We start from the raw sequence: 101,078 nt of genomic DNA on the forward strand, positions 1-101,078 counted from the left end.
TTCAAGTAAAAAAGTAACTAGGTCTCAATCAGATTCTTTAGATAAGAATGAACCTGCTTTTGAAGGTAAAAAAGATTTAAATACTTTAGACAAACCAGAGAAATCCTCCTTATTAAATAGTAATGCGCCCGCTATCCCTAAAAAACCAGTAAAACCACCCAAGCTAGAGGATAAACCTTTTAAAGAGTTTATAAGTAACTTTCTAATTCCTGGATTAAAGGCATCTATCGAAGATAAAGGAACAGTTGTGTGTGAGATAAAATTAATAGAAGGTCAAAGACCAGTTGTAGGAGGAAATTGCTGGATGGTTTTTTGTGAATTATCTGAGCAAAAAAAATTCTGGCTTTGTTTTAGCAAAGATATAATAACTTCAGATAAGACTATATTATTAGCTGAGTCAAATTCAGATCCAAGCATTGTTGAATCATTTCTAATTGACGAAAAGAAGACCACATTACCTTTACTAATTTCTCGAGTTCTACAAAGATTAAATGGTCAAAAATGGATCGGTGCTAATTAAATAGATATTATTAAATTATTAACTAGAATTCCTTCTTTATTAATTAGTTTTTAAATAATAACAATAAATATGTCCTATTAATATTAAATACGCAGTTAAGCCAATCTAATGCCATAATGTAAAAAAAAAAAAATTGACTAATTCATTACTAACTAGAGAAAGTGAAAATTTGCTATTCCATACTTTTGACGACAAATTAAAACCTCAAGTTGAAGAATTATTGTCTCTGGGCAAATCAGCTGGGGCTGACCTAGTAGAAGTCTTTCTTGAAAAATCAGACAACATATCTCTCTTAGCCGAGCAGGATGACATTTCAAATGTAAGTCCATCTTTCGGTATTGGAGCAGGTATTAGGGTGTTTCTTGGCAAAAAAGATGGTTTTGTAAGCACAAATGATTTATCAAAAGCAGGACTTCTCTTTGCCTTAAATCAAGCTTTAGGAATGTTAGGCCTCACAAGTGGTTCAATTAATAAAGACAAGTTTGAAGGGTTAAAGAAATTAAAGGATTTTGGATCAAATAAGAATGATTGGTTAGATCATTCACCAGATCTCAAAGAATCCACTCTTAAACTGCTTGAAGCCACTAACTCACTGGCAGATAAAAATAAAAATCTTCAAGTAAGAAGAGCTAGTTATTCAAGGAATTGGCAAGAAGTTTTAGTTGCAGCTTCAGACGGTGTATTTTCAAGAGATATTCGTCTTCATCAAACTGTTGGTATAAATGTAATTGCCCAAAAAGATAAACATAGATCTACCTCAGCTAGAAGATATGGTAGTTCTGGTAATCCTGATGATTTAAGAAACTGGGATATCGAAAAAAGTACATGTGAATTAAATGAAAGCGCTCAGAAAATGCTTTACGCAGGATTTGTTGAAGCTGGGCAAATGCCTGTAGTACTTGCTAATAAATTTGGAGGAGTCATATTCCATGAAGCTTGTGGTCATCTTCTTGAAACGACTCAATTAGAAAGAGGAACATCTCCATTTCATGACTCAATAAATAAGCAAATTGCTAACGAAGCCGTAAGTGCAGTTGATGAAGGACTTTCGAATCATGCTTTTGGGTCACTCTCAATGGATGATGAAGGAATGGAACCTCAAAATACTTTGTTAATTGAGAATGGGATATTAAAAAAGTTTCTTTCGGATAGAGCGGGATCTCTAAGAACTGGTCATCCAAGAACAGGTAGTGGAAGGAGGCAAAATTTCTCTTTCGCCGCTGCAAGTCGTATGAGAAATACATACATTAAGCAAGGTAATTTTTTACCAGAAGAATTAATTAAAAGTGTTGACAATGGTCTTTATTGTAAATCAATGGGCGGAGGCAGTGTAGGACCAACTGGTCAGTTTAACTTCTCTGTTGAAGAAGGCTATTTAATAAAAAATGGAAAACTTGATAAACCAGTTAAAGGGGCAACATTAATAGGTGAAGCAAAAGAAATACTACCTAGAATTTCCATGTGTGCAAATGATTTAGATCTTGCAGCAGGCTTCTGTGGGTCTGTAAGTGGAAGTGTAAATGTTACTGTTGGCCAACCACATATAAAAGTAGATTCAATAACAGTAGGAGGTAGATAATATGAATAAATCAATCACTAATCCTAAAAAAAGTGCGTTAGATCCAATTATATTGAATAAACTTTTAGAAAAATATAGTGAAGAGTCATCTATAAAAAAATGGGATATGGGCGCATCATCCAGTAGTGATATATCTGTTCAAGTTCAGCAAGGTAATGCTAAACAATTAAAAGGTTCACAAAGAAATTCCATGACCTTGAGAGTATGGAATAAAAACAATCAAGTAGGAATCACTAGTACATCCGACCTAACTAGTGAAGGCATTAAAAAAGCAATGAAGGGAGCAATTGAAGCTAGTCTTTTTGGTAATGAAAAAGATTCTCCTGAGTTTTCCTCATTAGCAAAATCAGAATTAGAAGAAATTAATCCTGAAATTTCTAATTCCCATACAATTGATCAATTGCTTAGTATTTTAAAGAAGGCAGAAAAAGAATTAATAGATACTCATAAATCAATAGATTCTGTTCCTTACAATGGTTTAAATGAAAGTTATATGGAAAGAATATATATAAATAGTGAAGGTGCTAATAGACATATGAAATTATCACAATCTTCTATATATTTGTATGCCAAGGCTGAGGAACAAAATAAGAAGCCTAGAAGTGCAGGGGGGATAAGAATAAACTCTAATTTAGAAGAACTTGATATTGATTCATGTATAAGTGAAACATCTGATAAGTTAATTAGTCATTTAGATTATAAATCAATAGAAACAAACAAGTATCTTGTTTGTTTTACTCCTGAGGCTTTTCTTCAACTAATAAGTGCATTTAGTTCTATGTTTAATGCACGGTCTATTATTGATGGACTAAGTTTAATGAAAGAAGACTCACTAGGTAATCAAATTTCAGTTCCAAATTTAAACATAAGCGACGAAGGTCTTCATCCTAAAAATGTTGGAGCTTTTAGTTTTGATGGTGAAGGAACACCAACACAAAATATCCAATTGGTCACAAACGGAATTTTGACTCAACTACTTCATTCAGAGGCAACAGCAAGGAAATTTGGCGTTAGACCTACAGGGCATGCGGGTTTAGGCGCTAAGGTATCTGTTTCTCCAGATTGGCTAGTCGTAAGCAAAAGTGAATCTGAAATGGATAAAGATGAAAGTCTAAGCATTAAAAATACAATCAAAGAATATATATTGATAGATGAGTTATCTGCGATTCATTCTGGAGTCAAGGCTAGTCAAGGGTCCTTCTCCTTGCCCTTTGATGGATGGATAGTTAATGATGGGAAGAAGACATCAATTGAAGCCGCTACAGTTGCTGGAGATATTTTAAAAGTTTTATCAAGTATTCTAAAAATTGAAGATGAACAGATAGTTACACATCAAGGCATCAGCCCTCATGTTTGGGTTGAGAACATGTCAATTACTGGGGAAGCGTGAAGATTGTTTTTTGGGGAACGCCTAAATATGCCGCAGAAAATTTAAAAACCATCGCTAAGGCCGGCTACGAAGTTATAGCTGTAGTTACTCAACCAGACAGAAAGCGTGGAAGGGGCAAAAAATTGTCACCTTCTCCAGTAAAAGAAGCAGCTGAAGAACTATCCATACCTGTCTATGCAACAAATTCAATAAGTAAAGATCAAAAAACAAAAGAGATACTCCTGAATTTGAAGGCTGATGTTTATCTAGTTGTTGCTTTTGGTCAAATTCTTCCAAAAGAAATATTAGATCAGCCAAAACTTGGATGCTGGAATAGCCACGCTTCTCTGCTTCCTGTTTGGAGAGGAGCTGCACCAATTCAGTGGAGCATAATTAATGCTGATGCCAAGACAGGTATTTGTATTATGTCAATGGAAGAAGGCTTAGATACAGGACCAGTTATTGAACAAGAGTCAACAGTTATAAAAGATTCAGATAATCTTGAGATACTTACGAATAGACTATCGGTAATGTCATCAAAACTTTTACTTAAGTCACTTGAAAAAATAAAGCTAACCAAAGGATTAAACAAATCATCAAGACTTAAACAATTGAATGCAATTGAGCAGAGAAATTTAAATGGTATTCCAAGTTATGCAAGACAAATAACAAAAGAAGACAATTTAATAGATTGGAATCAAGATGCAAGAAAGATATTAAAAAAAATTCAAGGATTATACCCCAATGCTTATACATTGTATAATGGTAAAAGAATAAAGATTTTAGATGCAATTATATCTTGCGATAATAATCAATCTAAAGAAAGTCAAGATATAAAAAATCAATCAAAATCAAATAGAATACCTGGAGAAATATTTATGATAAATAAACAAATTGGTATAAAAATAATGACAAATGATTTTCCTGTTCTAATTAAATATGCACAGTTAGAAGGCAAAAAAGCAACAGACAGTTATACGTTATCAATCCAGTCAAATCTTAGCATCAATGATAAACTTGGAATCTAAACATTACTAATAGAACTATTCTTCTTTGAAAAGCCCCAAATGAAAAGAAATAACATTACCAAGAAGAATAAATATTCAGGTATAACTAATTTGAATAAAACTAATTGAATGATTAACTTTAATCCAATAAGTCCAACTGCAATATAACCAGCTTTTTCTAAATTAATATATATCTCAAGCCATTTAATAAATAGTCCAGATGTGAAACGTAATGCGATAACTCCGATAATTGCTCCAGTAATCACTAAAAGGAATTGATCGCTTATTGCGACAGCTGCTGTAATACTATCTATAGAAAAAGCTAAATCAGTTACTGACAATAGAAGAATTACCTTAAATAATGAAATATTAGATTGTTCACTATTTTCGATTAAATTTTGATTAGAGCCATTATTGTTCAAAGATAAAAACTTTGAAATTGAAAGAGAAATCAAATAAATACCACCAATAAGCTTAACTGGCCAAAAGTTTAAGAAAAATTGAGCCGTAAGAATTACAAGTATTCTTAATAATAAAGCGATAAATATACCAATATTTAGTGCTTTTCTTTGCAGATTAATATTATTCAGATTCTTAGTTATTGAGGCAAGAGCCACTGCGTTATCAGCTGACAATACAAGCTCTAATGAAACAATAACAGGCAAAAGAGGAGCAAGTTCAACCCATCTATCAATACCATCCAGTAAAGGAGTTAAGGATCTGAGAGATGCTGAATCCATTAAATTAAAGAAAAAGAGCTATTAATATTGTCTGTTTGGTATATGTTAACTCTAATTATTCAATTCAGTGCTAAGTCAATAGGGTTATGAGAATCGAATCAAAGCTTTGCCACATATCAGAAAATAAAGCTGTTGTTCAAGTAAATGGTTGGCTTAATGACAGAAATTTAGGAAGTGCTCTAGCAGAGGGGCCAACAGTAGAAGTTGCAGAAGATAAAGCCATATCAAGACTGAATGAAAGGATAAATGCAGTCACAAAAGATGTGTCGAGTATTAATACTAATAATGAACATAAAACCAAAACTCCATTAAGAATTGAACTTCCTAATAGTGAAAAGGTTGAATTACCTAAAAGAGAAAAGGTTGAAGATATTAATATCAATCATGAGCCAAATGATTGGAGTAGCGAATTAACAGCGATAGATGCAGAAATTGAACGGCTAAAATGGTCCAGAGATGATGAAATAAATTTCCTAGAAAAAAAATTAGGTTATAATAATCGAAATAAAATAACTAGCTATGCTGATATAGTGAAGTATCTATGTCTATTAAAAAAGACTGATATTCCAAATCAATTCAAAGTATCAAATGGGAATCTCAATACTTTAATAGAAGAGTCTGACATTATACTTAGGGATTTATCATGGGATCATAAACAGGGACGAGAATTTCTACAAAAGGAGTTTAATGTTTTAACTAGAAAGGAACTTAGTGAAACACAATTAGTATCATTCGTTGAGAAGCTAAAATTGATTCGAAATGAATATCTAGCTCATTAAGCCTTCTCAATAAGACAATTAAAATGTTAGGGTTAATTAGATAAAAATAAGTAAAAAAGAATAGTGTCCTTAGAGTCAATAGCAAAATATTTAGAAAACCATCATTTAACAACTGAGTTGATTGAACGAACAAATAGAGAAGAAAGATTAATATTAACAGGAGCATCGCGGACAGCAAAGGCATTAATAACAACTTCGCTTGCTAAAAATGAGTCCAAAAGATTATTAGTAATTGTCCCAACATTAGAAGATGCAACTAGATGGTATCCCCTTGTAAAAGATTGCGGTTGGACTAAGACATGTTTATATCCAACAAGTGAAGTCTCACCATATGAAACTACGCAGGTTACTTCAGAAATCATTTGGGGTCAATTACAAGTACTAAGCGATATATTGGAATTAAAAGATGATGAGAATATCGCAATAATTGCAACAGAAAGATCTTTACAACCACATCTGCCCCCATTTGAACACCTTAGAGAAAAGTGTATTAAATTAAACGTAGGTGATGAAATAAATCTAAGTGATTTATCTTTAAAATTGAGTGAAAGTGGATATATCAAGTCTAATAATATAGATCAAGAAGGAACATGGACAAGACGTGGAGATATTATTGATATTTACCCTGTTAGTAGTGAACTTCCAATTAGATTAGAGCTATTTGGTGATCTATTAGATAAGATTAAAGAATTTGATCCAATTTCACAAAGGTCATTAGATCAAATCAACAATGTATGCATAACACCCACGGGTTTTGATCCACTAATCATTAATAAGCTTATATCAACTGACAACAAGGATATATCGAGTTTATTTACTAATGATGAGTTCTCTGAGTTAGTAGATTCAAATAAATTGGATTCAGCAAAGAAATATTTAGGAGTTGCATTTGACAAGCCTTCATCATTATTAGATTACTTAGATGATAAGACATTTATTGTGGTTGATGAGAGGTTTCAAGGTATATCTCATGGGAAAGCTTGGTATAATATTGTTAATGATAATTATACAGATGTAATTACTACTATAAAAGGTAGTGAAGCAACAAAAACTATATTTAAACCTAATCTTCATAAAGACATTAATGATATATATGATTCTCTAAATAATTATAAAGGTATTGATATAACAGATTTAGAAGACACTACAAAGAAAACGAATGTTTTTAGTATTTCAAGCAAAGTTCATAATTGGCTGCCTAATCAATACGGTAAAATAAGTTTATCTTTAAAAGATTACATCAAGAATAAATATTCTATTTGGATAATTTCAGCACAACCTAGTCGTGCAGTTTCTTTGTTAGAAGAACATGAATGTATCTCAAAGTTTATACCTAATAATACCGATCTTAATGGTATCAAAAATATTATCGATGACAATATTCCAGTAGCTATTAAAAATAAAAATGAGGGTGAAATTGAAGGATTTTATCTTCCTGCATGGAAAATTGCACTATTAACGGATAAGGAGTTTTTCGGACAACAAAATATTTCTACGACTGGTTATATAAGAAGAAGAAAACAATCTCAAAGTAAAAAGATAGATCCTAATAAGATGAAACCAGGCGATTATGTTGTTCATAGAAATCATGGAATTGGTTTATTTCAGAAAATTGAAAAATTAAATATTAATGGAGAGTCAAGAGATTATTTGGTAATAAAATATATGGATGGAAAGCTAAGTGTTGCTGCAGATCAACTTGGAAGTCTAGGTAGGTATAGAAGTTCAAATGCAAAGACTCCTACAATTAGTAAATTAGGAGGAGCTAATTGGAACAAAATAAAGGAAAAGGCAAAGAAATCCGTTAAAAAAGTTGCTATTGATTTAATTAAGTTATATGCAGAAAGAAGTAAAGAAAAAGGGTATAAATTCCCATGTGATGGGCCCTGGCAAAACGAATTAGAAGACTCATTTCCATACGCACTTACACCTGATCAAGCAACAGCTACATCTCAAGTTAAATCTGATATGGAAAGTGAAAAGCCTATGGATAGATTAGTTTGCGGCGATGTTGGATTTGGGAAAACAGAAGTTGCTATACGAGCAATATTTAAGGCTATTACCTCAGGAAAACAAATAGCTTTATTAGCACCAACGACTGTATTATCTCAACAACATTGGAGAACTATTTCTGATCGATTTGCTCCTTATCCTATAAAAGTTTCATTACTCAATAGATTTAAAACAAATAGTGAAAAAAAACATATAGTTAGTGGCCTGAAAGATGGACAAATTGATGCAGTTGTTGGTACACATCAGCTCTTGAACAAAAAATTAGTTTATAAGGACTTGGGACTTCTAGTTATAGATGAAGAACAACGTTTTGGAGTTAATCAAAAAGAGAAAATAAAGGAATTAAAAAAAAGTGTAGATGTATTAACCCTTTCAGCGACTCCAATTCCAAGAACACTCTATATGAGTCTTTCTGGTGTCCGTGAAATGAGTTTAATAACAACACCGCCTCCCCTACGAAGGCCAATTAAAACACACTTAGCACCCCTCGATAATGAAATAATAAGAAGTGCAATTTCACAAGAGATTGATAGAGGTGGACAAATATTTTATATTGTTCCTCGAATAAAAGGAATAGAAGATGTAGCAGAGAAATTAAAAATTATGATCCCAAATGTGAAATTATTGATTGCACATGGTCAAATGGAGGAGGGAGCATTAGAGAATGCAATGCTTGCATTTAATGCAGGAGAAGCCGATATTTTGCTTTGTACAACTATTGTAGAAAGTGGATTAGATATTCCTAGAGTAAATACTATTTTAATTGAAGATTCTCACAAGTTTGGTTTATCTCAACTTTACCAATTGAGAGGCAGAGTAGGCCGAAGTGGAGTACAAGCACATGCTTGGTTATTTTATCCAAGCGATGAGAAATTAAATGAGACATCAAGGCAACGTTTAAAGGCTATAAAAGAATTTAGTGATTTGGGCAGTGGTTATCAGTTAGCCATGAGGGACATGGAAATTAGAGGCGTTGGAAATATCTTAGGTATTGAACAAAGCGGACAAATGGAAACAATAGGATTTGATTTGTATATGGAATTATTACAGGAAACTATTGCCGAAATACAGGGGCAAGACATTCCTAGTGTTGACGATACTCAAATAGATCTACCTGTGACAGCTTTTATACCAGGAGATTGGATAACTGATCCAGATGAAAAAATAAATGCATATAGATTAGCCACACAATGCGAAAACAATGATTCATTAGTTCAATTTGCTAGCAACTTGGTTGATAGATATGGAACATTACCAAAAGCAGTTGAATCATTAATAGAAGTAATGAAATTAAAAATAATCGCTAAAAAGTGTGGCTTCTCAAGAATCAAGTTATCCAAACCAAATGTTGAGCTTGAGACAATGATGGATGAGCCAGCATTCAAGTTACTAAGAAAAGGTTTGGCTAATCACCTTCATGGAAGATTTATTTATAAGAAAGGGGATAAGTGTTCAACGGTGACTATTCGAGGGCTCGGAATCTTGGATAGCGATAAACTTCTAGATCAATTAACTGAATGGCTAAAACTTATGAATTCAGAAATAAACGCTTAATAAATCAAATTTTCAATTCAGTAAAACAAGCGGTCAATTATTCAATTGGTTGAACAAAATGCCTTAAAAGTAAAAGATTGCTATAGTCACCAAAATTTGAGTATTTTTACCTTGGGTGAAGTAATAGAAATTAGTTCAAACCAATATGGACTCAGCCTTTTTAGCGGAATGATAAGTCTTTTAGCATTAGGGGTGTATACACTTTTGACTGTAGACGCCGGAAACGACGATGATGATTCTGACTCTGGAAGTGGTGGCTTGATGCAACCAGTCAATTAATTGAAGATCAATTAGTTATTAGGTTTGAAAGCCTCTCTCTAAAATCACCCTTAGCAATACCACCTTTAAGCTCACCAATAATCTCAAATTCTCCCTCCGGATCATTAACTAATAGATAAGTAGGCCAGCCCATACCTTCTTTTGTAGGATATTGCTTTAATAATATTGGTCTATATTTTCTATAAACCACTGTATCTTGTAGTTTTACGCTAATAAATTCTATACCTAATTCGGTCGCAACTTTAGAATCAAAGAAGCTCATCCTGTGACAAGTTCCACAATCCTCAGAACTAAATTTAATTAGAGAACAGGACATAAAAAAAAACTATTATGAATTTATACTAAATACAAGTATTCATAAAAAGTAGATCAGTAATTAGACTTATTGTTTCTTGCAATCACTGAAAAAAAAGGATCACTCTCTGATGAGTAAAACCCAAAAAGCTTTTTATCTTGAGTTTTCTCATTTAATATTTTTTCTATCCTCCATCCATTAGAAGTAAGGACACTAGTTACATATTCAATTCTTTTTTCCTCTGACGAATATGTCCAGATGTTTGGAGCTTTTGTCCAGAATGCTCGATTAGTGAAGGAGATTATCAATAATGAATCAGATTTGATAACCCTTGATAGTTCTAATGAAACTTTTTCAGGATATTGAAGATATTGCCAGCCTGCAACAATTAATCCAACATCAACAGAAGAATCTTCAATTGGCATATTTTGTTTCTTATTTAAATTTTGTACGAAGAACCTATCAAGTCTTTCATTAGAACTTAACTCAGCTTCATTCATTCCATGACCAATAACTTTTTTATAACTAATATTAGATGGTAAATGACTTACCCAACTACTCATTAAATCTAAAATAATGTGATGATTAAGCAGATACTCAGTGTATAAACTTGTCAGCCTATTTCTGAATGAATCGCTAAGGTGATGAACAAATCTTGGCTGTTGATAAAAGATTTCATCGTCACTAATATCACACTTATTCCTATCGTATGATGAGAGTTTCATCCTAATCAATATATTTCGTTAATACTAGTAGAGTTTTAATGTATTAGCGTATATATAAGTAAATTAATAGACAATATATCAATCTAAAGCCAATTAATAGATTATTATTTAGTTAATATAAACCTTATTCATTTATAGTTTGAGATGATTTAGTAGGTTCGCTCAGATCAAATTTATTATTGGTAGGGATCAATAACATAAGGGAGCTTGTAGATAAAAATAAAATGAATGCATAAAATAAAGCAAATCTTTTCTTTGATTTATAAGCACTAGAATTAATATATCTCTTGCTGTAAGGTCTATCTAAAGTGATATTCCAATTAAGGTTAAATCTGGAATCAAACCTCAATAGATCTAAACATTGAGTAAGATCAGACAATTCTGAATCATCTAATATAATTTCTAGAGGCTTAACATCTTTCTTTGTACTATTAAGACGTAATTTATGACTACTGCCAAATGGAGAGATCATTACAATATTTTTTTTTGATATAAATGTTTTTCGAATTCCAGAGATATACGACCGTGAATATTGAAGAATTACTTGCATCAAGTTTTCAAGATGTTCCTTTTCACCCTCTAGTGTAGGTGAGCCGATTATTTTCAATGTCCATGAAGATAAGATACCAATAGTATTCTCTGAGTCTCCATTTGAAACATCTGGCATACCATCTAGTTCTAGAGATGAAGAGTTTTGATCAAATCTATAAGATAAATTAATCATTTATATAAACTAAGATTGGTGATATAAAGAAGCTTTAAGTCGACAAGCACCACCTTTTCCACAAGACAAAGAAAGAATGACTAATAACTCTCTAAAAAATTCATGCTTATCATCATTTAATAAGGAGATTATATAACTACGCTTCAAATTCATCCTCTCGGATATAAGTGACTTAAGACGTGAACTAAATAAAATCCATCGCTCTTGATTCAGTGTCTTAGATTCTTTGGAGGAAAGTAATTGCCTAATAAGAGGATAAAGGTTTTCTGCCATGGAAGAAATAAGTTCAACAAGAGAATCTATCTGCTCAAATGAGAGTGATGAAAAGGTGTGACTTTTCCTCAACGGGTTAGAACATCTAATTTTCCAGAATTGAACTCTACTAGTGAACTCATCTGATAAACCAATATTATTAGCCTTCAAAAAGAGGGAATCCATTGCATTGATTTGAAGCGTTTCGATAACTAAAAGTAAAAAATCAAGTTTTTTAGAGGCATCCTTTGAAATAAAACAATTTAAATAACCACTTTCACCACAGGTTTTAAAATTATTGGATTCATTAATGAATTCTTTACTATGCGTGGCAACTAAATTAGAAGTCTTCATAGTGTCAATAATGACAGGAGTTTGCTGATTTGCTAGCTTTAATGTTGGTTTAATAAAATCGCACACCTCAAATATTTATATTGCATGGATCACTTAAAAAAATACATTACAGAAATAAATGATTACCCGAAAAAGGGAATTGTCTTCAAAGACTTAAACCCAATATATAAAGAGCCCAAGATATGGAAAGAATTAATGTTTCCTCTTCAGAACCTGATATCTACTAAAAAACCTGATTATATTGCTGGCATAGAATCAAGAGGATTTATTTCTGCATCTGCATTGGCATTTAAGCTTGAGATAGGTTTAATTACTATTAGAAAACCTAATAAATTACCTGGAGAAGTAATAGGTACTAATTATAAGCTTGAATACGGTGAAGACAGATTAGAAATCCAGCAAAATATAATGGAAAAGGATAGTAAGATAATGTTATTTGATGATTTACTAGCTACAGGAGGAACAGCAGGTGCAGCAGGTAACTTGATCAAAAAAGCAGGTGGTAATTTAATTGGATATGCTTTTCTTGTAGAGCTAACTGAACTTAAAGGGAGAGAAAATTTAGATTCAAATTTATTTGTAGAAACCCTAATAAAGTATTAGTTATTCTTTAGCCACAAAAGTATTATCTTTAGTTGAGACAATGTAATTAAACCATAACTCCACATTACAATAGGAAGTGGAGAATTTTCCAAACAAGATCTTTTTATTCCTAATTCGAGCGCTCCCTGACTTATACCTAAGTTATCAATTATGAAATTACACAATTCAGTTGATGGAGGATTGATAGAATTAATCGTATTTATCATTTATATATAAATCAAATTAGAATCCATTAGTCATTAAATTGAGAATATATTTCCTAAATAAAGATGATTTTTTTAAAATAAAAAATACAAGTAACCTAGGTAAATAAAAGATAGAAATATTGCTTCGAGAATATCTTACTAAACTATCCGTTAAAATAGATATGGATAGTACATCAAACGATCTAGAAATAGAATAAATTAATGGAATTAAAGAATGATTATTCTTTAATAATGGAATAGATAATAATTTCGACAAACAATCAACGTCTCGCCAACATAGATTTAGTCCTTGACCACCTACAGGATGAATTTTGTGTGCTGTCTCACCTAAGTAAATATATTTACCAGAAAAAAATAAATAGTTAAGACAAAAATCAATTGGAAAAGATTCTGGCGAATCAATAATAGTGTCAGGTTCAATACCGTAAGGAAGAATTGTAGATAAATAGTCTAAAAATAGAGATTTAGATAAATTCATATTATAAGTACCCTTTAAGATTGATTGACTACATATAACTTGAAATAAATCACCTCCTAATGGTAAAACAGCAAATGGGCCCTCACTATTTAAAATTTCGAATGCTTCATTAGATTTTACCCCTCTAAGAAGAACCTTAGCAGTAATACACATCTGATCATATTTAAAATGAAAAGAGGGTGTGTTAAGCTTTTTTTTTGTATTAGAGCTTGATCCATCTGCAGCAACAATTAGATCATAATTATTGGTATTGGGAATCACAGATGTTGGAATCTTGTTGATATTTTCTAAATTAGATATAACGCTTAAAATTGATAACATTATAAATTTATGTTCAGCAATCCAACCTACTGCTGAATATTTTTGGTCTGGAATAGGTAAATCATTAGTAAGAAATACAAACTTTTTATTTAATTCATAGTCGATTACATTCAGAAATTGAAATGGTACTAAATCCCTTGATAAATTTGACCAGATACCAAGTTTTTCTAATATCTTTCTAGAGGAATGTGTAATAGCGTATGTTCGATCTCGATTGACAAGTTCTTCGTCTGATAGTCTCTCATATAGATCAACTCTACAGCCAGCTTTTGCTAATGAAATTGCGGCCAATGATCCAGTTAATCCAGAACCAATAATTGCTATATTCATAAATACGATTATATCATTTTTTACAAAAAAGATTTAGCCTGAAATTCTCAAATTAACAAATTCCTCAAAGGCAGGTCGAAGAAGAAAAGGATAAGAACCTACCCATAAATTTATTTCTGGACACCAAGCATCACTTATCGCCTGAATTGTATCAAAATCTCTTCTATTGCTAAAAACCACACAGTTAATTCTCATTCCTTTAGTAAGTATATTAAATTTCTTTTGTAATGGAAAACTTATATTACCTATAAATCCATCTTCATCTTCTATATCCAAGATAACGAATGTTCGCTTTTTCTCTAACACCTCTAATCTTCCATCTTGATTAGCTTGCTCCTGTTTATTTTCCACCCTATCTTCCACATAAACATCAGAAATATAACCATCAACTAATGCTGAAAAAGTAAAACTTTTAAACTTAGAATTTTTTCTACTAGCTTCAAGTATTGGTCCCCATAAAATATATAAAAGAAAAACAACACCTAATACCAACCATAGAGAATAGAACTGACTGGTTACTTGACTTTGACTAATTAGCAAAGTAATAACACCACCAATGGCAGAAATCATAATCCGCTGAAAGATTTTCTGAGGATTACCTAATGCTGAATTGAATTGTTTCCCTGTCGCAACAGCAGGAATCAATTTATTAATCTCATTTTGCTTAATAGGAAATAACATTTGTATTAAAAACTATAAAATTTTCTCAAGTCCGTAAACCAATTTATTGAATGATCTAATTTTTTTGATCACTAATAGAACGCCAGGCATGTAGGCAGATCGATCAATAGTGTTATGAGATAACTCATATGTCTCTCCATTTGACCCAAACATGACTTGCTGATGAGCAACAAGACCAGGCAACCTTACGGAATGGAGTCTCAAGCCACTAGCACGAGAACCGCCACGAGAGCCTTTAATTGATTCTTCTTCCTCTACAAAAGATCTATTGAAGTTTGAACGTTGCTCCTCAATCAGTTCGGCGGTTTTGATACACGTACCACTTGGGGCATCAGCCTTTTTGTTGTGATGCATTTCAGTCAATTCAGCGAACTCATAAAAACGGGCTGCTGCGGCTGCGGCTTGCTGCAGCAAAACCATACCTACTGAGAAATTAGGAATAATAGCTGAACCAAGAGAAGCTTTGTCTGCGAATTTAGAAAGATCATCTAACTGATCTGCCGTTATTCCAGTGGTACCAATTACAGGATGAACTCCATAGGCGATTGATGTACGGGTGTGTTTATAAGCAAATTTTGGATGAGTAAAATCAACTAAAACAGCACCATTATTTGAACCATCTTTAGGGACGTTTTGACTTGCAGCACACAAAGAGCCTTCGAAATCACTAGAAAGGAAAACATCTAATTCACCTAACCCCAGCAACGAACCTATGTCTTGACCTTCTTTGTCCTTCTGGTTATCAATTGCGCCAACAAGTTGAAAATCTTTGGATGAATTAATCGCTTTAACAACTTCAGATCCCATTCGACCCATAGCTCCTGCTACTAAAACTGGTATTGATTGATTAGCAGAACTCATTGAATTTGTTTTTGCATTATTATATTTGCTTTTTCATGTAACACGCATTAACTAAATAACACACTAAAGGCCCACTGAACACTAGGCTTGGTCGAATTACCTAAGAAGAAAAGATGTTTACACAGGTTCGCTCAGCAAATCGCAGAGTTTCACCTGTCGAGAATCATAAGCATAAAGCTGTGATGAAGGCTGTTTATGTAGTCCTTGAGCCTCAATATCAAAATGCTCTTACACAGGCTGCTAACTCATTAAATTCGCAAAATGGCCCTATTGGAATTGAACTTAATGGATATTTAATTGAAGAACTTAGAGATACAAACAATTATGAAAGCTTTAAAAAAGATATAGAAAATGCTGATTTATTCGTAGCTTCATTGATTTTCATTGAAGATTTGGCGCAAAAAGTTGTTGAAGCAGTTGAACCTCACAAAGACAGTCTTAAGGCAGCGGTGGTATTTCCATCAATGCCAGAAGTAATGCGATTGAACAAATTGGGAACTTTTTCTATGGCGCAGTTAGGCCAAAGTAAAAGCATCATTGGCGATTTCATGAAGAAGAGGAAAGAAGCGGGCGGCGCTGGATTTCAAGATTCAATGTTGAAGCTTCTAAATACCCTACCCTCAATTCTTAAGTATCTGCCTGTAGACAAAGCACAAGACGCTCGTAGTTTTATGCTTAGTTTTCAATATTGGTTAGGAGGAACTCCAGATAATCTTCGAAATTTCTTATTAATGCTTGGAGACAAATATGTATTTCCAGAACTAAATAAAGAAGAAGAAAAAATTGAAGTTGCAGAGCCTGAAGTTTTCCCTGATTTGGGAATTTGGCATCCTTTAGCTCCAAATATGTTTGAGGATAAAAAAGAATATTTAAATTGGACAGCTTCTAGGGATGATCTATCAAGTAAGGCTAAAAACGGTCCTGTAATCGGACTAGTACTTCAAAGAAGTCACATTGTTACTGGAGACGATGCTCACTACGTCGCAGTTATTCAAGAATTGGAATACAGGGGAGCAACAGTAATTCCTGTTTTTTGTGGTGGGTTAGATTTTTCTAAGCCAGTAAATGAATTTTATTACGATCCTATAAATCCTGATAAACCCATTGTAGATGGGGTTGTTTCACTTACAGGATTCGCACTTGTTGGAGGTCCAGCAAGACAAGATCACCCAAAAGCTGTCGATGCTTTAAAAAAGCTCAATCGACCTTACATGGTTGCTCTGCCACTCGTTTTTCAAACAACTCAAGAATGGGAAGGAAGTGACCTAGGACTTCATCCAGTTCAAGTTGCACTTCAAATTGCAATCCCTGAATTAGATGGTGCTATTGAGCCAATAGTTTTATCTGGTCGAGATGATGCAACTGGCAAAGCTCATACACTACAAGACAGAGTAGATGCAATAGCTGAAAGAGCTATCAGATGGTCATCACTAAGAATTAAAAAACGTGACCAGAAGAAATTAGCTATTACTGTATTTAGTTTTCCACCTGATAAAGGGAATGTTGGAACAGCTGCTTATTTAGACGTCTTTGGCTCTATTTATAGAGTTTTAGAAGAAATGAAGGAAAAAGGTTATGACATAAAAGATCTACCTAAGAATCCAAAAGAACTAATGGAGACATTAATAAATGATCCAGAGGCTTTACAAGGTGCTCCTGAGCTATCAATAGCGCATCGAATGAGTGTAAAAGAATATGAGAAATTAACTCCATATTCTGAGAGACTAGAAGAGAACTGGGGAAAGCCACCGGGAAATTTAAATAGTGACGGACAAAATCTTCTTATATATGGAAAAGAATTTGGAAATGTATTTGTAGGGGTGCAACCAACCTTTGGATATGAAGGTGATCCTATGAGATTGCTTTATTCTAGAAGTGCTAGTCCTCATCATGGATTTGCCGCTTATTACACTTATTTAGAAAAAGTTTGGAAGGCAGACGCAGTTCTACATTTTGGAACCCACGGATCGCTTGAATTCATGCCCGGGAAACAAATGGGTATGAGCGAGACATGTTATCCAGATTCATTGATTGGAGGTCTACCTAATCTTTACTACTACGCAGCAAATAATCCTTCGGAAGCAACAATCGCAAAAAGAAGAGGATACGCATCAACAATTAGTTATTTAACGCCCCCTGCTGAAAACGCTGGACTATATAAAGGTCTAAAAGAACTTGGAGAGTTAGTTGGTTCTTATCAACAATTAAGAGAAAGTGGAAGAGGAATTCAAATTGTTAACGCAATAGTTGAGACATCAAAAAAATGTAATCTTGATGAAGATGTCAAACTACCTGAAAAAGATGCCTCCGAATTAGAAATAGATGAAAGAGATTTGGTAGTAGGAAATGTATATAAACAATTAATGGAAATAGAAAGTCGATTATTACCTTGCGGCTTACACACAATTGGTAAACCAGCCACTGCTGAGGAAGCAATTGCAACCTTGGTAAGTATCGCTTCTATTGAAAGAGAAGATGATGGAATCAGATCTTTGCCAGGATTATTAGCTGAATCAAAAGGAAAAACAATTGAGGAAGTCTATGAAGGTAATAACAAGGGAAAATTAGAAGATGTTGAACTTAATAAATTAATTACAGAAACATCAAGAGAAGCTGTTGGTTCAATGGTTAGATCTCTTACAGGAAGAGATGGGAGAGTAAATATGAAGAAGAATATCTGGACGCTAATTGTTGAGTTCTTGAGAGGAATTGGTTTCGCAATTCCATCACCATGGCAAGCATCTGCTAAGAAAGCAGGTTTTGAAAATGTAAATCAAGGTTCTCTAGATAAGGTCTTTGACTATTTGAGATTTTGCTTAGAGCAAATATGTGCAGATAAAGAGATGGAGAGCCTTTTAAAAGCTCTAGATGGAGATTATGTGATTCCTGGTCCTGGAGGAGATCCTATTAGGAACCCAGGAGTATTACCAAGTGGTAAAAATATTCACGCATTAGACCCCCAATCGATACCAACTGTTGCGGCTGTGGCTTCAGCCAAAGGAGTAGTTGACAAACTTATTGAGAGGCAGAAAGAGGAGCAAGGTACATGGCCAGAGACTATCGCTTGCGTACTTTGGGGTACTGACAACATCAAAACTTATGGTGAATCATTAGCACAAATCCTTTGGTTTGTAGGAGTAAAACCAAAACCAGATTCTGTCGGAAGGGTAAATAAATTAGAACTCCTTTCTCTTGAGGAACTAGGAAGACCAAGAATTGATGTAGTAGTTAACTGCTCTGGAGTGTTTAGAGATTTGTTTATTAATCAAATGGCATTAATTGACCAAGCAGTAAAAATGGCTGCTGAGGCTGATGAACCACTTGATCAAAATTTTGTAAGAAAGCATGTCTTAGAGCAGGCAGAAAAGGAAGGTAAAAGTATTAGGGAATCAGCAAGCAGAGTGTTCTCAAATGCAAGTGGAAGTTACAGCTCAAATGTCAATTTGGCTGTAGAGAATTCAACATGGGAAGAAGAAAATGAATTGCAAGAAATGTACCTTTCAAGAAAAACATTTGCTTTTAATGCAGATAATCCAGGGGAAATGAATCAGAACAGAGACGTTTTTGAATCAGTCATGAAAACTGCTGACGTTACCTTCCAAAATCTTGATTCTTCTGAAATATCATTAACAGATGTAAGTCATTACTTTGACTCAGATCCAACAAATTTAATTAAGAATCTTAGAGATGATGGTAAAGCACCAAGTAGTTACATAGCCGACACAACTACAGCAAATGCTCAGGTCAGATCATTAAGTGAAACTATTCGATTAGATTCCAGAACAAAATTACTTAACCCAAAATGGTATGAAGGAATGCTTAAGTCAGGATATGAGGGAGTAAGAGAGGTTTCTAATAGACTTAATTACACATTAGGATGGAGTGCAACTAGTGGGCAAGTTGATAATTTCGTATATGAAGAATCAAACGAAACTTTTATAAATGATCCAGAGATGAGGAAAAGATTAATGGAATTAAATCCTCATAGTTTTAGAAGAATAGTTGGTACATTATTAGAAGTTAACGGGAGAGGATATTGGGAAACATCAGATGAAAATATTGAACAATTAAAAGAACTTTATCAAGAAGTAGAAGATAGAATCGAAGGGGTTAATACAGAAGATTAATAATATTTTAAATAATTGACTTAGTCATTATTATAACTTGAGAAATTTGTTTAACATCATGAACTCTTAGAATATCAACACCAGCACTTACACATCTAGAGGCTACGGCAGCCATTCCAAATATTCTTTTATTTGGGTCAGTTTCATTAATAACTGATCCAATAAATCTTTTTCTAGAAGCACCTATTAATACTGGGTAATTCATAGAAACGAATTCTTCTAAATTTCTCAGCAAAGTTAAGTTATGATCGACATTTTTTGCAAAACCTATTCCAGGATCAATAATAATTTGCTCGTCTTTAATGCCTTTAGATAGTGCCACATCAATTTGATTGGATAATTCATTTTTTACATCTTTTACAACGTTTGTATATACAGCTAAAGAATCCATTGTCATACTATTTCCACGACTATGAGTCAAAATATAAGGAGATCCATTATTAGCGATAACATTATAGATTTCAGGATCATGTCGACCACCACTAACGTCATTAACCAAATCGGCACCAATATTTAATACTTTCTCTGCAACAGAATGATGAAAGGTGTCTACAGAAATTGGAATCTCTGGATGTAATAACTTTAGTTCTTTTATTAATGGAACTAATCTTTTAATCTCAGTCTCAGGACCTACCTCAGATGCGCCAGGTCGTGTGCTCTGTGCACCAATATCAAGAATATTTGCTCCTTGTTTAATACATAATGATGCATGATTAATCGCAGAGGGGAAGTCTATGTACAGACCTCCATCACTAAAAGAATCTTCAGTGATGTTTACTATTGCCATTATTTGGGTTTCTCGTTCCCAATGCTTAGGCTGGAAATTATTAGATTTTTTCGTAGTTAGCAATTCTGGCAAAATTTGTAGGATCTAGAGATGCTCCTCCAACTAGTACACCATCAATATCTGACATGGACATGATTTCATCAATATTATTTGATTTTACTGATCCACCATATTGAATAATCACATCTTCGTAGCCAATCCACTTACGAATAAGTCCACAAATTCGATTAGCCTCATTGGCTTCACAAGTTTTACCAGTTCCAATAGCCCAGATTGGTTCATAAGCAACTATTAGTCTTTTTACTTCAATTCCTTCAAGACCTTGTTCAATTTGCCTTCGTATAACCCTTTCTGCTTCACCCATTTCTCTTTGTTGAAAAGTTTCTCCAACACAAACAATTGGAATTAACTGATGATCTTGAGCGGATTTTGCTCTTTTATTAATTTGTTCATCACTTTCACTAAAATATTTACGAGGTTCACTGTGTCCAACGATTGCACACTTAACCGAAAGCTCATTAAGCATTAGGGGAGAAACTTCTGCCGTATAGGCCCCACTATCCTCCCAATGAACATTTTGGCTAGATAACGATAGATATTCATTTCTGTCCCTAATAAACTCAGACAGAGGGTATAGGGCTGTAAATGGGGGGGCAATAACAATTTCCCTATCTTTTTTCGGAATATCTTTCAGTAGTGGAATTAATACACGCATGTACTCAATCGCTTCGGTACATGTCATGTTCATCTTCCAATTCCCTGCAATGACCGGTTTACGCACGCTAGCTCCTCATTTTTCGCTTCTTGCCAACTTACGGCCTAGAGGATCAGAATTTGGAACAATGTATGTTTCATTTGCAAAAGAAATTTGATCTCCATCAATTAATTTCCTACCTCTTCTTGTTTCCACCATGCCATTTACTGATATTTTTCCTGACTTAATAATCATTTTGGCTTCACCTCCAGTCTGAACGATTCCCATGAATTTTAAAAATTGATCTAATTTCATTTACGTGCATTTAAATTAAACATTGATAGTTTGATGGAATGAAACAAAAAAACAAAATAAATTTTATTTACCTGATAGGGAAACTAAAGGGACATTTGCCAACATTGCTTTTGGGTGGCATAAGCATGATTATATACGTAATTTGTTGGCCAATACTTGCATGGTTATCAGGCAAGTTAATACCTGCTATTGGTCAAGGCAATACAAAACAAGTATTGATTGTAATTTTACAAGCCTTAATTATTTTTATCATTCAAAAAACAGCACAATATCTTCAAGATAGTCTTTTAGCAAAACCAGCATTAGCTCTAAGCCAAGACTTACGAACAACACTATTTAGAAAACTTCAAAAAACTAATATTATTTTTATCGAAAAACTTTCATCTGGGGATATTGCATACAGACTTACAGAGGATGTTGATCGAGTTGGGGAAGTTATCTATAAATCAATTCAAGATACAACACCGTCGATATTTCAATTATTAGCAGTATTTGGTTATATGATATTTATTGATTGGAATTTATCACTTGCAACGATCATATTAGCGCCTTTAATTGCTTTATTAGTAAGTGACTTTGGAGGGAAAGTATTAAAAGCATCTGAACAAAGTCAAGACAAAATCAGTTCATTAGCAGGTTTGCTATCAGAGGCAGTTCAAGGTCTACCCATGGTTAAAGCATTTGCTGTAGAAGCATGGCTTCAAGATGATTTTGATAAACAAGTTAAATTACACAAAGAGGCTAAATATAAAATGCTAAGGCTTGTAGCCCTTCAGCACCCAATAGTGGGATTAATAGAAATAATAGGTATTTTAGGGATCCTCACAATAGGAACTTATAGAATACAAACAGGAGGTATGTCTAACGAAGAATTTGGTAGTTATTTTACAGCCTTAATAATGTTAATTGATCCAATAAGCCATATTACTACTAACTATAACGAATTAAAGCAAGGACAAGCTTCACTAAGAAGATTAAATGAAATAACAAATAAACCAATAGAAATATCAAGTTCAGAAAGAGGCATTACTCCTGATAGAATAGATGGAAAGTTATCATTTAAGGATGTATGTTTCTCATATAATGATCATAAAGAGGTTATAAATAAAATTAATCTAGATATTGATAATGGAAAAATAATGGCATTAGTTGGACCTTCAGGAGCAGGAAAAAGTACAATCTTTTCATTAATTTTAAAATTCATAGAACCTTCTAGTGGATCAATATTTATTGATAATTATAATTTGAACAAAGTAAACACCAATTACTTAAGAAGATTAATAGGTATAGTTCCACAAAAAACATTTATATTTTCAGGGACCATATCAGAAGCAATAAGATTTGGAAGGCCAACCACTAAAGCAAACATAGTTAATGCAGCAAGAATTGCAAATGCTCATGGTTTTATTGAAGAATTACCAGACGGCTATGAAACTTTTATAGAAGAAAGGGGAAACAATCTTTCTGGAGGTCAGTTACAGAGAATATCAATAGCAAGAGCTTTATTAGGAGATCCAACAATTTTATTGCTAGATGAAGCTACTAGTGCCCTAGATGCTGAATCTGAGGAATCTGTTCAGAAGGGTCTTCAACAAGCTATGCACAATCGAACAGTCTTGGTAATCGCTCACAGATTATCAACAATACAAAAGGCAGATAAAATAGCTGTAATTGAAAAAGGCGAAGTACTTGAAGTAGGTAGCCATAAAGAATTAATTAATCGGCAAGGAAGATATAAGGATTTTTGCGATAAACAATTTATCAAGAGCTATTAAAATAGAATTAATGCTATATTAAAAAGATTATTACTAATTAAATGTCAAATACTCCATCAAGCGAAAAGGAAGCTATTTTAACATTTGAGGATAAAAAATATGACATTAAAACCTTACCCAAAGAAGTACAAGAACTTATTAAAGGAATGCAAGTTGCCGACGCTCAATTAAGGATGCACGAGGACACCCTGAAAGTTCTAGCAGTGGGGCGGCAGCATCTAATTATGCAACTTAAATCAAAACTGGAAACAATAAACCCAATAAACTAATTAATTAAACATATAATTAAGTATAATTATCATTGCCTATAAAATCATAAATAGTAATTGTACTTATAAAGTAATAACATTAAATAATTTGGAGCCCTTAGCGTAGAAGGGCATCGACATGAGAGAATCTAAAGAAAAAATAAAGAGATGAGTACTAAAGGTTATTGGCTTAAGCAGGCCAAAATAGAAAGCACAGCACAATTCATAGAATACGTAAAAACCGTAGTTCCATGGCTTAGGTCCGTTGGTGGAACGATCATTGCTAAAGATGTAAACCAAAATTCAGATTTAAACGAATGGGATGGCGGACAATTAGGAGTAATTGTTGAATTTGAATCAAAAGCAGCAGCTCAACAAGCATTTAACTCATCTGAATTTCAAGAGTACATTAAATATAGTGGAATAGAAAATCAATTATCGCTATCAATAATCGGATAGCTTAATTATCAATATAAAAAATAACTAGAATAAGTTAATTATGATAAGAGATTCCTCAACTCTTCAAAAAGGTCAACTTTTAAGAGTTGAAATAAACGAAGTTAAAGATCGCCTACCTCAAAATATTCTTGAAGACATTAGAAAAGAACCTATTGTCGAATTAGTAGGATACAAAATGGTAGATGGAAATGAATTTGGACTAGTGGTTAAACTAAATAATGGTGAGATAAATTGGTTTTTTGAAAAGGAATTATCTGAAATAATGTAATTAATACCTAGGAGGAGTATATTTTATATAAATAAAAGATACATATTTAGATAACAGATGATTAATAACGTATATTGACAATAATTAAATGAAGAGATTATGCCTTACAACCAAATCACAGTGGTAATTGGTGGACTTATGCATATTCCTGTAATTATACTTTTTCTAAGATTTATTGAAAATAGATTTAATAATAGAAACTGGACTAAGGAAGAACTTAATTACAATAAATTAGTCTGAAAATATATTAACCAGAAAATATTTATAATTAGCCTAATTAAGCATAAGTAATATTATAAAGAATGAAAACTATTATAATTACAGGCCCATCTGGCTCAGGGAAGTCTTATCTAAGTAAAAAGATTTCTAAATCATTTAATAATTCGATAGTAATAAAAACAGATTCATATTATAAAGATAATATATTCATCAAATTTTTATCAATATTTCAATATGATATATATGATAGGCCTATAAGTTTCATGAAAAATGAAATAAAGAAGACAATTAGGTCTATTCATAATAAAGAAAGATTAATATCATTTTATAAATATGACTTCAAAAGAAAAGATTCAAAAAGATCAAAAGTAAGTATTAACTATGAAGGTGACAGTCAATTCCTAATATTAGAAGGAATATTTGCTCATAGATTAGATTTAAATTACAAAGAGACTATAAATATTGTATGTGAAGAGGAAAAACAAATTTGTTTTAAAAGAAGACTAAAAAGGGATCAATCAGAAAGAGGAAGAGGGACTAGTGAGGTCTTTAATAAATTCGATAAGTCTTGGCATTTATTTTATGAAAATGTACAAAAATATCTTAATTACTATAAGGTATTTTCAATAAGTACACTTGATAAAGTTAGTTACAATAAATTAGTTGAAAAGTTACTAAACGAAAAAAAAATAAACTAAGAAAAATAATTCATTTACTTTTCTTAGTTGTTGTTTGAAAATTAAATATGATGTTTCTACTTTTTAACCTCTGGAGCATTCATTCCATCATAGTCGGGACCAACCATTAACCCTACAATTGCAAATAAAGCAATTGAAGCAACTCCAACCAGAACAGCCGTTGGGGCTGGAGTACTAGTAAGGCCAGCAATTAAAAAATTACCCATAAAAAGATTGATAAAGCTAGTTATAAATAGCAGAAAAAGGAATCAATTTATTAATTATTAACTAGTTTTGAACCAAAAAATCTAATACAGACATTTTGATACAGATATAAGAAACTAATGTTTAAATGTTAAATATATTCTATACAAAGTTAAGTGTTAATCGTACGCGCAATGTTTAAAGAATAGGCCTGCAAGAAATAATTTGCCTAAGATACAATTATTTTAAAACAAAAAAAATGGGTAAACATGGAAAACATATCAACCCACTTAATTTAACTAGATAGACTATTTAGATGTATTTGGATCATTGAAACCATCGTAATTAGGACCAACTACGACAGCCATAATTCCAAATAGAGCCATAAACGCGATACCAACGATTGGAGCAGTAGGAGCTGGTGTACTTAGTAGTCCAGCGAAAGTTAAAGGAAGCATGTTCTTTAGTAAGACCCAATATAAATACCAGCCATTAGGGAATATGACCATTGAAATTTTAATTTGTAACATTTAAATCAAGCTTAAGTAAGCTATGACTGGGTTTATAAAGAGAATCATGAAGAAATCTTAGTAAAACTCAAATTTTTGAAAGATAGCCACTCTGCTGCTTAAAAAACAGATTGATTCATTCAAAAATAAAAAATATAAAAGATTAAAAATATAATTTAATATCCATTGAACTTCAATCAAAATATAAGAAAAGAAGTAAATTTGCTAATATAAGAAAATAAAATCAATATAAAAGTGTCGAAGTGATTTCTAACCTACGTCCAATAACACCCGTTGATGAATTTGAACAAGCCTGTATAAAAGCCAATTTAAATAATAAAGAACAAAAGATTATTGACCACATTAGATATGTTGGTGTATTTACTCAACCGTCACTCACTAAAGATCTTAAATTAGAATCAAAGCCACCAATATTATCTGTGCTATGTGAAATTTGCAGAAAAATAGGTAACCATATGCCAGAACACTTTAGTAATATCAGAGAATGGTCAAAAGAAATTAATGAGCATAAGGTTAAATGGGACGGTGACCTAGTGTGTTCACTCGCATGGAATAAAGACGGAGAACGATTATCACCAGAAAATGGCACATGCTTGTACCATACATTTGCTGTACACAAAGAATTATTCCAAGGTCTGGATTAAATTTCTAATCTAGATAAATGGTTATCCCTGAAAAAGGTACTCAAACAAGACATTATTAAAACCTAACTCTTCGGCTGAAAATTCAAGCATCAAATTATCAGATTCTATTTGGGAACGGAAGGATCTAATTTCTTCGGATTCTTCTCCTGATGGAGGAATGCCGTCGACAACATCAAAGATAATGTTTTGTCGATCAATTTCTGCAAGAACTTCATTTGCCATAAGGATCAAACTTAGTACTAATTAATACATAGCCAATATCTTGCAACTGTAAAAGCAAATAAAACATTCCTTTACGAAAAAGGCAGGTTATATAAATGGCGAAAGCTGAGATATTTAAAGATCAGCCCAAAAATCATTATGACTAACACTTTCATACAGAAAAGCACAACAACTTTACATAAATTCACTTATGATTTAATTTCTTAGTTCATTAGGTATTTGAGCGTGCTTGAGCAAGTAAAAATTTTGGAGTCAGAGGCAAAGGAAAAGCTCGTTGTAGCAGTAACTATGGCCACAGGTAGGCAAGGTATTGGTGTCGTTAAAGAATTAAGCCAAACAGATAAATACCAAATACGTGCTATCACAAGAAATATAAAGAGTACAAAGGCTCTAGAGCTAGGAAGCCTAAACAACGTTGAACTAGTCAAGGGAGATTTAATGGATCCTGAAAGCCTTAAAAAAGCTTTTGAAGGAGTAGATGTGATTTTTGGAAATACAACACCTACAAAAGGATGGAAAATTTTTAGAGGCAGTATCGTCAGATCCTATGAAATGGAGCAAGGTTATAACTTAATAAATCAAGTCAAAACTGCCTACGAAAAAGGACACCTAAATCACTTTATATTTAGCTCAATTAGTAAAGCAAAAGACCCACTAAAAAATGATCCGGCTCCAGGACATTTTACGAGTAAATGGGATATTGAAGAATATATAGAAAAATCAGGTCTTAAAAAAATTACTACTGTTTTAAGGCCCGTTAGCTACTTTGAAAACTTTGAAAACAAATTACCTGGCTATACAATTTCAAAGAACATTTTTCCAGGAATAGTTGGCAAGAATTTTAAGTGGCAAACAATCGCAGTAGAAGATATAGGTAAATGGGTTAGAGGTGTTTTATCGAAATCAGAGAAATATAAAAATCAATCTATCAATATTGCCGGCGAGGAACTAACAGGACTGGAAATGGCTATGACGCTTCAAAAAATAGTTTCTTCAGAAGGAATAAAAACAAATTATGTAATGATCCCTAGATTAGCAATTAAGTTATTGGAATTCGACATTGGCGTTATGGCTGATTGGATTGAAAGATCAGGGTATGGAGCTGATATGAATAATCTTCAATCGATTCAGAAAGAGTTAAATATTTCTCCTACATCACTTAAAGACTGGCTAAAGACAAAACTTAAAAGACAAAATAAGAAACAAAATTCATGGGCAAGGGAGTGGAAATCATCTCAATGGAAACTTCAATGGGATAAATAATAAAGAATATATAATTCAGTAAATAAAAGTTTATAAACCATTTACCTCAATTGATTTTGCAATTGATCTTAGAAATTCAACAATCTCACTATCAGCACAATTTGTATCAGCCTTAAGCTCTACACATAAATCTCTAATAGATACATTAGTTGACCACCAAATACCTGACGTTTCTGTATCGTCAAAGTTAAATTGGGACATTAGATTACATCCAAGTACAACCTAGGATAATTTTTGAGGATCAGTAGATGAATTATCTAAAGTTTTCAATTCATCAGGCACCTCCATATCTAAACCTTCTAATAATTTTTTTAAAAGGATTTTATTGTTAATTTCATTTTTGCCGGATCTGAAATTTAGAAAAAAGTAAAAAAGAAAACCAAAACCAAATAATAGAAAAAAGGAATATAAATATGTACTGTTGATCATTCAGATAAATAATTACATTTTTATATTGATACCAAATCAGATAAAAATCAATAAAAGTAAAAAAAAAAAAATAACTAAAATGCTTGAACAAACACAATCAGGGATTAAACGAATGCGTATATTAAGTATTTATAACTAAAAGATTTCGTCTATTTCGCGATGGCCTCTTTTTCGAGAGGATCTAAGGGAATAGAAAATTCAAGTAAATTATCAAAACCAAAAGCAAATAAAATTTATTATAAAAAAAGAACTGATTTAATTATTTACATTTACAATTGAATAAAATATCAAATAAGAGCTTAATATATATTTAAATAATTTTAAGATTAATGGTAACGAACATAAGTTATATATTTTTAATCTCAATGCTATTAATTCTTGGTGGGTGGGCTTTTAAAGCATTGATATCGATAGCTCAAGGGAAACCCGTAGAAATTAATCTCAAAAACCCACTTAATCTGAAGGCAAGATGGCCCAAAGAAACTAAAGAGAAGTAAATAATTATCTAAGAACTAAAACATAAAGTTTTCATTGCGTTATAAAGGCTTTTGGTCAATTAGCATTAATACAAAATTTACATGGTTTAAAGTAATTAGAAATGCTTGAATCCTTAGATCCATTCCAGCAACTACTATTAGGCGTAACTAGTGTTGGGGTACTAATGATACTTTTAGTTATTATCCTTACAGCAAGTCCTAACTTTGAAAACACAGATAGATTAAAAAAGATCTTAGACTTTCTTGAAAAAAAGAAATAAATTCTTAAGTAAAAGAATCGTGACTACAAATCATTTTAATAACAGAAAAACAAGATTCTTGAACATAGCTAATATTCTCAAAGGATAACTTAATCAGATCAATCTCTAAAATATAAGTAACGTTGGCAGTAAATAATCATTGCTAGAGATGCAAAAGGAATTCTTTGACAATAACAAATATCTAATTTGTGCAGGCTTAAGTACTTTATCTCTAGTATTTATGTCAATTTCAACTATATCCGTATCTAAGTCGGTTAAGGAGTTATCAGCTGACTTGGAGCCGATTTCAACATGGGCTGTCTCACAAAATGAATGCATAACAAAAACATTTCGTATCGACGGGAAAAATACACAAGGAATGCCCTCAAAGGTTTGGAGCTGCAATGGAGGAGGACAATAGGTTATCTTCTTTCGATTGGAAGCCTAGGATTCACCCCATCTCTTTCCAATTTCATATCCCCATAGCTTTGCAAGTTCAACGACATCTTCATGTGTTTTACAACTAGTAATTAATTTATACTTTTCAGGCGAACTATTAATTAATTTAACTAATTGATTTAATTGTTCAATTTTATATAAAAACCTTTCATAATCTTTTTTTGACATTTTACTTTAATTTTAAAAAATAAATTATATAAATATTTATTCTAGTGAATTTAGAGAAATTAAAATAATTTGTAGAAGATAATATTAAAGATATCACAGTGATAATTAAGACTGTGAATGGTAGGGTTGTTTCCAAACATATCTATCTATAGCATAATCCTTTTTTACTGCAACACAATTAGTGGCTATGTGCCAAAGAGACTTGTGAATTGGGGTGGGATTATATAGGTATACTTTAGGAAATTTATTTTTCAATATTCTCGTTGCAAGTCTTGCATGATAGTGAGGAACTGTTGGTTCAATATGATGAATGGCGTGAGTAGAACCTATAGAGTGATGAAGAAAATCAAATATCCTGCCATAGGGTCTATCTATAGATAAGAAGGCTCCTCTCATATAGGAGAATTGACTAGCACCAAGATGTGGAACATCAGTATCTGTATGGTGGAGCCATGTATAAATAACTAGCCAAATATTAACAACAATAAGAGGACCTAAATAAAGACTAATCATAGAATTAAGTCCAAAATTTATAGACCAAAGGATCAATAAAAGGAGCATAAAACCAATTCCCCAGTCGGAGATCCATACCTTTTTAGCCCATATGGATGGCCAAAGTTTTTTCGAGAAGGGAGCTGTTGGCCAGAAATGATTACTGGTCCCATATCGAGGTCCGCCTGTTTTGCCAAGTAGTAAGTAAGCTGGCCATCCCAGAATCAAGTGAAGAAACAGTTGATTAAATCCATATAGAATTTTGCCAAAAAACAACGAAGACTCCATTTCATTCTCTCCACCTTTTTTTTCGGATTTACCATCCCCTGAGATCACAACAGGAACATGGGTCTCTCCATCCGTTATGTGATTGGTAAAAGCATGGTGAACAGCATGCGATCTTTGCCACGAAAAGTATGGAACTAATAAAAAAGAATGCAGACAATATCCGACAACTGTTTCAAGTTTACGATTATCAGAAAATGCACCATGTCCACATTCATGAGCTAAAACCCATAGCCCCATTGAAGTTGTCCCAGAGAGAATTGCATATAAAATCCAAATTGGAATCATCCCCTTGGTAAGAGGGATAGAAAGACCTATCAAAACAACAAAGATCTGAATAACTACTGTCCTGGAGAGATAAAAAAGAGATCTATTAGTTTGGCGAGTAAAACAATGCTTAGGTATCGCATCTCTAACTTCTTTTCTAGAGGGAATATCATCCAGTGAAATATCTAATGCTTTCCCATTAAGACCAGAAGGAAGAAAAGTCCTATTATTAGTTTCGGTATTGACCCTCTCGAATCTAGTAAACAAACTTTTTTTCAATTTTTAGAAGATGATTACTGATCATATACGACGTTACTCTGCAAGAGTGCTATGAGGCTATAGGAATTTCTAACTTTCACAAAAAATAGTTTATAAAAGTCTCATAATGTCTAATTAAAAGCAATTTATTTGCCTTTAATATCAAAAAAAACAAGTAGAAATTCATAAAAAATACTTATATGTAGAAAATTTAGTTCTTCCTACTTTCTGGATATTCAACCGATCCATCTGCCTTCCTAACTGGCTTTGAATATAGAACTCTTAATAAACCTTTTGTATCCATATTAGGACTAGTAATAAAAAAGCTTACAAGAAAGAAACCACCAAATAAAACTAATACAATTACAAGAGGCAAGTTAAGACCCATCTCTGAAAAAGATAATGAAAAAAGATACATTCTAAGTACTAATAAATAAATATAAGAATTCTAATATTAAACGAATTGATTAAAAGATAAACAAATGTAAATGAATACTAATTATCTATAATTGAATTTTTTCATAGGGAATCTCAACTATATCCTTGTTATCTACAAATACATTGTAAGTATTTTTATTTTTTTTGAAACTTACATTTTTAAATGGTTTACCGTCAATAAAATGCATCGCGGAACCGCCTTCAATAGAAATGCAATTAGTTAATTTTTCTTCAAGTAGTATTTTTTTTACATAAGGAATACGTGCAGGTTCCTCATCATAATGAGGACAGCAAGTCCCACTAATAAAATTCAAACAAGGTAATATCCTTAATTCTTTATCCCAAGAGTCGGTAATACCACTTGTAAACCAACAAATTGCTCCTGCACTCACCCCGCTCATGATTACCCCTTTATTGTAAGCATCTTTAAGTAATTGACTCATTCCCCAATCATTCCAAATCGCAAGCATGCTTTTTGTATTTCCACCACCAACAAATATAATATCTTGATCCATAATATGATTTTCTATATCGATAGTTCTTTTAAAAAATTCAATGTGACTTGGAATGCACTTTAGGCGAGTAAAAATCGAATAAAAACGTACTATATAGCTATCATTATCACCAGTTGCTGTTGGTAAGAAGCAAATTTTTGGGTAATCTTTACCTGAAATACTAAGTAAATATTCTTCGATCAACTGAGATGAATTTTTTCTCCCAAAACCACCACCACCTATTGCGATAATATGTTTTCTCAAGGGTTAAATATATTACTTTTATTATATTACACCGAATAAATACATAACAGAAAAAATATCTAAATGTTTAAATAGAAAGATTTTAATTATTTAAAATCTAAACTTACCATGGAATAACACTGCTATCCCAAGCTAAAAAATTACCTGAGTCAGGAGGTTTTTGCGAAGAAATAATATTAATTAAGTATTCTGTTGATTGAGCAGGAGTAAAAAGTTTACCTTTAGGAACAGCAGATTGAAAAGGTTTTGATAATTTCGTATCACAAGTCCCTGGATGCAATATAGATACAATTGATAAAGGGAATTTTCGACGCCATTCAATACTGAGAGTTTTTAAAAACTGATTCTGAGCAGCTTTAGAAGCCCTATATGAATACCACCCACCAAGCCTATTATCGCCAATACTTCCAACCCTGGCACTCAAACTTGCATAGGAGAATGGTAATTCTGGTCTGATAAATTTTTCTATACTTTTAGCAATCAAAATTGGTGCAATTGAATTAATAGAAAAATTCTTGATAATATTAGAGCGACTGATATGAGAAAGTCTCTTTTCAGGTTTTAAATGAGTTGAGTGAAGAAAACCGCTGGTATTTATGACTAGACGAAGGGGTTTGTTAAATAGTGAGATTTGTTTTTCAAAAGATATAAATGAATGATCATTATCTAAATCTAAATATATCGCATTTTGACTTTTTAGATTTCGCCCACATAAAAAAACATCCAACTTTGGTGATATAGTTGTCAAATAATCTGACATACATTTACCAATACCGCCTGCACCAATAATTAGAGCTACTCCATCCCAATCTCGAATTGTCATGATATTAAGAGGTTAAACTCAATACTAGAGAAATCTTTTCACCACCGAGAGTTCAAATAAACTAAATTTATCTACATAAATCATCTAATATAATAATTAATGTATATAATGATAAAAATAGATTGATATCATGGAAAATGACTGGTTGTATGAATTTCAAACATATATAAAGAAATTTGCACTTCTAATAATTCTGATTTTGATTATATTAGTAATAATATCAGTGATATATTAATGTCGTAAAACAAAGGAAATTAATAAACTAATCCACCATATAAAAAATCTTCAGTTATATTGAAATAAAAAAAAATGACGATAAAAGCTACTTACTACGGAGCGAATGGTTGGCTTATTGAATTGGATAAAACAAGAATTTTGATTGACCCTTGGTTAAATGGAGATTTAACTTTCCCTCCAGGAGATTGGCTAATAAAGGGGGAACTGGCTAAAGAAGTTGAGATTCCTAGAAGCATTGATTTTTTATTACTAACTCAAGGCCAGCCTGATCATGCCCATCCGCCAACACTAAAGAAAATAAATAAAAGTATTCCAGTCATAGCTTCACAAGCAGCTAGTAATGTTGTAAGTAAAATTGGTTTTACAGAAATAAACACACTAAGACCAGGTGAAGCTTTTAAAAAGAACAATATAAATATTCAAGCTACATCAGGTGCATCAGTTCCAAATATTGAAAATGGATACATTATTGAATCAGGCCTAGATTCAATTTACATCGAGCCACATGGTTTTCTTGACAAACAAATTAAAGCTAGAAATATAGATTTATTAATAACACCAGTAATAGATTTTTCATTACCACTCGCAGGTAAATTTATTAGAGGTAAAACAGTACTACCTCAATTATTAAAGTTATTTAATCCAACAACAGTATTAGCAAGCACAACAGGGGGAGATATAACTTTTACAGGCTTAATTAATAATCTAATCAAAGTTGATGGTTCAGTTGAAGATAAAACCTTGTTGAAAGATAGTAGTGCTAGTTTAATAAGTCCTGAACCATTAAAAGAATATAAATTCGAGAAAAACTAAACAAAGAGAAGTCCTCTATATATTATTTTTCTCGACTTGAGTAATATAAAATTGAGAAACTTCATTTAGCATTTTTATGACGACTTCGTTACTACACCTTGTTCTTTCTTGAAGTCTCATACAAGCTTCTTTGATATTTACAAAGGCATCTTCCCTCATTTCAGATAGTTGTTCTTCTGAATATCCTGCCTTACTCATTTTTACTTAAAAATTATATTGATATTAGTATACCGATACGTCAAAGTACCAAAATTAAACTAAGTATTAATCAAATCTGATAATGACTTAAATTGCTTACGATATTTGACAAGTGTTTTTAAATCTGGAAAACCTTCTGATGATAGATTAGTTATGAATGATTTCTCAAAGCCTAGTATTGACTGTGCAGAACCTTTCTCAGCATCACTGCTAAATAAAGGCTTTGTCTTCTCATATAGCTTATTATAAACATCTAGATCAGATTCGTTATCAAAAACAGAACCATCTTCTGCTGTAAAAGATTTTTTATTAATACTTTTAAACAAATATAGTCCAAGAAATACTATTGCAACCAAGATAAAAATAGCTATAGCTATTAATGTAATATCCATAAAATTAGTAAGAATTTCAAACTATCTTAGTTGAAAAAGAAAGGAAATGGGAAAATATCGTTATTAAATTGAGTAGGATCACTTAATGCCAAATCGAAGTTATGTGTGATTGATTTATAACTGACACATTAAATAGATATCTATATAATAAAAATGTACGAATATTTAAGTAAAGTGAATTTAAACTTTGTAATAGTTATTATATTTATATTAACTATGTGTATATTTATTTATTTAATCAACAGGCAAAAGAGAAATTCTTATCTCAATGCCGGTAAAAAGTGGGATAGAATAGTTAATGAGCTAAGAAGAAGAAAATAGACTTTTTAATTATATTCTCCTGGTACATCATTCTTTTGTACTGTAACTCTTCCAACTTTTTTACCTGAAAATCGAAGCAATTCATCGCCTGAGAATTCATACCCTTTGCGTAAGGCAATCAGGGCAACGTCATCTGCGGTTGAGGATGAAAGAACCTCATCTTTTAAAATGTCGTCATTCTGCATTTCCTTTAAAAATCTTCTTAAGTGATCTAATGACATTTAAGAAAAGCAAATACATTAATTAGATTAAACACCTTAGAATATCAAAGACCTATTTAATTAAATATTAATAAAATAACAACAAAATATAAATATTTAAAGAGTAACTTAATCAATGATCAATATAAAATGTAGAGTTAATACTTTACTAAACATAAAATGAAGGCAATCTTAATTATATCTATTATACTTCTTACTTATTCTGGAACAGCCTATTCATATCCTGAAAGTCAAATGGATGACTGCGTTTCAAGTGCTTTAGGCAATCCTGCAACTAAGTCAATATCAGAAAATGCAATAATAAACTATTGTGATTGTGCTCTAAAAGCAATTATTGATGAAGATAAAGATATTAGAGAATCAGGATACGAGTGTGCTCAAAAAAACTTTAATTAATTTTCTTAAATATAAACAATTTATGTTATGAACTTAAATATAAATATTCTAATAAAACTTCATATCAGACCTACCCCAATCGTTAGGCAATGCCAATACCCAATCATCAATAGAAGTTCCTAACCATTCCTTATATTCTTCAAATATACATCTTCTTATATTGGCATCTGATGCAGATTCCATTCGAAGCACTGCATAAGAGACAACTTTGTGAAGGGTCAACTTCAAATCACTATCATCACTCATTTGACAATTTCGAAACTAATAACTCAACACATAGCAATAAAATAAAAAAATAAAAACATAGATCTTTATAAGATCATTAATTAGAATGACTTTTAATGTGGCTAAATTGAGAGTAAAGGAACTTGCAGAAGCCCTAGGCGTTGATCCTCCTGAAATAATTGCAACATGTACGATCTTACAAATACCTGCTTCATCACCTCTATCATCATTAACAATAGAGCAGAGCAAAGAAATAATTGACTATATTCAAAAGACAAACCCCAAGCAAAATATTGATGAGGAATAATTTTGACAACAAAAATGACTCAAAAAAATTATAAACTTAAATTTTCTTGAATAACAAAGCAAAATATGATCTAACTATGTATGTAAAATACTAAAAGAAAAAAAAGATTAGAACACATCTAAAGATCATTAGCTTCTCTAAACAAAGCATCTTGATAATCTGATTCTTTTTTTAAAATTTCCATTTTAATTGGGTCAAAATGATCTATGAGTGACTTGCCAAACTCAAAAATTTCCAAATCAGATAAACCCTGATCGCGTAAACCTGCAAGAATTGAAGATATGTCTTGGAATGCATCCTTACATAATTCTTTTTTATCTTCAGCTGTAAGAGATTGCATATCAGATGATTACTAACACATTTAATTCAATCATACTATAAGTAATGATAGAAAATGGATGATTATATAATAGGCTAGATTTATACCAATAGAAATAAAAACGAAAAAATATTTAATTCAATTTTTACTATACTATAAAAATTAAGACTTAAGAATTAAATTGAATCTGATAAAAACAAATAAATTTAGAGGCTATCTAAAAGTTTGGGGAGCGCCAATATCTTTACTCATATTCTTATTTTTATTCGGTGCTTTAGGCTATCGATTTACAGAAGGTTGGGATTGGGGAGACTGTTTATGGATGGTATTGATAACCATTACAACAATAGGCTTTGGTGAAGTTGAAGTTTTGAGTTCGGCTGGTCGGGTTATAACTTTTTTAATCATCGGAGGGGGATTATTTGTAGTTCAATTAACTCTTCAAAGATTTATACAATTATCTGAACTAGGATATTTCATAAAATTAGAGGAGCTCCGATTAAGGAGATTAATTAGAAGAATGAAAAATCATGTAATTATATGTGGATATGGTCGTACAGGTAAAGAAATTGCTGACCAATTATATTCTGAAAAAATATCTACACTAATAATAGAAAACGACCCTACAAGAAAAACCGAAGCTGAGGAAAAAGGATTTAACGTCTTATTAGCAGATGCAACAATGGACGAAACATTATTACTAGCAGGAGTAAACAATTGTCGTAGCTTAGTGGTTACTCTTCCAAATGATGCAGCGAATTTATATGTTGTTCTTAGTGCAAAAGCTCTAAATGATAGTTGCAGATTGATCGCTAGGGCAGCGAACGAGGAAGCTGCTAGTAAATTAAAACTCGCAGGAGCTGATGCAGTAGTCAGTCCATATGTTGCGGCAGGGAGAACAATGGCAGCCTCTGCATTAAGACCTATAGCTGTAGACTTTATAGATTTACTTGCAGGTTCAGATTGCGAAATAGAAGAATTTAAGCTTACTGAACATGTTGAAACAATTGAGACTTTCAGAAGTCAACATGAATATGTTTTTGAAATTTCAAAACGAGGAGAAGCACTACTTTTAGCAACTAAAGTCTCGGGTCAATTAATAGGTAATCCTAAAAACAAGGTATCTATCTCTCCAGGCATGATTTTGATATTCCTTGGAAGTCAAGAACAATTAAATAGGATTCGAGTTCACCTTAAAGAAGTTTTAGTAAAAACAACATAGTTAATCTTTGAAAACAATCCAGCGAGGGTTAACACTACAAGAAACACTTAACACCTTAAAAAAAAAATGATTAGAACAAAATGAGTTAATTTTACGCGGATGTCATTACAAACAAAAGAAGAGTCAGCTGCTGAAATAGAAACAAAAATTGAGTCAACAAAAATCAATGGGGACGTATTTTCTAAAGACTACGTAGATTTCTTGAGCGAAGCTGGCTGGAGATTAGAAAAAAAACTTCCATCAAATAGTACAAAATATTCTGACTTGCTAGAAGATACCGATTGGAAATCAAATGACATTGATATTAGATCCTCTAAACATTACAGAAGAGATCTTGATGCATTGAGTTGATACTTTTCGTATTCAGTTAAAGCTACTATTTATATATACATCTAATTATGAGATGTATATTAAATTTTTATCAAAAGAGATGGATTCCGAAAATCAATCGTGGAAAGTATGGGTTTTTGTTTTTTGCCTCAATGTAATTGCTATTGGCGGAGCTTTTTACCTTAAATCAATTGGAATTGACCTTTATGCCTTCAGGGGTACTTCCTGATTTTTAGTCAGGATGACTTTAACGATGAAAAAATCAAATTTAATAGGAATAGATTAAATGGAAAAAGAAAACGAAACCAAATGGAAAAAAGCATTAGATAATATATTAATTTATAATCTTTATATTTTAATAATAGGTTCCTTATATCTAGCTTTTAGTTTTGTATTAAGTGTTAATGGGAACTCTCATTTTTATAATTTATTTCAAAAACTCTGGTATCCAGTATTTATTCCATCGTTAAGCTTATTCTTTACAGCCATATTGGTTGAAGCTGTAATAAACTCTATAGTTGATCGTAAGAATAAATAAACTCATGAAAGGTTAAGCTTTCAACATTTATGACCAATCAATTGTCTTAAAAGATAATTGGAATAAAATAAATAAGATTTAAATTCAAAATGAGATTTAAAGTTTCTATGATTAATGATCAAGGTAATTGCCATGAAGAGACTGTTATCGCCAACAATGAAGAGGAAGCAAAAAAAAATGTGCTGGATTTTAATCCCCATTCAACGGTATTAGAAGCTACTTGGGTCTATAAATAATTTTTAAATAAAAAAATAAATGGAAGAACTTACCTATAAGGATCTGAGCAACAAAGAATTAGACACTCTTAAAGATATGTATATATCAAGTCGAGTTAACTCTATGACCGAAACTGATCTAAGGAAATTTGTTAAGGAAATAATTATCGATCAAATCAAAGGAACTGTAGGTAATGCTGAAGAGAAGGAAGCATGGGAAGAAATAAAAGATCATTTCTCTGAAGACTTAAGTACAAAGATTCTTGAAGTGAAAGAAAAATGCAATAAAAACCCTAAGGTTGAACAAAAAAGTCAAGAAGAGATTGAGTTTGACAGAAGACTTGGTCTTCTAAAGCAACAACAAGAAGACGAGTCAAGCAAAGACATGTGGTAAGTTTAAACATCATAAATGTTGTTTAATTTTGATATATATCACTGATAATGACTATATTTCAAGAGAGAAAGATAGCGACAAGACGAAATAAGAAAGAAAAGAAAAGAAAAATAATTAATCTAGTGGATCTATATTTTAATTCATTCCAAAAACTTAAATATTTACCTGAATAAACAAATAAAGAAATAAAGGCTAGTCCAAATGAAATTCGCTCAATCCAAACAAGTGACTTAGATATAGCGATATTTAAGTCATTAATATATAAAGATATAACTACTAATGTAAGAAAAAAAAATAATAATAATAATAATATTGATTTTAAACAAATTCCGAAAGTTAAAATAAAAGGATAATTAAGTATGGAAATTCTTTTTTTTATCTCTTTAATATGAGTGTTTTCTAATCTAAAATACTCAGTTTGAGGGATTCTGAACTTTTTATAGCGATTATGTAACTCTCTTTCTAATTTCACAAAATCAGCAGTATATAATTTAGCAACAACGTTATCTGGCTTGAGTTGTCTCATCCTATTCTCAAAGTTTTTTGTTATGCCAATCTTATATAGATCTTTATTTCTTATTAAGTAAAGCCAACCACTCATGTCAATTTAAACTATTACTTATTCAAGATTAATAAGTAAATTACGCCGCATCACTTTTTCTAATTGAATTAAATTTTTCTCTCATCGTAGGATTATTTCTGGTCAATCTTTTAACCGAAACATCTTGTGCTTTATCATTAGCTAATCTAAGGTTTCTATCAGCGCCAAGTAATGCATCTTTGGTTTTTTGCAAGTGATTAATAGATTTATCAATCTCCATAATTGCTGTTTCAAAACGTTTTGAAGCTAGAGCATAATTTTTACCAAAAGAATCCTTAAATAGTTCAAGGCTATTTTCAAAATTTGTAATATCAATATTCTGCTCCTTAATAGCTGCTAGTTCTGATTTATACTCTAGAGCCTTAAGTGAAGCATTCCTTAATAAAGAAATTATTGGTAAAAAACATTGCGGACGAACAACATACATTTTTGGATACCGATATGAAAAGTCAACAATTCCAGCGTTAAATAAATCATTATCAGATTCTAATAAAGAAACTAATACAGCATATTCGCAATTTTTTTCTAAACGATCTTTGTTTAACTCTTTAAGAAAATCCTCATTCTTCTTCTTGCTAGAAGTGCTATCACATTCGTTCTTCATCTCAAACATAATAGATACTATTTCGTTTCCTTCACTATCACAGTCACGAAAAATGTAATCACCTTTACTACCAAAACTAGCATCATTATCTTTATCAAAATAGGCATTAGGAAAGGCTGTCGCCCTTAGTCGATTAAATTCATTTTCGCAATGTTGCTCAAGAGACTCACCAACCATTTTGGTGGACAATTTTGTTTTCATATCACGAAGTCTCTCAATTAAATCATCTCTATCTTTTAACTGAATTTCATATCTCATTTTTATAGATTTTTCAGATAATTCCTTTTGAAGCTCGACTTTATCTAAGTTATTTTTGAGTTTTTCATACCCTTCTTTTAATTCAGTAATTGCGTCAGATACAGCAAGTTTTTTATCAAATTCATTCTTTTCTCTTGTTTTCTCCAATAAATACTCAAGTGAGTCTCTCTCTTTTTCAAAGGCATGCTTAATCTTGTTCACAGTCATAGTTTTTTCAGCCTGGGCAGAAATCAATTGAGACTGAAGGCCTTGCATTTTTTTTTCATTTACAAATGCTGCCTCTTGCATTTGTAATCGAAGATTTTGAATAGCAAGATCAACGGATTTCTGTTTATCCCTTTCAAGAATTACAAGTCTTTTCTTCATTTCATCTTCAAACTCCTGATCTCTCACCTGCTTAATAATATTTGAGTAACTATCTTCATCAATGCTGATCGTACTACCACATTCAGGACATTTGATTTCATTCATAACTGATCAAAAGAGACACACAATCTATTTTCTCTTTTTATCTTGTTTCGCTTCAACAAGCAAGAATTATGTTAAACCCAAAAGCCAGTAATCCAAAGGGATGAGGTTAAGGCTGGATAGTTAGAGAAAGAAGAAATCAGATTAGATTATTCTTTTGATCTTGGGTAGATTCTAGATAAATCTCCTTTATTTGACTTAATAGCCGAAGATTTCCACTCGTACCATTTTTATATTTCTTGAATAGTCTTCCTCCTCCCAAATCTGATTTTGAAATATCAAGATTCCACAAAGTATAAAAAAAATGAGAACACCCAAAAAGATATGCCAATCAAACATTATTGATGCATTTGAATAACGAACATAGGCTATGACTTTCAACATAATGTCCCTTATGAACGCATCCGTCCAAAAACTTGATAAATACTAAAGTACTTTTAGTACAAGTGAGGTTTTTCACCAGAACCTCATTAAAAGCTTAAAGGTGATTAATTATATAGTTATTAAAAATTTGAAAAATCTTATTTTGTTTGAGCAATAATTTTTACTACACAATATATCTTTATATACAAAATAAAATAAAATTGAGAAGTATTGAATACAACAAAATGACATTACTGAACTTTGCTCTTGCTCACTCAGAGCTAGGCATAAGCCATTTTACAACAGATTTAATCCTTGTTCTTTCTTTCGCAATAGTAACAGCACTTCCAATGTCTTTATTACGACCTCAGATACAAGAGGAGAATGTCAAGAGCAACGTTTTCAAAAGCTGAAGCTAAGGATTTTATTCGTTTATAAGTATCAATAAGTCGTCAACTAAAAGCATACGATAATATAAATCAATATATAAATTATTATGTTAATAGACAATTTATTTTTTTATATTGTCTCTAATGGCAATAAAGATCAGTAGACCATTAATATAGAATTTATACAAAGCCCAAAAGATATTATTAAAAAATATGTTTACTGCTTATTTTTGAGTCATGATCTGAAATTATTTTCTTTTTTGACACGTTTAAGACTAAGTGTATGTACAATACTAAAACTATAAATCAATCATGTCAGATAAAAGTTTATTTATATATGATGGTGAATGCCCATTTTGCAATCACTTTGCACAATTAATTGAATTAAAAAGCAGTCTGCCTGAATTCGAAATAATAGATGGAAGAAAAAATCTAGCCCTATTAACTCAACTCTATAACCAAGGATATGATTTGAATAAAGGAGCAATTCTAATCAGCGATGAAAATATCATGCATGGTGCTGATGCGATTAATTGGATTTGCTCTGAGATCAAGGAGCCTAGCGATTCACTGTTAGAAGTACTCAGGATTATTTTCACGTCTAACAGGATGACTAATTTTTTATTCCCATTCCTTTTATGGGGAAGAAGATTTTCACTGACATTAAAAGGAAAGGTATGGCATCCAGTCAGCGGAAATCATCAATTTTTCTGAAGTAGTCACGCAAACTGAATTCATAATTCTAAGTTGAGCAAATATTAAAACTTTAATAGTTTGAGAATAATAACCAATAGGACGAATTAGACGTAAAAATTAATTGATGCAATAGCTAAGACTTATCTCAAATACATTCATCAATTTTGGCGAACACTTTGCATTTTATATTCCATTTGTAACATCAGTTGATGAGAGGATAGATCCAATACCTCGGAGGAGTTTAAATATGTAAAATAAGATTTAAAGTAACTAAGCAACATATGCTTATAGAAATCCTTGGGAGTAGTAGTTCATTACTAGTTATTGTTTTGATTGGTTTATCCATATATTTTGGAATCCAAGCTCAAACAAGAAAAATAAAATGATGGTTAGTTATTTGAATAATTACGAAGGAATCTAACCAACCAGTATGGATACCCAAAAAAAATTTAAAGTTAACTTATTCATATAGATGCTTTTTAACTTTCTCAAGACTAAGGCCCCTCTTACGCTCAATACTTGAAATAGGTATCCAACTCCAATTCAAAAAAAGAGTAAGCATTGCAGCAACAAAAATAGACAATGGTAAAACGAGCTCAATAAAAAAATGTCGAATGAGATAAACCATTAAGTCTGAAGTATTAGTAACAATTTCGTTATAAAGGGGATCAAACAAGAATTAAAAATACGTACGAGGTAATAAGGATAACGAAATTAGATATCAGAATGTGAATATAACTAATTAGAGACAAGATAAAAAAGATTTTATACCTGATCATGCAAAAGGGCCATATCCAGAGAATTGAGCGCTAGACAAGGGTTAATTTCAAACGGACTCGATCATGAGTAATAAATGCCCTAGATTTTCTAATGACAAAATCGTCAAATGAAAAAACTTTCATAATTAAAATTCTCTAGAGAAAGAAACTAGAAAATACAAAAAACATATTAAATTCTAAATGGTTTATGCAATTATATTTGAGAAAAAATTTTTTTTAGCTAAAAGTCAAAAAAAAGAGGCGTAAGAAGGAAGAATCCTCTAAGTACAAAACGGAAAATGCTGTAAAAAAGGGACGAGAGATCTCGCTAGGTAAATAAAATATAGATGAGCAATCAGACAAATTTAACTAGAAAAATTTAGCAAATAAAAAAGCCGAGAGGCAGATATGCTTCTCGGCTAAATCTAAATGATTTGATTCAGTTTTTTAAAGATTAACCTTCTCCTTCTGGAACCAAACGGAAACCTTTACGTCCCATCTTAATCTCAAAATTATCACCAGGTTTGAGATCTAAAAGAGCTGTATAGGCCTTTCCTATCAATAGGTTTCCATTTCCTTGGACGGTAGCCACATAACTAAGCTTTCTACCACCTTTACCAATACCACCAGCACTTTCAGCTGCTAGGTTTACACCTTTAGCTTCTAGAAGTGCTTCATAAAAAGCAGTATAATTAAGACGTTCTCCGCCTCCTTTCTTTGTGGAAACATATCCACAAGCTTTAACAAGATCAGATTTTGAGACATCTCCCAAGTCTTTGACCTTGGCTAATAAATCCTTACCAGTGAGCATGATAAATAAATGGTTGTACTTATAATACTAACTTATAATTAACAAACTTACAATATTTACATTAGTCCTAGACATTAAAGCTAAAAAAAATGGGAACGGAAGCTACTAGATTAAACTCAGGAATTCAAGGTTATAGGGAAAATTATTCATGGTTAAGACAATTGATTTATAGGAAAAGTCCTTTTTGGCATGTTCTAATATGAATGATTTGAAAGATCATTTAGCTGTTAGAAAACGCTCAATCGCAAGCAATAGCAGGATATATTTATAAAATAAGGAGAAATCTATGCATCCTTAAAGACTGCTAAGAGCAATTTGAAAAGTTCATATAATCAAATCGTTCAATATATAAAGCTTTATTTTTGAATGTTTGTTAAAGCGTGAATCAGAAAAAATTACTTATTACAACAAAAAATTAATATCTCTTAAAACCGCTCTGATTTGAACTGCATCTATATACATCCTTTAGCATTTACTGGATTATTAGGTATTCTATTAAATTGCTAGTATCGACAAGAAATAATTACTTTGAACCTTACCTTTAGATTTATTATTCATATCAAATCAGACGAAGAGCTATAGATCGTAATTTTTTTAAAATGGATGGAAATCAAATCTTCTAAAAATAATCGCACAAACTTTATTGAATATTCGACTTGAATTTGGGTTCAAATACAGCACCATTGCATATCATCACAGATAAAACTTCCTTACTCTCATCATTCATTTTCTCGACAGCTTTTACTTTACTCAAGGTCTCCGATGTTTTTCTTAAGCATCGATTCCAGCTTGATGCTTGCCTAGAAATAGGGAATAATAGAATTGATATTGTGGTAAAACCCACAGACAGAAGTACTAAATAAATTTTAAAGATAAAATTATTCATTACTCCAACAAAAAAAACAATAGATATATTCTATTCAAATAGATTAGGGAATACCTATACTTACTATCTCCCGTTAAACAATTTTGTCAGCTTTATGGATAAAAAAAAAGATCAACCCTAAATCAATATAAAAAATATTGCCATTATCTTTTATATTAGAATTTTGAAGATGAATCGGCCCACTTACCAACAGCGAATTCAAGAAATCGATCAACATCATCATTAGGGCAGCCGGTCTTACTTTTTAATTCCTTACATGCGAAAGAAATTCTTTCAAAACAAAGTTTGACATCCGCATTTGCCTCTATTGCTTCAAACATTTGCTTGTCAGTAAAGGGCATATTAAGAATAGGCGCAATTCAATAAAGAATATTTTGATTGAGCTTATTTGGCAATCTAAATAACGATAATTAAATCGTGACAAATAAAAAGCTAGAACATGTTCAAATCTACTATCAAAATAAATAATCAGACATTTATCTAGTTAAAGCCAAAGCCCAATTGGGAGAGGAAGGACTAGAGCCCAAAAAATTCTTAGTCAAAGAGGAATTGCATTTAGCAACGATTCCATTGGTAGGAAGATTTGAAAACAATTCATTCTTGATCCATTGAGAATGCCATCTTTTGACTTGCCTAGGATCATCAGTTCTTAGAGTTATGGGGACCTCGAATCCCCAGTTTTGAAGTTGGGTCAAATCTGACAACTCATCACTTTTAGAGCAAAAAATTTGGAATGCTTTAAATAAAATTGAGGTACTATTGTCAATTTCCGAGAATGAGTTCGAAAGCAATTGCTCTATCGAGATCTTTGAATTAGAAAAAGGTGTATATAAAACTCCCTCCAACTCAACTTCAACTTTTAGAGAGTCATCAATACTCAAAGGAATAGAATTAATATTCCTAATGTTTTCAATAATCTCACTATCGTCACGAGTATAGGCATCTACTAATTGTCCATATTTGTATCTAAGTCCTATTGCACACCCATCGATTTTAGGCTGCACAACCATGGTTGATCCCTCTGGTAACTTTGCCCACCAGCTAGAGAAGCAATCCTTATCAAGTCCAAGTAATCTCATATCTATATCAATAGGAAGATGTCGAGCCAAGTCGCTTCATTAACTTCTTTTCTTAAGAAATCAATTAAACAAAAAGAGGTGCTTACATATCAACAAAAAAAATTTTATAAGGAAAATGAAAGAGTAATCAATATAAATTTCCAATAATACGGAAAATATCCCAAGAAGTGTTTAAAAGGACGTCTCAATAAATTAAATAGATGAATTAAAATGATTCACTTGGATAGGACAAGAGAACATTTTTGTATGGTTGATATATTTTCAAATTTAGCAGACAAAACAATAATTTTAGAAATTGAATAAATCATCATCGAATAGAAATTATTTAAGCAACTACAGTATTTATTCTCATGTCTACATGGTTTCAATACCATAAATTAAAAAAACATATCTTTTTAAATGACCATACAAGAGAAATATCCTGAGAATATTCCATGGGATTTAACAACTATCGATCAAAGTAACTACAAATCAATTCAATGGATGCTATCCAAGGCAGACATCGTTTATACATTCACAAGGAGTCGTATAGACAATAATTATGTCTACATACAAAAAAATGGTGGTAAAAGAAAGGCATATAAAGAATATGAAGCTAGATTTACTTACCAAAGATTGTTTGACGAGGGATATTCATTAGCTGCCTTTTCCTGATTAAAGAACTAATTCTTGACGTTGAAGAGCATAAGTGTAGGCTTAAAGAAATAGTTACTTTTAATACATGCCAAGGGTAAAAAGAGAAAAGTATCCAGAGAAGGCTCCATGGGATTTAGGACCATTATCTGAGCATAAGAATCAGGAAAATTGGAGACTAGTAAGAGGATCTGAAGTTGTCATTTTTGCTAGGAAAGGAGAGGACAACCATTTTTTTATCATGCAAAGAGACGACAAAGAACCTATTCAGATCCTTGCGTTTCAAGCAAGACTTACATATCAACAACTTTTAGATAAAGGTTTCAAACTTGAAGTTTCATAAATTTTTCGTTAGAAAAAAATTAAAATATCATGACTGAGTTAGAGGAACTAGAAGACATAGTTGGAAGTTTAGAAAGCATAGAGCCATTTGGAATAGAACCAGACTTCAGTTCTTTAGGTCTAGAACCAGCGGATGTATTGGGATTTCAAACTGAAGAAGAATTAGAAAACGCTATTAATTTGCTAACAATGGAAGTCAATCTTAGTAGTTTTCTATTGTTTGATAGTTAATAGACATAAAACTTTCTAAGATGCGTTGAACTAAGGCTAAATAGTTTAAAATTAACGAATAATTTAGAGAAGTATTTCTTCAATAAGATCAGACTGCGATTCAACTACAGGGAAGACCAAATAGACCACAAAAGAGTAATTGTGATGTAGAAAATTCAAGACTTCAAACTCTGAAGTTTATCAAAACATTGCTTGCAGATAATTAACCCTTTTCTTCGCCACAAAGTTTCAGATGATTTTTTTTTGCATAATTGACAATGAACCAATTGAGTCTCCATTGTCAGATCTTATCAATGCTTATGCCCAATCAGTATCTTCTAAGAGACAAGAATAATCTGAGCAATCGAAGAAAGTATCTTCATTAAGTAGATCGTCTACTTCTGCACGAATCCAATAACTAAAGGACATTTCAATAATAGAGTAAGTTTAAACGAAACCTGGAATAATCCAGCCTGTGAATCCGTAGTTAACTACAGCTGCTAGAAGGCCCATCATCGCAAGACGACCATTCATTATTTCAGCTGTCTTCCAGTAATTGTTTTCCATTAAACAAAACCTGGAATGATTTGACCTGTTGTTGCATAAGCACCAACTAGAGCAATGCATCCAAACAATGCTGCATAGCCGTTAAGTCTTTCTGCAGTTACCTTTTCAGGATCAATGTTTCTTCTGTTGTTGTTGTTTTGAGTAGTCATTAAACAATACCTGGGATAATTTGACCTGTTGTTAGATATGCACCGATGAGTGCCCAGCATCCAACAAAAGCTGCGTAGCCATTGAGTCTTTCTGCAATGACTTTGCCTTCTTCTACTCTTGGAGTTTCAGTCGTTTGGTTTTTCATTAAACAACACCTGGGATAAGTTGACCGGTTGTTAGGTAGATACCTGTTAGAAGAACGAATGCCATCATGGCTGGTCTGCCGATGCTTCTTTCTAGGATTGTTTTGTTAGATGGTTGCATTGTTTTTAATAGTTACTTATTAGTAGTTATTGGTTTAGAAAATTCCAGGAATGATTTGACCTGTTGTTGTGTATGCACCGAAGGCTGCAACGAAGCCAAGCATTGCTGCCCAACCGTTAAACTTTTCTGCTTCTGGAGTCATGATGAAATCCGAGATGTGTATGTGAATAAATGTAAACCAATTGTTAAACTACGTAAAGTCCTGAAAGTACGGCTTGCCTCATGAATGTGGAATTCAGACGCAACGGATACAAAAACTATAGTTAATGCAGTCAATTTGATTACATAAGTTAAGGGTCAAGCCGAGGTGATCATCTCTCACAAGAAGAACTGGCTAACAAAAAAGTGTGACACTAGTGTCAATTAGAACATTATGTTTATGTTCAGTTATCAGATATCAGTTATAAAAAAAATCAATTTCTTTAGCTTTTAATCCATCCCAACCAGCTTTGATTAATCGTGTATTTAGAGTGTCTTGGTCAAAATGTTTGGAACCAGTTTTAACAATTCGGTTTCGCATTGATTTCTTAACTCCACTTCTTTTACGCGCATTTTCTTTATCCATGACATCCCTGTAGAGGGTAAGCATTTCTGATGGAATAGGACTTCCATCTAGATCTAAGCCAGCTTGGATAGCGTTATCAATTGCATCTGGGCCAGAGAACTCCACAAGAAAAAAGCGTAATGGATTTATTCTCCTATCGCATCTACCGAATTTATGAAATTCTTAGTAGAAAGAAAAAAAGTTGTTTAAATTTTACTTTATGCGATAAATAACTGAAAGATTATTGGCTGGCATATCGATGACTTTATCAAGGTTAAATCCATTTTCAGAAGCAATATCGTTAACGTCTTCTAAGTTGCGAAGCCCCCAGAGCGGGTTTTGTATTTTTAAGGATTGATCAAAATTCAAATTACTTTCTGAAGTTTGTTTCTCTTTTCTTAAGAAAGGTCCATAGAGCATCAAAAAATTACTTTGATCTAGATATTTCTTTGATTCTTCAAACAAAGATCTTGTACAACTCCATGGTGAGATATGAATCATATTTATGCACACAATTCCCTTAATTAAAGCCCCAAGTCGATTGGTAATTGACCAAGGACGAATATCTACATCAAGATTAAGAGGTTCAGGCATTTTTGAAAAAAGCCCCTCATGCCTAATCCATGAATTAATACTTTGTCTATGTTCAAATTCGGGATCACTAGTTTGCCAAGTAATTGATGGGAATTTTTTTTGAAAGAAGACTCCGTGTTGTCCACTACCACTAGCTATTTCTAAAAGCCAGCAATTAGGAGAAATATAATTGCTTATAACTGAGGCGATGGAATCACGATTCCTTGTCGTAGCCGGAAAATCTAGTCGATAGTCGGGATTTATATTAACCATGATTTATCAATAGTTAATAGGACTAAGGAATCAGAATTGCTTGGAAGTTTTTCCTTAGAAAAATCTTTAATAATAAAAATAATCATTATTAGTAAAGGAGCTAGAAATGCGGATGCGGCAACTGCTCCAATAATCCGTCTTGAATTTAATAAGGGCTTTTTAACTAATGGGTCACCACAGAGACCACAAATCAAAACACCATCACTACTAGTTTTATGAAATTGATAACGAGAAGAGCAGAAAGGGCAATAATATCGGCTCATTCCTGATCTTACAAAAAACAAAATTTATCTATATTAAATATGCCTACCATTATAAAAAGCAAACTAATTTGATTAAATGTAGGACTTAAAGATGAGAGAAGAGATTGAGGTATCAAATCACCTTGTAAGGAATCTTGAGAGAATATCTCCAGACAATTCTATCTTTAATTACAAATCTGGAAGAAATGCCTTCTTATCATTAGGACAAGGAAATATTCGTGAATGGTTGGAGATATTTCTTCCGAATACAAGAATAATTTTAGAACCAAAAATCATTGGATCAATCATTGGCATTCAATATATCAATGGAGAATTAAACAAGGTCATAAATAAAAATAGTCAAGACATTACAGAAAGTGTAAGGTCTCTTAAAACTATTCCTAAAAGCCTAGCGATTAAAAACAGACTTGAAATACAAGGAGTTCTTTACGACTATAAAAATTTATCAACTAGAAAAAATGAAACTGAATTTATAGATATTCAAAATTTTATATCAAAGTCTAAAAGACTTAAATTCTGCGCTTTTCAAATATGTCAATGCAATATTAATCATTTTCAATCACTTCAGGAATTAAAACATCTAAATTTTGAAATTCCTCAAACTCAATTTACAAACTTCATTTCTGATATCGAAATCTATATTCAATGTTGGAGAGAGGGTAAGTTATTTACAAGCTATCCAACAAATGGACTAGTATTGAAAATCAATTCAAGAAAATTGCAAAAGTATCTTGGAGAAAATAACCTATCAATACCTTGGGCATACGCCATAAATTAATGATTATTGCTACAACTCAAAAAGCATCAGAAGTAATTGGAGGAGTAGAGATCTTTTCCCCAATGGGATTAACCATCCTAACCATAGGAATACTATTTACAGTAGGTGTACCACTAACAATGATTTTAAAAGGAAAGAAAGATTAAGTTATTTTCACTGACGATTTTATGGAGAATTAAATTGTGAGTAACTAAACAAACAACTACAAAAAAAGGATTTAGATTAAACTCGTAAAGAGCTAATTCAAAACAAGAAAGATATGAGTAAAGATATTAAAATTCTAAATGATATTATCAACACCTTATTTAAGTATATTCATCCAAAGAAATTTCATTTCAATTTGGTATTGCTATCAGGATTACTCTTGGTACCATTGCAACAAACCAGATCGGAAGAACTTTTTCTAAAATGTGTTGGTAAATATGAAATAAATAGAGGTGCTCTAATCAAACCAGATTGGGAAACGAGCTACCTAACAATTAATCTAGATGGATTAATATCTACTATTTACGATAAAGGAGTAAAAAAAGAAGGAAGGACTTTGATTAGACGTAATTCATACACAATAACTCAAAGAGATAATAGAAACAGCGTTAGGAATATCTACAAAATCAATGGAAAGTATGGTACCTACTCAGTTGAATCCCCACAGAGGTATAGAACTTTGATAGGTACTTGTCAAAAAGGAAGAGGTTAAGAAGATTGATTTAAAAATATAAAATACTACTTCAATTATTTTCTAAATCAATTAATTGTCGCTTCCTTTACTTTGATCAAGACCTTGAGCTCTGCGGTTTTTGGCAATACCTCCAACCCCAAGCACCAAGAAAATCATATAGAAAAATAAAGTAGAAATAATCGTAATGATTGAAATCGTGGCAATATTCATTAAAAAAATATTGATTTAATTTGTTCTCTAAATCTAACAGGAAGTGTCAATACAACCACTTAAGTAAAGACAACAGTAACGCCACTGATAAGTATCGCAAACGTAATAATGAAAAAAGGCAGAACTTGAATTTTATTGTTATTCATAGAAATCGATTTTTTTATACGGTAATAAAATCACAAAGAGGACGAGACGAATAACTACGCAAAAACATTAGTAATAACCGGCCTACAATAATTTTTTTTGTAAAAAGCAATTATTTAAGAAGACTTTAAGTATATAAATTATTAGATAGAATTTAAAAATGCTTTCAATCTTAAGTTGATATGTGGGTAAGCATAGATCTTTGCTTAGTACCAATAGGGGTAGGTGTCTCATTATCTCCATACATAAAGACGTGCTTATCAATTATTGAGGAACATAAGCTTGAGCATGAACTGGGTCCAAATGGAACTGCAATTGAAGGGGAGTGGGATCAAGTTTTTGAATGCGTAAAGAAATGCCATGAGGCAGTTCATAGCAAAGGTGCTCCACGTGTTTATACAACATTAAAAGTAAATACACGTACAGATAAGAAGCAATTATTTAAAGAAAAAGTGGGAAGTGTAAGAGGCTCATAGCAAAAGAATGTAAAAGCATTAAGAAAAAGTTTAAAACCCTAAAACAAAAGAAAGATCCCAACATTTACCCATGCATACTCATAGAAGTACTGATATAAAAGAAATACCAGCACGGTAATTAATGACTATCTTTGCTCGTCTAAGCAGATCAGAAGTTATTCACGGAAGAGTGGCTATGTTTATCGTTGCTATCTGGTTATTCACAAACTATCTAATTCGTTAAGAATGGCTAACCCTATTAAAACTTGGTTTTTTGAATTAATCGAAGATGCGATAGGCAGTAAAGCTATGAAGCAATTTAAGGAAGAAGAAGAAGGAAAAAAAAAGAATTCCGAATCAAATGATGAGCCCAAACAAAATTAGTTGTTAAAGACTCCTAGTTATATAGCCAACCAAGAATCAATCCCATTCAGCCGCAACAGCTCTTAAGCCACTAGCAATGATTTCGTTGGGGCAATTAGTATCCTCCTTTAAGGCCTTAGCTGCAAGATGAACGTTCTCCCAAAATACAGACACTGCTCCAGTTTTTTGGTCATCAGAGAATTTAAAATCCTCAAAAGCTTTTGGCATTTTCCTATTTTTTTTTAAGTTCTAGCAAAAAATTCATTCATCAACTTTAATCTTCACTGCTTCAGTGTAATTATCTTTTTTATTATCTAAAAATAGTTTCCTTGTGATTAAAACTGCCATGGTCGTTAAAAATATAAAGCCAACACTTTGAACAAAATCTATATAGGTTGCCAAAAAATGAGTCATTGGAAACTTGATTTTTTCAAATGTAGAGGAAAAAAATCAAATGACAAATTCAACAACACAAAAGCAATAAACAGTAACTTAATGATCTGTTGAAGCCAAATAGCTATCACCCAACAAGGTACCAGTACCTAAATCAAAAACATTATCCAAATTAGATAACAACTCTTTTAATTCTTCTCCACTGATTCTTTTAATTTCTTGGTAAGTTTCTTTAGACATCGAAAAAATAAAATCAGATGCAAATTTAACCACTCCCAATCAGTCTCAGAGACCGTAAAGACCGATAGGGGTAATTGCCTTTCGGCATACTTCAATAAAAAGAAATTATGACAATAATTAGTTTGCTTGTATTAAAATTTCTAATCAATACCACAAAGAAATTAACGATACCTATGAGTAATAGATGTTAAGTAATTATTCCTACACGGCTGACAGTGGTTTGTTCTTATATTTTTTGAACTTCTCAGGACAACCTTCTTTTTATACTGAGCTTTAGAAGGTTGTTTCTTTGAATAAAAAACGTCAGTGCTCCTCCCCAGAAGCCAATCAATAGATGACCAATTCCATTGATTGCCTGACGTACACTTATCCTAGATTTTCCTTTTCATCAATAGTTCTGTAGGACCGTACGTCTTAAGTAGGGAAACCGTAAAAAGAATAATCTCTTTTAACTAGACATTTAAAAAGGGCCCGAGGGGGCCCTTTTTCTTTACCGATTCTTTGGAAGCTTCTGGATATTGGTGGCCTGGGGCCAAGTGTCTAGTAGAAAGGCTTTTTTACTCCGTTAGGGCACCTAAACGATGCAGAGGAGCTTCGACTGAATTGACGCACCTAAATCATTGATCCTTGTCGCATCAGACGAATAGCCTACTTATTCATTGAGAATGTTGGAGCAGGAACCAGAATTCAGTTCGCTTCTCTTAAATACTCAGGTGGAGTGTCGACCATCAATGGTGCCTCTGAGCTCAACAAACGTATCTTTGCTCTATTCGCACCTCAACGCAATCAGCCTTAATGCCCATTGCATTTCCACTACACCTGATCAAAAATAGTAAGTTTGGGGTATAAGAATTTTATCTCAAATCAAAACATCAATATGTCGAGAGAACAAACAAGCAAACAAGATCAAATAAGCAATTTCGGTGAAATAGCTAAAGGATGTAGAACTGATAATCAAAAAATTGAATTTTTCGATTCATCTAAGGAAGCATTTTTCACAGATTCAATTGAATCAACAAGCTCGGTTAATGAAGATATCCCTAAAGACTTAGACGACGGGTTTTACGTATACGCAAATATGAAAAAACTTAGCGAAACGGAGCTTGAAGAGTTGAAAAGTCTGCCATGGAAAGAATACCCAGAAAACTTTAAGATATTTTTATTCGATTTTTGCATCTTAAATGGTGATGCATATTCAAAATACTTCCCCAATTCAAAGTAGTTTTAGTGATTTTCAGAGGTGTCAGCAAAGACAATCCTGAAAAAGCGATCGTTGTAGTTCAAGCTTAAGAGGGTGTCTTAGGAAAACATATACAAGAGAACATTGAAATATTTGAAAAAAAATGGTGCAGTCATGACTACGGCAGAACTTAGTCTCTGGTCTTGAGGATCCAAATTGCTTAGGTATAAATAAAGAATCAAATCAAAAGATTAGTCTCAATTAAATCTGAACAATGATTAGAAATCTGTTTTTCTTAATTCTCGGAGCATTTAGCGGTCTTTGGTTTATATGGCCTCAAATCATTACGACCAAAGGTTGGGAATGCACAAAAGATGTTATTGCATCTTCTAATGAAGATTTAACAGATATTGAATCATTAGTTGAATCATTGCCAAACAGAATCAAATTAGGCTTGGCTGTTTCCCCAAAAACATTGCTAAAGAGAGAGAACCTTACTCGTATCGAGAAGCTTAGAATTGTTGGAGATGCTTGCTTTAGATAATTTAAAACCACAAACGAAAATTATCATTATAAATATCAACAAAAAGTTGGCGTCTTAACTTATCAAAGCAATCGCTTCTTTTAATTCGTTCGCATGATTGATCTCATCTTGAGCAATTTCACGTATCCTCTGATCGTTTGGATTAACTGTTAGATACTTTGCATAAGTTTCATACGCATGCTCTTCAATTTTTATATTGATATCGTATGCATTTGATGGAGAGAGTAAGTAATAAAAAACCATTACCCAGTAATAGAAGAGCACTAAATGCCTAGCAAGAAATCGATCAACCCAATATCTATTGCCGCTTCGTGATTCCATCTCCTCTAAATGCTCCGTCTCATTGATTGCTTGGTAAAAATGAGCCTTCATAAGCTTGTTACTTAAAGGAGTCTTTAGGCCAAGCGATTCTTGTAAATGCAAAACTGATAAGAATGCAAAATAAGGTGCTCTAGCGATTACCTCAAGAACCCAAAAACGTTGAATCGGTCTACCCTCGTAGATCCGATCAAGAATACTTACACTAAAATCTAAAACAAGTGAATTAAAACCTTTCATAGTCCCTTAGCTAACTATTTAAGTATAAATACTTAGCAAAAGAAGTTGAGTAATAACTAATTTATTTAACTATCGATAGCTACTTAAGCTGAATATGGAAGTGGACCAAAGATTAAATCTATCTTGCTCGAACAGGCTGGTAAGTAGGAATCATCTTTCCTCCACCGAAATCGTCATCATCATCTGGAAGCGCTCTTGAGATTAGTTCTACCAGAACTAGAGCAGCCATAGGATAGAAACACCATAAAACAGCTTTCCAGATGGGAAATGAGTCAACTAGCTGAAGCTCAGACATGTATCAGAAAATTGTTTGCACAAACCTAACTGATCTAAAAATATTTAGTGTTACGGTTAGCACGAAGTGAATGTTTATCTAATCGAAACTTGTGTAAAAAAATTACTTCAAGCCGTCTAAGTTTTCCACAGCTTCAGAGTCACTAAATAACTCCAAGATCTAAATAAAAAGCAATTCCAATAAAAAAGACCCTAGGTATGGTGTCCTACGGGCCTGGGTGATGGGGATCTTATTTTTAACTGTTTTTCAAGCAAATTGCAACCCCTACCATATCTGGTGTTAGAAAGATTAAAAAAACAGAAAAAAAGACCCATATCTGGAATTATTAGCTTGCGTAATATGTACACAGCGAGTAGTATTTTCGAATTACTGGGTGATGGGGATCTCTCAGTATCTACTCCCTCAAATTTGAGGGTTTTTTTATGCCATGAATTTCTGCAGATAATTTCTAAGATGGATTAAGGCAAAATTAGTGAAAAACTGCTCTGATCCTTATTTTTTTCCCAAATCGAGAAGATGGAACAAGTAACTGATGCAATTGGTAATCCCACAGCACTCTTAGTAGAGAGAATTTTTTGGTTGGGGTTAGGTGCATTTTTAGGACTGGCAATAATTACTTCTTTACTAAGAGGATTAAAAGAAAGTAAAAACAAAACGACACCAATTTCACCTGATCAATTAGAAAATCTTGCAAAAAAAGCGATCCAACAAAACAGTGATAGCAATTGATATTGGTTATCAGATATTTTTATAGCCACAAACAAATTTACTTATGGTCGTTGGGGCGAGAACCGTACAATCAGCTACCACTGATTAGATGATGAGCATATATGCTTAATACATATTCACAAAAACAATGAAATTAGTTCCTTACATATTCATGGCTGTTGCTATCTTCTCAGAAGTTTCAACAATTGCTACGACTCCTATTATCTAATTGAATCTCATTAATTGAGTATTCAGACCTAACGCGTTCGGGTGAATACCGACGTTAGATTGTATATAACTGATTTGTATTCATGCTCAAAAAGATATTTAGGGCTGCTAGTTTTTTAGCTTTGTCTGTTTTTTTAACTTCGACAACTATTTTTTCAGGAATTATTCCTGCAGCCGCCGCTCAAATGGGTTCTGATATGAACGAAGATAACTCTATGGGTATTGTGATCGAAGAGTCTAGTGATGCCTTGGATGGTTCGAAAACTAGTGCTGCCCCAGACCTCGGAGATGATCAAGCGTTTCCTTTTATCCCAGGTTTTGGTAAAAATTCCGGAAAAGACTGAGTATCCTTCTGTTGAAAGTATTGATTGATAATAAATTACTAATTTTTTCGAAAGCTATAAAAAATCCACAGATATAAGTGGTAATTAGCTAAACCATTTTCATGGAAAAATGGGAAACAAAAATAATCATTTTTGTTATGTTTGCAGTGCTTGCAATAGGGTCAATTGCGCCATTGATCAGGATGATCAGTGATCGTATTTCTTAAGAATTAATTTGCTTGGACAAGCTGAGATTATTGAGGAACTATTCCTAACGTGATTGCTTTTGGCATTTTTTGCTTATTTAAATTTTTATTTTGCAAAAACTGGAAAAAATGGATTAAATGCTCGAATGGAACAAAAAAAATCTAGAGAAAAATCTCTAGATTTATATGAAGATTGATTTGCCTAAAGCTATTTAAAATATGCCAGGAATAATTTGACCAGTAGTGATATAAGCGCCAAGTAAAGCAATCATTCCAATCATTGCCCAACGGCCATTGGTCTTTTCTGCTTCCTCAGGGTAGTTGGAATAGTTTTCAACTAATTGAGTTTGTACTTGGGTAGCAAACATGTTTTGCTTGCCATATTCAGTAATGATCTGGTTAGAAGCAGAACTGTAAGCAGGGATTCCTGTTGGATCAACAGATTGACCTTCTGATTGATTATCAGTTGGATCTATTGATTGATCAGAAACTGGATTACTAGAAGTCATATAAGAACCTAAAAAATACCTGGAATGATTTGACCTGTTGTTGCGTAAGCACCGAAAGCAGCAATAAAGCCGATCATTGCCATCCAACCATTAAACTTTTCTGCTTCTGGAGTCACGAGATTAAACTCAAATAATGGCCATGAATGTAAAGGAAAAGTAAAGGAATGTAAAGGGGGCACCCGTACACAGCAAAAGTTATCAGGGGTATTAGCTGAAGCAATATTTTTTATCCACGGTCTAAATAACAATTCCACTAACTTTGTTGAACTTAATTCAACTAGATGGATTTAATACCAGGTGTAGTTCTTTTCTTTGGAGCCATTGGAACTGTGGCTTTACTTGGTTGGGATACTTTCCAAAATCGTAAGCCAATTACTAAAGCTGAAATGCAGCAGTCTCGTGGAACTAGAGCAGCTAAGCCACAACAAAAGAGAAGAGGATTATTTAACAGAGGATAATTATGGGTGAAATTCAAACATACGCTTCAAACTCAGGAGATTTTAATTTCCTTTTCGTTCTAATCATTGTTGGGACTTATCTTCTTTATGAGGTTGGAAAGGCAATAATGGACAACAACGATGATGATGACATGGATGGAGGAATGACGATGCGTGTAGCAGATGGAGCACAGGCCTGAATTGACTACCAAAATAATATGTACTAATTGACAACAAAAATTTGTCGTCTCTAAACAAGTTCAAGGGTGAATTGAATATATAATTAGTCATCTATTTAATTAAAAATTTTGAGCGAAGAAAATATCAAAAGAAAAATAGATGCTTTATTAAAAGAACTTCAGGAGAAAACAGGAGTTTCGGATGAAGAGATGGACGAATTTAAAAAAATTATGGAACTAGCAGATTTTTCTCAAGACCAAGAATAATTTTGGTATAAGTCGGGTTGAATGAAGGTTTAGCGAGATGCGAGTTTTGACCAAATAAGCAGTACCAACACGTTAAACAATGCATATCCAATAGCAATTTGAATTTGGTAAAAATAACCAACAATCGAAGAGGATCCCAAAATAATCAAACTAGTAATAAAAATATCTCTTGAAAAATTCACCTAAAAAAATCAAGCACTATAAATATTCAGATTGAAAATGAAATCATGAAAGTCTTATTTGATTTTCAATCGAATAAGCATTGCTTGTGCAGGCCTCATTGCCTGTAACTTGAGAAACAGCAATAACGAGAAGGCTTAGAGAACCAACTGCTAAAGAAATTGTTCTAATAGCACTGGCTTTCTTAGAGATTTTCTTGCTCATATAAATAATATAATTATTAAGAATCCTAAGCTTCAAGAATGCAAGTTAAGTACAAGTTAAGGAAAAGAAACCAAACCTTAACCTTAATGCGTTGGCAAAAATTTACATGAAGAGAGTCTGACGTTACCAGTAGCAATAAGTAGCAGTAATGATACTTACAACAGGTTTTGGAAATTTAATTGGGATCTCTTCAAAATTTAGGGCAAGCCAATCACGACAAATCTCATTTTCTATTTGTACATTAGAAATTAAATTTTTATTTAATACATCTTCTTTAGAGTTGTCAACCAAATTATTTGTCCAAAGGATGAGAGTTAAAATCAATGGCATTCTATTAATCTCCTAGATGAAAATTACATAATTTTTAATCAAGAAAGATATGATCCGTTGTTTGACTTCCTTCTAAATAATCTATTGAACTAAAAAGTGCCAAAGAAGTAGTTAGTAAAACAACAAGGCAAAAAGATGTGAAGTATAGGTATAAATAGCTTAATGATAATTCACCACTAATTATCACAATAAAAAAAATGATTTAAATCTATGATAATTTAAATTCCCTTATAATTGATTATGAAGGAGTTAAGATATGGTTATAATATTTAAAGAAGTTTAACGCAATATATCTAAGTTAACGTAATTATAATCATATGTTAAACAGTATTTAAGCTTAAATAAACTTTGCCTTTATTTGACAAGTTAAATAGATGCTAGGTTTAGGAAAATTTTTATAAGCTGATGACTTCATCTTTTCAGGAATCCCTGTCCGAAGAAAGTCAGTTTTATGTAGAAATTTTAGAAAATATGTATCATTCAAATCATATTGTTAATATTCCTTCAGGAGAAAAAGTATCACTAAGCAAAAGTTATCTTTGGTTAGTTGTAAGAGGTGTCATAAAAATACAAACTTTAACTCTAGATGGAGAACTATCAATACTAGGTTTGGTGAGCAGGGATGAGGTCTTTGGCCAGCCATTATCTATATCGAATCCATATGAAGCATATGCATTGGGCAACTGTGATCTTTTACCAATTTCATTAATTGAGATCGAACAAAACCCAACCTTATCTATATCCATATTTAATGCTCTCAGGAAAACTTATCAGCAAACTGAAATGCTTTTGTCAATCAAGGCAATCCGAGGAATGGAAGACAGAATTAAGTCCTTGTTTTTATTTTTAGCAGAGAGATATGGACGAGATTATAAAGATGGAATTGTCATAGATATTCGCCTTACACATCAGGAAATAGCTAATTTATTAACAACAACTAGAGTTACAGTTACAAGAATAATGAGTGGTTTGAAAGAATCAAAATTTTTAATCCTAGAAAGAAGCAAATATGTATTAAAGAAGCACTCAACTATATAAGTTTTTTTTAATGATCAGCTCACTTCATTCAATTTTCTTATAAATCAACTATAATTGATATAATCAAAAATGTTAGCTTAACCTCTGTGACCAGTCGTGTCTCTGACAAGATATCCAAGGCTAAAAGACTACTTATCGTTGAAGACGATAAGAGCATTCGCGAAACGCTCAATGAAGCTCTTGTTGCAGAGGGTTACCAAGTCGAGGCTTGCAAGACTGGTGATGAAGCTGAGGCTAGAGTTTTCTCTCAGTTCGACACACGTAAAAAGATTGATTTAATTGTTTTAGACTTAATGTTACCCAACCTGAATGGAATAGAGCTTTGTAGAAGAGTCCGAAAAAACAATATAAAAACACCTATTCTTATTGTCAGCGCAAAAGACAGTGAATCTGATCGTGTATTGGGATTAGAAGTTGGAGCTGACGATTATTTGATAAAGCCTTTTGGCTTAAATGAACTAATTGCAAGGTGTCGAGCAATTCTCAGAAGATCTGAAACTAATCATGAGAAAGCTCAAGATTCTTCCCAAGTCCTTAGCTACAAAAATATATCCTTATACAGACAGGAATACAGGGTCACAAAAAACAGTAAGGAAATAAATCTTGCCCCTAAGGAATACAAAATCATGGAATTGTTCCTGCAGAATCCAAAGCGGGTGTGGAGTCGTGATCAACTTTTAGAACAAATTTGGGGGATTGATTATGTGGGGGATTCTAAAACTGTAGATGTACATATTAGGTGGATTAGAGAAAAAATAGAGGATGATGCATCGGATCCAGACTATATAAGAACCGTTAGAGGTTTTGGCTACAAATTTGGGTAAAGGCGAATTATGCTAAAAAAAATATTAAAAAAGCTACTCAAATTCATAAAAAAGATTCTCAGCATTAGAGGAGTTGGAACGACCATAAGAAATGTTAGAAAGTGGCCTAAACGTCAACAATTTGTAGATGTCTCTCAAATCCTAAATTGGGTCGATGATATTAATCAGGGTTGGATAATTATTACGTCTAAGAATAAAATCCTGTTTATCAATAAGCAAGCAAAGAAATTATTGTCAATTAAAAAGGATTCAAAAATATTAGGGAAATCCCTCTTTAAACTTGAAATCCCAGATGAGATAAAGAGAGAAATTCAAAAGCTTAATAGGGCAAAGACATTTAAAAGTATTCCTTATTTCTTTCATGAAAAAGAACTTGAAATTTCATTAATGCCTGGCTCAAAATCCACTACGCTTATACTTTTAACTAATAAGAGGTCTTTAGATTATCAACGTCAACTACAAGAGAGAATGTTAGGGGATGCCGCTCATGAATTAAAAACTCCATTAACTGCACTCATGTTGCTTGGAGATAGATTGGAGGATTTGGTCAAGAAAAAAGATAGACCATTAATAAAGAGATTAAGAAAAGAAATTTTAAGACTAAAGTTGATGGTGAATGATTTACTGGAGTTGTCCAGATTGGTCAATTCATCCTCAGTTCAGGAAGAATTGACAAAAACAATTAATATGGAAGAAATTGTACTCAGTTCATGGAATACCCTTAAGCCGCTCGCAGATAAGAAAAAATTAAATTTAGTTAATACATCGAAAACTAATTCTTTAATAGAGGGTAATTCTGAGAAATTATATAGGGTTGTTTTTAATTTGCTTGATAACGCAATTAGATATTCTCCTGATTCAGCTAACATCAATACTCAAATTCATGAAGATGAAAAACATCTAATTTTAAGTATCAAAGATGAAGGGCCAGGATTAAGTAAAGATGATCTGAAAAATATGTTTCAACGTTTTTATAGAGGTGATCCATCTAGGTATAAAAATAAACGTATAGGTAGTGGTTTAGGTCTCTCAATAGCTCAACAAATAGTTGTTAATCACAAAGGGGCTATTGAAGCTTCTAATGATACTAATGGTGGTACTTTGATGAAAATCAAATTACCTCTACAAAAACAGATTGTTTAGTAAATATCTGGACAGTTTTTTCTTGCTATAAGTCGTTTCAAGTCTCGAACAGCATCACCAGTTAATAGATAACTACCATCATTTTCTTCATACCAATAGGTTTGTCTTTTACCAATTGCAGACCAGAATCTATCTGGGAGTGATGGCATATAAAAATCAACAAACGCTGAAACACCGTATTCATTTTCAGACCTCATATCATCACATGCCTTATTCATTTCTTCTACATTATGTATGTAGTATCTTGCTGCTTGCCAAAAGTATTTATCCTCTGCTTTTGATGTTTCTAGCAAACAAAAGAATAGATAACTAAAAATAGCTAAAAGATATTTTCTCTTCATGAATTTAAATACATCGAATTTAATGGATAAAAAAAAAGGGTACAACATCTATATGCTGTACCCTAAATGTTAGTAGATTGATTTAAAGCTTTCCTATATTTAGGAATAATGTTTCTCCAGTTGATTTTTTTGAAGTTCCATCATTGTCAGTTGATATGTAAGCGGTACCATCTTTTTTGATAGCTAGGCCTTCAACTTTTTCAAGAATAAATCCACCTGTTGAAGTTAGATCTGATCTCAAATCCTTAACGAACTCTTTCTTAACCAATGGATATAGAATTGGTGTAGAAGTATCATTCGAAATTGGATCAGGATTAATATCAGAAACTTTGATACGGAAAATAGACTTTAATTTAGCCTTTGCTCCGTAATTGCTATCTCTTTCAATTGCATAAAGATATCCGTCATGATGAGTCAATTCGGAAATTCCTACGCCACCTTTTCTACCTTGCTTTTCGAATACATAGTTAACGGCTCCCCATTCATTGCTTTCTAAGTTGTAAGTAACAATTTTTGTTGTATTAAATGGATCATCCGCCCATGGCTTTTGTTGTGCCATGTAAAGAGTATCTCCAACTTTTGCTATTCCTTCAAAGCCAGCTTTCGTTTGATATTGAATAAGGGAATAGGGTACATCTATTTTTTCAAGAATTTCACCATCTGAGCTGATGTGATAAACAGCAGCTGGAGCTTGTTCTATCCCCGGACCACCTTTCTCTTTGAATCCTTCTGTGGAAACATAAAAACCACCTTTACCATCAAGTGTAATTCCCTCCATATCCAAAAATGGAGCAGTCTTTCCTTTTAACTTGATGTCTATAGCAGTATCAAGTATGGCAGGGCTGTAATTTGTATCGATCACATAAATTCTTGGCTGTGACGAAAATGTGCTGTCGTTAACGGCATAAATCTTTCCATCGCCTCCGTCAACCATTCCGCTAATCGATCCCCAACTAACAAAGTCATATCCACCTTCATTAGTGATGTGTGGATAAATTGCATCTGCCTTTTGGAGCTCGTAAGTCATTACATGTGAAGCCAAGCCAGGTTCTTTCTTGTTGTAATCTTTTTCGTTAGAAGATGCGATTAAACCACGATTAGGAATTGCGACAAATCCTTCTGGTCCAATACCAGATGGTAATAGTTGAAGGAGTGTTGGCTGACTTAAATCTGATACATCATATACAGCTACAACTCCAGCTCTTTCAGCTCCTACAAACATATAAGGAGTACCTTTGATTTTCGCATAAGTCACTGATTCAGGTTCTACTCCTTTCTTTCCAGCACGATCGTCTTGAAAATGACCAATTTGTGCAATAGCTCTTTCTAGTCTGTTTCCATCTTCATAAACAACAGAACCATCTTTATTCCAAATCGTCCAAGATCTAGAACCTCCTCTTTTTGCCTGACCTTCTTTCTTTAACTTGTAATCTCCCTCGTTAGCTGTCGCAAAATGATCGTTATCAATCCAAGTTAGTCCGTCTGGTTCACGTCTAACGTTTTTTAGCTTTTTCTTGAATGTATGTGCTCCATCTTTTTTAGTATCCATTCCTGCCATTTGACTTACTAGACCTGCTGAAAAATGGGAGATAACTTCACCTTTTTTATTTAGTACCACCAAGTGATTATTTTCTTGCAGTGAAACAACTGTTTCACCTTTTTTATTAATCGTTAGAAATTCTGGCTCAGGGTCACTTGGTGCTATTTCAGAAAGACCAGAGACATCTGCGAAGAACATTGAATCACAATCAAGATCTCCTCCTTTTAGCTTTACAAAAGCAACATTACCTGCAGGCATTTGTGGAATTACACCATCATTAAATTCTTCATCTCTTTCATTCTCAATCGCAACTGCGATAAATTTTCCACTTGGGGCAATTGCGACACTGTCAGGTTGTCCACCAACGTTGCATTCTTTGGACTTAATACCTGTTTTTAGATCGTATGAGGTTATTGATCCTGATGGATTTGTGTAGCTTTCAGATGTATTAATACCTACAAAGATTTTACCTTTACGCTCCATCACTGATGTTGGTTCTGCATCTAACTCGATAATCCCTTCACCTTTAGGATCTGAAGGATCTGTAATATCTATTATTCCTAGAACACCAAGATCACTATCAGTGTAGATAAGTGTTTTTCCATCCTTAGTTGCTGTGATGGTCTCTGCAGATGTTTTAGTTGTGGACTTTACACCAGATGGAAGATTCCTATTGATAGCAAAAGAAGAAACTCTGTTGAAATTCTTATTTGAAGCATCCCGCCAACCTGCAAGACTTGATGTGCTTGAGGAGGCTAAGAGAGCTAGCACTGCTGAGCCACATGCTAGTACAACCCTTTTTTTCATTGAGTAAAATTCAGTCACCTATTGTTTAGCTGACAGAAGTTAAGAGAAAAACTTTTTAAGTTAAAAAAAAGGTTAGCAAAAAGTTAAGAAACATTTATCAACTATGCATAAAAAAAAGACCCCTAATGTAGGGGCCTTTTTGAAAAGTTTAAGTAAGAAGTTTAGAACTTGTACTTAACGTTAAGAGCTGCGCCAGATAGATCCTCTCCACCTACACCAGCATCTTCTGATGTCCAGATCATTGGTGTGATCTTAACGCCATCAGCAATCTTGTAGTCATACCATGCTTCGTATGTAAGCTTCTCATCAGTTCCCTTTTGAGTTCCTACGCCTACGCCAAGTGTACCTGGGCCTGCATCAGCTTCTACACCAACAACCCAGTTTTCATCTTCTTCACCCTTTTCAGGATCCATTGAATCAAAATAAGCACTTACGGTAACAGGGATTGATTCTGGCTGGAAATAGGCACCAATACCGTATGCAGTGTATGTATCACTGCTGTCACTGTATGTAAATGTTCCGCCAAAACCATCTCCATCAAAACCAAGCTGAGCAGTTACATAGTCTTCAGTATCGTCACCAAAGATTCCCTTACTTGCATCATCACCATCAGCAGCTGTCATGTTAAGAGAAGCATTCCAGCCATTATCTCCTGCATAAGCGATAGTTGCACCTGTTCCGCCTTCACCGGCAAGAGCATAGTATCCATCAGCTGCTAATAGAACTGGCTCACCATAGACAGATGTAGTACCAGCAAGACCTTGATCTCCATCCATCTTTGGTCCGATACTTATTGTTAAGTCTTCGGCAAGAGGGAATTGGTAATAAAGATCAGTAAGAGTTGGGGTTTTACCGCCGCCCTTACTGCTTTGAGGATCGATTCCACCAGCTAAGGTTTTACCACTTCCAATTTCAAATTTTCCAACAAGCTTGTCTTCACCAGTAAAACTAGTAGTAGCTTTCCACTTCATTTCATATGAAGAATGAAGCTCGTCTCCATCTGCTGAATCTGCATTAGAACCAACAGTGAAATTTACACTGCTTTTTAATTTTGTAGTTGGGCTAAATGCAGTATCTGCATTAACAGCAACAGGAGCCATAAGGCCTAATGCTGCAGGAGCTATTAATAAGCTCTTAAAAAATTTCATCGTGTCCTCACACAAGATAAAAAGGTAATGGATTTAACATCCAAACGAAACTTATAAGATGTACGTTCAGGAATGACTAAAGTTAGGTAATGGTTTGGTTAAGGTTTAACGAAGTAAAAATTAATTTTTTTTTAGAGTAAAAATCGTAATTTTGAAATTTATTTCGTTTTAAAAAATGCAAATTAATCTTGGTTAATCGAAAGGTTAAGAACACACCAAGGAAAATTGATGAATTGCTAATTTGAATTTGAAATAAAAATAATTAGATCAATTAAATGCTATGAAATAAGAGCCAGTTTTTTTATTAGGCCTCATGACCTTCGCCAAGAAGGCCCTCATCTTTACTTCTTTGCTTGCAGTGGGCGCAGGCATGTCCGCAACTGCAGCTAGTCGTCTTAGTGGAGCAGGTGCATCCTTCCCCGCTAAAATCTACACTCGTTGGTTTTCCGATTTAGCAAAAGAGGGTGGACCTCGTGTTAACTATCAAGCTGTTGGTTCAGGTTCTGGCCGTAAAGCATTCATTGATCAAACCGTAAACTTCGGTGCTTCTGATGATCCAATGAAAGCAAAGGATATTGCAAAAGTTACTCGTGGATTAGTTCAAATCCCAATGGTTGGAGGCACAATTGCCTTTGGCTACAACTACGATTGCGACCTTAAACTTACTCAAGAGCAAGCTGTTCGCGTTGCTATGGGTAAAATCTCTAATTGGAAAGAAGTTGGTTGTCCAGCAGGAAAAATGACATGGGCACATCGCTCTGATGGTTCCGGTACAACCAAGGCTTTCTCAAACTCCATGCAAGCTTTCTCTAAGACATGGAATTTAGGAACAGGTAAATCTATTGCTTGGCCTGCTGGTGTTGGTGGAAAAGGTAACGCAGGTGTTGCAGGCGTAATTCGTAATACTCCTGGTGCAATTGGTTATGTCAACCAGTCATACATTAAAGGAGAAATCAAGGCTGCCGCTCTTCAAAACTTATCTGGAGAGTATTTAAAGCCATCTACTGAGTCAGGAGCTAAAGCTCTTAATGGAATTACGTTAGATGAAAATTTAGCAGGTAAAAACCCCAACCCAAAAGCTAAGGGTGCATACCCAATCGCTACGTTGACATGGATTCTTGCTTATGAAAAAGGCAATGGTAGAAATACTAAAGCCATTCAAAAGTCACTTAACTACTTGCTAAGTGATAAAGCTCAGGCTAAGGCTCCTTCTCTTGGATTCGTACCTCTTAAAGGTGAGATTCTTAAAAAATCACGTGCTGCCGTAAAGCGTATTGGTAAATAAATTAAACTCATGATCTTAAAAGGAGGCATTAGCCTCCTTTTTTTATTGTCTATTTTTTGCTTGCTAGTAGCTTCTTAACTTAAGCTTAAAAAAAGCTCTTTAAAATGAAAAAAAAAGTATCAATGAATAATTGGAAGGAAATAGTTGGATCACCCATCTGGTGGGTTCCAGTTTCACTACTAGTTTTATTTATTTCGATTGAGGGCTTACATCTCGCAGAGCATGGTAAAAACTGCAAAACAAAAGCAGCTTGGATGAATGAAGCTGGTCTTGAATATGATCGAGAGTCAGAGGTTAGATGATTATTTCATTTAACAGTTATTTGAACGAATTTTTAAAATCTTTTTCTTAAATTAAACTTAAAAACAATTTGATAATCTTACTTTAGATATAAGAAAAAAAATGAAACGATTGCTTCTACTTTCTCCGTTATTTCTTTTCTTATTAACGGGTTGTCCAGAAAAAGATGAAATTAAAAATATGAATCAAACAGAGCTAGAGAAATTGGATCAATGTATTAATGATAAAAAAGCTAAAGGTTTGTCTATTTTAGAATGTGGAAATGATTTAAAAAAATCCACTGATTCCACATCAACTCCATCAACTAAAACTGAAGTTAAAGAAAAGAAAGCAAGTTCTACAAAGTCAAAAACAAAACTCAAAACAAAGGTGCCCACTCAATCAAAGACAGAATTAGATAAAATTGATGAATGTATCAATAGGATGAAAGCGAAAAAATTACCCTATTTTAAATGTCTACAAAAATAAGATTTGGATTGCCATCCCTACAGCAATAGATATGGCAACTAATTTATAAGGCTTTATGGATTGTTTAAAACTAATGATTAGACTTATAAAAAACAATAGACTATAAATACAAGTTTGAAAGATATCTTTGCCAACGATAACCTTACCCGTCATAGGTATAACTACAGCAAGAATTGCACCAGGTATGCCTGATAACACTCCATTAATATAGTTATCTATCATTACTTTATTTTTGATTCTTTTTATTAAAGGTTCTCCTAAAAGAATAAATATAAAACTTGGTAAAAATATCGCGAATGTTGAGATGAGGGAGAAAAATGTTCCTAAAAGAATAGTTCCTCCTTTTGCTCCAACTTGAAAGCCTATAAATGCACTTGAAAGAACCACTGGCCCTGGAGAGAGTTGACCGATAGCTATAGCATCAATAAAACTACGACTATCTAACCAACCCATCTCAATTACTTGGGTTTGAAGGAGTGGAACAATTACTAACCCTCCACCAAAAACCAGTAAACCTGCTTTAAAGAATACATAAAATAACTTCAAAGAGTTCGATAATAAATTGCCTATATCCTCTCGAAATATTGGAGCCGTTAAAAAACTTGGAAAACAAAATGAATTTAGATCGACATAAGAATGCTCTAAGCCAGAAGGAACAAAGAAAAAGCTCAGGAATCCCTTAGAATTACTTTGATAGATTCCGAAAATTCCAGCCAACAATAAAAGCAATGTGATTGGAAGATGAAGTGAAGTTGATCGATCAATAATTGACCCAATAAATACAAAACTAGCCGTTGTCCATTGCCATACTTGACTACGATTTTTTAATAGGTTTAAAGCAAACCCCCAAATTATTGAAATTACGATTATTTGAGGAATAGACAAAAAAACTGAAAAATCATCAATTGATTGTCCTTGTCTCCAAAGTTGACTCAAAAGTAAAATGATGAAAAATCCAGGCAATAAAAAACATATCCCACTTATTAATCCTCCATAAAAACCCTTTATCTTTGTCCCTAAAAAGATGGCTAATTGACTTGATGTCGGCCCAGGTAGTATTTCGCAAATACCCAATCCTTCGTCAAACTCTTGCTCGGAAACCCAATTCCTTTGAATGATGATCTCGTCTTTAAACATTGCAATATGCGCATATGGGCCGCCAAAACTAAAGACTCCTATTTTCAGAAAAGTTGAACTTAGTTCAGAAAATGTTGGGCTCACTATCACTAAAAAAATATCCTATTGAAAAAGATAAGGTAATCTTTTGGTATAAGAATATTAGGCTTTTTCAAAAGCTATAGCACTTGAAACTGGTGGTAGTCGTAAACTAGTCAACAATGAGATAAATACAAATAGGCTTGAACACCATAAACATAGTTGCATTCCTATAGAGGCATTAGCTCCAAGCATGAATAAAACTCCTGATAGGAGAGTACCAATCAGTCTTCCTGCCGCATTTGCCATATAATAAAAGCCTACGTTTAGACTTACGTTTTCCTTATCCGTATAAGCAAGAACCATATATGAATGTATCGATGAGTTCATTGCAAAAATGAATCCAAATAGTATCAATCCAGCTGTAATTGCTATTTCTGGATTGCTTTGTCGCCATAGTGCTATTGCTATTAGCGCAGGTATCGCAGTTAAGACAGCACTCCAAAATTGAACAGAAGAAACTCCTGGACTTGTTTTATTTCCCCATAAATTTCTTAAAGACGGCGCAAACGCTTGAATAAAACCATAACCAATAACCCACAATCCTAGAAAAGCTCCAATCTCAGAAAAATTCCAATTTAAATACGTTTCAAGAAAAACAGGAAGTGCTACGACGAACCATACATCTCTTGCTCCAAAGAGAAAAAAACGTGCAAAAGAAAGGACGTTGATCCCTTGAGATTTAGAGAATAAGTCTTTAAAGATGGGTTTGCTTTTCATCTTTCCAATATCTCCAGGCAAAATCAATGTCAATAAAAACGAAACACCTAATCCGATTGCCATTAATTCAACTGCTTTATTAAATCCAAAACTTGTAAGCAAAAGTCCACCAAGAAAGAAGCCAACTCCTTTTAGTGCATTTTTTGAACCAGTTAAGATAGCTACCCATTTAAATAATTGATTATTTCCACCATCTTCTTCTGAGGAGTCTGGAACGACAGTTTTGATGGCACTTTTAGCACTCATCTTATTGAGATCTTTTGCTATACCACTAATCGCTTGAGCAACCATGACATAAATAACACTCAAAAGTTTCGACCAACCACTGGAAACGGGTATCAACATCAATAAGGCACCGATTTGCAAAAGAGTCCCGACCCATAGTGTTAGACGTAATCCATACCTTGCTCCTATCCATCCACCATAGAGATTAGTAATAACGCCAAAGAACTCATAAAAAAGGAATAAGAATGCGATTTCTAATGTTGTATATCCAAGGCTATGAAAGTGAAAAATCACTAGCATTCTCAGAGCACCATCTGTCAGTGTGAATGCCCAATAGTTGGTCGTTACGATTCCATATTGTTGCAAAGCCGATAATCGCATGTTCTTATTTTTAATCCTTTTCAAGATTTATGACATGGCAAACGAGATCTGCCATTCGACAGCTATAACCCCATTCATTGTCATACCAAATATAGACTTTCAATTGAGTTTTATTGATCACCATGGTTGATGGCGCATCTATGATTGAGCTCCTTGAGTCATTGACATAATCAATTGAGACAAGTGGTTTTTCTTCGTAACCAAGTATTCCTTTTAGCTCTCCTTCTGAAGCTTCTTTGAACACATGATTAACTTCTTCTTGCGTGACCTCTTTCTCTAATTCAAATACAGCATCAGTTAAAGATCCATTGAGGAGAGGAACTCGAACTGCATGGCCATTTAATTTTCCTTGTAATTCTGGGAATATCATCCCTATCGCTTTTGCTGATCCTGTTGTTGTTGGAATTAAGCTTTGTGATCCGCTCCTTGCTCTTCTTAAATCTGATTTAAAAGAATCAACGATTACCTGTGTATTTGTTAAATCATGAAGTGTTGTGATGCTTCCATGCTTTATACCAAAAGCTTGATTAACAACTTTCACAACGGGAGCTAAGCAATTAGTTGTGCAGGATGCAGCTGTTACTAAGCGATGTTTATTGGGCTCATATAAATCATGATTAATACCGTAGACGATATTTAGAGTATCCTCTCCCTGGATGGATCCTTTTACTGGACATGCAACGACAACTCTTTTCATCCCAAGAGTATCAAAATAAGGATTTAATGTTTGAGGAGTTTTGAATTTTCCTGAGCATTCGAGAATTAGCTCTGTGCCTTTTTCATTCCATGGCACTTTTGTGTAATCACTTTCTTGAGAAAAAGATATTGGCTGACCTTCAATACTCAGGTTGTTTTGGTCGTTGCTTATTGCTTTGTTCCAACGACCATGAACTGAGTCATATTCAAGTAAATGCGCAGCTCCCTTTGCATCACCAAATGGATCGTTGATATGCGAAATCTCGATATTTTCCCTATCCCAGAGTGCTCTAAGAACAAGTCGTCCTATACGACCAAAACCATTAATACCAATGCGCATAAAACTCCGCAACAGGGCACATACATAGCATATATCAAGAATGGTTGATGCATCAATCATTCTTGATTGGCTTTGGAAATTATTGTATTATGAGAAAATATTTTTACTCTTTTGTCTGTGAGTTCAGCGGTTGACAGCGAAATTGTTTCAGACAAGACAAAGAAACTGCTAAAAGCTCTTTCAGAGCCACTTAGACTTCAAATCATTGAGGCTTTATCTTCAGGCGAAAAATGTGTATGTGATCTTATTGAAGAGATGGGACTTGCTCAGTCAAAAATATCGTTTCATTTAAAAGTCTTGAAAGATGCTGAATTGATAATTGATAGGCATAGCGGAAGATGGGTTTATTATCACTTAAATATCGAAGCTCTAAACTCTTTGCAAAATTGGATTGTTCTTCTCAAGGAGAACTCTCAACGGTCTACAAAAGATTGTTGCTAGGATTTCTATTATTAATTTTATTTTTTAAATATAGAAACTATATTTAACATTGAACTTAATGCAAAAATATCTAAATTAATTTCAAATAGTTATTATCATAAACAAACTTCATATGCTGTTGTTTACAGTAGTATTAACTTTAGAATTTGTGAATGTCTTTAATAGATCGATACCTAAGTTATTTTATCGCTGTTTCTATGATTCTAGGGGTCTCTATTGGATCTATCTTTCCTAATTTTTCTAATTATATTTCCTCTTTAGAACTAACAGGTATCAATCTACCTATAGCTTTTTTGATATGGGGAATGATAATTCCGATGATGTTATCAATAAATTTTAATTCTATTATCAAAATCAAGGATAGGCCACAGGCGATTTTGATTACGATAATAGTGAATTGGTTAATCAAACCAATACTTATGACAGGTATAGCTATATTATTTATAAATAATATATTTTCCTCTTGGATTGATGCTGCTAAAGCTTCAGAATATATTTCTGGGATGATTCTATTAGGAGTTGCTCCTTGCACTGCAATGGTTTTTGTCTGGAGTAATCTTGTTAAAGGGAACTCTAACTATACTTTGGTCCAGGTTATTATTAATGATCTTATTTTATTATTTGCTTTTGCACCTATTGCTTCTTTCTTGCTTGGTGTTAATCAAATCAAAATACCCTTATGGACTATATTTAACTCTGTTTTAATTTATGTATTTATACCGCTTTTATTCTGCTTATTGATCAAAAAAATTGTTAATGATGCAGCAAAAATTTATACGATAAATAATTTTTTGAAGCCAATTTCTGGGATTTGCTTGGTTTTAACTGTTTTATTTTTATTTTTAGTACAAGCTAGTGAGGTTATCAATAACCCATTCCAAATCTTATTAATAGCTATCCCTTTAATCATTCAGACCTTTTTGATCTTTTTTATTACAGCAATTCTTTTGAGAATATTTAATCAAGAAAAATCAATAGCAGGTCCAGCTTCAATGATTGGGGCTTCCAATTTCTTTGAATTAGCTGTTGCTATCGCAATAAGCCTTTTTGGTGTTAATTCAGGTGCCGCAACTGCGACGGTTGTAGGTGTTTTAGTTGAAGTGCCGGTAATGCTATCTTTGGTTGGCATTGTTAACAATAATGATTATTTATTTCCTACTCGAGCTAAAAGCTTTCGCTGATTTAGCTTTTCTGATTTGCTCAAATAAATCAAATAAAACATCATGATTATTCGAATTGTGAGATGCTCTAGTGAAATACATAAAAAACACTGTCCTCAGATTCACTGCAACTAGAAGCACTTATTCAAGGTTTTACTGATAGAGGGCTCAAAACAAGACATATTTACCAGCTAACACTACAAATGATTTCTTGGCTATCAGGCCAAGTGGTAATCCCATAACCGCAGAGGGTCTTGCAGGAATGTATGACAGTGCCGATTTGGTTATTGAGCTCTCCGAATAAGTAAAGATTCATCGATTAGAAGCTAATTCTGATTGGGGCTTTGCTGCATTCACCTTGAAAGAAGAATTTAACTACAAAGGTGAGCGAAATAATGATTTATCTAGTTATTCATTGATTTTTAAGAAAATAGATGGCACTTGGAAAATTTCCTGGATGCAAAGATCACAAGGAACTACAGACCTCTCGACTTGGAGTTAACCTATTTCCCAACGCCTGAAAGCGTTAATGTAATTTTTCTCAATTAGGTTAAGAATCAGGTTTAGATTGTTAACCAATTCTTGAAGACAACAAAGGAAAGATCGTTGTATAAATCAAATACAGAACGGAAGTACTCCTCGCACATCGTTCTGTATCAAAAGAGCATCCACTCAGTAAGCTGGGCAGGGTGCTTTTTTAATGTCTTATTTAAAAGTATGCACATGTGACAGTTAAGAGACTCATCTACTGATACTTGAGACATCTAGATTTTTCAAATAGTTTTAATTTGTGAGGAGTAGAGATCCTCCGCAGTGGAAACAAGGAAACACTTGCGCCTGATCTCACGAATAAACCGCCTTGTTCAGAACGGGCGGTTTTTTTGTTTTTAATTAGAAAAACTAATGATGTTTCTATAGGCACGTTTGATTCATTCAATATAGTTTTATCTTTTCAATGAGATAGGTATCATGCATAAGTTCTATGAAAGAACCAAAAAGAGAAGCATTGCCAATAGTTACAGGTTGGTTAGTTGCTCCAACAAGAGATTTCTGTTTGTTCTTTATTCGTGATCCCAAATCATCCGTAGGTTATCCAAGTGTGCTGAGTCAACTTTGGTATTGCACTATCGAAGGAAGTCCAACAAAGTTAAAAAATACAAGACGAATAGATTTGAATAGTGCAGAAGAAACTTGGAGAGAGCTAATTAGCAATGGTTGGGAATTAGTTGAAGATCAAATTAATGATGATGCTGCCTAAATATGATTGGCGACTCTTAATACAAACGCCTAACATATTGCGACCTAATATCTAATTATTAGCTAGTAAAAACAAGCAAAGAGAGCCGGACTTCCCGTAGTAACGACTCTTCCTTGCTTGGCTTGGTGACCACTGCTTAGATTGGTACCTTGCATTTTGATTATGGGTAAGGAAGATTAATTAATGGATAATCAATACTTAATTCATAGTTAAGCTAGCGTAATACTGGGTTTGTACGGATAATAGAAAGTGGTTTTATTGAGAATCTTTTAATGGCAATAAAGAGCAGTTTGATTTTGTTTGACGCAATTTAAAAAAAATTTAATTAGAGTATTAATATATTAGAAGGTAAAAATTCTTTATCTGCATGGAATCTAAGAAATTATTTTCTAGGAAGAATTTACTCAATTCTCTTGCTTTCTCTGGTGTTCTTTTCGTAAATACATTGAACCCTCAAGGGATTAGTGCTGAAAGTCAAAAAAGCATAGATATTCCTAAAGTTGTTTCTTACAGATCAGCATCATGCGGTTGTTGCAAGAAATGGGTTAACCATCTACGCGATAATGGATTAGAAGTTGTTGATAACGTTATTGAAGATGTCTCAGCAATAAAGAAACAATATAAAATTCCCAATAATTTAAGATCATGCCACTCTGCTCAAATAGGTGAGTACACGATTGAAGGACATGTGCCGATTGAATCAATCAAAAAACTTTTCAAAGAGAAACCAAGTATCTCTGGGATAGCTGTTCCTGGTATGCCTCATGGTTCTCCTGGAATGGAATTACATTCACACGAATCACATTCTCACGATAATTATGAAAGTTATAAAGTAGTTTCATTTAGTAATAGTGGTAAAACAAAAATATTCGACAAAATTTCTCCCTAAGACAAGTACTAATTATGTTAATAATGAGTTTTGTTCTTAGGAAGTTAAAAATTCTCACTTTTTTCTTTTTCTTAACTCTTCCTTTCAATCTTTATTCTCAAGCTCATATGAAGGGTACATTTTATTCTGAGCAAGAAGCTGAAAAAGAATCATTTGAACTTGGTTGCATTGGAATACATAAAAATCAAGATAAATGGCTTCCATGTAAAAACGAAAAAGAGCTACATAAGAAACTTCGAGCGAATTAATAATGAAAAAACTATATTCAAGTCGGAAATGGCATAGAAGACTTGCAGTAATTCTTGCGGTTCCATTATTTTTAACTATTTCAAGTGGTTCTCTGTACCCCATTTTATTAGCTTTTGGTATAGATGCTTTTTGGTTGATCAAATTACATACCGGTAATTTTGGATTTATAAATTTGCAGTCTATTTATTCACCATTAACAGGACTGTCAACTTTGGTACTTCTTTGCACTGGAATCTCTTTATTGAAAAGACCTTCGAAAACAAACTAAAAAATTGTTAGCACAGCACAAAGCTATGCCCAAGCGCATGTAAAGGAGGTCACATTTAGTTTTGAAAAATTCTTGATAATGTCTATGGAGAACCAACAAGTTCTACGCTTTCGAATCACTAATACTATGGATGACACAACCAATAGGTGGATTTCTATAAAAGAAAACCCATTGCAAAGCGCTCAATCAAAACGCTACCAAAAACAATTACCAACTGAGAAGTGGACACCCACTGATGATCACGCGATTGACATCATTAGTGATTATTTGATTTGTATTAGAGAAGATATGAACGCAATGATTGAAGAGCTTGGTTGTGATACAGAGTATGCCGCAGGTTTGCTAAGAGCTATCGCTGATGGATATGAAGACCTCAATTCAAATTCCGAGGACTATTCCAAATAATAGTGAATAAAAAAATAGACACCTTAGTTCAAACGTCTATCAATCATGCAATTGATTTTCTATTTCTAAGTTTATAGATGTAGGAGAAAAAGCATCAGCAGAGCCAGAGAAAGCTATTACAGCTAGGCTAACTGCACCAACAACTGTTGATAATGTTTTCAACTTTTTGGAAACTTTCGCTTTTTTTGACATGTGCTTGTGAAGTCGAACTTCTTAAAATTAATCTATTGTTAACTCTAAGATAAGAGAAAGTTAATAAATGGAAATGAAACCTTAACTTAAGCTAGAAAGAATAGTTTGCATAAAACGATCAGCAGAAGCTCTTTCTTCAGCTACAAGTTATTGGTATTAAAGTAGGAAACTTTTCTAAGCTTAGGGCTGACTATTCATCTACTTCCTTAAGAAATTAATTCGTATCGGCTACATTCTTAAAGAACTCACAATAAACCATTAAATCTGATTCTTTTTCTGTCTTCAGATTGAGTAATTCTATGGTTTTAGCAGTATCAATTCTATAGGCATACCAATCAAGACAAGTCTCTCTTTGTTTTTGTGTCGATGAAATGGGCTTTGCTTTATATGTACCTACTTCTGTTGAAGTCTTTGTACAAGCACTTATCAAAACAATAAATAAGATTAATAAAAATAAACGGGTCATCAATATTTAATCAGCCATCCATCAGAACATAGCACTCGTTTCATTAGCTTCAGGTATTAAAGATTACACAGGTTATTGAGATATTCTGATAAGTTAAAAATGGCTGGTGATTTGCGTGAACAGATTACCAGCTTGTAGCCTTACTACTTGCAATAGCTAAAAGTGGATAGGTGATTTCGACTACACGAAAAAATCTGAAAAAATGCTAGAAAATAACATAATTAAATTCTTATAATGAAACCACTTGCAGACAGTAATCATCTTCAACAAGTATTAGCTCAGATTCAATTAAACATAATCAGAACTAAAGATCAAAAGATGTCTGATCATCTCTGGTATCAGAAATCAATGTGTGATGGAGAAAAATAAAAAATTAATGAAGAAATTAAAAACAATATTTCCTTTTATCTCTGCTATTGGAGTTTTCTTTTTGGCTAGTAATTCACCTATGTGGAAACAAATGGTCGAAAATGAAATCAAATCTATCCCTGTAAAAGAATTTAAATAAAGATAGATTTTTAATTTAGAAATTTACGAGAGACCCAAGAAAGCGAGGAATTTATCTAGCGACAAGCTAAATAGTTATAGAACAAGGTTAAAAGCCCTTTATATGAGTCGCTACCGCTTCTATATCCAGTCAATTCAGATAAATCTTTTCATGTTTTTGCTCCAATAATTATTTTTCCGTTAATTTCCCATGAAGGAAATCCTTCTATTTTTTTATCAATGCATAATTGTGTTTGGCTATTTTTACCATCACGAGCGCATTCAACAACATTAAGTTCTTCATAAGCTTGTTTTCCAAATAACTCGCTTTGATAAAGGCAGTTTGGACACCAATAAGCTGAATACTTTACTACCCCTTGTTCAGTTAAGTGCTTTGCTAGATCAATTGATTGTTTTGTACTTTCAGTAGTAATTATGAGCTCTTTTTTGGTTCCAAGATGTCCACTAGTTACAACACTAGGTAATAATAGTAAGCCTATTAAAGGCAATAAAAGTCTTTTCAAAAAAAAACCAATTAAATTGTATCTTACATCAACTATCAAATAAAGACTGAATTAACTATCTAACAACTTCTGATTAATCTTTTTAATTATGCATTGATCTCAATAGAATTCCTTAAGTCCTCATAAAGTAGTTGTTATGAAAAGTAGAATATCAACAACTCATCAAGACAAAACCCTTCCGTTAACCATTCTCTAAACTCCTGACCTATAGCGCTCTGATCTTTACTATTTAGTTTATTTGATCTTTCCATTAATAAAGTCATTGATTCAGCTATCATCTCTTCCATATCAGGATAAGTCATTAGCAAACAGAATGAATGATTCTACAAACTTATTAGAATTAAAAAGGAATCACGTTAATTGTTCTAAGATGAAAATCCTTTTAAGAAGAAGTTAAGAGCTAAAAGCAGTCAAAAGAAATAAAAACTAGTTAATTGTTATTAGGCATGTGAAGCTCATCTTCAATATCTTTTTCACGATAAAGGTCTAATGTTGAATTTAATTCTGATAATAAAATAGATATTTTCTCTTTCTTGTATTGATCTTTAACCTGAGAAAGTTTTTTCATAAAAAATCTCTCTATGTTTAATATTATTTTAGTGGTTAGTACATTAATTTAAATGTCTTTATTAATACATCAGGAAAATGATTCTGGTTTAACAAAAAATCTATGTTTCAAGCATCAATCTGACTTTGTTTGAAGCAAGTGAAGCATGTATTAGAATAGATAAGATATTGCGTACAAGATTGAAAAAAAATAAGACAAAATTAGCATTTCTAATAATTGCCTTTTTGATTGCTACACCTATCTATATTAGTCAATACACAAGAATATATAATAATTCAAATGAAAGGGAAAAATTAACTGTCGATGGAATGTTTTTAGACTGACAAAAGAAATTTTTATAAAGTTCACTTAACTATGGAATTTTAATTAAATCATCCAAATCTAGTTTAAAATCATAAAACATGAAATGCGTTAAGAGAAGGAGAGAAAAAGATGAGATGGCCACCGAATGCAGCTTGGACCTCAGCCGTAAAAAGAGAAGGTTATCGACATTTTGAAGTTAAAAGCTATGGAGGCAAAAAAGATGAACGGTGGGTAGAACTATTTCCAGTTAACAACAACGAAATTCTTATAAAAGTTCCATGGTCGGAATTAAAAACATATTCAAAGTGGACGAGTGGATGGCTTCAGTTGCCAAAAGATGAAGATTGCGATGGCAACTAATCTCTAGAGAAAATAAAAAACAGATATTTAAGTAATTATTCCTACACGGCTGACAGTGGTTTGTTCTTATATTTTTTGAACTTCTCAGGACAACCTTCTTTTTATACTGAGCTTTAGAAGGTTGTTTCTTTGAATAAAAAACGTCAGTGCTCCTCCCCAGAAGCCAATCAATTGATGACCAATGCAATTGATTGCCTGACGTACACTCATCCTAAAATCTCCTTTTCTTTAATAGTTCTGTAGGACCGTACGTCTTAGGCAGGGAAACCGTAGAAAGAATAAAACTCTTTTAATTAGACATTTAAAAAGGGCCCGAGGGGGCCCTTTTTCTTTACCGATTCTTTGGAAGCTTCTGGATATTGGTGGCCTGGGGCCAAGTGTCTAGTAGAAAGGCTTTTTTACTCCGTTAGGGCACCTAAACGATGCAGAGGAGGTTCGACTGAATTGACGCACCTAAATCATTGATCCTTGTCGCATCAGACGAATAGCCTACTTATTTATTGAGAATGTTGGAGCAGGAACCAGAATTCAGTTCGCTTCTCTTAAATACTCAGGTGGAGTGTCGACCATCAATGGTGCCTCTGAGCTCAACAAACGTATCTTTGCTCTATTCGCACCTCAACGCAATCAGCCTTAATGCCCATTGCATTTCCACTACACCTGATCAAAAATAGTAAGTTTGGGGTCTAGCTAAGATCTAATCAATAAATCAAAAAAATGAATCAGACTCCAGAGAAAGAGAAGGGAATGAGCTTTATTAAAAAAGCTGGTAAATGGGCTCCATTAGTTGGAGGAGCATGGATTGTTCTGAATATTGTTGTTCCATTAGCTCTTCTTCGTATTCCTGCAGTCCAAAAATACTTAGTAGTACTTGAAGACATACTCCCTTTTGATATTCCAGGTATTGGTTAGATGGCAACAGAGATTATTTGTTTTTTCTTGCTTGGTATTGCAGCACTGCTTCTAAATGCTGGACTCGACGCTCAAGTTCTTCCACTCTTTTGGCTAATTCTTCCATTAGTAATCAAATTAAGTTTCGACAATATAACCAGAAAGAAAGCTCTCCTCATCAACAAAAAAACAAAATAAGGGCTAAGGTCGTGAAAAATTAGCCGAAAAGCTTTGAACGAGTTACAAGCATTGACGCTATCAGGAGCATTAGCTGTATTTGCTATCACCTGGCTATTTTTTGGTTTTGGGGATGATGATGATGATGGAGGCGGGATGATGAGACCTGTCAGACAAAATGCCGATTAAACATCAGTAGGGAATAAGGAAGAGAAAAGCCTCAATTTAGAGAAGACAATCCAAAAGGTATTTTTACAAGTCCTAAAGCTAATCAACCTTCTGATCAAGCATTAGCCTAAGTAATGAGAGCATGTGTATATGAAAAATTTTCTAATCAAATTAGTTTTATTCGTATTCATTGTTTTCTCTGGATTGAATAGTGCTGAGGCAGTAATACAAGGCTGGGTTCCACCAGAGGATTATGGAGAAGGAGACTCATATGAAATGGGAATGGAAACCGAAGAAGAAGCTATAGAGATGGAGTCACAAACTAAAGAGTTGAGTATGGAGGATATTTTTGGGGATGAACAAGTTTTTCCTTTTCCACCTGGCCTAGGCAATTAATCAAAACGCAAACATTCGCTTTAGTAAGGTAGATACAGATAACTATCTAACTTTTAAGTTTGTTGAACTAATGGCAGCAATAAAAAAAGACTCAGAGCCTCTAGATAACTTATCCAGTCAAGAGATAGAGGATATTGTCAGATCAAACGAAATTTTGGATCAAGAAAATGAAAGACTAATCAAAGAAGAAGAAATAGAGGCACAAAGATTCTCAAAGACAAAATCTACAAAAAGATTCCTTAGACGATTAAGAAGATCTCCACTTGAAGTGATAAATCGATCACTCTTTTTTGTATTCATTGGTAGTTTTATCTTCTCCTTTGTCTCTGTGTACTCAATCAACAAGTTGTGGTTTGTTTTTTATGTCATCAGTGCCTTCTCATGTGTTTTATACACTCCAAATAGACAAGCCCTAAAGGAACTAATTGCAGCATGGCCAAATATCGAAGATCTTTTAAAAAAAAGAAGTTTATGGAAATAAATTATTTAGACTTATAGACCATTGATGTGAAAATTATTTACTGAGGTAAGTCTCAACTATTCTAAATTCAAAATTGATTAAAAGGTAATGGATAAAAAAGGAGCCAAAGGGTACTGGATCTCAACGGCAAAAATTATTAATCAAGAATTATTTGATGAATATGTCGAAAAAGTTGGGCCATGGCTAAAAGAGAATGGTGGGAAGGTATTCGCGAAAGATACAGACCCAAGAGGAAAAGAAAAAACTGAAGATTCAAACCTTGCAGTCATTTGTGAATTTCCATCTATGCGAATAGCTGTAGATGCTTATGAGTCAAGTGAATATCAAGAACTTTCAAAGCTACGTAAAGCAGCCACCGTGAATGCAACGTTCACAATTATGGAAGGAATGGACGAGGCAACAAAACTTAGAAGAGCAATGGGAATGTAGATAATGGCATCAAACACCTCACTATTCATTTCATATAAATGAATGAATTGATCAAATAATTAATAGCATTAAAACATTAGGAGGCATATTCTGATGAGTTCACAAAATAGAAGTGACGATCAAGAGCTGGTCAGCAAAAACCTTGAATTAATTATTAGTTCGAGTAACTACCAATTAGCCCATGAAGATAGAGAGTTGCTCAATAGTGATGAAATGAGAGGAGTGCGAATGCTTCTAGAAATTAATAAACCAGAAAAAATCTTGGAAGAGCAGAATATCTTATCAACAATTATCGTCTTTGGAGGTGCAAGTTTATCTGATAAAAGCTCTATAGATCACAGAATTGAACTAGCAAAGAACTCTCTCGCTAAAGATCCACGCTCATCGAATTTAAAGAGAGAATTAACACGGCTAAAGAATCTACAATCAATCTCTCATTACTACGACTCTGCTAGAGAGTTCGCGAAGATTGTCTCCAGACAAAACCAAAAAGAGCATTGCAATTCACATGTAATTGTCACTGGTGGTGGTCCGGGGATTATGGAGGCTGCCAATCGAGGTGCTTTTGATGCGGACTGTAAATCAATAGGATTAAACATAAGTCTCCCAAACGAGCAACATCCCAATGCATATATCACCCCTGGGCTTTGCTTTAAATTTAATTATTTCGCCTTACGAAAATTTCATTTTGTGATGCGATCAGTTGCAGCTGTCTTTTTCCCTGGGGGATTTGGAACATTTGATGAACTATTCGAATTACTCACTCTTCGTCAAACAGGAATGAAAACAGAAATTCCAATTATTCTTTTTGGTCGAGATTATTGGTCGAAAGTGATCAACTTTCAATTCCTTTCAGATCACGGACTTATCTCAGATGAACACATGAAACTCTTTCAATACGCCGATAGTGCTTCAGAAGCATGGGACATAATCAAACAATAGTCCTATCATCGGGAAATGGATTGGAAGACATCACTAGATTGGTATTGCTCAGGTAACATTCTTGAAAAAGAAGATGTCGACCTTTTAGAGGAACACTATCAAGAGATAATCAATGAAAGCGATTCGAATTTCTCCCCAGAAATAGCTCCAAAACATATTTGTAACCAAACAAATATTCCAGAGGGAAGTTCTTGGATCACAGCAGTTGCAGTAATACTTGATCGATTAAATCCAGTAAAAACAGGTAAACCAAGAAGTTTATTAGTCGATCAATTAAGAAGAAAGCAAAGCAGTTAAACCCTCTTTATACAAAAGAGTTGAACATAAAAGACCCGAAGCCCAACAAAGTCCTCTAGCAGGAGGAATATCGCCAACATAAGCACCGATATAGATAAACCTCACAATTGGGTGAACCCACGCAGCTATTACGGCCACAGGGGACACAACACCGGCAATCAGACATAGCAAACATGCAGGAGCGTGAAGAGTGATACTCTCCCAGCAATTTTGATGACACCAGACAGCTCTTTTACCAAAATCAGGAAGTTCATCAAACAAGGCTCTTGGCGCACTCATATTCTCAGCTGAATAACCAGCCTTGACTCGGCCATACGTTAGTGGTCCAATTGAAATCAAGACAACAACGGCAGACAGGCATAGGCTCCAAGCAAAAGCTGTTTCCATGGAATTCATAAATATATTTTGAGCCTAAGTGAGGCAGATTCAAATTGCGGTTTAAAAGGTGTGTTGAAGATTGCTTTTAGAACAAGTTGTACAAACCAAGTTTTCAAAAAGATGATAAAAACACAATATTTAGTTCATAAACTTGTTATTCTCTAGGTGTCATAGAGACTTCAGCTCGACTAAAACATCCATTATTAAAATAATCCAACCATGGACTGGGATTCTGCAAAACAACATTGCACTGAGCGAAACTGGCAATGGTCATTGGAATTAATCAATCAGGCTCAAAAGGAGATGCAAGATTTAGAGACGAAGCTAAAAAAATGTGAGGATCAACAGAAAGCTAATCGTTTGTATAACGCGTGTAATTACTGATGGAAGAGATGAGCGCAACAATAGTTCCATTGGGTTCACTTGCTTTTTTATTTGCTGTGATATCAGTCCTTGTGTTCCTTAGGAAGGCTAGTATCGCAAGACAAGCTGATGCATCCATAAAAAATAGAATAGAAGCAAAAAGAAATGAAAAGTCAGAGACTCTTGAAGAACAAAAAAAACGTTTAGAACTTTTGCTTAAGAAATAAAAAGATACCAATTTACAAATTATCGTCGCTTATTTTGCCAATCCTTTTAATCGGATTAGATCCATCTCTATGATTTGCTGGATCAAATGGGAAATTTGTATCTGGTCCTAAAAGATCATCAATACTTTTTGAATCCATTGAACTTTGATCATTTTCAATATCAGCATCCATTGCCATTAAAACCGGCTGTGCTTCAACTGACTGGAAGCAAACACACATCACTACAAATAGAGACAGAAATAATCCAAAACAAGTTTTTATAACACTTTTCATAGAGAAGCAAAAAAATTAACTATTTCATGAAGGAAAGTTTATGTCCTCACGTCTAATAAAATCCTAGTCTTCAAAAATAAGGCATGCAGGTGAAGAAGGATTTAAAGCGCACTCTTTCTCCCAGTAGGAAGCAACCGCTGTCATTCCTCTTTTAACTGCCTCGTGTTTCATACCGATGTCACCCATAGCATCGTTAGGAACACTAAATGAAGTTTGAAGTTTCATAGTTTCTCTTCAATTAACCATGGTATAAACCATCAAGAAGGCCTATGGCAAGGGAATTTATCCTTATCTTTCTTACAATTTATATTAAGGCACCATTTGTTATGTTGTTAAGAAAAAAATTCAATTATTGAAAACTGATGAACTGCTGCAAAAAGAAAATCAACCAAATCAATTAAAGAGTCAAATTAATGACTTCGACAATAATATCAATAATGACATTAGGCATCCTCATAACAGGAATTTCTGTTTGGTGGGTCAGAACAACCCTTAAAGAAGGTAATAATGCACTTGAAGAAAGCCAAAAAGAAAATCAAGACAATTAAAAATCTTTTATAAATTTAAATTGCCAAAAATTTTGAGAAAAAGATTTGAACATTAAGTCCAAAAAAAATTCCTCCACTGTTCAGTGGAGGAGATAACGAAACATTCATCAGACCAACTATCAGCTACTTCTTATTAAGAGCAGCCTTAACCTTTGTGGGAGACAACGCCTTTAGCTCCTCTTTTAGTTCGTTTTGACGATCATCAAGAACTTTAATACGTGCTTGATAACTCTCTTCTAATCTCTTTCTAGAGTCCTCAATGTTATCGAGTTCCTCTTGACGTTGATTACGCTTTAGCTCTTCAAGCTGGCTATCAGAAACTACATAAACAGTTCTGGCAGGAGCTATTAAAGAATCAGAGAAAAAAGTGTCGAAGAGTGAAGTGTACATAACTTTTCTTTCGGAGTACATAACTACTCTGTCTTAAATTAATTTAGTTTGGAATGAGGTGAACCGAAGAAAATTATTCGGTAACTATCACTCACTTCGGTTGCTACTACTGAAAAGTTAGGTATACCGACCACTAAACAGACCCCAAAGACGACTTTCAAAAGAAACAACAAAATAATGGCTACATATTCGCTCTTACTAGGAATCATCGTGATCATCATTTCATGGAAATTCTTCAATGACTGGGCGTCTGGTCTGGCAGGATTTATTTACGGAGGCGTCTTATTTTGGGGTATCAAATTATTTATTCAGCTGATCAAAGCTTTATTTGGATAAAAACAATGATGCTATTGAAATTAAATGAAACTACTGAAACCATGTCTTAACCCCCAAAAGATAGTTACCAAAATCGCTGACAAAGGAAGAGCAATGGCAAGTGTGATATTGATTGTCCTAAAAGTCTTACCAACTCCATTACTCGTATCTTTAGACGGATCTACGATAAGTGGCATGGCGAGTACGTATTTTTTTATTTATAGACGCAAATTCCATTCAATTGGTTAGATTGTCGTAATTATCGAGACAGTCTCATGTATTTATTAGGTCTAGGACTATTAGTTTTAAGCACTTGGTATCTGATGAAGCTATACACAAATTTCAACAATGATCCAATGGCAAAGAAAGAAATCGATAACGCATGGCAAGAAGCTAAGAAGGAAGCAAAAGGTAAAAATCCTTTTGCTCCAGGAAGGATTAAAGAGGCTCTCAATGCATATAAAGCTGATATGAAAAAGGAAGACACCTAAAAGATAGAAAAATCCAAAGAGACGATAATTAGTAGAACATAAAAGCTAAAATATAAATTTATTAATTTCTTAGTGACACCCTCTTTGGTTTTAATGGATTATGTAGACAGAAAGACATTGAATAACGAACAACTATCATATCTCGAACAAGTTTTAAAAGCCTCAATTCAGAAATTGAAATTCACAGGAATCAAACCTGCTATTGCCAATAATGAAATATGTGATGCAGCTCTCCTTTCCCAGGGTTCATATGAAATAAGTTGTATTGCATCCATACTCGATATGCTTCAGCCAACAAAAAAACCCATGGAGCGTAAAACAAAAGTATTCAACGCTTTATGCAATGCAGGGTTAATAGTTACTGATTAAATAAAAGGCGTACCTTAAAAGACAAATTAGGACAGATATTTTCAAAATAACTATGAAAAGCCAGTGAGAGGCATTGAACCTCTCATGCCGCCTAGACGGTCTGGTGAAGTTTTATTTAGCAGCTTCAGGTGCTTTTCTGGCTTTGCGTGCACGCCTAGCAGGCCTACCAGCACTTGGCTTGACGACCGCAGAAACCTCGACTTTAGCTTTGGCTGCAGCCTTTTTGGCTACAGGCTTTTTAGCTACTGCCTTCTTTGCTGTAGCCTTTTTAGCAACTGCCTTCTTTGCTGTTGCCTTTTTAGCAACTGATTTTTTTGCTGCAGTAGCTTTTGGAGCAGCTCCTTTACGTGTCCGATGAGAAAGAATTAAAGCCCATTCATCAGCACTAATATTTGCTGGCTTATTTCCATGAACCTCAGAAACTTTTGCTGCTTTTTCGATATCTTTAATTAGGTTTTTCCAAGAAGCCGCGTATCGTTTATCAGACTGAGATTTTGCTCCGCTTTCAACAAGGGTTTCAACGACTTGAGAAGCAGTGACCTTTTTACGACGTCTGTTAAAGATCTCCTTTTGCAAGGTAGCGATCAAGGCATCACCTTTAGCACTAACTTTGATGGATAACTGAGACATAACTCAATAATTACTTTCTTAATACATCTATCACATATAGGGTATTAAATTCAATAGTCAATGGTTAATCGACTACTAATGTTTCATATATCTAACAAATTCAACTTAAAGTGACACGTTTATACCAATTAAAATTAATCGAAAATTTCTCGACAATGAGAAGAAAATCATATCCAGTGGGTGAGAGGAGACCCTAAACAAATACAAGAAACTGTTAGCCAATAGGGGTCATAAACTGATGAAATATCGTATGAAACTCATACAAGAAATTAATCAAGTCAGAGCCTTAGGCCACCTCTGGACACCAACCAATCTCGCTCTCTCGTTGCTGAATCCAGAGATGACAACGTGAGATCAAATGATCTCCATGAGGAATTAAACGACGATGAACATGACAGGAAAGAATTGTTCTGCAATGCTTGTCGCTGGAATAATTGAAATGTTGACATGTCATGCAAACGCGAGCTGAACATGTTTTTTTGAGAATCCCTTTCTCAAGGAATTGCCACTCTTCTTCTTGATCGAAGATTTGATCGGTGTAAGCTTCTTCGGAGCGAGTCGTAGACATTGTCCAATACCAATAGGTTGCGCTACGGCAGATACCCATTCCTCAGCCTTAAAAACAGCATACGGGGAAGCAGATGGAGTCATTTACCTTTAGCAGTACACATGTACTAGCAAAGAAAATTAGGTATTGTCAAGTCATCTATTTCAAAACATCTAGAAAATGGATTCTCCAATACCAGGAATTAAGCAGACCAAAGGTTAGAACTCGACACTTATTACAAAGAGATAAAGGGTAATAAAAAAATATAAACGGATAAGTCCAGTCAAGAAAAACCAATAAAAAAGCCCTCATCTTATGAGGGCAAATATTATCGGCTGAAAGATCCCCATCACCCAGCTCCCAAAAATAATAATCAAATCAATCAGATTAGGCAACATTAAAGCACCATATCTTTCACCTCAGACTTAAACGAACACCATCAGTAGGGGGGGGGTTGATTTATCAAAGAAATAGGGTTAGAAATAGTATCCCCATCACCCAGGCCCGTAGGACACCATACCTAGGGTCTTTTTTATTGGAAAAGCTTGTCTAGACCGATTTGATTATTATTAAGGTCATAGGAGCTGTGGAAAACTTTTTTGTTTAACTGAATTTGTCTTCAAGAAAAGCAGTCCATACCGAGATATTAAGAAAAGGTAGCTTATAAAGGTTTAAAAACGATTAATTGAAAAATCTCTCTCAATTGAGTAAAAAGGTTCTAAATCTCCTAACGGAGAGGAGAAAGACAATTGCACTCATAAAAATGGAATCTATCGAATAAATACAGTTGAAATCCACACCACATGATTGATCTCAAAAGGAATAGCAAAAAAATACCAATTGAAGCAACAGGCCTTCGAAGCCGTAAGTCTTCTCTCTATGAGCCAAATCAAAAAGAAGATTTCAAAATCAGCAGAGGTCGGTTCTCTAATTTCCTCACTTGTCAAAGGTGTTTTTATCTCGATCGGGTGAGAGGTCTCGATCCTCCAGGGACACCAGGTTGGACTCTCAATGAAACCACTGACCTATTACTCAAAAAAGAATTTGACTATTGCAGACAGAAACAGATTCCACACAGAATATTTGCATCTAATGGACTATCTCATGTTGTTCCATTTGATCATCCTGAAATAGATAACTGGAGAAACTCTCTTAATCGAGGATTAATGCATCGTTACAAGGATACAGGAATAATTTTAACTGGTGGTGTAGACGATATTTGGCAAGACACTATTACAGAGCAACTAATAATTGTGGATTACAAATCTCAAGCTAAAAACGGACGAGTTGATAAGAAAGATTATTTAGATGATCCATTTCACGAGGCCTATAAAATTCAAATGGATTTTTATGCTTACTTGCTCTCCGGAATGGGTTTTAGTGTTCATCCAACGTCCTATTTTCTTGTTTGCAATGCAAAAAGGGATGAAGATGAATTTAATAAGACCATGCGTTTTGATGAATATCTTGTTCCCTACAAATGGAACAATGATTGGATAGAGAGTCGACTAGATGAAATGGTGGCACTAATGAATCAGCTAGAAGTTCCAGAATCAAATCATTCCTGTAAGAACTGCGCCTACGCAGATCAATATTCGAAAATAATATTTTCAGGAAATACAAGTCAAAAAGAAATTACTCAAGGAACTTTGCCATTATTCTAAGAACGCTAATAATTTAAAAATGATTCTGACCATAAAGCCTCTAAAGAATTAATGGTATGTGCGGAAGATACCAACTAATAAACGATTTTATAAATCTTCCTGATCTTTTAAAAAAAGATATGCCAAGAGGGTTGAGCCAAAAATATGAACCACAAGTATTAATCAAGCCAGGGTCTCCAATTCTTGTTCTAAAAAATGAAGGCAAGACACAAACATCAATAATGCTTTGGGGATTTATTTCTGAGTGGAGTAAAGACCCTTTCGACAACACAAGACCAAAACCATTTAATGCTAGATCCGAAAGTGTCGAAGAAAAGAAACTTTTTCGTGCAAGTTGGAAGCATAAGAGATGTTTAATACCAGCAAGCGGATTTTTAGAAAAAGGTCACCTAATACGTAGAAAAGATTCTCAAACTTTTTGGTTAGCTGGACTTTGGAATAGATGGATGTCTCAAGAAGGAAGTGAACTAGAAAGTTGTTGTGTTCTAACAACCGAACCAAATGAATTAGTAAAACAATTTCATAACCGTATGCCAGTAATTATTCCAAATGGACTTGAAGAAGAATGGATAGCTTCAGTGAAAAACGCTCAAGACCTGAAAGCTTTAAAACCACTTATGACTAAATGGGACCCAGAAGAATGGGAAGCCGAGCCAATAAACAAACCTAATGCCAATCAATTGTCGTTCCTATGAAATAAAGACAAAAAGAAAGGGCTTATTTAAGCCCTAGAGACAGTTGTACAAGAATCACTAAATCAGTGATCGTGATGCACTTCAGCCGAACTAGGCATTTCATGGGCAGAAGACAATCTCTTCAATGATTGAGATCCACAAATAGCAGACAGCGCGATCACAACCAAGGATGCAGTGCTTAACAATTGAAGAACTATCGGGAGATGTGAATTAATTCGTTCTCTAAAAGTAGTCATTTGGGAAGTTAATTAACACTCCATTCAAGCAAAAAGAATAAGCACCGTCCATAGCATGAGTATTCTGACTTAAATAGCTAAAAGCAAAAAAATAAGCATAAATAAATTTAGTCCAACTGTTATGAGTGATGTACTTGGTTTAAATTCTTTAACCAAAACTAAGGACTCAAGCTTTTAATAATTTCTAATTATGACCTGAAAATTTAAAAGTCTCACAAAATACATAATGAAAATTAAATATTGAAAGGAAACACATGAATAAAAAAATGTAGAATTAATCAACGTATTAACTCAAAACTTCTCATGGCTGAAAAAATAATAAAGGCTAAAACCACTCGACGTCGGATATCTGATTAAGATTATCCAAATAAATGGACGAAAAAAGAATGGAACTTCCTTCTCTAGACAAACTTAAAGAATTAGAAAAAAGCGCAAGAATAGAAGGGAGTGGAATTGAATTTGACTCTCTATTAGGACTATGGAAATTTAATTCAGTATGGAAACAGGGATCAGATACAGAAGACTCAATTTCAAGCACTTTGCTACAGGTTCTTTCAGCGAGCCTAGAGTTGAAGAAGGATACACAGAATCCAGAAGAAGAGAAGTTTACTATTGCCAACGCAATTAGATTTGGATTGCTAACTCTGAGATTTAGTGGGTACGCAAATTTAGAAAGGAAGCAGCCATTATTACCATTTACTTTCGATTGCATTCAAATAAAAGTAGCTTCATTGACTATCTTAAAGAGATCTTTACCGACACCGGATCATAAGAAGAGACCATTTTTCGCACTAATAGCGATCGATCCAAAAGGTAAATGGTTGTCAGCAAGAGGTAAGGGCGGAGGACTCGCTCTATGGATACAAGATAAATAAACAAAAAACATATTATCCAAGGTTATTGAATAATATGTTTTCAGAATATTTTTTCAAAAGGTAAGATTCCTACCCAGATATTAGTAATTTGAAAAATGTCAGTTAAACGTAAGGACATTAAACTATGACTTTATTTCTGAGTGAAATCCTATCAATGGAATTTGGATGCTCACGAACAAATTTGTTGAACTCAATTGCTAGTTGCCTAGCTTCAAAAGCATCGATAGCATAAAATCCTAACTCATGTCTGTTATTAGCTAAATCTCGGTAGCTAACTGCATATCGTTTGCAGGATGTAATTGGTCTTGAAGGCATTTTTCCTTAAACTCGATGCCACAATCTTAGAAATAAGTAAATAGGGCTGAAAGAAATCTACCGAACAATTTTTGCATAGGTAACCGAATCTAAATCAGTTAAAGATTTTGATTTATTAGATCTTAATGAATATCCAAAGAAAGTTCTTAATGCATATAATTACAAGAAAATGTAACTTAAACTACTTTTTATATACTTTAAATTAATTTTAAAAGACTAAAAAGAACGAAGCCCTAAAAAGTCAATTATTAGAAAAACTAATTACATAAATAATTTTTCCTAAATAGATTTGGTATTTCTCCCTACATACAATCAGTGAGTAAATAGGTAACTTTAAAAAAATTATTTTAGTTTAATTAAAGTCATGACTTTAGATACTTATAAAGCGATTGTAAAAGCATCAGAGCAAGGGAATTTATGGGGACTTAAGCGTACTGATTACTAACTATGTTTAAATTCACCAAATTTAAGTTTATTCAGCTACTTATATTGTGGAATCTCCCGATTCTAATTTTGTTTATCGGAATAATATCAATTCCCATAGAGATATCTAATTCAACATCAATTTTATAAAAAAGAAATATCACTACTTAAAAAGCAAAAAGTTACTTTTAATTATAGAAAGCTTAATCAATAAGGGTAATCATGAAAATTTAAATAGCTAAAGCTATTAATAGACTTGAATGGTTGATAATAATCAAAGTCTGGAAAAAGTATCTGGTTATATCTTAAGTACGGGGCAAGTATTCTTATTAAGCAGCTTTAAACTGCACATTGCTGTTGTCAGTCCAAGTCCAAGCAGATTTCTCCATTGTAGATAGATCAACTCTGTGGCTCGCCATCCAGTCACCATTTGCTTCAACAAATTTCTCAATGTTTCCCTCTGGGTGCTGATGGATAACAATGATTTTTTGAGGGTCATCATCACTGCAGCCTCTGTACAAAGGCTGAATATTAAACTCTCTATGCCTTCTGGTAGCTTCTTTGCTGTCGAAAATTGCAGCCCACTCATCAAAGGTGCTTTCAACCTTAAAAGTAAAAACTGAAGTAACAGTAGAAGACATCGATGATTTTTAATATGAGTAAACAATACCCAAACAAAACAAAACTGACTAATAGTTGTGGTAAAAACTAGATATAAAAGCAAAAGTTCTGCTAGAAATAGCTAATGCAGATACCAAGAAAAATCCTCAAACGAATCATCAACTTGATTGTTGTTCTAATCGTTGCAATTGTTGGGTTCATCAAAGTAAAACACCCATTTAGCTATTTAGTTGGAGTCCCTGTTGCTAGTTGGGTCGTTTATCTTTTATGCAACGCAATGTGCACAGATATTCTTTTTGGAGAAACATTAGGCTGTTCAGAAAAAAGTATTTACAAGGAGAAATAAGCTAGCTTACAAATTAAAAAATTCTCAACCAGAGAATAACCCTTTATATCCAGATTATTGGTAGTACTTACAAAGATAAACCTACGTTAAAATAAAGAAATAAATCAATAAAACCACTATTAACTACATAGCAAGACTAATGTTATTTGCTTTACTCAGTTGGAAATAATCCTTCTTTTATCTGAATTAATACCATGTCTTTTAATAGGCTATTTACTCGGGCGATTTAAAGAAAATTTATCTCTAACGATTTCTCGTCCACTAATTAGCTATGGAATTCCTATCAGCTTGATGGGGATATTACTTAAGTCTGGACTAGAATTGCCCTTAATAGAATCTGCTGCATTAGCATTGGTAGCTATTGGCTTTTTAATGACTATATTAAATCGCCTTCCTAGTGTAAATAACCTTATACAAAACAGAACGCTTCAATTAGGGAGCGCATTTGGAAATACAGGGTATTTTGGAATACCAGTTTCACTAGCACTGCTTCCCGATCATGCTTTGATCTACAGCATTGGATTTGACCTCGGTGCGACATTAGTGATTTGGAGTCTCGGACCAATACTGTTAACAGATCCTTCAAAAGTTTTAAGTTCTAATAGATATTGGAAGAATTTCATAAAAGGAATATTTAGCAGTCCTGCTGTTAAAGGATTAATTGGCGCGTTAATTATTCATTCATCTCCATGGGATGAACAAATAACATACTTACTATGGATTCCATCAAGAGTTGTAATTGTTCTAGCACTGGTAATCGTTGGAATGCGTCTAAGTTGGCTAAGGAAAGCCAATCTTTCAAGAATAAAAAACCAAATAACATCCATAAAAAATGCATTAATCATGAAACTGGTTGGATTGCCAGTCATTATGTTGATCATTTCCTCAGTAATAAGATTACCCAGCGTCATGCGAGAGGCCTTAGTACTGCAAGCAGCTGCGCCAACAGCAATATCTATCTTATTAATCTCCCAAGCAGCCTCAAGAGATGAAAAGGAAGCAACCTCTCTTGTTGTTTTTAGTACGATCACCGCACTCATATCAATCCCAGCTTGGTTGTTGATTTTAAGATTGTAAAAAGTTAACAACTATCGCCTTTTAACTCAGTCGGTCTAAGTTGTAAGAAATACATTTTTTTTAATGACCTCAGCTACAGCAACAAAGGCAACAACAAAAAGAGCAGCGGCAGTAAAATCATCAGCAGTAAAGTCTCAATCAATTTATTCATCAACTCAATCTAGATTTGCCAGTTCAAAGTTAATACAAAACCTAGGTTCATCTAATAATGGGGTTCAATTCGATTTTTCAAGTGACTTAAGAACTGCATTTGGAAGGGACTAAAAGAACATGGACCTCTTAAAAACACTTTTTACAGTCGTCATATGCCTTGGTATTGGATGGGCAATCTCTAAAGGGATCATGTTTGGTTTAACTCATATTTAAAGTACCTGATGAAGGTATTCCACAAATGACGAACTAGAAGTGATAGACAGTGCATGGATGTAAGTCAAAGTCGCATAAGAAAAAAAGAACAAACAACACCAACTGAAAAATATATTTCAAAGATGCATAACGTAATAGCAGACCATTACTGAGGAAATTAATGGCTAATGATTGGGAACCAAAAGAAGAACAACACCAAGCTATTATTGCAAGGAGTCTAGAATTTATTTTTGATGAATTAGCTGAGTTACAAGAGGCTTTACACTGTCCAAATTCATTTATTGTTGAAATAGCCAATAAAGTAATATCAGAATATAAAACAAATCAAATCACCATTAGAAGAGATGAAGAATAAATGGAATTTCTACAATCACATGACTTAAACCAATGGGGTCTTTGGACTCCACTTATTGGAGGTATTCTTCTATACGTTGGTTTAAATATTAGAATCACTGAAGTTGATCCTAATGAGTAATAAAAACATGACAAATGAACTTGACTATAGAAAAACGTTAAATTTATAAAAAATTGTAGTTGGGGATGAAGCAAGGAACTATTGAACTAATTCTTTTTGGAATAATTTTCTTGAGTCTTCAATTTTGGTGGATAAGGATGACCATTAAAAATGGTCGAACTGGAGAAGTAGATAAATGGGGGCAAAAAACAAGTTCCAAAAAACTAAATGAATTAGAGAAAGCCAAGCAAGATTTAGAAAAACTTTTTCGATCTTAATTTTTCTAGATCAATAACAACTTTTCAATTAATGAACTATCAAATTCTGCTCGAAAGCTATGCGTCTGGTGAAGCTATTAGTAAAGACGAGTTATCATTGCTGGAATTAGAACTTGATTCTCAACTGGAATCTATTAAATTTTCTCGCACTCAGGGTTGCACTGAAAAAGCTCCTAAACACATTTGCGTAGTTGCTCAAGTATGTGAAGGTAGTAGTTGGATCACATGCTTGGCCTCAATATTAGATAAGTCTAATCCACTCTCTCTAGGTAAGAAATCAAGAGGAGCAAAAGTCATTGATGCACTTCTATAAAACAATTATTTAATGAATTAAACTAAGAGCAGCAATTTTCAATCCATTTTCATCACTCAAATTATTATCAAAAGAATCGAATGAACAATGATGAAAGTCGTGAAGAGAGAAAAAAACGTTTTAAGAGTCTTTCAAGTGAAGAAAGAAAAAAATTGATTAGGAAGAAATTAGAACTACAAGGTTTAACAGAGGGAAGCGGTGTGAGAGAAGAGGATCAATCATCTTATGACAAGGAAGAAATGATAGATTTAATCCTATTAACAAGATGTTTTCAAAAGAATAAATTTCAATAACTGATCCAGGCAAAATTTGTTTTAAGAAGTTAGTTCCTGCAAAATGGATATATGGATAAACCTATTAAAAAAAAGAAAATTACCTTTGGAAGGTTTGCAGTACGTACTCTTGCTATTTCTGCAAGTACTCTAGCGCTATTTGATTTTCTAAAAGGAGAATATCAAGCTGGATGGCTCCTAGCACTTGGATGGTTAACAATCGTGATCGGGGAGAACAGGATGTTTAATGGTGAAAAGACAAATGAAGAAACCTAAGAGAACGATCAACTGTTAACTATCAATAAATACATCTATAAAATTCATTCAGTTTTTACTCCCTATGCCACCATAAAAAAGAAACCAGTATATGAATCTTTCAATATTTAGACATTTTATTTCAACCAATTAGTTCTATGAATGAAACCCAGAAAAATAAAAACTTTAATTTAACTGAAATGAAGTTCAAGTTTAATGATCTATTTACTGGGATTGCTTTGCTGTTGTGTGCATTTTTATGTGCGTTTAGCCTTGCACTAATTGCAATAAGATTAGGCCCAATAGCTAAATGGGCTAATTATCAAACTATTTGTGTAGAACAAGAAAGTTTAAAATCCCCAACAGAGTGGGCTGTACGTAAATGTAATGGAAGGTCAAAAGTTTATCAAGTGAAGTGAGAGCAATTCAATTAAAGTTGAATTAGAAGTTTTCACCAATCAGATATTCACGTTTTTCTGAACAAGCAATAACACAAAATTAATTATTCAGAGCCAAAACAATAGAAATCCTGCCAAAAGTCCAGACATATGACCAAATAGACTAATTCCAGGGAGGAATGACCAAATAATTCCAACACCTGTGAGTAAAGAAATAGATTTTAGTAATCCTGGATCTTTCTTTAATTCGCAACTGATTGAAAGAAATTTATTCTTTCCATAAATAGTTGTCATTAAAATAAAAGCGTCGATACCAAATAAAACACCACTAAAGCCAATTGCTAGAGACATAGGATTACCTAAAACTAAAATATCTAGGCACCAACAAATAAATGCTTGGATAGGCATTATCAATGCAACAAAAGCTAGAAAGAAATAGTCACTTTTAAGGCCAAGTGATTTTAGAAAATATCTGGCCACAATAATTCCAGAGACATTTGCCAATAAATGATTTAGGTCACCGTGAAAAAAATGGGACGTAATCATCCTGTATGGCTCATAAAACAAACGACCAGACCAATAAGCAATGTAAGTCTTATCAATTATTCCTAAAAAATCTGTTGCAATGAAGCAAATAGTGCAAGCAAAAAAGGGGACAAGATATTGCCAATCATCTTTTGAAATTTTCTCAATCATTCGAAAAAAGAGTTGCCGTTAATCCAATCGTACTTTGAGAATATGATCAACACAAAAGGGAAAAGGTTAATTCTTTAACTATGTGATTAAGCTAAAATGTTTGATTATCAAGAGCTACATCAATAAATAAGGTTCTAAAGCCTAGGGTATAACAAAGCTATTTTAGATATAGATGAACATCGAATTAAAAAAGAAACTAAATCTGAATAGTTATGAATGGTGGAGAAACCACCGAAGATTTGTAACCCTTGGATTATTTCTAGCGTTTTTTGCTGGCTATGTCAGAGGTCCTTCAGCGAAAGACTTCAAAGTTAATGATATTTGCGGACGTCTTAGCGCTGATTTGATTACGGGTGAAGAAGCTGCAAGAGGATTAAAATTAGGGAAGCAAAGAATCGATGGACTAGAGGGAGAGAAAGCTAATATCACTAATCACTACTACCATGCCAAGTACTACTGCCAAGGCTACACAAAAGGTAATGTAGGCTTGGGATACTAATTAACATAATTACTAAAATAGCCAGAGAAAAGCATTGCACTTTTCACGCCGCTTTGACGGATCTGGCTTTTGGACTAAGCTTTGACGGCTTTAGAACTTGCTTTCCTTGCACGCCTTGCAGGTCTTCCTGCTACAGCCTTAGATGTTACCTTTGAAACTGACTTAGCGCTTGAAGTTGACTTTTTTGCCTGAGCAGAAGCTACTTTCTTAACAGCTGTCTTAACTTTAGAAGTCTTAACTTTTGCTTTAGCAGCAGTCTTGGCTGGAGCAGGTTTACTTACTGCCTTCTTAGCAATTGCTTTTTTAGCTACAGGCTTTTTGACAGCTGTCTTTTTAGCAGAGGTTTTTGCTGAAACCTTCTTAGCTCTTGTAGTTTTACGAGTACGGTGAGAAAGAATCAAAGCCCACTCATCAGCACTAACATTGGCAGGCTTATTACCATGGACTTCAGAAACTTTTGCAGCTTTCTCAATATCCTTAATTAAGTTTTTCCAAGAAGCTGCGTAACGTTTATCAGATTGAGATTTAGCACCACTCTCTACAAGAGTTTCAACAACTTGTGATGCTGTTACTTTTTTTCTTCTTCTGTTAAAGATTTCCTTTTGAAGAGTAGCGATCATGGCTTCGCCTTTAGCGCTAACTTTGATACTTAATTGAGACATTGAATTAAGAATTACCTATATACAACATCTAGCACATTGTGGGTATCCAAACCGAACAATCTATTTACATGTAGATGTAAATAGCATTTGCATCTTGCTAATTCCTATAAATAAAGTTCAAAATAAGGCAAAAGATGAAAAAAACAAGTCATAGTCTTATTTAAATAAAAGCAGGGAAAGTCTCACTTAAAGCAAAAATGACTATCAAGAAGGTATTAATGCTTTATTCTTTATTAAAAATCGATCAATTAACTTAGCTATCTATTGAAAATGTTCTTTCTAATTTTGCTTTAATTTGCTTTAAGGACGGTTCTGAGACCTTGAGAATTTTTTTATAGAAGCCAAACAGTTTAAGACAGGCCAAGGGAACAAATATTGTCAGTAGTAAGGTTTTGGTAGTAATCATATGAATGTTATAAGCCAAATCAATTAGAAACGTACAAATATTACTTGTTAAAGCTATGTATAAAAACAAAGTCTTTCGTAAATTTTAGTTAAGGTCAAGAAGTTCAAGAACGAATTAATCAATTAAATAAAATGAAAGACCGGAAGGATCTAAAAGCCCTTATTTACCAAGTCGCAGCAGCAACAGATAGAGGTCAAAGAATGAACGCGATGATTGCTCCTATGTACCAAAATAAATTAGAAGAGATGAAGAAACTGGTTGAGGATCTACAGCCACTGTCAGATGAAATAACTCAGAGTTCTATTGAAGGTGAATGGGAGCTTATTTACTCATCAGTTGAGTTATTTAGAAGCTCTCCATTCTTTTTAGCCATTGAAAAAGCCTTAAACGACAAATCAAAAAGCGATTTATTTTTCAAGCTTCATCTTTTACAAGTAGGATCATTTGGTTTGTCAACAGTAGGCAGAGTAGGTCAATATCTCAATTTTACTAAAGGAGAAATGATCTCTACCTTTGATACTACGATCTTTGGTCTTACAACTATCCCTATCCTTGGTTGGTTCAAACTTTTGCCTACCTTTGGCGGGCGCGTCATAACGCTTGCTAACAAACTTCAGTTAAAAAACAACATACTTTCTATGGAGTTAGAGAAGACTAAGGTGTCAGAGGTTGATGGTCTGGGGAAAATCCCCTTTATAGATAGCATTCTGATGGAAAGGTGGTATCCAGTTAAGACCGTATGGAAACTTCTACCATGGAATAAAGAAAATCCAAATTGTGAGATTAGCGTGATCTATGTGGACAAGGATTTAAGAATCATCCGAGATATGCACGGAGCACTGTTTGTTTACATACGTCCATCAATACCTCTTCTTAAACAAACAACAATTTAGTCAATATTTTTTTTAATATTCAATTGTTTGAAGCAGTCACGAAGAAATTGTTGTAGAAACTCTAAAGAAGAAAAAATCTCTTAATTAAAAAATAAATGAGAAATCCTGAAGTAATAGTTATTGGAAGTGGTATAGGAGGTTTATGTTGCGGCGGACTACTCGCAAAAGCAGGTAAAAGGGTCCTAATTCTTGAGGCTCACTCAAAGCCAGGAGGTGCTGCTCATGGCTTTGAGAAAAATGGTTATAAATTTGAATCTGGTCCATCTCTTTGGAGTGGAATAGGTAGTTGGCCTACGACAAATCCTTTAGGTCAGGTCCTTAAAGCTCTTAACCAAAAAGTTGATTTAATTAAATATCAGGATTGGAATGTTCAAATTCCTGAGGGTGACTACACAATTGGAGTTGGAGATAGACGTTTTCTTGATCAGATCAATTCAATTAGCGGAAAAGATGCCATGAAAGAGTGGGAAAATTTTATTCAAGTTATTAAACCTATTGGTGCAGCAGCTAATGCAATTCCTTTATTAGCTCTAAATCAAAACAAGGAAACCGTATTGCAGCTCTTAAAACGTAGTAAAACACTTCTCACACACTTGAAATCTTTTAAATATCTTGGAGGTGCTTTTGGAAATTTAGTTGATGACCATCTTAAAGATCCATTTTTAAGAAATTGGGTTGAATTACTTTGTTTTCTAATAAGTGGTTTATCTAAAGACGAAACAAATGCAGCAGCTATGGCAACACTTTTTGATGATTGGTTTAACCCCGATGCCTACTTGGAATATCCAAAGGGAGGAAGTGAATCAATCGTTAAGGCACTATTGGATGGGATTTACTCATTTGGAGGGGATCTTCAACTAAATTCAAAAGTTAGTCAGATAATAATAAAAAGGAATAAAGCAATCGGAATTGAATTGAAAAACGGTGAGAGAATATTTGCAGATCATATAGTTAGCAATGCAGATATTTGGAATACTATTGAGTTAATACCAAAAGAGATATCCCAAAAGTGGAGAGGGAAAAGGTCAAAGACTCCAAAATGTAAGTCATTTCTTCATCTACATCTTGGGTTTAATGCAGAAGGACTGAAAGATATTCCACTTCATTCAATATGGGTTAATGATTGGTCCAAGGGTATTACAGCCGAGAGAAATGTTGTAGTTCTCTCTATTCCATCGGCATTAGATCCAACAATGTCTCCACCAAATAAGCACATACTTCATGGGTATACACCTGCGAATGAACCGTGGGAAAGATGGGAGGGGCTTAAAATTGGTTCAAAAGAATATGAACGTACAAAAGAAGAGAGGTGCTCAGTCTTCTGGGAACCAATAAAAAAATTAGTGCCTGATATAGAAGAAAGAATCGAAGTAAAAATGCTAGGGACACCACTTACACATCAACGGTTTTTAAATACAAAAAATGGAAGTTATGGTCCAGCCTTATCAGCTGCAGAAGGCCTTTTCCCAGGAAATAAAACTCCAATTAAAAATCTAT

The 101,078-nt window shown here is 33.4% G+C and carries 163 protein-coding genes and 1 pseudogene (2 of these 164 cut by a window edge); 91 read left to right on the forward strand and 73 right to left on the reverse strand.

Annotation, left to right across the window (positions count from 1 at the left end; all coding sequences use genetic code 11):
- From PMN2A_RS04780 to fmt, 4 genes are all read left to right on the forward strand, one after another.
- Window positions 1-520: the 3' portion of a DUF2996 domain-containing protein gene (locus tag PMN2A_RS04780; protein ID WP_011293897.1), read on the forward strand. The gene continues 32 nt to the left of window position 1, outside the view; the window shows 520 of its 552 coding nt (coding positions 33-552); the start codon falls outside the window, past its left edge; its stop codon occupies window positions 518-520.
- A 169-nt stretch (window positions 521-689) separates the two neighbouring features.
- Window positions 690-2,099 carry a TldD/PmbA family protein gene (locus tag PMN2A_RS04785; RefSeq protein WP_011293898.1) on the forward strand — a complete coding sequence of 470 codons (1,410 nt, stop codon included), beginning with the start codon at window positions 690-692 and terminating at the stop codon, window positions 2,097-2,099.
- 1 nt (window position 2,100) lies between these two features.
- Window positions 2,101-3,489, forward strand: a complete 1,389-nt coding sequence (locus PMN2A_RS04790; RefSeq protein ID WP_011293899.1) for a TldD/PmbA family protein — start codon at window positions 2,101-2,103, stop codon at window positions 3,487-3,489.
- Window positions 3,486-4,496, forward strand: a complete 1,011-nt coding sequence (gene fmt, locus PMN2A_RS04795) for a methionyl-tRNA formyltransferase (protein WP_011293900.1) — start codon at window positions 3,486-3,488, stop codon at window positions 4,494-4,496. Before PMN2A_RS04790 ends, fmt begins: the two co-directional genes overlap by 4 nt.
- Here fmt and PMN2A_RS04800 read toward each other — a convergent pair.
- The gene (locus PMN2A_RS04800) at window positions 4,493-5,215 is read right to left on the reverse strand and encodes a TerC family protein (RefSeq protein WP_011293901.1); all 723 of its coding nucleotides are present in this window, start codon (window positions 5,213-5,215) and stop codon (window positions 4,493-4,495) included. The two genes, fmt and PMN2A_RS04800, sit on opposite strands and share 4 nt — an antisense overlap.
- 86 nt (window positions 5,216-5,301) lie before the next feature.
- On the opposite strand from PMN2A_RS04800, the gene PMN2A_RS04805 reads away from it, so the two are divergent.
- From PMN2A_RS04805 to PMN2A_RS04815, 3 genes are all read left to right on the forward strand, one after another.
- Complete coding sequence (locus tag PMN2A_RS04805; RefSeq protein ID WP_011293902.1) at window positions 5,302-5,994, forward strand: hypothetical protein; 693 nt, start codon at window positions 5,302-5,304, stop codon at window positions 5,992-5,994.
- Between the two features lie 63 nt (window positions 5,995-6,057).
- Window positions 6,058-9,561: a transcription-repair coupling factor gene (mfd, locus tag PMN2A_RS04810; protein WP_011293903.1), complete on the forward strand. Its 3,504-nt coding sequence runs from the start codon at window positions 6,058-6,060 to the stop codon at window positions 9,559-9,561.
- Between the two features lie 45 nt (window positions 9,562-9,606).
- A complete protein-coding gene (locus PMN2A_RS04815; protein ID WP_011293904.1) occupies window positions 9,607-9,840 on the forward strand; it encodes a hypothetical protein in 234 nt (77 codons plus the stop codon).
- Window positions 9,841-9,847: 7 nt separating this feature from the next.
- Here PMN2A_RS04815 and PMN2A_RS04820 read toward each other — a convergent pair whose 3' ends face one another.
- The 4 genes from PMN2A_RS04820 to PMN2A_RS04835 form a co-directional block, all read right to left on the reverse strand.
- Window positions 9,848-10,156, reverse strand: a complete 309-nt coding sequence (locus PMN2A_RS04820) for a hypothetical protein (protein WP_011293905.1) — start codon at window positions 10,154-10,156, stop codon at window positions 9,848-9,850.
- A 53-nt stretch (window positions 10,157-10,209) separates the two neighbouring features.
- Window positions 10,210-10,860, reverse strand: a complete 651-nt coding sequence (locus PMN2A_RS04825; protein WP_011293906.1) for a methyltransferase domain-containing protein — start codon at window positions 10,858-10,860, stop codon at window positions 10,210-10,212.
- A 124-nt stretch (window positions 10,861-10,984) separates the two neighbouring features.
- Window positions 10,985-11,584 carry a DUF4335 domain-containing protein gene (locus PMN2A_RS04830; RefSeq protein WP_011293907.1) on the reverse strand — a complete coding sequence of 200 codons (600 nt, stop codon included), beginning with the start codon at window positions 11,582-11,584 and terminating at the stop codon, window positions 10,985-10,987.
- Window positions 11,585-11,593: 9 nt separating this feature from the next.
- Window positions 11,594-12,256, reverse strand: coding sequence for a DUF3038 domain-containing protein (locus tag PMN2A_RS04835; RefSeq protein WP_011293908.1), 663 nt, complete (start codon window positions 12,254-12,256; stop codon window positions 11,594-11,596).
- 18 nt (window positions 12,257-12,274) lie between these two features.
- Here PMN2A_RS04835 and PMN2A_RS04840 point away from each other — a divergent pair, with 18 nt between their 5' ends.
- A complete protein-coding gene (locus tag PMN2A_RS04840; protein ID WP_011293909.1) occupies window positions 12,275-12,793 on the forward strand; it encodes an adenine phosphoribosyltransferase in 519 nt (172 codons plus the stop codon).
- Here PMN2A_RS04840 and PMN2A_RS04845 read toward each other — a convergent pair.
- The 4 genes from PMN2A_RS04845 to dapB are packed head-to-tail and all read right to left on the reverse strand — an operon-like array spanning window position 12,790 to window position 15,670.
- Window positions 12,790-12,999: a DUF2949 domain-containing protein gene (locus tag PMN2A_RS04845; protein WP_011293910.1), complete on the reverse strand. Its 210-nt coding sequence runs from the start codon at window positions 12,997-12,999 to the stop codon at window positions 12,790-12,792. The two genes, PMN2A_RS04840 and PMN2A_RS04845, sit on opposite strands and share 4 nt — an antisense overlap.
- A 16-nt stretch (window positions 13,000-13,015) precedes the next feature.
- On the reverse strand, window positions 13,016-14,128 hold the full coding sequence (locus tag PMN2A_RS04850) for an FAD-dependent monooxygenase (protein WP_011293911.1): 1,113 nt from the start codon (window positions 14,126-14,128) through the stop codon (window positions 13,016-13,018).
- Between the two features lie 33 nt (window positions 14,129-14,161).
- Entirely contained in the window at window positions 14,162-14,809 is a 648-nt protein-coding gene (locus tag PMN2A_RS04855) for a hypothetical protein (RefSeq protein WP_011293912.1), read from the reverse strand.
- A 12-nt stretch (window positions 14,810-14,821) separates the two neighbouring features.
- Complete coding sequence (dapB, locus tag PMN2A_RS04860; protein WP_011293913.1) at window positions 14,822-15,670, reverse strand: 4-hydroxy-tetrahydrodipicolinate reductase; 849 nt, start codon at window positions 15,668-15,670, stop codon at window positions 14,822-14,824.
- Window positions 15,671-15,783: 113 nt separating this feature from the next.
- On the opposite strand from dapB, the gene PMN2A_RS04865 reads away from it, so the two are divergent.
- On the forward strand, window positions 15,784-19,797 hold the full coding sequence (locus PMN2A_RS04865) for a magnesium chelatase subunit H (RefSeq protein WP_011293914.1): 4,014 nt from the start codon (window positions 15,784-15,786) through the stop codon (window positions 19,795-19,797).
- A gap of 7 nt (window positions 19,798-19,804) precedes the next feature.
- Here PMN2A_RS04865 and folP read toward each other — a convergent pair whose 3' ends face one another.
- The 3 genes from folP to PMN2A_RS04880 are packed head-to-tail and all read right to left on the reverse strand — an operon-like array spanning window position 19,805 to window position 21,593.
- On the reverse strand, window positions 19,805-20,656 hold the full coding sequence (folP, locus tag PMN2A_RS04870; RefSeq protein WP_225866279.1) for a dihydropteroate synthase: 852 nt from the start codon (window positions 20,654-20,656) through the stop codon (window positions 19,805-19,807).
- Entirely contained in the window at window positions 20,625-21,365 is a 741-nt protein-coding gene (tpiA, locus tag PMN2A_RS04875) for a triose-phosphate isomerase (RefSeq protein ID WP_011293916.1), read from the reverse strand. Before tpiA ends, folP begins: the two co-directional genes overlap by 32 nt.
- A gap of 9 nt (window positions 21,366-21,374) precedes the next feature.
- Window positions 21,375-21,593, reverse strand: coding sequence for an RNA-binding S4 domain-containing protein (locus PMN2A_RS04880; RefSeq protein ID WP_011293917.1), 219 nt, complete (start codon window positions 21,591-21,593; stop codon window positions 21,375-21,377).
- Between the two features lie 38 nt (window positions 21,594-21,631).
- On the opposite strand from PMN2A_RS04880, the gene PMN2A_RS04885 reads away from it, so the two are divergent.
- The 6 genes from PMN2A_RS04885 (at window position 21,632) to PMN2A_RS04905 (ending at window position 25,260) form a co-directional block, all read left to right on the forward strand.
- Window positions 21,632-23,368, forward strand: a complete 1,737-nt coding sequence (locus PMN2A_RS04885; RefSeq protein ID WP_011293918.1) for an ABC transporter ATP-binding protein — start codon at window positions 21,632-21,634, stop codon at window positions 23,366-23,368.
- A 41-nt stretch (window positions 23,369-23,409) separates the two neighbouring features.
- Window positions 23,410-23,637 (forward strand): DUF6447 family protein, encoded by a 228-nt coding sequence (locus PMN2A_RS04890; protein WP_011293919.1) that lies wholly within the window; start codon window positions 23,410-23,412, stop codon window positions 23,635-23,637.
- A 147-nt stretch (window positions 23,638-23,784) separates the two neighbouring features.
- Window positions 23,785-24,075 (forward strand): DUF1330 domain-containing protein, encoded by a 291-nt coding sequence (locus PMN2A_RS04895; protein WP_011293920.1) that lies wholly within the window; start codon window positions 23,785-23,787, stop codon window positions 24,073-24,075.
- Window positions 24,076-24,115: 40 nt separating this feature from the next.
- The gene (locus PMN2A_RS04900; RefSeq protein ID WP_011293921.1) at window positions 24,116-24,343 is read left to right on the forward strand and encodes a DUF2862 domain-containing protein; all 228 of its coding nucleotides are present in this window, start codon (window positions 24,116-24,118) and stop codon (window positions 24,341-24,343) included.
- 99 nt (window positions 24,344-24,442) lie between these two features.
- Window positions 24,443-24,583 carry a hypothetical protein gene (locus PMN2A_RS10490; protein WP_187146432.1) on the forward strand — a complete coding sequence of 47 codons (141 nt, stop codon included), beginning with the start codon at window positions 24,443-24,445 and terminating at the stop codon, window positions 24,581-24,583.
- 62 nt (window positions 24,584-24,645) lie between these two features.
- The gene (locus tag PMN2A_RS04905) at window positions 24,646-25,260 is read left to right on the forward strand and encodes a uridine kinase family protein (protein ID WP_011293922.1); all 615 of its coding nucleotides are present in this window, start codon (window positions 24,646-24,648) and stop codon (window positions 25,258-25,260) included.
- A gap of 56 nt (window positions 25,261-25,316) precedes the next feature.
- On the opposite strand, the gene PMN2A_RS10495 is transcribed toward PMN2A_RS04905, so the two are convergent.
- Together PMN2A_RS10495 and PMN2A_RS04910 are read right to left on the reverse strand one after the other, a co-directional pair.
- A complete protein-coding gene (locus PMN2A_RS10495) occupies window positions 25,317-25,466 on the reverse strand; it encodes a hypothetical protein (protein WP_011295114.1) in 150 nt (49 codons plus the stop codon).
- Between the two features lie 285 nt (window positions 25,467-25,751).
- Complete coding sequence (locus PMN2A_RS04910; RefSeq protein ID WP_011295183.1) at window positions 25,752-25,973, reverse strand: hypothetical protein; 222 nt, start codon at window positions 25,971-25,973, stop codon at window positions 25,752-25,754.
- A 242-nt stretch (window positions 25,974-26,215) separates the two neighbouring features.
- On the opposite strand from PMN2A_RS04910, the gene PMN2A_RS04915 reads away from it, so the two are divergent.
- Window positions 26,216-26,617, forward strand: coding sequence for a hypothetical protein (locus PMN2A_RS04915; RefSeq protein ID WP_011293923.1), 402 nt, complete (start codon window positions 26,216-26,218; stop codon window positions 26,615-26,617).
- 21 nt (window positions 26,618-26,638) lie between these two features.
- Here the strand turns inward: PMN2A_RS04915 and PMN2A_RS04920 are convergent, their stop codons facing one another.
- Window positions 26,639-26,839 carry a hypothetical protein gene (locus tag PMN2A_RS04920; protein ID WP_071813626.1) on the reverse strand — a complete coding sequence of 67 codons (201 nt, stop codon included), beginning with the start codon at window positions 26,837-26,839 and terminating at the stop codon, window positions 26,639-26,641.
- Window positions 26,840-27,064: 225 nt separating this feature from the next.
- Here PMN2A_RS04920 and PMN2A_RS04925 point away from each other — a divergent pair, with 225 nt between their 5' ends.
- Window positions 27,065-28,102, forward strand: a complete 1,038-nt coding sequence (locus PMN2A_RS04925; protein WP_011293924.1) for an NmrA/HSCARG family protein — start codon at window positions 27,065-27,067, stop codon at window positions 28,100-28,102.
- A gap of 30 nt (window positions 28,103-28,132) precedes the next feature.
- Here PMN2A_RS04925 and PMN2A_RS10500 read toward each other — a convergent pair whose 3' ends face one another.
- On the reverse strand, window positions 28,133-28,303 hold the full coding sequence (locus tag PMN2A_RS10500) for a hypothetical protein (RefSeq protein WP_011295065.1): 171 nt from the start codon (window positions 28,301-28,303) through the stop codon (window positions 28,133-28,135).
- Window positions 28,304-28,896: 593 nt separating this feature from the next.
- Here PMN2A_RS10500 and PMN2A_RS10990 point away from each other — a divergent pair.
- From PMN2A_RS10990 to PMN2A_RS04935, 3 genes are all read left to right on the forward strand, one after another.
- Window positions 28,897-29,028, forward strand: a complete 132-nt coding sequence (locus PMN2A_RS10990; RefSeq protein WP_011295186.1) for a hypothetical protein — start codon at window positions 28,897-28,899, stop codon at window positions 29,026-29,028.
- Window positions 29,029-29,129: 101 nt separating this feature from the next.
- Window positions 29,130-29,288: a hypothetical protein gene (locus PMN2A_RS10505; RefSeq protein WP_011294969.1), complete on the forward strand. Its 159-nt coding sequence runs from the start codon at window positions 29,130-29,132 to the stop codon at window positions 29,286-29,288.
- A gap of 220 nt (window positions 29,289-29,508) precedes the next feature.
- The gene (locus tag PMN2A_RS04935) at window positions 29,509-29,688 is read left to right on the forward strand and encodes a hypothetical protein (protein WP_225866280.1); all 180 of its coding nucleotides are present in this window, start codon (window positions 29,509-29,511) and stop codon (window positions 29,686-29,688) included.
- Between the two features lie 23 nt (window positions 29,689-29,711).
- Here PMN2A_RS04935 and PMN2A_RS04940 read toward each other — a convergent pair whose 3' ends face one another.
- The 5 genes from PMN2A_RS04940 to PMN2A_RS04960 all read right to left on the reverse strand — a co-directional run bounded on the left by PMN2A_RS04940 (window position 29,712) and on the right by PMN2A_RS04960 (window position 33,215).
- Entirely contained in the window at window positions 29,712-29,894 is a 183-nt protein-coding gene (locus PMN2A_RS04940; RefSeq protein ID WP_011293926.1) for a Nif11 family protein, read from the reverse strand.
- Between the two features lie 105 nt (window positions 29,895-29,999).
- Window positions 30,000-31,217, reverse strand: a complete 1,218-nt coding sequence (locus tag PMN2A_RS04945; protein ID WP_011293927.1) for a fatty acid desaturase — start codon at window positions 31,215-31,217, stop codon at window positions 30,000-30,002.
- A gap of 190 nt (window positions 31,218-31,407) precedes the next feature.
- On the reverse strand, window positions 31,408-31,614 hold the full coding sequence (locus tag PMN2A_RS04950) for a hypothetical protein (RefSeq protein WP_011295161.1): 207 nt from the start codon (window positions 31,612-31,614) through the stop codon (window positions 31,408-31,410).
- An 85-nt stretch (window positions 31,615-31,699) separates the two neighbouring features.
- On the reverse strand, window positions 31,700-32,392 hold the full coding sequence (locus tag PMN2A_RS04955) for a peptidase E (protein WP_011293928.1): 693 nt from the start codon (window positions 32,390-32,392) through the stop codon (window positions 31,700-31,702).
- A 103-nt stretch (window positions 32,393-32,495) separates the two neighbouring features.
- Entirely contained in the window at window positions 32,496-33,215 is a 720-nt protein-coding gene (locus tag PMN2A_RS04960) for an SDR family NAD(P)-dependent oxidoreductase (RefSeq protein WP_011293929.1), read from the reverse strand.
- 309 nt (window positions 33,216-33,524) lie between these two features.
- Here PMN2A_RS04960 and PMN2A_RS04965 point away from each other — a divergent pair, with 309 nt between their 5' ends.
- Window positions 33,525-34,265 (forward strand): MBL fold metallo-hydrolase, encoded by a 741-nt coding sequence (locus tag PMN2A_RS04965; protein ID WP_011293930.1) that lies wholly within the window; start codon window positions 33,525-33,527, stop codon window positions 34,263-34,265.
- Between the two features lie 15 nt (window positions 34,266-34,280).
- Here the strand turns inward: PMN2A_RS04965 and PMN2A_RS04970 are convergent, their stop codons facing one another.
- From PMN2A_RS04970 to PMN2A_RS04980, 3 genes are all read right to left on the reverse strand, one after another.
- Entirely contained in the window at window positions 34,281-34,463 is a 183-nt protein-coding gene (locus PMN2A_RS04970) for a hypothetical protein (protein ID WP_011293931.1), read from the reverse strand.
- A gap of 59 nt (window positions 34,464-34,522) precedes the next feature.
- Window positions 34,523-34,855 carry a hypothetical protein gene (locus tag PMN2A_RS04975; RefSeq protein ID WP_011293932.1) on the reverse strand — a complete coding sequence of 111 codons (333 nt, stop codon included), beginning with the start codon at window positions 34,853-34,855 and terminating at the stop codon, window positions 34,523-34,525.
- Window positions 34,856-35,181: 326 nt separating this feature from the next.
- Window positions 35,182-35,397, reverse strand: coding sequence for a Nif11-like leader peptide family natural product precursor (locus PMN2A_RS04980; RefSeq protein WP_011293933.1), 216 nt, complete (start codon window positions 35,395-35,397; stop codon window positions 35,182-35,184).
- A 159-nt stretch (window positions 35,398-35,556) separates the two neighbouring features.
- On the opposite strand from PMN2A_RS04980, the gene PMN2A_RS04985 reads away from it, so the two are divergent.
- Window positions 35,557-35,793: a hypothetical protein gene (locus PMN2A_RS04985; protein ID WP_011293934.1), complete on the forward strand. Its 237-nt coding sequence runs from the start codon at window positions 35,557-35,559 to the stop codon at window positions 35,791-35,793.
- A 48-nt stretch (window positions 35,794-35,841) separates the two neighbouring features.
- On the opposite strand, the gene PMN2A_RS04990 is transcribed toward PMN2A_RS04985, so the two are convergent.
- A complete protein-coding gene (locus PMN2A_RS04990) occupies window positions 35,842-36,039 on the reverse strand; it encodes a hypothetical protein (protein WP_011293935.1) in 198 nt (65 codons plus the stop codon).
- 85 nt (window positions 36,040-36,124) lie between these two features.
- Between PMN2A_RS04990 and PMN2A_RS04995 the strand changes: the two genes are divergently transcribed.
- Window positions 36,125-36,325, forward strand: coding sequence for a translation initiation factor IF-2 N-terminal domain-containing protein (locus PMN2A_RS04995; protein ID WP_011294995.1), 201 nt, complete (start codon window positions 36,125-36,127; stop codon window positions 36,323-36,325).
- 118 nt (window positions 36,326-36,443) lie between these two features.
- Here PMN2A_RS04995 and PMN2A_RS05000 read toward each other — a convergent pair whose 3' ends face one another.
- Window positions 36,444-36,665 (reverse strand): hypothetical protein, encoded by a 222-nt coding sequence (locus PMN2A_RS05000; RefSeq protein ID WP_011293936.1) that lies wholly within the window; start codon window positions 36,663-36,665, stop codon window positions 36,444-36,446.
- 160 nt (window positions 36,666-36,825) lie between these two features.
- Here PMN2A_RS05000 and PMN2A_RS05005 point away from each other — a divergent pair, with 160 nt between their 5' ends.
- The 5 genes from PMN2A_RS05005 to PMN2A_RS05020 all read left to right on the forward strand — a co-directional run bounded on the left by PMN2A_RS05005 (window position 36,826) and on the right by PMN2A_RS05020 (window position 39,343).
- Complete coding sequence (locus tag PMN2A_RS05005; protein ID WP_011293937.1) at window positions 36,826-37,866, forward strand: potassium channel family protein; 1,041 nt, start codon at window positions 36,826-36,828, stop codon at window positions 37,864-37,866.
- 99 nt (window positions 37,867-37,965) lie between these two features.
- Complete coding sequence (locus PMN2A_RS05010; protein ID WP_011293938.1) at window positions 37,966-38,217, forward strand: hypothetical protein; 252 nt, start codon at window positions 37,966-37,968, stop codon at window positions 38,215-38,217.
- 265 nt (window positions 38,218-38,482) lie between these two features.
- Window positions 38,483-38,734, forward strand: coding sequence for a hypothetical protein (locus PMN2A_RS05015; RefSeq protein WP_011293940.1), 252 nt, complete (start codon window positions 38,483-38,485; stop codon window positions 38,732-38,734).
- A gap of 107 nt (window positions 38,735-38,841) precedes the next feature.
- A complete protein-coding gene (locus PMN2A_RS10995; protein WP_263892328.1) occupies window positions 38,842-38,970 on the forward strand; it encodes a hypothetical protein in 129 nt (42 codons plus the stop codon).
- Between the two features lie 19 nt (window positions 38,971-38,989).
- Complete coding sequence (locus PMN2A_RS05020; protein ID WP_011293941.1) at window positions 38,990-39,343, forward strand: DUF7326 family protein; 354 nt, start codon at window positions 38,990-38,992, stop codon at window positions 39,341-39,343.
- Window positions 39,344-39,401: 58 nt separating this feature from the next.
- On the opposite strand, the gene PMN2A_RS05025 is transcribed toward PMN2A_RS05020, so the two are convergent.
- Complete coding sequence (locus tag PMN2A_RS05025) at window positions 39,402-39,944, reverse strand: GIY-YIG nuclease family protein (protein WP_011293942.1); 543 nt, start codon at window positions 39,942-39,944, stop codon at window positions 39,402-39,404.
- A gap of 40 nt (window positions 39,945-39,984) precedes the next feature.
- Window positions 39,985-41,277, reverse strand: coding sequence for a DUF2130 domain-containing protein (locus tag PMN2A_RS05030; protein ID WP_011293943.1), 1,293 nt, complete (start codon window positions 41,275-41,277; stop codon window positions 39,985-39,987).
- A 605-nt stretch (window positions 41,278-41,882) separates the two neighbouring features.
- Here PMN2A_RS05030 and PMN2A_RS10510 point away from each other — a divergent pair.
- Window positions 41,883-42,050, forward strand: coding sequence for a hypothetical protein (locus PMN2A_RS10510; protein WP_187146433.1), 168 nt, complete (start codon window positions 41,883-41,885; stop codon window positions 42,048-42,050).
- Window positions 42,051-42,338: 288 nt separating this feature from the next.
- On the forward strand, window positions 42,339-42,740 hold the full coding sequence (locus tag PMN2A_RS05040; RefSeq protein WP_011293944.1) for a DCC1-like thiol-disulfide oxidoreductase family protein: 402 nt from the start codon (window positions 42,339-42,341) through the stop codon (window positions 42,738-42,740).
- Between the two features lie 1,194 nt (window positions 42,741-43,934).
- Here PMN2A_RS05040 and PMN2A_RS05050 read toward each other — a convergent pair.
- From PMN2A_RS05050 to PMN2A_RS05065, 4 genes are all read right to left on the reverse strand, one after another.
- Complete coding sequence (locus tag PMN2A_RS05050) at window positions 43,935-44,291, reverse strand: AbrB family transcriptional regulator (RefSeq protein ID WP_011293945.1); 357 nt, start codon at window positions 44,289-44,291, stop codon at window positions 43,935-43,937.
- A 640-nt stretch (window positions 44,292-44,931) separates the two neighbouring features.
- The gene (locus PMN2A_RS05055) at window positions 44,932-45,177 is read right to left on the reverse strand and encodes a hypothetical protein (protein WP_011293946.1); all 246 of its coding nucleotides are present in this window, start codon (window positions 45,175-45,177) and stop codon (window positions 44,932-44,934) included.
- A gap of 155 nt (window positions 45,178-45,332) precedes the next feature.
- Complete coding sequence (locus PMN2A_RS05060) at window positions 45,333-45,497, reverse strand: hypothetical protein (protein WP_225866281.1); 165 nt, start codon at window positions 45,495-45,497, stop codon at window positions 45,333-45,335.
- Window positions 45,498-45,653: 156 nt separating this feature from the next.
- Window positions 45,654-46,286, reverse strand: coding sequence for an NAD-dependent DNA ligase (locus PMN2A_RS05065; RefSeq protein ID WP_011293947.1), 633 nt, complete (start codon window positions 46,284-46,286; stop codon window positions 45,654-45,656).
- 369 nt (window positions 46,287-46,655) lie between these two features.
- Here PMN2A_RS05065 and PMN2A_RS05070 point away from each other — a divergent pair, with 369 nt between their 5' ends.
- The 3 genes from PMN2A_RS05070 (at window position 46,656) to PMN2A_RS05080 (ending at window position 47,462) form a co-directional block, all read left to right on the forward strand.
- Window positions 46,656-46,910 carry a hypothetical protein gene (locus tag PMN2A_RS05070; protein ID WP_011293948.1) on the forward strand — a complete coding sequence of 85 codons (255 nt, stop codon included), beginning with the start codon at window positions 46,656-46,658 and terminating at the stop codon, window positions 46,908-46,910.
- A 67-nt stretch (window positions 46,911-46,977) separates the two neighbouring features.
- Window positions 46,978-47,232, forward strand: a complete 255-nt coding sequence (locus PMN2A_RS05075; protein WP_011293949.1) for a hypothetical protein — start codon at window positions 46,978-46,980, stop codon at window positions 47,230-47,232.
- 29 nt (window positions 47,233-47,261) lie between these two features.
- Window positions 47,262-47,462 (forward strand): hypothetical protein, encoded by a 201-nt coding sequence (locus PMN2A_RS05080; RefSeq protein WP_011293950.1) that lies wholly within the window; start codon window positions 47,262-47,264, stop codon window positions 47,460-47,462.
- 426 nt (window positions 47,463-47,888) lie between these two features.
- Here the strand turns inward: PMN2A_RS05080 and PMN2A_RS05085 are convergent, their stop codons facing one another.
- The 8 genes from PMN2A_RS05085 to PMN2A_RS05120 form a co-directional block, all read right to left on the reverse strand.
- A complete protein-coding gene (locus PMN2A_RS05085; protein ID WP_011293951.1) occupies window positions 47,889-48,008 on the reverse strand; it encodes a chlorophyll a/b-binding protein in 120 nt (39 codons plus the stop codon).
- Entirely contained in the window at window positions 48,008-48,157 is a 150-nt protein-coding gene (locus tag PMN2A_RS05090; RefSeq protein ID WP_011293952.1) for a high light inducible protein, read from the reverse strand. The genes PMN2A_RS05085 and PMN2A_RS05090 overlap by 1 nt, the downstream gene beginning before the upstream one ends.
- Window positions 48,157-48,303 (reverse strand): high light inducible protein, encoded by a 147-nt coding sequence (locus PMN2A_RS05095; RefSeq protein WP_011293953.1) that lies wholly within the window; start codon window positions 48,301-48,303, stop codon window positions 48,157-48,159. The genes PMN2A_RS05090 and PMN2A_RS05095 overlap by 1 nt, the downstream gene beginning before the upstream one ends.
- Complete coding sequence (locus PMN2A_RS05100; RefSeq protein ID WP_011294968.1) at window positions 48,303-48,422, reverse strand: high light inducible protein; 120 nt, start codon at window positions 48,420-48,422, stop codon at window positions 48,303-48,305. The genes PMN2A_RS05095 and PMN2A_RS05100 overlap by 1 nt, the downstream gene beginning before the upstream one ends.
- A 34-nt stretch (window positions 48,423-48,456) precedes the next feature.
- On the reverse strand, window positions 48,457-48,564 hold the full coding sequence (locus tag PMN2A_RS05105; protein ID WP_011293954.1) for a high light inducible protein: 108 nt from the start codon (window positions 48,562-48,564) through the stop codon (window positions 48,457-48,459).
- 255 nt (window positions 48,565-48,819) lie between these two features.
- Window positions 48,820-49,092, reverse strand: coding sequence for a small RNA NsiR4-regulated ssr1528 family protein (locus PMN2A_RS05110; protein WP_011293955.1), 273 nt, complete (start codon window positions 49,090-49,092; stop codon window positions 48,820-48,822).
- An 87-nt stretch (window positions 49,093-49,179) separates the two neighbouring features.
- A complete protein-coding gene (locus PMN2A_RS05115; protein ID WP_011293956.1) occupies window positions 49,180-49,812 on the reverse strand; it encodes a DUF938 domain-containing protein in 633 nt (210 codons plus the stop codon).
- Window positions 49,800-50,075 carry a hypothetical protein gene (locus tag PMN2A_RS05120; protein ID WP_011293957.1) on the reverse strand — a complete coding sequence of 92 codons (276 nt, stop codon included), beginning with the start codon at window positions 50,073-50,075 and terminating at the stop codon, window positions 49,800-49,802. The genes PMN2A_RS05115 and PMN2A_RS05120 overlap by 13 nt, the downstream gene beginning before the upstream one ends.
- Before the next feature lie 91 nt (window positions 50,076-50,166).
- On the opposite strand from PMN2A_RS05120, the gene PMN2A_RS05125 reads away from it, so the two are divergent.
- From PMN2A_RS05125 to PMN2A_RS05130, 3 genes are all read left to right on the forward strand, one after another.
- Window positions 50,167-50,853, forward strand: coding sequence for an epimerase (locus tag PMN2A_RS05125; RefSeq protein ID WP_011293958.1), 687 nt, complete (start codon window positions 50,167-50,169; stop codon window positions 50,851-50,853).
- Window positions 50,853-50,999 (forward strand): hypothetical protein, encoded by a 147-nt coding sequence (locus PMN2A_RS10515; RefSeq protein ID WP_187146468.1) that lies wholly within the window; start codon window positions 50,853-50,855, stop codon window positions 50,997-50,999. Before PMN2A_RS05125 ends, PMN2A_RS10515 begins: the two co-directional genes overlap by 1 nt.
- Window positions 51,000-51,112: 113 nt before the next feature.
- A complete protein-coding gene (locus tag PMN2A_RS05130; RefSeq protein WP_011293959.1) occupies window positions 51,113-51,550 on the forward strand; it encodes a hypothetical protein in 438 nt (145 codons plus the stop codon).
- 51 nt (window positions 51,551-51,601) lie between these two features.
- Here the strand turns inward: PMN2A_RS05130 and PMN2A_RS10520 are convergent, their stop codons facing one another.
- Window positions 51,602-51,742, reverse strand: a complete 141-nt coding sequence (locus PMN2A_RS10520) for a hypothetical protein (RefSeq protein ID WP_011295129.1) — start codon at window positions 51,740-51,742, stop codon at window positions 51,602-51,604.
- Window positions 51,743-52,068: 326 nt separating this feature from the next.
- Here PMN2A_RS10520 and PMN2A_RS05135 point away from each other — a divergent pair, with 326 nt between their 5' ends.
- The 3 genes from PMN2A_RS05135 (at window position 52,069) to PMN2A_RS10525 (ending at window position 52,725) form a co-directional block, all read left to right on the forward strand.
- Window positions 52,069-52,362 carry an MTH1187 family thiamine-binding protein gene (locus tag PMN2A_RS05135; RefSeq protein WP_011293960.1) on the forward strand — a complete coding sequence of 98 codons (294 nt, stop codon included), beginning with the start codon at window positions 52,069-52,071 and terminating at the stop codon, window positions 52,360-52,362.
- A 121-nt stretch (window positions 52,363-52,483) separates the two neighbouring features.
- Window positions 52,484-52,585 carry a chlorophyll a/b-binding protein gene (locus PMN2A_RS11095; protein ID WP_110860922.1) on the forward strand — a complete coding sequence of 34 codons (102 nt, stop codon included), beginning with the start codon at window positions 52,484-52,486 and terminating at the stop codon, window positions 52,583-52,585.
- A 2-nt stretch (window positions 52,586-52,587) separates the two neighbouring features.
- Window positions 52,588-52,725 (forward strand): hypothetical protein, encoded by a 138-nt coding sequence (locus tag PMN2A_RS10525; protein ID WP_011295073.1) that lies wholly within the window; start codon window positions 52,588-52,590, stop codon window positions 52,723-52,725.
- Between the two features lie 36 nt (window positions 52,726-52,761).
- Here PMN2A_RS10525 and PMN2A_RS10530 read toward each other — a convergent pair whose 3' ends face one another.
- The 3 genes from PMN2A_RS10530 to PMN2A_RS05140 form a co-directional block, all read right to left on the reverse strand.
- Window positions 52,762-52,932 carry a hypothetical protein gene (locus PMN2A_RS10530; protein ID WP_011294973.1) on the reverse strand — a complete coding sequence of 57 codons (171 nt, stop codon included), beginning with the start codon at window positions 52,930-52,932 and terminating at the stop codon, window positions 52,762-52,764.
- 33 nt (window positions 52,933-52,965) lie between these two features.
- A complete protein-coding gene (locus PMN2A_RS10535; protein ID WP_011295212.1) occupies window positions 52,966-53,118 on the reverse strand; it encodes a hypothetical protein in 153 nt (50 codons plus the stop codon).
- 78 nt (window positions 53,119-53,196) lie between these two features.
- Window positions 53,197-53,337: a hypothetical protein gene (locus PMN2A_RS05140; protein WP_181414027.1), complete on the reverse strand. Its 141-nt coding sequence runs from the start codon at window positions 53,335-53,337 to the stop codon at window positions 53,197-53,199.
- Window positions 53,338-54,214: 877 nt separating this feature from the next.
- Here PMN2A_RS05140 and PMN2A_RS05145 point away from each other — a divergent pair.
- Together PMN2A_RS05145 and PMN2A_RS05150 are read left to right on the forward strand one after the other, a co-directional pair.
- Window positions 54,215-54,559: a hypothetical protein gene (locus PMN2A_RS05145; protein WP_011294526.1), complete on the forward strand. Its 345-nt coding sequence runs from the start codon at window positions 54,215-54,217 to the stop codon at window positions 54,557-54,559.
- A 232-nt stretch (window positions 54,560-54,791) separates the two neighbouring features.
- The gene (locus PMN2A_RS05150) at window positions 54,792-55,061 is read left to right on the forward strand and encodes a hypothetical protein (protein ID WP_011294527.1); all 270 of its coding nucleotides are present in this window, start codon (window positions 54,792-54,794) and stop codon (window positions 55,059-55,061) included.
- Between the two features lie 54 nt (window positions 55,062-55,115).
- Here the strand turns inward: PMN2A_RS05150 and PMN2A_RS05155 are convergent, their stop codons facing one another.
- Window positions 55,116-55,619, reverse strand: a complete 504-nt coding sequence (locus PMN2A_RS05155) for an alternative oxidase (RefSeq protein WP_011294528.1) — start codon at window positions 55,617-55,619, stop codon at window positions 55,116-55,118.
- A gap of 118 nt (window positions 55,620-55,737) precedes the next feature.
- On the reverse strand, window positions 55,738-55,914 hold the full coding sequence (locus tag PMN2A_RS10540; RefSeq protein ID WP_011294529.1) for a hypothetical protein: 177 nt from the start codon (window positions 55,912-55,914) through the stop codon (window positions 55,738-55,740).
- Window positions 55,915-56,430: 516 nt separating this feature from the next.
- Between PMN2A_RS10540 and PMN2A_RS05160 the strand changes: the two genes are divergently transcribed.
- Window positions 56,431-56,643 carry a hypothetical protein gene (locus PMN2A_RS05160; protein WP_011294530.1) on the forward strand — a complete coding sequence of 71 codons (213 nt, stop codon included), beginning with the start codon at window positions 56,431-56,433 and terminating at the stop codon, window positions 56,641-56,643.
- A gap of 290 nt (window positions 56,644-56,933) precedes the next feature.
- Window positions 56,934-57,194, forward strand: coding sequence for a hypothetical protein (locus tag PMN2A_RS05165; protein WP_011294531.1), 261 nt, complete (start codon window positions 56,934-56,936; stop codon window positions 57,192-57,194).
- A 397-nt stretch (window positions 57,195-57,591) separates the two neighbouring features.
- Here the strand turns inward: PMN2A_RS05165 and PMN2A_RS10545 are convergent, their stop codons facing one another.
- Window positions 57,592-57,747, reverse strand: coding sequence for a high light inducible protein (locus tag PMN2A_RS10545; RefSeq protein ID WP_187146463.1), 156 nt, complete (start codon window positions 57,745-57,747; stop codon window positions 57,592-57,594).
- A 149-nt stretch (window positions 57,748-57,896) separates the two neighbouring features.
- A complete protein-coding gene (locus PMN2A_RS05175) occupies window positions 57,897-58,004 on the reverse strand; it encodes a high light inducible protein (protein WP_011294533.1) in 108 nt (35 codons plus the stop codon).
- 165 nt (window positions 58,005-58,169) lie between these two features.
- Here PMN2A_RS05175 and PMN2A_RS10550 point away from each other — a divergent pair, with 165 nt between their 5' ends.
- The 3 genes from PMN2A_RS10550 to PMN2A_RS10560 all read left to right on the forward strand — a co-directional run bounded on the left by PMN2A_RS10550 (window position 58,170) and on the right by PMN2A_RS10560 (window position 58,771).
- On the forward strand, window positions 58,170-58,346 hold the full coding sequence (locus PMN2A_RS10550; protein ID WP_011295188.1) for a hypothetical protein: 177 nt from the start codon (window positions 58,170-58,172) through the stop codon (window positions 58,344-58,346).
- A gap of 2 nt (window positions 58,347-58,348) precedes the next feature.
- Window positions 58,349-58,525, forward strand: coding sequence for a hypothetical protein (locus tag PMN2A_RS10555; protein ID WP_011294980.1), 177 nt, complete (start codon window positions 58,349-58,351; stop codon window positions 58,523-58,525).
- Window positions 58,526-58,633: 108 nt separating this feature from the next.
- Window positions 58,634-58,771, forward strand: coding sequence for a hypothetical protein (locus PMN2A_RS10560; protein ID WP_011294966.1), 138 nt, complete (start codon window positions 58,634-58,636; stop codon window positions 58,769-58,771).
- A gap of 225 nt (window positions 58,772-58,996) precedes the next feature.
- Here the strand turns inward: PMN2A_RS10560 and PMN2A_RS10565 are convergent, their stop codons facing one another.
- Both PMN2A_RS10565 and PMN2A_RS05185 read right to left on the reverse strand, forming a co-directional pair.
- The gene (locus tag PMN2A_RS10565) at window positions 58,997-59,155 is read right to left on the reverse strand and encodes a hypothetical protein (RefSeq protein WP_011823803.1); all 159 of its coding nucleotides are present in this window, start codon (window positions 59,153-59,155) and stop codon (window positions 58,997-58,999) included.
- 123 nt (window positions 59,156-59,278) lie between these two features.
- A complete protein-coding gene (locus tag PMN2A_RS05185; protein WP_011295167.1) occupies window positions 59,279-59,485 on the reverse strand; it encodes a hypothetical protein in 207 nt (68 codons plus the stop codon).
- Window positions 59,486-59,890: 405 nt separating this feature from the next.
- Between PMN2A_RS05185 and PMN2A_RS05190 the strand changes: the two genes are divergently transcribed.
- The 3 genes from PMN2A_RS05190 to PMN2A_RS05200 all read left to right on the forward strand — a co-directional run bounded on the left by PMN2A_RS05190 (window position 59,891) and on the right by PMN2A_RS05200 (window position 62,490).
- Window positions 59,891-60,523 (forward strand): Crp/Fnr family transcriptional regulator, encoded by a 633-nt coding sequence (locus tag PMN2A_RS05190; protein WP_011294534.1) that lies wholly within the window; start codon window positions 59,891-59,893, stop codon window positions 60,521-60,523.
- A gap of 86 nt (window positions 60,524-60,609) precedes the next feature.
- Window positions 60,610-61,347 carry a response regulator transcription factor gene (locus PMN2A_RS05195; RefSeq protein WP_011294535.1) on the forward strand — a complete coding sequence of 246 codons (738 nt, stop codon included), beginning with the start codon at window positions 60,610-60,612 and terminating at the stop codon, window positions 61,345-61,347.
- Window positions 61,348-61,356: 9 nt separating this feature from the next.
- Complete coding sequence (locus PMN2A_RS05200; protein ID WP_011294536.1) at window positions 61,357-62,490, forward strand: PAS domain-containing sensor histidine kinase; 1,134 nt, start codon at window positions 61,357-61,359, stop codon at window positions 62,488-62,490.
- Here PMN2A_RS05200 and PMN2A_RS05205 read toward each other — a convergent pair.
- The 3 genes from PMN2A_RS05205 to PMN2A_RS05215 all read right to left on the reverse strand — a co-directional run bounded on the left by PMN2A_RS05205 (window position 62,487) and on the right by PMN2A_RS05215 (window position 66,326).
- Window positions 62,487-62,831 carry a hypothetical protein gene (locus PMN2A_RS05205; protein ID WP_052041185.1) on the reverse strand — a complete coding sequence of 115 codons (345 nt, stop codon included), beginning with the start codon at window positions 62,829-62,831 and terminating at the stop codon, window positions 62,487-62,489. The two genes, PMN2A_RS05200 and PMN2A_RS05205, sit on opposite strands and share 4 nt — an antisense overlap.
- Window positions 62,832-62,913: 82 nt before the next feature.
- Window positions 62,914-65,178 carry an esterase-like activity of phytase family protein gene (locus PMN2A_RS05210; protein ID WP_011294538.1) on the reverse strand — a complete coding sequence of 755 codons (2,265 nt, stop codon included), beginning with the start codon at window positions 65,176-65,178 and terminating at the stop codon, window positions 62,914-62,916.
- Window positions 65,179-65,339: 161 nt separating this feature from the next.
- Window positions 65,340-66,326 carry a hypothetical protein gene (locus tag PMN2A_RS05215; RefSeq protein WP_011294539.1) on the reverse strand — a complete coding sequence of 329 codons (987 nt, stop codon included), beginning with the start codon at window positions 66,324-66,326 and terminating at the stop codon, window positions 65,340-65,342.
- 313 nt (window positions 66,327-66,639) lie between these two features.
- On the opposite strand from PMN2A_RS05215, the gene pstS reads away from it, so the two are divergent.
- The 3 genes from pstS (at window position 66,640) to PMN2A_RS05230 (ending at window position 68,379) form a co-directional block, all read left to right on the forward strand.
- A complete protein-coding gene (gene pstS, locus PMN2A_RS05220; RefSeq protein WP_011294540.1) occupies window positions 66,640-67,611 on the forward strand; it encodes a phosphate ABC transporter substrate-binding protein PstS in 972 nt (323 codons plus the stop codon).
- 104 nt (window positions 67,612-67,715) lie between these two features.
- Complete coding sequence (locus tag PMN2A_RS05225; RefSeq protein ID WP_011294986.1) at window positions 67,716-67,913, forward strand: hypothetical protein; 198 nt, start codon at window positions 67,716-67,718, stop codon at window positions 67,911-67,913.
- A 100-nt stretch (window positions 67,914-68,013) separates the two neighbouring features.
- Window positions 68,014-68,379, forward strand: coding sequence for a hypothetical protein (locus PMN2A_RS05230; protein WP_011294541.1), 366 nt, complete (start codon window positions 68,014-68,016; stop codon window positions 68,377-68,379).
- Here the strand turns inward: PMN2A_RS05230 and chrA are convergent.
- Genes chrA through PMN2A_RS05245 form a run of 3 tightly spaced genes read right to left on the reverse strand, consistent with a single transcriptional unit; the run spans window position 68,368 to window position 71,956 of the window.
- The gene (gene chrA / locus PMN2A_RS05235) at window positions 68,368-69,600 is read right to left on the reverse strand and encodes a chromate efflux transporter (RefSeq protein WP_225866282.1); all 1,233 of its coding nucleotides are present in this window, start codon (window positions 69,598-69,600) and stop codon (window positions 68,368-68,370) included. The genes PMN2A_RS05230 and chrA overlap by 12 nt on opposite strands.
- Before the next feature lie 57 nt (window positions 69,601-69,657).
- Entirely contained in the window at window positions 69,658-70,920 is a 1,263-nt protein-coding gene (gene arsJ / locus PMN2A_RS05240) for an organoarsenical effux MFS transporter ArsJ (RefSeq protein ID WP_011294543.1), read from the reverse strand.
- Between the two features lie 10 nt (window positions 70,921-70,930).
- Entirely contained in the window at window positions 70,931-71,956 is a 1,026-nt protein-coding gene (locus PMN2A_RS05245; protein ID WP_011294544.1) for an ArsJ-associated glyceraldehyde-3-phosphate dehydrogenase, read from the reverse strand.
- Between the two features lie 117 nt (window positions 71,957-72,073).
- Here PMN2A_RS05245 and PMN2A_RS05250 point away from each other — a divergent pair, with 117 nt between their 5' ends.
- From PMN2A_RS05250 to PMN2A_RS05285, 8 genes and pseudogenes are all read left to right on the forward strand, one after another.
- The gene (locus PMN2A_RS05250) at window positions 72,074-72,397 is read left to right on the forward strand and encodes an ArsR/SmtB family transcription factor (protein WP_011294545.1); all 324 of its coding nucleotides are present in this window, start codon (window positions 72,074-72,076) and stop codon (window positions 72,395-72,397) included.
- A 152-nt stretch (window positions 72,398-72,549) separates the two neighbouring features.
- Window positions 72,550-73,578 carry an ACR3 family arsenite efflux transporter gene (gene arsB / locus PMN2A_RS05255; protein WP_011294546.1) on the forward strand — a complete coding sequence of 343 codons (1,029 nt, stop codon included), beginning with the start codon at window positions 72,550-72,552 and terminating at the stop codon, window positions 73,576-73,578.
- Between the two features lie 190 nt (window positions 73,579-73,768).
- A pseudogene (locus tag PMN2A_RS05260) lies at window positions 73,769-74,059 on the forward strand (DUF3804 family protein).
- A 480-nt stretch (window positions 74,060-74,539) separates the two neighbouring features.
- Window positions 74,540-74,815, forward strand: a complete 276-nt coding sequence (locus PMN2A_RS05265) for a DUF1651 domain-containing protein (RefSeq protein ID WP_011294548.1) — start codon at window positions 74,540-74,542, stop codon at window positions 74,813-74,815.
- 367 nt (window positions 74,816-75,182) lie between these two features.
- Window positions 75,183-75,704, forward strand: coding sequence for a DUF411 domain-containing protein (locus tag PMN2A_RS05270; protein ID WP_011294549.1), 522 nt, complete (start codon window positions 75,183-75,185; stop codon window positions 75,702-75,704).
- A 23-nt stretch (window positions 75,705-75,727) separates the two neighbouring features.
- Entirely contained in the window at window positions 75,728-75,952 is a 225-nt protein-coding gene (locus PMN2A_RS10925) for a DUF3721 domain-containing protein (protein ID WP_225866283.1), read from the forward strand.
- A gap of 2 nt (window positions 75,953-75,954) precedes the next feature.
- Window positions 75,955-76,221, forward strand: coding sequence for a hypothetical protein (locus PMN2A_RS05280; RefSeq protein WP_011294551.1), 267 nt, complete (start codon window positions 75,955-75,957; stop codon window positions 76,219-76,221).
- Between the two features lie 126 nt (window positions 76,222-76,347).
- Complete coding sequence (locus PMN2A_RS05285; RefSeq protein ID WP_041710981.1) at window positions 76,348-76,626, forward strand: hypothetical protein; 279 nt, start codon at window positions 76,348-76,350, stop codon at window positions 76,624-76,626.
- A 39-nt stretch (window positions 76,627-76,665) separates the two neighbouring features.
- Here the strand turns inward: PMN2A_RS05285 and PMN2A_RS10570 are convergent, their stop codons facing one another.
- A complete protein-coding gene (locus PMN2A_RS10570; RefSeq protein ID WP_156095767.1) occupies window positions 76,666-76,818 on the reverse strand; it encodes a hypothetical protein in 153 nt (50 codons plus the stop codon).
- 214 nt (window positions 76,819-77,032) lie between these two features.
- Window positions 77,033-77,284, reverse strand: coding sequence for a hypothetical protein (locus tag PMN2A_RS05290; protein ID WP_011823820.1), 252 nt, complete (start codon window positions 77,282-77,284; stop codon window positions 77,033-77,035).
- Window positions 77,285-77,518: 234 nt separating this feature from the next.
- Here PMN2A_RS05290 and PMN2A_RS11000 point away from each other — a divergent pair, with 234 nt between their 5' ends.
- Both PMN2A_RS11000 and PMN2A_RS11005 read left to right on the forward strand, forming a co-directional pair.
- Window positions 77,519-77,653: a hypothetical protein gene (locus PMN2A_RS11000; protein ID WP_011295021.1), complete on the forward strand. Its 135-nt coding sequence runs from the start codon at window positions 77,519-77,521 to the stop codon at window positions 77,651-77,653.
- A gap of 7 nt (window positions 77,654-77,660) precedes the next feature.
- Complete coding sequence (locus PMN2A_RS11005; RefSeq protein WP_263892330.1) at window positions 77,661-77,792, forward strand: hypothetical protein; 132 nt, start codon at window positions 77,661-77,663, stop codon at window positions 77,790-77,792.
- 148 nt (window positions 77,793-77,940) lie between these two features.
- Here the strand turns inward: PMN2A_RS11005 and PMN2A_RS05295 are convergent, their stop codons facing one another.
- The 3 genes from PMN2A_RS05295 to PMN2A_RS10580 form a co-directional block, all read right to left on the reverse strand.
- Complete coding sequence (locus tag PMN2A_RS05295; protein WP_049752691.1) at window positions 77,941-78,294, reverse strand: hypothetical protein; 354 nt, start codon at window positions 78,292-78,294, stop codon at window positions 77,941-77,943.
- 134 nt (window positions 78,295-78,428) lie between these two features.
- On the reverse strand, window positions 78,429-78,596 hold the full coding sequence (locus PMN2A_RS10575; protein ID WP_187146469.1) for a hypothetical protein: 168 nt from the start codon (window positions 78,594-78,596) through the stop codon (window positions 78,429-78,431).
- Window positions 78,597-78,724: 128 nt separating this feature from the next.
- Window positions 78,725-78,862, reverse strand: a complete 138-nt coding sequence (locus tag PMN2A_RS10580; protein ID WP_011295160.1) for a hypothetical protein — start codon at window positions 78,860-78,862, stop codon at window positions 78,725-78,727.
- 432 nt (window positions 78,863-79,294) lie between these two features.
- Between PMN2A_RS10580 and PMN2A_RS05305 the strand changes: the two genes are divergently transcribed.
- The 9 genes from PMN2A_RS05305 (at window position 79,295) to PMN2A_RS05335 (ending at window position 83,306) form a co-directional block, all read left to right on the forward strand.
- Window positions 79,295-79,525 (forward strand): TIGR02450 family Trp-rich protein, encoded by a 231-nt coding sequence (locus PMN2A_RS05305; RefSeq protein WP_011294554.1) that lies wholly within the window; start codon window positions 79,295-79,297, stop codon window positions 79,523-79,525.
- Between the two features lie 717 nt (window positions 79,526-80,242).
- Window positions 80,243-80,437, forward strand: coding sequence for a hypothetical protein (locus PMN2A_RS05310; protein WP_011294555.1), 195 nt, complete (start codon window positions 80,243-80,245; stop codon window positions 80,435-80,437).
- Window positions 80,438-80,614, forward strand: a complete 177-nt coding sequence (locus tag PMN2A_RS10585; protein ID WP_011294556.1) for a hypothetical protein — start codon at window positions 80,438-80,440, stop codon at window positions 80,612-80,614.
- 33 nt (window positions 80,615-80,647) lie between these two features.
- Window positions 80,648-80,782: a hypothetical protein gene (locus PMN2A_RS11010; protein WP_011294994.1), complete on the forward strand. Its 135-nt coding sequence runs from the start codon at window positions 80,648-80,650 to the stop codon at window positions 80,780-80,782.
- 129 nt (window positions 80,783-80,911) lie between these two features.
- Entirely contained in the window at window positions 80,912-81,157 is a 246-nt protein-coding gene (locus tag PMN2A_RS05315; RefSeq protein WP_011294557.1) for a hypothetical protein, read from the forward strand.
- 70 nt (window positions 81,158-81,227) lie between these two features.
- Window positions 81,228-81,638: a hypothetical protein gene (locus PMN2A_RS05320; protein WP_011294558.1), complete on the forward strand. Its 411-nt coding sequence runs from the start codon at window positions 81,228-81,230 to the stop codon at window positions 81,636-81,638.
- Between the two features lie 87 nt (window positions 81,639-81,725).
- The gene (locus tag PMN2A_RS05325) at window positions 81,726-82,067 is read left to right on the forward strand and encodes a DUF1330 domain-containing protein (RefSeq protein ID WP_011294559.1); all 342 of its coding nucleotides are present in this window, start codon (window positions 81,726-81,728) and stop codon (window positions 82,065-82,067) included.
- Between the two features lie 93 nt (window positions 82,068-82,160).
- The gene (locus tag PMN2A_RS05330) at window positions 82,161-83,009 is read left to right on the forward strand and encodes an LOG family protein (RefSeq protein ID WP_011294560.1); all 849 of its coding nucleotides are present in this window, start codon (window positions 82,161-82,163) and stop codon (window positions 83,007-83,009) included.
- A 15-nt stretch (window positions 83,010-83,024) separates the two neighbouring features.
- Window positions 83,025-83,306, forward strand: a complete 282-nt coding sequence (locus PMN2A_RS05335; protein WP_011294561.1) for a hypothetical protein — start codon at window positions 83,025-83,027, stop codon at window positions 83,304-83,306.
- Here PMN2A_RS05335 and PMN2A_RS05340 read toward each other — a convergent pair.
- On the reverse strand, window positions 83,283-83,693 hold the full coding sequence (locus PMN2A_RS05340; protein ID WP_036904254.1) for an MAPEG family protein: 411 nt from the start codon (window positions 83,691-83,693) through the stop codon (window positions 83,283-83,285). The two genes, PMN2A_RS05335 and PMN2A_RS05340, sit on opposite strands and share 24 nt — an antisense overlap.
- A gap of 383 nt (window positions 83,694-84,076) precedes the next feature.
- Between PMN2A_RS05340 and PMN2A_RS05345 the strand changes: the two genes are divergently transcribed.
- Complete coding sequence (locus PMN2A_RS05345; RefSeq protein WP_225866284.1) at window positions 84,077-84,274, forward strand: hypothetical protein; 198 nt, start codon at window positions 84,077-84,079, stop codon at window positions 84,272-84,274.
- A gap of 12 nt (window positions 84,275-84,286) precedes the next feature.
- On the opposite strand, the gene PMN2A_RS05350 is transcribed toward PMN2A_RS05345, so the two are convergent.
- Together PMN2A_RS05350 and PMN2A_RS10590 are read right to left on the reverse strand one after the other, a co-directional pair.
- Window positions 84,287-84,547 (reverse strand): hypothetical protein, encoded by a 261-nt coding sequence (locus PMN2A_RS05350; protein WP_011294564.1) that lies wholly within the window; start codon window positions 84,545-84,547, stop codon window positions 84,287-84,289.
- Between the two features lie 63 nt (window positions 84,548-84,610).
- On the reverse strand, window positions 84,611-84,772 hold the full coding sequence (locus PMN2A_RS10590) for a hypothetical protein (RefSeq protein WP_011295042.1): 162 nt from the start codon (window positions 84,770-84,772) through the stop codon (window positions 84,611-84,613).
- 188 nt (window positions 84,773-84,960) lie between these two features.
- Here PMN2A_RS10590 and PMN2A_RS11015 point away from each other — a divergent pair, with 188 nt between their 5' ends.
- Window positions 84,961-85,095, forward strand: a complete 135-nt coding sequence (locus PMN2A_RS11015) for a hypothetical protein (RefSeq protein WP_011295016.1) — start codon at window positions 84,961-84,963, stop codon at window positions 85,093-85,095.
- 123 nt (window positions 85,096-85,218) lie between these two features.
- On the opposite strand, the gene PMN2A_RS05355 is transcribed toward PMN2A_RS11015, so the two are convergent.
- Window positions 85,219-85,485: a hypothetical protein gene (locus PMN2A_RS05355; RefSeq protein WP_041700691.1), complete on the reverse strand. Its 267-nt coding sequence runs from the start codon at window positions 85,483-85,485 to the stop codon at window positions 85,219-85,221.
- Window positions 85,486-85,662: 177 nt separating this feature from the next.
- Here PMN2A_RS05355 and PMN2A_RS10595 point away from each other — a divergent pair, with 177 nt between their 5' ends.
- A complete protein-coding gene (locus tag PMN2A_RS10595; RefSeq protein ID WP_011295211.1) occupies window positions 85,663-85,821 on the forward strand; it encodes a hypothetical protein in 159 nt (52 codons plus the stop codon).
- Between the two features lie 20 nt (window positions 85,822-85,841).
- On the opposite strand, the gene PMN2A_RS10600 is transcribed toward PMN2A_RS10595, so the two are convergent.
- Window positions 85,842-85,997, reverse strand: a complete 156-nt coding sequence (locus PMN2A_RS10600) for a hypothetical protein (protein WP_181414041.1) — start codon at window positions 85,995-85,997, stop codon at window positions 85,842-85,844.
- A 126-nt stretch (window positions 85,998-86,123) separates the two neighbouring features.
- On the opposite strand from PMN2A_RS10600, the gene PMN2A_RS05365 reads away from it, so the two are divergent.
- Together PMN2A_RS05365 and PMN2A_RS05370 are read left to right on the forward strand one after the other, a co-directional pair.
- Entirely contained in the window at window positions 86,124-86,291 is a 168-nt protein-coding gene (locus tag PMN2A_RS05365) for a hypothetical protein (protein ID WP_225866285.1), read from the forward strand.
- Window positions 86,292-86,363: 72 nt separating this feature from the next.
- Entirely contained in the window at window positions 86,364-86,660 is a 297-nt protein-coding gene (locus PMN2A_RS05370) for a hypothetical protein (protein WP_011294567.1), read from the forward strand.
- A gap of 111 nt (window positions 86,661-86,771) precedes the next feature.
- Here the strand turns inward: PMN2A_RS05370 and PMN2A_RS05375 are convergent, their stop codons facing one another.
- A complete protein-coding gene (locus PMN2A_RS05375; RefSeq protein WP_011294568.1) occupies window positions 86,772-87,290 on the reverse strand; it encodes a hypothetical protein in 519 nt (172 codons plus the stop codon).
- A 286-nt stretch (window positions 87,291-87,576) separates the two neighbouring features.
- Window positions 87,577-87,897 (reverse strand): hypothetical protein, encoded by a 321-nt coding sequence (locus PMN2A_RS10095; RefSeq protein WP_011294569.1) that lies wholly within the window; start codon window positions 87,895-87,897, stop codon window positions 87,577-87,579.
- A gap of 743 nt (window positions 87,898-88,640) precedes the next feature.
- On the opposite strand from PMN2A_RS10095, the gene PMN2A_RS05385 reads away from it, so the two are divergent.
- Together PMN2A_RS05385 and PMN2A_RS05390 are read left to right on the forward strand one after the other, a co-directional pair.
- A complete protein-coding gene (locus PMN2A_RS05385; RefSeq protein ID WP_011294570.1) occupies window positions 88,641-89,501 on the forward strand; it encodes a PD-(D/E)XK nuclease family protein in 861 nt (286 codons plus the stop codon).
- 56 nt (window positions 89,502-89,557) lie between these two features.
- A complete protein-coding gene (locus PMN2A_RS05390; RefSeq protein ID WP_011294571.1) occupies window positions 89,558-90,196 on the forward strand; it encodes an SOS response-associated peptidase in 639 nt (212 codons plus the stop codon).
- A gap of 62 nt (window positions 90,197-90,258) precedes the next feature.
- Here PMN2A_RS05390 and PMN2A_RS10605 read toward each other — a convergent pair whose 3' ends face one another.
- Window positions 90,259-90,432, reverse strand: a complete 174-nt coding sequence (locus PMN2A_RS10605; protein WP_011294572.1) for a hypothetical protein — start codon at window positions 90,430-90,432, stop codon at window positions 90,259-90,261.
- Window positions 90,433-90,803: 371 nt separating this feature from the next.
- Between PMN2A_RS10605 and PMN2A_RS05395 the strand changes: the two genes are divergently transcribed.
- On the forward strand, window positions 90,804-91,307 hold the full coding sequence (locus tag PMN2A_RS05395; protein WP_011294573.1) for a hypothetical protein: 504 nt from the start codon (window positions 90,804-90,806) through the stop codon (window positions 91,305-91,307).
- Between the two features lie 117 nt (window positions 91,308-91,424).
- Here the strand turns inward: PMN2A_RS05395 and PMN2A_RS05400 are convergent, their stop codons facing one another.
- Both PMN2A_RS05400 and PMN2A_RS05405 read right to left on the reverse strand, forming a co-directional pair.
- Entirely contained in the window at window positions 91,425-91,622 is a 198-nt protein-coding gene (locus tag PMN2A_RS05400; RefSeq protein ID WP_011294574.1) for a hypothetical protein, read from the reverse strand.
- Between the two features lie 752 nt (window positions 91,623-92,374).
- Window positions 92,375-92,686, reverse strand: coding sequence for a DUF3764 family protein (locus PMN2A_RS05405; protein ID WP_011294575.1), 312 nt, complete (start codon window positions 92,684-92,686; stop codon window positions 92,375-92,377).
- 104 nt (window positions 92,687-92,790) lie between these two features.
- On the opposite strand from PMN2A_RS05405, the gene PMN2A_RS05410 reads away from it, so the two are divergent.
- The 9 genes from PMN2A_RS05410 to PMN2A_RS05450 all read left to right on the forward strand — a co-directional run bounded on the left by PMN2A_RS05410 (window position 92,791) and on the right by PMN2A_RS05450 (window position 96,446).
- On the forward strand, window positions 92,791-93,012 hold the full coding sequence (locus PMN2A_RS05410) for a hypothetical protein (protein ID WP_011295049.1): 222 nt from the start codon (window positions 92,791-92,793) through the stop codon (window positions 93,010-93,012).
- Window positions 93,013-93,171: 159 nt separating this feature from the next.
- Window positions 93,172-94,089 (forward strand): AEC family transporter, encoded by a 918-nt coding sequence (locus PMN2A_RS05415; protein ID WP_011294576.1) that lies wholly within the window; start codon window positions 93,172-93,174, stop codon window positions 94,087-94,089.
- A 63-nt stretch (window positions 94,090-94,152) separates the two neighbouring features.
- Window positions 94,153-94,353, forward strand: coding sequence for a hypothetical protein (locus PMN2A_RS05420; RefSeq protein WP_011294577.1), 201 nt, complete (start codon window positions 94,153-94,155; stop codon window positions 94,351-94,353).
- A gap of 262 nt (window positions 94,354-94,615) precedes the next feature.
- Entirely contained in the window at window positions 94,616-94,810 is a 195-nt protein-coding gene (locus PMN2A_RS05425; RefSeq protein ID WP_011294578.1) for a hypothetical protein, read from the forward strand.
- 185 nt (window positions 94,811-94,995) lie between these two features.
- Window positions 94,996-95,187: a hypothetical protein gene (locus PMN2A_RS05430; protein WP_011294579.1), complete on the forward strand. Its 192-nt coding sequence runs from the start codon at window positions 94,996-94,998 to the stop codon at window positions 95,185-95,187.
- A gap of 31 nt (window positions 95,188-95,218) precedes the next feature.
- Window positions 95,219-95,500, forward strand: a complete 282-nt coding sequence (locus PMN2A_RS05435; protein ID WP_011294580.1) for a hypothetical protein — start codon at window positions 95,219-95,221, stop codon at window positions 95,498-95,500.
- A gap of 80 nt (window positions 95,501-95,580) precedes the next feature.
- Window positions 95,581-95,793, forward strand: coding sequence for a hypothetical protein (locus tag PMN2A_RS05440; protein WP_011294581.1), 213 nt, complete (start codon window positions 95,581-95,583; stop codon window positions 95,791-95,793).
- Between the two features lie 51 nt (window positions 95,794-95,844).
- Window positions 95,845-96,048 (forward strand): hypothetical protein, encoded by a 204-nt coding sequence (locus PMN2A_RS05445; RefSeq protein WP_011295106.1) that lies wholly within the window; start codon window positions 95,845-95,847, stop codon window positions 96,046-96,048.
- Between the two features lie 137 nt (window positions 96,049-96,185).
- Complete coding sequence (locus PMN2A_RS05450) at window positions 96,186-96,446, forward strand: hypothetical protein (RefSeq protein ID WP_011294582.1); 261 nt, start codon at window positions 96,186-96,188, stop codon at window positions 96,444-96,446.
- Between the two features lie 87 nt (window positions 96,447-96,533).
- On the opposite strand, the gene PMN2A_RS05455 is transcribed toward PMN2A_RS05450, so the two are convergent.
- Window positions 96,534-97,121 (reverse strand): rhomboid family intramembrane serine protease, encoded by a 588-nt coding sequence (locus PMN2A_RS05455; RefSeq protein ID WP_011294583.1) that lies wholly within the window; start codon window positions 97,119-97,121, stop codon window positions 96,534-96,536.
- A 172-nt stretch (window positions 97,122-97,293) separates the two neighbouring features.
- On the opposite strand from PMN2A_RS05455, the gene PMN2A_RS05460 reads away from it, so the two are divergent.
- Window positions 97,294-97,620: a hypothetical protein gene (locus PMN2A_RS05460; RefSeq protein ID WP_011294584.1), complete on the forward strand. Its 327-nt coding sequence runs from the start codon at window positions 97,294-97,296 to the stop codon at window positions 97,618-97,620.
- A 74-nt stretch (window positions 97,621-97,694) separates the two neighbouring features.
- On the opposite strand, the gene PMN2A_RS05465 is transcribed toward PMN2A_RS05460, so the two are convergent.
- Window positions 97,695-98,282: a hypothetical protein gene (locus PMN2A_RS05465; protein ID WP_011294585.1), complete on the reverse strand. Its 588-nt coding sequence runs from the start codon at window positions 98,280-98,282 to the stop codon at window positions 97,695-97,697.
- 537 nt (window positions 98,283-98,819) lie between these two features.
- Here PMN2A_RS05465 and PMN2A_RS05470 point away from each other — a divergent pair.
- Together PMN2A_RS05470 and PMN2A_RS05475 are read left to right on the forward strand one after the other, a co-directional pair.
- The gene (locus tag PMN2A_RS05470) at window positions 98,820-99,581 is read left to right on the forward strand and encodes a PAP/fibrillin family protein (protein WP_011294586.1); all 762 of its coding nucleotides are present in this window, start codon (window positions 98,820-98,822) and stop codon (window positions 99,579-99,581) included.
- A gap of 95 nt (window positions 99,582-99,676) precedes the next feature.
- Window positions 99,677-101,078, forward strand: the 5' portion of a protein-coding gene (locus PMN2A_RS05475; protein WP_011294587.1) for a phytoene desaturase family protein. Its footprint extends 128 nt past the window's final position; 1,402 of the gene's 1,530 nt are visible here — the first part of the coding sequence; its start codon is at window positions 99,677-99,679; its stop codon lies beyond the right edge, outside the window.

Origin of the sequence: Prochlorococcus marinus str. NATL2A (genome assembly GCF_000012465.1) — a bacterium.
In the GTDB taxonomy this organism is placed as follows: Bacteria; Cyanobacteriota; Cyanobacteriia; order PCC-6307; family Cyanobiaceae; genus Prochlorococcus_B; species Prochlorococcus_B marinus_B.

What these genes read in the sequence shown, in the direction of transcription:
- PMN2A_RS10540 (WP_011294529.1), bottom strand. Translation starts at nt 55,914, where the DNA reads ATGTCTGAGCTTCAGCTAGTTGACTCATTTCCCATCTGGAAAGCTGTT.
- PMN2A_RS05040 (WP_011293944.1), top strand. Translation starts at nt 42,339, where the DNA reads ATGTCAGATAAAAGTTTATTTATATATGATGGTGAATGCCCATTTTGC.
- PMN2A_RS05445 (WP_011295106.1), top strand. Translation starts at nt 95,845, where the DNA reads ATGGATAAACCTATTAAAAAAAAGAAAATTACCTTTGGAAGGTTTGCA.
- PMN2A_RS05025 (WP_011293942.1), bottom strand. Translation starts at nt 39,944, where the DNA reads ATGAGTGGTTGGCTTTACTTAATAAGAAATAAAGATCTATATAAGATT.
- PMN2A_RS10550 (WP_011295188.1), top strand. Translation starts at nt 58,170, where the DNA reads ATGGATTTAATACCAGGTGTAGTTCTTTTCTTTGGAGCCATTGGAACT.
- PMN2A_RS05050 (WP_011293945.1), bottom strand. Translation starts at nt 44,291, where the DNA reads ATGCTCACTGGTAAGGATTTATTAGCCAAGGTCAAAGACTTGGGAGAT.
- PMN2A_RS05385 (WP_011294570.1), top strand. Translation starts at nt 88,641, where the DNA reads ATGATTGATCTCAAAAGGAATAGCAAAAAAATACCAATTGAAGCAACA.
- PMN2A_RS04895 (WP_011293920.1), top strand. Translation starts at nt 23,785, where the DNA reads ATGAGTACTAAAGGTTATTGGCTTAAGCAGGCCAAAATAGAAAGCACA.
- PMN2A_RS05440 (WP_011294581.1), top strand. Translation starts at nt 95,581, where the DNA reads ATGAACAATGATGAAAGTCGTGAAGAGAGAAAAAAACGTTTTAAGAGT.
- PMN2A_RS05135 (WP_011293960.1), top strand. Translation starts at nt 52,069, where the DNA reads ATGTGGGTAAGCATAGATCTTTGCTTAGTACCAATAGGGGTAGGTGTC.
- PMN2A_RS05060 (WP_225866281.1), bottom strand. Translation starts at nt 45,497, where the DNA reads ATGTTTGAAGCAATAGAGGCAAATGCGGATGTCAAACTTTGTTTTGAA.
- PMN2A_RS10495 (WP_011295114.1), bottom strand. Translation starts at nt 25,466, where the DNA reads ATGGGTAATTTTTTAATTGCTGGCCTTACTAGTACTCCAGCCCCAACG.
- PMN2A_RS05165 (WP_011294531.1), top strand. Translation starts at nt 56,934, where the DNA reads ATGCTCAAAAAGATATTTAGGGCTGCTAGTTTTTTAGCTTTGTCTGTT.
- PMN2A_RS04905 (WP_011293922.1), top strand. Translation starts at nt 24,646, where the DNA reads ATGAAAACTATTATAATTACAGGCCCATCTGGCTCAGGGAAGTCTTAT.
- PMN2A_RS10095 (WP_011294569.1), bottom strand. Translation starts at nt 87,897, where the DNA reads ATGGGTATCTGCCGTAGCGCAACCTATTGGTATTGGACAATGTCTACG.
- PMN2A_RS11005 (WP_263892330.1), top strand. Translation starts at nt 77,661, where the DNA reads ATGAAGAAATTAAAAACAATATTTCCTTTTATCTCTGCTATTGGAGTT.
- PMN2A_RS05100 (WP_011294968.1), bottom strand. Translation starts at nt 48,422, where the DNA reads ATGCAACCATCTAACAAAACAATCCTAGAAAGAAGCATCGGCAGACCA.
- PMN2A_RS05115 (WP_011293956.1), bottom strand. Translation starts at nt 49,812, where the DNA reads ATGGTTAATATAAATCCCGACTATCGACTAGATTTTCCGGCTACGACA.
- PMN2A_RS04980 (WP_011293933.1), bottom strand. Translation starts at nt 35,397, where the DNA reads ATGTCATTAGATCACTTAAGAAGATTTTTAAAGGAAATGCAGAATGAC.
- PMN2A_RS04985 (WP_011293934.1), top strand. Translation starts at nt 35,557, where the DNA reads ATGAAGGCAATCTTAATTATATCTATTATACTTCTTACTTATTCTGGA.
- PMN2A_RS05410 (WP_011295049.1), top strand. Translation starts at nt 92,791, where the DNA reads ATGCAGATACCAAGAAAAATCCTCAAACGAATCATCAACTTGATTGTT.
- PMN2A_RS05000 (WP_011293936.1), bottom strand. Translation starts at nt 36,665, where the DNA reads ATGCAATCTCTTACAGCTGAAGATAAAAAAGAATTATGTAAGGATGCA.
- PMN2A_RS05420 (WP_011294577.1), top strand. Translation starts at nt 94,153, where the DNA reads ATGACCTCAGCTACAGCAACAAAGGCAACAACAAAAAGAGCAGCGGCA.
- PMN2A_RS05335 (WP_011294561.1), top strand. Translation starts at nt 83,025, where the DNA reads ATGGATTGGAAGACATCACTAGATTGGTATTGCTCAGGTAACATTCTT.
- PMN2A_RS10570 (WP_156095767.1), bottom strand. Translation starts at nt 76,818, where the DNA reads ATGTCAAAAAAAGCGAAAGTTTCCAAAAAGTTGAAAACATTATCAACA.
- PMN2A_RS05460 (WP_011294584.1), top strand. Translation starts at nt 97,294, where the DNA reads ATGAACATCGAATTAAAAAAGAAACTAAATCTGAATAGTTATGAATGG.
- PMN2A_RS05015 (WP_011293940.1), top strand. Translation starts at nt 38,483, where the DNA reads ATGGAAAAAGAAAACGAAACCAAATGGAAAAAAGCATTAGATAATATA.
- PMN2A_RS05085 (WP_011293951.1), bottom strand. Translation starts at nt 48,008, where the DNA reads ATGGAAAACAATTACTGGAAGACAGCTGAAATAATGAATGGTCGTCTT.
- PMN2A_RS05140 (WP_181414027.1), bottom strand. Translation starts at nt 53,337, where the DNA reads ATGTCTAAAGAAACTTACCAAGAAATTAAAAGAATCAGTGGAGAAGAA.
- PMN2A_RS05430 (WP_011294579.1), top strand. Translation starts at nt 94,996, where the DNA reads ATGAAGCAAGGAACTATTGAACTAATTCTTTTTGGAATAATTTTCTTG.
- PMN2A_RS05395 (WP_011294573.1), top strand. Translation starts at nt 90,804, where the DNA reads ATGGACGAAAAAAGAATGGAACTTCCTTCTCTAGACAAACTTAAAGAA.
- PMN2A_RS11000 (WP_011295021.1), top strand. Translation starts at nt 77,519, where the DNA reads ATGAAACCACTTGCAGACAGTAATCATCTTCAACAAGTATTAGCTCAG.
- PMN2A_RS04840 (WP_011293909.1), top strand. Translation starts at nt 12,275, where the DNA reads ATGGATCACTTAAAAAAATACATTACAGAAATAAATGATTACCCGAAA.
- arsB (WP_011294546.1), top strand. Translation starts at nt 72,550, where the DNA reads ATGTCTTTAATAGATCGATACCTAAGTTATTTTATCGCTGTTTCTATG.
- PMN2A_RS05215 (WP_011294539.1), bottom strand. Translation starts at nt 66,326, where the DNA reads ATGAAATTTTTTAAGAGCTTATTAATAGCTCCTGCAGCATTAGGCCTT.
- PMN2A_RS10995 (WP_263892328.1), top strand. Translation starts at nt 38,842, where the DNA reads ATGATTAATGATCAAGGTAATTGCCATGAAGAGACTGTTATCGCCAAC.
- PMN2A_RS04800 (WP_011293901.1), bottom strand. Translation starts at nt 5,215, where the DNA reads ATGGATTCAGCATCTCTCAGATCCTTAACTCCTTTACTGGATGGTATT.
- PMN2A_RS10605 (WP_011294572.1), bottom strand. Translation starts at nt 90,432, where the DNA reads ATGACTACTTTTAGAGAACGAATTAATTCACATCTCCCGATAGTTCTT.
- PMN2A_RS05185 (WP_011295167.1), bottom strand. Translation starts at nt 59,485, where the DNA reads ATGCCATTGATTTTAACTCTCATCCTTTGGACAAATAATTTGGTTGAC.
- PMN2A_RS10510 (WP_187146433.1), top strand. Translation starts at nt 41,883, where the DNA reads ATGACATTACTGAACTTTGCTCTTGCTCACTCAGAGCTAGGCATAAGC.
- PMN2A_RS05330 (WP_011294560.1), top strand. Translation starts at nt 82,161, where the DNA reads ATGAGTTCACAAAATAGAAGTGACGATCAAGAGCTGGTCAGCAAAAAC.
- PMN2A_RS04890 (WP_011293919.1), top strand. Translation starts at nt 23,410, where the DNA reads ATGTCAAATACTCCATCAAGCGAAAAGGAAGCTATTTTAACATTTGAG.
- dapB (WP_011293913.1), bottom strand. Translation starts at nt 15,670, where the DNA reads ATGAGTTCTGCTAATCAATCAATACCAGTTTTAGTAGCAGGAGCTATG.
- PMN2A_RS05230 (WP_011294541.1), top strand. Translation starts at nt 68,014, where the DNA reads ATGAAACGATTGCTTCTACTTTCTCCGTTATTTCTTTTCTTATTAACG.
- arsJ (WP_011294543.1), bottom strand. Translation starts at nt 70,920, where the DNA reads ATGCGATTATCGGCTTTGCAACAATATGGAATCGTAACGACCAACTAT.
- PMN2A_RS05365 (WP_225866285.1), top strand. Translation starts at nt 86,124, where the DNA reads ATGAAGCTATACACAAATTTCAACAATGATCCAATGGCAAAGAAAGAA.
- PMN2A_RS05010 (WP_011293938.1), top strand. Translation starts at nt 37,966, where the DNA reads ATGTCATTACAAACAAAAGAAGAGTCAGCTGCTGAAATAGAAACAAAA.
- PMN2A_RS05095 (WP_011293953.1), bottom strand. Translation starts at nt 48,303, where the DNA reads ATGAAAAACCAAACGACTGAAACTCCAAGAGTAGAAGAAGGCAAAGTC.
- PMN2A_RS05390 (WP_011294571.1), top strand. Translation starts at nt 89,558, where the DNA reads ATGTGCGGAAGATACCAACTAATAAACGATTTTATAAATCTTCCTGAT.
- PMN2A_RS05290 (WP_011823820.1), bottom strand. Translation starts at nt 77,284, where the DNA reads ATGACCCGTTTATTTTTATTAATCTTATTTATTGTTTTGATAAGTGCT.
- PMN2A_RS05455 (WP_011294583.1), bottom strand. Translation starts at nt 97,121, where the DNA reads ATGATTGAGAAAATTTCAAAAGATGATTGGCAATATCTTGTCCCCTTT.
- PMN2A_RS04910 (WP_011295183.1), bottom strand. Translation starts at nt 25,973, where the DNA reads ATGTTACAAATTAAAATTTCAATGGTCATATTCCCTAATGGCTGGTAT.
- PMN2A_RS05150 (WP_011294527.1), top strand. Translation starts at nt 54,792, where the DNA reads ATGATTAGAAATCTGTTTTTCTTAATTCTCGGAGCATTTAGCGGTCTT.
- PMN2A_RS04865 (WP_011293914.1), top strand. Translation starts at nt 15,784, where the DNA reads ATGTTTACACAGGTTCGCTCAGCAAATCGCAGAGTTTCACCTGTCGAG.
- PMN2A_RS10555 (WP_011294980.1), top strand. Translation starts at nt 58,349, where the DNA reads ATGGGTGAAATTCAAACATACGCTTCAAACTCAGGAGATTTTAATTTC.
- PMN2A_RS10990 (WP_011295186.1), top strand. Translation starts at nt 28,897, where the DNA reads ATGCTATTAATTCTTGGTGGGTGGGCTTTTAAAGCATTGATATCGATA.
- PMN2A_RS10925 (WP_225866283.1), top strand. Translation starts at nt 75,728, where the DNA reads ATGAGTTTTGTTCTTAGGAAGTTAAAAATTCTCACTTTTTTCTTTTTC.
- PMN2A_RS05470 (WP_011294586.1), top strand. Translation starts at nt 98,820, where the DNA reads ATGAAAGACCGGAAGGATCTAAAAGCCCTTATTTACCAAGTCGCAGCA.
- PMN2A_RS05450 (WP_011294582.1), top strand. Translation starts at nt 96,186, where the DNA reads ATGAATGAAACCCAGAAAAATAAAAACTTTAATTTAACTGAAATGAAG.
- PMN2A_RS05340 (WP_036904254.1), bottom strand. Translation starts at nt 83,693, where the DNA reads ATGGAAACAGCTTTTGCTTGGAGCCTATGCCTGTCTGCCGTTGTTGTC.
- PMN2A_RS05350 (WP_011294564.1), bottom strand. Translation starts at nt 84,547, where the DNA reads ATGAAAAGTGTTATAAAAACTTGTTTTGGATTATTTCTGTCTCTATTT.
- PMN2A_RS05070 (WP_011293948.1), top strand. Translation starts at nt 46,656, where the DNA reads ATGACCATACAAGAGAAATATCCTGAGAATATTCCATGGGATTTAACA.
- PMN2A_RS04920 (WP_071813626.1), bottom strand. Translation starts at nt 26,839, where the DNA reads ATGGCAAATGAAGTTCTTGCAGAAATTGATCGACAAAACATTATCTTT.
- PMN2A_RS05145 (WP_011294526.1), top strand. Translation starts at nt 54,215, where the DNA reads ATGTCGAGAGAACAAACAAGCAAACAAGATCAAATAAGCAATTTCGGT.
- PMN2A_RS05020 (WP_011293941.1), top strand. Translation starts at nt 38,990, where the DNA reads ATGGAAGAACTTACCTATAAGGATCTGAGCAACAAAGAATTAGACACT.
- PMN2A_RS04850 (WP_011293911.1), bottom strand. Translation starts at nt 14,128, where the DNA reads ATGAATATAGCAATTATTGGTTCTGGATTAACTGGATCATTGGCCGCA.
- PMN2A_RS05205 (WP_052041185.1), bottom strand. Translation starts at nt 62,831, where the DNA reads ATGAAGAGAAAATATCTTTTAGCTATTTTTAGTTATCTATTCTTTTGT.
- PMN2A_RS04975 (WP_011293932.1), bottom strand. Translation starts at nt 34,855, where the DNA reads ATGGATATTACATTAATAGCTATAGCTATTTTTATCTTGGTTGCAATA.
- PMN2A_RS05345 (WP_225866284.1), top strand. Translation starts at nt 84,077, where the DNA reads ATGAGCGCAACAATAGTTCCATTGGGTTCACTTGCTTTTTTATTTGCT.
- PMN2A_RS05155 (WP_011294528.1), bottom strand. Translation starts at nt 55,619, where the DNA reads ATGAAAGGTTTTAATTCACTTGTTTTAGATTTTAGTGTAAGTATTCTT.
- PMN2A_RS05080 (WP_011293950.1), top strand. Translation starts at nt 47,262, where the DNA reads ATGACTGAGTTAGAGGAACTAGAAGACATAGTTGGAAGTTTAGAAAGC.
- PMN2A_RS10500 (WP_011295065.1), bottom strand. Translation starts at nt 28,303, where the DNA reads ATGTCCCAATTTAACTTTGACGATACAGAAACGTCAGGTATTTGGTGG.
- PMN2A_RS05285 (WP_041710981.1), top strand. Translation starts at nt 76,348, where the DNA reads ATGGATGACACAACCAATAGGTGGATTTCTATAAAAGAAAACCCATTG.
- PMN2A_RS05325 (WP_011294559.1), top strand. Translation starts at nt 81,726, where the DNA reads ATGGATAAAAAAGGAGCCAAAGGGTACTGGATCTCAACGGCAAAAATT.
- PMN2A_RS10545 (WP_187146463.1), bottom strand. Translation starts at nt 57,747, where the DNA reads ATGTTTGCTACCCAAGTACAAACTCAATTAGTTGAAAACTATTCCAAC.
- PMN2A_RS05130 (WP_011293959.1), top strand. Translation starts at nt 51,113, where the DNA reads ATGAGTAAAGATATTAAAATTCTAAATGATATTATCAACACCTTATTT.
- PMN2A_RS04845 (WP_011293910.1), bottom strand. Translation starts at nt 12,999, where the DNA reads ATGATAAATACGATTAATTCTATCAATCCTCCATCAACTGAATTGTGT.
- PMN2A_RS05030 (WP_011293943.1), bottom strand. Translation starts at nt 41,277, where the DNA reads ATGAATGAAATCAAATGTCCTGAATGTGGTAGTACGATCAGCATTGAT.
- PMN2A_RS10600 (WP_181414041.1), bottom strand. Translation starts at nt 85,997, where the DNA reads ATGCCACTTATCGTAGATCCGTCTAAAGATACGAGTAATGGAGTTGGT.
- PMN2A_RS04885 (WP_011293918.1), top strand. Translation starts at nt 21,632, where the DNA reads ATGAAACAAAAAAACAAAATAAATTTTATTTACCTGATAGGGAAACTA.
- PMN2A_RS05265 (WP_011294548.1), top strand. Translation starts at nt 74,540, where the DNA reads ATGAAAGAACCAAAAAGAGAAGCATTGCCAATAGTTACAGGTTGGTTA.
- PMN2A_RS04970 (WP_011293931.1), bottom strand. Translation starts at nt 34,463, where the DNA reads ATGAGTAAGGCAGGATATTCAGAAGAACAACTATCTGAAATGAGGGAA.
- PMN2A_RS05400 (WP_011294574.1), bottom strand. Translation starts at nt 91,622, where the DNA reads ATGCCTTCAAGACCAATTACATCCTGCAAACGATATGCAGTTAGCTAC.
- PMN2A_RS04990 (WP_011293935.1), bottom strand. Translation starts at nt 36,039, where the DNA reads ATGAGTGATGATAGTGATTTGAAGTTGACCCTTCACAAAGTTGTCTCT.
- PMN2A_RS05160 (WP_011294530.1), top strand. Translation starts at nt 56,431, where the DNA reads ATGGAACAAGTAACTGATGCAATTGGTAATCCCACAGCACTCTTAGTA.
- PMN2A_RS10585 (WP_011294556.1), top strand. Translation starts at nt 80,438, where the DNA reads ATGGCAACAGAGATTATTTGTTTTTTCTTGCTTGGTATTGCAGCACTG.
- PMN2A_RS10530 (WP_011294973.1), bottom strand. Translation starts at nt 52,932, where the DNA reads ATGCCAAAAGCTTTTGAGGATTTTAAATTCTCTGATGACCAAAAAACT.
- PMN2A_RS05245 (WP_011294544.1), bottom strand. Translation starts at nt 71,956, where the DNA reads ATGCGCATTGGTATTAATGGTTTTGGTCGTATAGGACGACTTGTTCTT.
- PMN2A_RS04995 (WP_011294995.1), top strand. Translation starts at nt 36,125, where the DNA reads ATGACTTTTAATGTGGCTAAATTGAGAGTAAAGGAACTTGCAGAAGCC.
- PMN2A_RS10520 (WP_011295129.1), bottom strand. Translation starts at nt 51,742, where the DNA reads ATGAATATTGCCACGATTTCAATCATTACGATTATTTCTACTTTATTT.
- PMN2A_RS10525 (WP_011295073.1), top strand. Translation starts at nt 52,588, where the DNA reads ATGGCTAACCCTATTAAAACTTGGTTTTTTGAATTAATCGAAGATGCG.
- PMN2A_RS05405 (WP_011294575.1), bottom strand. Translation starts at nt 92,686, where the DNA reads ATGTCTTCTACTGTTACTTCAGTTTTTACTTTTAAGGTTGAAAGCACC.
- PMN2A_RS05105 (WP_011293954.1), bottom strand. Translation starts at nt 48,564, where the DNA reads ATGACTCCAGAAGCAGAAAAGTTTAACGGTTGGGCAGCAATGCTTGGC.
- PMN2A_RS05375 (WP_011294568.1), bottom strand. Translation starts at nt 87,290, where the DNA reads ATGTCTCAGTTATCCATCAAAGTTAGTGCTAAAGGTGATGCCTTGATC.
- PMN2A_RS11015 (WP_011295016.1), top strand. Translation starts at nt 84,961, where the DNA reads ATGACTTCGACAATAATATCAATAATGACATTAGGCATCCTCATAACA.
- PMN2A_RS10535 (WP_011295212.1), bottom strand. Translation starts at nt 53,118, where the DNA reads ATGACTCATTTTTTGGCAACCTATATAGATTTTGTTCAAAGTGTTGGC.
- PMN2A_RS04855 (WP_011293912.1), bottom strand. Translation starts at nt 14,809, where the DNA reads ATGTTATTTCCTATTAAGCAAAATGAGATTAATAAATTGATTCCTGCT.
- PMN2A_RS05210 (WP_011294538.1), bottom strand. Translation starts at nt 65,178, where the DNA reads ATGAAAAAAAGGGTTGTACTAGCATGTGGCTCAGCAGTGCTAGCTCTC.
- pstS (WP_011294540.1), top strand. Translation starts at nt 66,640, where the DNA reads ATGACCTTCGCCAAGAAGGCCCTCATCTTTACTTCTTTGCTTGCAGTG.
- PMN2A_RS10515 (WP_187146468.1), top strand. Translation starts at nt 50,853, where the DNA reads ATGATTATTGCTACAACTCAAAAAGCATCAGAAGTAATTGGAGGAGTA.
- PMN2A_RS10565 (WP_011823803.1), bottom strand. Translation starts at nt 59,155, where the DNA reads ATGAGCAAGAAAATCTCTAAGAAAGCCAGTGCTATTAGAACAATTTCT.
- PMN2A_RS04830 (WP_011293907.1), bottom strand. Translation starts at nt 11,584, where the DNA reads ATGATTAATTTATCTTATAGATTTGATCAAAACTCTTCATCTCTAGAA.
- PMN2A_RS05280 (WP_011294551.1), top strand. Translation starts at nt 75,955, where the DNA reads ATGAAAAAACTATATTCAAGTCGGAAATGGCATAGAAGACTTGCAGTA.
- PMN2A_RS05055 (WP_011293946.1), bottom strand. Translation starts at nt 45,177, where the DNA reads ATGAATAATTTTATCTTTAAAATTTATTTAGTACTTCTGTCTGTGGGT.
- PMN2A_RS05200 (WP_011294536.1), top strand. Translation starts at nt 61,357, where the DNA reads ATGCTAAAAAAAATATTAAAAAAGCTACTCAAATTCATAAAAAAGATT.
- PMN2A_RS04820 (WP_011293905.1), bottom strand. Translation starts at nt 10,156, where the DNA reads ATGTCCTGTTCTCTAATTAAATTTAGTTCTGAGGATTGTGGAACTTGT.
- PMN2A_RS10505 (WP_011294969.1), top strand. Translation starts at nt 29,130, where the DNA reads ATGCTTGAATCCTTAGATCCATTCCAGCAACTACTATTAGGCGTAACT.
- PMN2A_RS04805 (WP_011293902.1), top strand. Translation starts at nt 5,302, where the DNA reads ATGAGAATCGAATCAAAGCTTTGCCACATATCAGAAAATAAAGCTGTT.
- PMN2A_RS05190 (WP_011294534.1), top strand. Translation starts at nt 59,891, where the DNA reads ATGACTTCATCTTTTCAGGAATCCCTGTCCGAAGAAAGTCAGTTTTAT.
- PMN2A_RS05305 (WP_011294554.1), top strand. Translation starts at nt 79,295, where the DNA reads ATGAGATGGCCACCGAATGCAGCTTGGACCTCAGCCGTAAAAAGAGAA.
- PMN2A_RS05120 (WP_011293957.1), bottom strand. Translation starts at nt 50,075, where the DNA reads ATGAGCCGATATTATTGCCCTTTCTGCTCTTCTCGTTATCAATTTCAT.
- PMN2A_RS05125 (WP_011293958.1), top strand. Translation starts at nt 50,167, where the DNA reads ATGAGAGAAGAGATTGAGGTATCAAATCACCTTGTAAGGAATCTTGAG.
- PMN2A_RS04790 (WP_011293899.1), top strand. Translation starts at nt 2,101, where the DNA reads ATGAATAAATCAATCACTAATCCTAAAAAAAGTGCGTTAGATCCAATT.
- PMN2A_RS10590 (WP_011295042.1), bottom strand. Translation starts at nt 84,772, where the DNA reads ATGAAACTTCAAACTTCATTTAGTGTTCCTAACGATGCTATGGGTGAC.
- PMN2A_RS04880 (WP_011293917.1), bottom strand. Translation starts at nt 21,593, where the DNA reads ATGAAATTAGATCAATTTTTAAAATTCATGGGAATCGTTCAGACTGGA.
- PMN2A_RS05465 (WP_011294585.1), bottom strand. Translation starts at nt 98,282, where the DNA reads ATGTCTCAATTAAGTATCAAAGTTAGCGCTAAAGGCGAAGCCATGATC.
- PMN2A_RS05435 (WP_011294580.1), top strand. Translation starts at nt 95,219, where the DNA reads ATGAACTATCAAATTCTGCTCGAAAGCTATGCGTCTGGTGAAGCTATT.
- PMN2A_RS05320 (WP_011294558.1), top strand. Translation starts at nt 81,228, where the DNA reads ATGGCAGCAATAAAAAAAGACTCAGAGCCTCTAGATAACTTATCCAGT.
- PMN2A_RS10580 (WP_011295160.1), bottom strand. Translation starts at nt 78,862, where the DNA reads ATGAAAAAACTTTCTCAGGTTAAAGATCAATACAAGAAAGAGAAAATA.
- PMN2A_RS05355 (WP_041700691.1), bottom strand. Translation starts at nt 85,485, where the DNA reads ATGTACACTTCACTCTTCGACACTTTTTTCTCTGATTCTTTAATAGCT.
- PMN2A_RS05270 (WP_011294549.1), top strand. Translation starts at nt 75,183, where the DNA reads ATGGAATCTAAGAAATTATTTTCTAGGAAGAATTTACTCAATTCTCTT.
- PMN2A_RS05425 (WP_011294578.1), top strand. Translation starts at nt 94,616, where the DNA reads ATGGCTAATGATTGGGAACCAAAAGAAGAACAACACCAAGCTATTATT.
- PMN2A_RS04825 (WP_011293906.1), bottom strand. Translation starts at nt 10,860, where the DNA reads ATGAAACTCTCATCATACGATAGGAATAAGTGTGATATTAGTGACGAT.
- PMN2A_RS05310 (WP_011294555.1), top strand. Translation starts at nt 80,243, where the DNA reads ATGAATCAGACTCCAGAGAAAGAGAAGGGAATGAGCTTTATTAAAAAA.
- PMN2A_RS04950 (WP_011295161.1), bottom strand. Translation starts at nt 31,614, where the DNA reads ATGTATCTTTTTTCATTATCTTTTTCAGAGATGGGTCTTAACTTGCCT.
- PMN2A_RS04965 (WP_011293930.1), top strand. Translation starts at nt 33,525, where the DNA reads ATGACGATAAAAGCTACTTACTACGGAGCGAATGGTTGGCTTATTGAA.
- PMN2A_RS11095 (WP_110860922.1), top strand. Translation starts at nt 52,484, where the DNA reads ATGACTATCTTTGCTCGTCTAAGCAGATCAGAAGTTATTCACGGAAGA.
- PMN2A_RS10490 (WP_187146432.1), top strand. Translation starts at nt 24,443, where the DNA reads ATGCCTTACAACCAAATCACAGTGGTAATTGGTGGACTTATGCATATT.
- PMN2A_RS10575 (WP_187146469.1), bottom strand. Translation starts at nt 78,596, where the DNA reads ATGACTTATCCTGATATGGAAGAGATGATAGCTGAATCAATGACTTTA.
- PMN2A_RS05225 (WP_011294986.1), top strand. Translation starts at nt 67,716, where the DNA reads ATGAAAAAAAAAGTATCAATGAATAATTGGAAGGAAATAGTTGGATCA.
- PMN2A_RS04960 (WP_011293929.1), bottom strand. Translation starts at nt 33,215, where the DNA reads ATGACAATTCGAGATTGGGATGGAGTAGCTCTAATTATTGGTGCAGGC.
- PMN2A_RS05075 (WP_011293949.1), top strand. Translation starts at nt 46,978, where the DNA reads ATGCCAAGGGTAAAAAGAGAAAAGTATCCAGAGAAGGCTCCATGGGAT.
- PMN2A_RS04935 (WP_225866280.1), top strand. Translation starts at nt 29,509, where the DNA reads ATGTCAATTTCAACTATATCCGTATCTAAGTCGGTTAAGGAGTTATCA.
- PMN2A_RS04900 (WP_011293921.1), top strand. Translation starts at nt 24,116, where the DNA reads ATGATAAGAGATTCCTCAACTCTTCAAAAAGGTCAACTTTTAAGAGTT.
- PMN2A_RS05090 (WP_011293952.1), bottom strand. Translation starts at nt 48,157, where the DNA reads ATGACTACTCAAAACAACAACAACAGAAGAAACATTGATCCTGAAAAG.
- PMN2A_RS04940 (WP_011293926.1), bottom strand. Translation starts at nt 29,894, where the DNA reads ATGTCAAAAAAAGATTATGAAAGGTTTTTATATAAAATTGAACAATTA.
- PMN2A_RS05315 (WP_011294557.1), top strand. Translation starts at nt 80,912, where the DNA reads ATGAAAAATTTTCTAATCAAATTAGTTTTATTCGTATTCATTGTTTTC.
- PMN2A_RS10595 (WP_011295211.1), top strand. Translation starts at nt 85,663, where the DNA reads ATGGCTACATATTCGCTCTTACTAGGAATCATCGTGATCATCATTTCA.